Genomic DNA, 115,343 nt, shown 5'->3' with positions numbered 1-115,343 from the left:
TCAAGCAAGGCCAGAAGCACGATGACGATGCCGAAACCAATGCTCAGATGCATCGCGCGGGTATGCGGAAATCCGAGCAGCCAGGGCGAGGCAATCAGCCAGACGCCCATCAGGACATTGATCCACTCCTCCCAATCGCGGTAGGCGATGATGGCGGCGAGCGAGAGCACGACGATGATTGCGCTCGTGATCCAGAGGTCGATCTTGCCCTGGCTGTTCGTCAGCTTGAACAGCCACGGCGATAGAAAGAGAACCGCCGCGAGAAACAGATTGTAGACGTCAGGGGCGGTTTCGCGCTCTTTCAGACTGCTCATGGGGCACCTCTCCGCGAGGATATGCTGATGGAATCGTTCCGGAGAGGCTTTGGTTCCCAACGAACGAAGTTCGCCTCGCTAGACTTTGGTCGCAGGTCACGCGGCGAACTAGGCAGGGACCCAGGCTGGCAGATCGCCCACCTACCTTCGTATGGAGCGATCCACCCTTTGGATAGACGCTCTTTACCTCCGTACAATTGAGCATGAAACGCACAGGCCTTAGCGTGGCTGCATTCGGCGCCCCGGCGCTGGTGGCATGGACCTCCCATAGCCTTTGGCGCAAGACGGCCACACCCTGTCGGGTCGTCTGCGCCGCTTTTTCAACGGGCGATTGTCGATTTTCGATGTTTCATCTGGGCCCGCAGGACCCCGACGGTACCTAGCGGCTTCCATGGGGAATTGGGGATTTGAGCATTATGTCCTGGCCGAAGATCGCGCTCTTCATCGATGGCTCGAATCTGTATGCGACCTCCAAGGCACTCGGCTTCGACATCGATTACCGGCGTCTGCTCGGCGAATTTCAGGAGGGCGGTACCCTGCTGCGGGCCTTCTATTACACGACCGTCATAGAAGATCAGGAATATTCGTCGATCCGCCCGTTGATCGATTGGCTCGACTATAACGGGTACACCGTCGTCACCAAGCTGACGAAAGAATTCATCGATGCGACCACCGGCCGCCGCAAAGTCAAGGGCAGCATGGATGTTGACCTCGCAGTGAGCGCGATGGAGCTCGCCGGCCATGTCGACCAGATCGTACTGTTCTCCGGCGATGGGGACTTTCGGTCGTTGGTGGAGGCCGTGCAGCGGCGCGGCGTCCGTGTGGCGGTGGTCTCGACGCTCGTCACCCACCCGCCGATGGTGGCCGACGAGCTGCGCCGGCAGGCGGACGTCTTCATTGATCTGGCAGAGCTGAAACCAAAGATTGGGCGCGATCCGGCCGAACGACCAGGACCGCGCGAGATACGTCAGCAGCCACCGCAATTCCTCACCCGCGGAACGATCAACCGAAGCGACCGGGTCGTATGATCCTGGCGGACGGCTGCCAGTTCGTCAGACGTCGAAGAACACCGTCTCCTCAGGCCCCTGCAAATTGATCGTGAAGGAATACACGACCTTGCCGGCACGTTCGCCACGCTTTGCGATCAAGGTCGCCCGTCGCACCGGCTGCTCGATCAGGTTGAGCACCGGGTCGGCGGCGTTGGAGGCCTCTTCATCCGAGAAATAGAGGCGCGTGTTCAATCCGATGTTGATGCCGCGCGCGACGATCCAGACGTTGACGTGCGGCGCGCATTTGCGACCCGCCTTGTCAATGATCGCGCCGGGCTTGATGGTCTCGAAAGTCACCAGCCCGCTCTCGAAATCGGAGCCCGCGCGGCCCCAGCCGCGGAAGTCCTGATCCAGCGCGCCGGCCGAACGATCGGCCGGATGGTTGTAGCGGCCGGCCGCATTGGCCTGCCAGATCTCCAGCAGGACGTCGCGCAGCGGCGTGCCGGTGCCGTCGAGCACCTTGCCTTCGAGCGTGATGCGTTCGCCTTGCGTGTTCGGCGTCACCAGCACGTTGGAGAAGTTCTTCTCGAAAATGTCGAAGCCCGCCATGGCCGGGATCAGGCCGATATGGACGTAGGGCCCGGCGGTCTGCGAGGCGGTTTCCTTGAGATAGTTGAGCGGCTGCGGCATGGATCTCAATTCCCGGCGGTGCGATTTTCGAAATAGGTGGAGCGCTGACCGCGAAGGACGATGTCGAAGCGATAAGCGAGCGAGTCGAACGGCGTCGAGGCGTTGAGGTCGAGTGGCGCGACGAGGCGATCGAGCGCGTCCTTGTCCGGGATCGTCGTCAGGATCGGGCAAATCGGGATCAAGGGATCGCCCTCGAAGTACATTTGCGTGATCAGCCGCTGCGCAAAGCCCGAGCCGAACACCGAGAAATGGATATGGGCCGGGCGCCAGCTGTTGACGTAGTTGCGCCAGGGATAGGGCCCCGGCTTGACGGTGCGGAAATAATAGTAGCCGGTGTCGTCCGTCAGCGCGCGGCCGCAACCGCCGAAATTGGGATCGATCGGCGCCAGATACGTATCCTTCTTGTGCCGGTAGCGGCCGCCGGCATTGGCCTGCCAGAACTCGACCAGCGTGTTCGGCACGCCGCGGCCGGTCTCGTCCAGGACACGGCCATGGACGACGATGCGCTCGCCGACGGGATCGCCGTCCTTGGCGTAGTTGCGGATCAGATCATTGTCGAGCGGGCCGAGATCGTTGTGGCCGAACACCGGCCCCGTGATTTCCGAGACCGAATTCTCCAGCGACAACAGCGACTGACGCGGAGAACGCAGCACCGAGGTTTTATAGCCAGGCGCGTAGGCCGGCGGATGGATCGAGCGGTCGCGCTGGAAGAAGCCCCCATCGCCGAGCGGCGACGTCAAGGGCTCGGGGCGGTTGAGGCGGGGATCGCGCAAGGCTGGTGCCTGGGCATTCATCGGCGGTGTCTCTCCCTGTGACCGCGACCGGTCCTGGCGCGGCGTGTTGGCGAGATCATGGGCCGGGCTATTCCACAAATAAATAGATCAATTATAATGCATAGCATGAAAGAAATCGATCATTTGGCCCTCGACGGCCACGCCCTCGAACTGTTCCTCGCCGTGCTGGAGGAGGGCTCGGTGACATCAGCCGCCACGCGTCTCGGCTTGACGCAGTCGGCCGTGAGTCATGGGCTGAACAAGCTGCGGCGGATCGCCGGAGATCCCCTGTTCGCGAAGTCCGGCCGCGGCATCGTCGCGACCGCCCATGCCCAGGCGCTGGCCGCGAAGGCGCGCGCGCTGATCGACGAGATGCGCAGCTTCGCCGGCGGCGTCACGTTCGAGCCGCCGAGCGCGCAGCTTTCGCTGACGATCGCCGCCAACGACTTCCAGCGCGACCTGCTGCTGCCGCGCTTCTTCGGTCATGTCGCCGCGCAGGTGAAGAGCCTGAACCTGCGCGTGATCCCGTCGCAATCGCCCTCGCCGGCCATGCTGCGCGAAAATCGCTGCGACCTCCTGATCACGCCGCTGCCGCCTGTTGGCGTCGACATCGTGCAGAAGCGGCTGCTGAGCGATCATTACGTCTGCTATTTCGATCCCAAGGCGCGCGCCGCACCGGCGGGCCGCAGCGCCTATCTCGCCGCGCGACACATCACCGTGGTCTACACCGACAACGAGCGGCTCGATTTCGATCGTCGGCTCGCGGCGAACGGCTTCCACCGCGACATCGCCATTTCCGTGCCGAGCTTCTCCGGTGTGCCGTCCTTCTTACGCGGCTCGCAGATGTTGGCGAGCATGCCGAGCCTGCTTGCCTCCGGCGCGATGAGTGGCTTCGCGCATGCCCTGATACCACTGCCCTCACGCACGCGCACGCTGGCCGAGCTGCCGATGTTCATGGTCTGGCACCAGCGCTATCACAAGGACCCCGCGCATCGCTGGGTCCGGAGCCAGCTCGAAACGGTCGCAGCGACGGCTGCCGGCGGCTGAGCCGGTATTCGGCACGCTACGGCCGCCCGCGCGATGCCCAGCCCCTCGCCAAACCCACTGGTTGCGCGCGGGCGGCCACGCTAGAATTCGGTCATGACAGTGACCGACATTGCGAGCCGAACCTACAATCACAGCTGGCGGCTGGATCCCATCATCCGCAGCCTGCTCGATACTGACTTCTATAAGCTACTGATGTTACAGATGATTCGGGAATCATATCCGGATCAGAAAGTGACATTTTCGGTCATCAACCGCTCGCGCCATGTGCGCCTCGCCGAGATTATCGACGAGGGCGAGCTGCGGGCCCAGCTCGACCACGCCCGGACCATCCGCTTCTCCAAGAAGGAGCTGATCTGGCTCGCCGGCAACACGTTCTACGGCAAGACCCACATGTTTTCGGCGGACTTCATCCGCTGGCTCGCCGAATTTCGCCTTCCCGAATACGAGCTGCGCAAGGTCGAGGGCCAGTACGAGCTGCATTTCCACGGGCCGTGGACCCACACCACGATGTGGGAGATTCCAGCGCTCGCCATTCTCAACGAATTGCGTTCACGTTCGGCCATGAAGGACCGCGGCCGCTTCGAGCTCGACGTGCTCTATGCCCGCGCCAAGGCCAAGCTGTGGACCAAGGTGGAGCGGCTGCGCAAGCTGGAGAATTTGCGGTTGTCCGACTTCGGCACCCGCCGCCGCCACGGCTTTCTCTGGCAGCGCTGGTGTGTGGAAGCTGTGAAGGAAGGCCTCGGCCCGTCCTTCATCGGCACCTCCAACGTGCTGCTTGCGATGGACAACGATCTCGAAGCGATCGGCACCAACGCGCACGAGTTGCCGATGGTCGCGGCCGCGCTCGCCAGGGACGACGAGGAATTGCGCTGGGCGCCCTATCGGATTCTCGACCAGTGGCGCCAAACCTATGGCGGCAATCTGCTGATCGCGCTGCCGGACGCCTTCGGCACCAAGGCGTTCCTGCGCGATGCGCCGGAATGGGTGGCCGACTGGACCGGCTTCCGCCCCGACAGCGCGCCGCCGATCCAGGCGGGCGAGGAGATCGTTGCCTGGTGGCAGAAGAAAGGTCGCAATCCCAAGGACAAGCTGCTCGTGTTCTCCGACGCGATGGACGTCGGGTCGATCGAGGAGACCTATCACCACTTCGCGGGCCGGGTGCGGCTCTCGTTCGGCTGGGGCACCAACCTCACCAACGATTTCGTCGGCTGCGCGCCCGACGGCTCGTTCAACCTCGATCCCATTTCGTTGGTCTGCAAGGTGTCGTCGGTCGACGGACATCCGGCCGTCAAGCTCTCCGACAACCCGGAGAAGGCGACCGGCATACCCTCGGAGATCGAGCGGTACTTGCGTGTGTTCGGCGATGCCGGCCGCGTACGCAAGCCGGTGCTGGTCTAGGATCCGACCAAATTCTCTCAATCGCGTGGATCGCAAAAGGCCGGATTCTCGGCATCGGCACGCCAATGCGGCGCGGTTCGGGCTGAGTAGCATTTTCGACGATCTATACGCATCTGTTTCGCGGTGCTTTCACCCTCCGAGACGATCTCGCGGCTTTCTCATGTGGAGTTAAGCAGCATTCCCGCATGGTTCGCGTTATCAGCCGAACGATCGGCTGGGTCGTTGAGTGATTTGGGGAACGCAGTGTTTCGCAGAACAGCAACCTCGGCGAAGGAACGCAGCTTCCTTCACGCGATCAAACTCGTCTCGCCGTTCGTGATGGTCGTCGTGCTGCAGGCGGCGATCGCCGGATTCAGCCTCGAGGTGATGTCATCGGTTCGCGCCTATGTCGCGGGCGAGGCGATGTGGTCGCGTTCGCAGAAGAACGCCGTCTATTTCCTCAATCTCTATCTGCATTCGGGCGAAGCCGGCCAGTTCGCACAATACCGGACCTCGCTCGCCGTCCCCATCGGCGACGAATATGCAAGATGGGCGCTCGAGAGCGATCCGGTCGACATCGAGACCGCGCGCATCGGCTTCCTGCAAGGCGGCAACCATCCCGATGACGTTCCCGACCTGATCTGGCTGTTCCGCTATTTCAACCGGGTCAGCTTCCTCCGCGAAGCGATTCGGGAATGGGCAGCCACCGATCCCATGCTGCTGGAGCTCGGCGTGTTCGGTGAAGTCATCCGGAGTGAACTGAAGGACGGCCCCATCACAGACAGCGGCCGCCGCCAGTTCCTCTCGTCACGGCTCTCGGAGTTGAACAGGCAGTTCACCGGGCATGCCGAGCGGTTCTCAACCGTCCTCGGCGAAGGCTCTCGCACCATCAAACTGACTCTGACTTGGCTGAACATCGCGACCGCCGCGACCTTGATCCTGCTCCTGATCTGGCATACGCGGCGACTGGTGCTGCAAAGGCAGGCTTTCGAGGAAGCATTGCATGCGGAAAAGGATCGCCTCGCCTTTCAAGCCTCGCATGATTGGCTGACAGGTATCGCGAACCGGCGAGCCTTCGAGGCGCGCCTGCAGGGCGAGCTCGATGCTCGCAGCGAAGGCTCCCTCAGCCTGATCCTGCTCGACCTCGACCAGTTCAAGGGCGTCAACGACAGCTGCGGCCATCTCGCCGGCGATCGGCTGCTGTGTCAGGTCGCGCGCCTGCTGCTGCAGGACCGGCGGCCACGCGATCTGGTCGCCCGGCTCGGCGGTGACGAATTCGGCCTGATCCTGCCGCAATGTCCGCCATGCGACGCCGTCGATATCGCCGAGCGGCTGCGGCGGTCGCTCGAACTGTTCAACTTCGCCTGGGATGATCGCTGCTTTGCTGTGACCGCCAGCATTGGCGTTGCCTGCATTGCCGATGGCAACACCACGCTCGAGCAAGCGATGCGTCAGGCGGACGCCGCCTGCTATCGCGCCAAGGAAAAGGGCCGCAACCGGGTTCAGGTCGACAACGGGAAACCGGACGTCGTTCTCGTCGCCCCAAGGCCGCGCGAGGCCGCCCGCGCCTAAGAGTAACCGACGCCATCACCGTGTCGGCAGGATCCCGAGACCGACGAGATGCGCGTCGAGGAATTGCTTAACCTGCTGGCGCAGCATCTGCGGCGGTACGGCGACCATGCGCTCTTCGAGGCCGAGTGAGATGATCCCGTGCACCGCGGAAAATAGCGTGCGCGACAGCAGGGCGAGCTTCACGTCATCCGCATCTGGGAGCACCCGCACCAGCGGCGGGTGCATCAACGCGAAGGCGTCCATCACCATCTGGAGGATATCGTCAGGATAAGGACGGTCATCCTCCATCCGATGCTCGAACAGCGAGCGCAGCAGATTGGCGTGCTCGGCGAAGAAGTCGAGATAGGTCTCGGCAAGGCCGTACAGCTGGCGCACCGGATCTTCGGCCGAAACGCCGCCGAGGCGCGTCGTCAGCGCCTGCACCGTCTCGCGGTTGACGGTCAGGATCACCCCGTCGAAGTCGCCGAACTCATTATAGACACTGCCGACGGAGCAGCCGGCGGCTTCGGCTACATCTCGAACCTTCAACGATCTCAATCCCTTAGCCGCGATAATGCCTCGGGCGATCTCCAGGATCTGGAGCCGGCGCCGATTTTTTTTCCGATCCCTTATCGATTCATCTTGAACATTGTTCATTCTTGAGCTACCAACGTGAACATTGTTCAAACTAACCCGGAGACCTGCAAAATGCAAACCCTTGCTGTTGATGTCGCCTCCGCCTTCATTGATGACGCCGCGGCTCTCGTGACCGGATTTGGCCGCGCCCTGCTGCGGTTCGCCACGGCACCGATCGATCGCATCGCCAATGCCTGCGACATTGCCGGTGTGCTCGCCGAGCGCCGCGCGACCTTCCGGATGTGGCGGGCGAGCCGCGCCCGTCGCGGAGGCCGCCGCTTCAGCCTGCTTGGTTGCCTCAATCCCTTCCGCCATCTCGCTCATCTCACCTGAGGAGAGGCTTTCGCACGTGCGCATCCATTCCATTGCGAGGGCCGGATGCAACAGTAGCCTTATTGTGTCCGGACATTCGTGGCCGACTTCGCTGATGTCAAAAGATGCTGTTCGGCTTTTCCTCCTCGCCCCGGGCAATATCCGGCCAGCCCGGCATTGCTGTCGGACACCAGGGCCGCGCGGCCGGATATTTGCGAACCTAACGACATCAGTTCGAGACCAACAGGGTCGGAGAGGGATCGAGGGGACACGGCAGGGCCGCGACAATTGTCACCCTGCCATCGCTCCCCACACTCTTCCGGTCGGGACGTTCGATCCGCAACGTAACAACCTCACTCTGCCTTCCCAAAACAGGACTGATCATGATCAGGAATTTGATGTCGTCACGCCGCTTTGCGCCGCTGTTCTGGGCGCAATTCTTCTCGGCGCTCAACGACAACGTGCTCAAGAACGCACTCGTCATCATCCTGCTCTACAGCGTCGCGACCGGCCATGGTGATGCGCTTGTGACGGTGGCAGGCGCCGTCTTCATCTTTCCCTATTTCATCCTGTCCGGCCTCGGCGGCCAGCTCGCCGACAAATACGTCAAATCGGTCGTCGCCAGGCGGTTGAAATTCGCCGAGATCTTCGCAGCAAGCTTTGCCGCCGCCGGCTTCCTCATGCATTCGGTGCCGCTGCTGTTCACCGCGCTCGCATTGTTCGGCATCATCGCCGCCCTGTTCGGCCCCGTGAAATACGCCATGCTGCCGGACCAGCTCGAACTCGGCGAGCTCGCGAGCGGCAACGCGCTGGTCGAAGGCGCGACCTTCATGGCCATCCTGCTCGGCACGGTCGCGGGCGGCCAGTTCGTGGCAGGCTCTGCTCATATGGGCTGGGTCGCATCGGCCGTGGTCCTGCTGGCCCTGCTGTCCTGGGCCTTCGCGTCCCGCATTCCGCAAACAACGCCCTCCGCGCCCGATCTGCCCGTCGATGCCAATCCCTGGACCTCGACGCTCAGCCTGCTCAGGACGCTGCACGCCGACCACCGGCTGTGGGACGGCACAGTGATCGTCTCCTGGTTCTGGCTGGTCGGCGCCATCGTGCTGTCGCTGCTGCCGGCGCTGGTCAAGGACGTGGTCGGCGGCAGCGAAGGCGTGGTGACCCTGTGCCTTGCGATCTTCGCGATCGGCATTGCGATCGGCTCGCTGTTCGCGGCCAGCCTGAGCCACGTTCGGCCGAACCTCGCACTGGTGCCGATCGGCGCCATCATCATGAGTTGCGCCGGCCTTGATCTCGCCTGGGCCGTCGCAGTGGTCACCAAGGGCCAGGACATCGCCGCGGTAGACTTCGCAACCTCGTTCACCGGCTTGCGCATGCTGGCCGACTTCGTCGCCTTTGCCTTCGGCGGCGGACTGTTCGTCGTTCCCTCCTTCGCCGCCGTGCAGGCCTGGTCGGAGCCGGACGAGCGCGCCCGCATCATCGCCGCCGGCAACGTGCTGCAGGCCGCCTTCATGGTGGTGGGCTCCCTCTTCGTCGCGCTGCTGCAGGCGGGCGGATTGCATGTCGGCTGGATCTTCTTCGGACTCGGCATCGCCAGCTTCGGCGCTGTCTGGTTCGTACTGACGAAATGGGGCAAGGAGGGCGTGCGCGATTTCGGCGGACTCCTGTTCCGCGCGCTGTTCCGCACCGAGGTGCGCGGGCTGGAGAACCTGCCGCCTCCGGGTACGCGCATGCTGATCGCGCCGAACCATGTGAGCCTGATCGACGGCCCGCTGCTGCACGCCGTGCTGCCGATCGATGCAAGTTTCGCGGTCGATACCGGTATCGCCAAGGCCTGGTGGGCCAGGCCGTTCCTGCGCGTGGTCAAGCACTACACCGTGGACCCGAGCAAGCCGCTGGCCGCACGCGACCTGATCAAGCTCGTCGCCGCTGGCGAGCCGGTCGTGATCTTCCCGGAGGGACGCATCACCGTCTCCGGCTCGCTGATGAAGGTCTATGACGGCACCGCCATGATCGCGGACAAGGCCGATGCCGTCGTCGTGCCTGTACGCATCGAGGGCGCGCAACGCTCGCATCTCAGCTACCTCAACTCCAGCCAGATCAAGCGCTCCTGGTTTCCGCGCGTGACGGTCACGATCCTGCCGCCGGTCAAGCTGCCGGTCGACGAGCAGCTGAAGGGCAAGGCGCGCCGCAACGCCGCCGGCGCCGCGCTCCAGGACGTGATGATCGATGCTCTGGTGAAGAATGCGATGCTCGATCACTCGTTGTTCGAAGCGCTCGGGCACGCCTATCGCGACCGCGACACCGGCAAGGTCGTCGTCGAGGATGCACTCGGCACCAAGCTGACCTATCGCAAGCTGATCCTCGGCGCGCAGGTCCTGAGCCGCAAGCTCGAGACCGGCACCTCGGCCGGAGAGAATGTCGGCGTGCTGCTGCCGAACTCCGCAGGCGTCGCCGTCGTGTTCATGGCGCTGCAGAGCATCGGCCGGGTCCCGGCGATGCTCAATTTCTCGGCCGGCCCGGTCAGCGTGCTCGCCGCCATGAAGGCCGCGCAGGTCAAGACCGTGCTGACCTCGAAGGCCTTCATCGAAAAGGGTAAGCTGGGCAAGCTGATGGCCGCGATCTCGGCCGAAGCCCGAATCGTCTATCTCGAAGACGTCCGCGCCTCGATCGGCACGGCCGACAAGATCAACGGCCTGCTCGCAGGCACCGCGCCGCGCGTCGTTCGCCAGGCCAACGACCCAGCCGTGGTGCTGTTCACCTCAGGCTCCGAAGGCACGCCCAAGGGCGTGGTGCTGTCCCACCGCAACATCCTCGCCAACGCGGCGCAGGCGCTGGCGCGGGTCGACGCCAACGCCAACGACAAGGTGTTCAACGTACTGCCGGTGTTCCACTCCTTCGGCCTCACCGGCGGCATGATGATGCCAATGCTCGCGGGCATTCCGATCTACATGTACCCCTCGCCGCTGCATTACCGGATCGTGCCGGAGCTGATCTACCAGACCGGAGCAACGATCCTGTTCGGCACCGACACGTTCCTCACCGGCTACGCCCGCTCGGCGCACGCTTACGACTTCCGCACCCTGCGCCTGGTGATCGCCGGCGCCGAGGCGGTCAAGGATCGCACTCGCCAGGTGTTCATGGAGCGCTACGGCATCCGCATCCTCGAAGGCTATGGCGTCACCGAAACGGCGCCGGTGCTGGCGATGAACACGCCGATGGCCAATCGCCCCGGCACCGTCGGCCGCCTGTCGCCGCTGATGGAAAGCAAGCTCGATCCTGTTCCCGGCATCGAGGAAGGCGGACGTCTCTCGGTCCGTGGGCCGAACGTGATGCTCGGCTATTTGCGGGCCGAAAATCCCGGCGTGCTCGAAGTGCTTCCCGACGGTTGGCACGACACCGGCGATATCGTCGCGATCGATGCCGCCGGCTTCATCACCATCAAGGGGCGCGCCAAGCGCTTCGCCAAGATTGCCGGCGAAATGGTCTCGCTGTCGGCAGTCGAGAGCATCGCGACGACGCTATGGCCGCAGGCCGCCTCGGTCGCCGTATCGATCCCCGATCAGCGCAAGGGCGAGCGCATCGTGCTGCTGACGACGGAAAAGACCGCCGAGCGCAGTGCAATGCAAGTTCAAGCCAAGGCGATCGGCGCCTCCGAACTGACCGTGCCGGCAACGATCATGGTCGTCGACAAGGTGCCGCTGCTCGGCACCGGCAAGACCGATTACGTCACCGCAACGACGATGGCGCGTGAGCAGGCGTGTTCGCCGGAGCGCGAGGTTGCGTAACAGAGATGCGCGAGGCGCCTGAAATGAACAGCGCGCAATGCCCGGGAGTGGTTCTGCTTCATGGCATCGCGCGCACCTCCTCATCGCTAAAGAGGCTTGAGCGAGCGCTCCAGACATCCGGGTTCGCAACGCTCAACATCGCGTACGCGAGCCGTACGAAGCCAATCGCAGCGCTCGCTGACGATATTCATCCGGCGATCGCCCGCTTCGCCGGGCGAGAGGCCCCGCTCCATTTCGTCGCCCACTCGATGGGTGGTCTCGTGGTGCGCGCCTGTATCGCGAAGTACCGGCCCTCGCGCCTTGGCGGTGTCGTGATGCTGGGAACGCCGAATGGCGGCAGCGAGGTCGCCGATCTCCTGAGCGGGTCTCGATTCTACCGCGCGTTCTACGGGCCGGCCGGGCTCGAGCTCACGACAGCGCGCCGGCCGGACGCTCTCCCTGACGTGGACTATCCCGTCGGCGTGATCGCGGGCAGCCGCTTCATCGATCCCGTCGCCGGTCTGTTCGTTCTGCCGAAACCGAATGACGGACGGGTCTCGGTTCAGAGCGCGATGCTCACCGGTATGACCGACCATATCGTCGTGAAGGCGTCTCATACCGGGCTGCCGCGCAACGCCATCGCGATTGCCCACACGATCGCCTTCCTGCGCGAAGGCCACTTCCGCACCGCGCCGCTCACTTGAGCAGGAGATAACGGACCGGGTTGTCGTCGCACTGGCCTGCCCCGCACTCCAGCACGGTAGAGAGGAGATTTGCGGCAACCAGCAAAGCGAAGATCGCAAAGACCGCGTTGGATGCCAGCCGATGGAGGGGCACATCTCCGTCTCGCTTCCCGCTCATGTCCTTCAGGACAAAGACAAGGGCGACATAGCAGATAACACCGACGGCCGCGATCAGCGCCCAGGTGTAGAAATGCAGGCCCAGCAGCGTCGAGCCATATCCGGGATCACCGGGGGCGAGATGCAGCGACACCTGCCTCATCGAGATGACGCCGGTGACGAGGCTGGCGATGAGGACCATCGCGTAATGTGACAGGCGTTCACCGAACTGCATGTTAAACAGAAAGCCCATGCCGATTGCGATGAACCCGGCGCGTTGCAGCAGGCATAGCGGACATGGCAACTCGCCACGCGCAAGCTGATAGAAGAACGCGACGGTCAGGATCAGCGAGATCCCGAGCAATCCGAGCATGTTCAGGATCGTGGCGACCGGTTGTCGGCTCGGCATCGCGACACCGTCAGAAGGAGAATTTGAGCGGATCGGTCGCGTGGTGAAAGAACCATGCGACGGTAACGACGATCGTTGCGCTCCAGAGCGCGTAGCTCAGCCCCGCGCGCGAGCGCCAGACGCAGGCGCAGCTTGCGAGCGCCAGTAGAAATGGCAGAAACATGTACATGAGCGCTGGCTCCCAAGCGATACGGGCATTGCACGAACTGCTCAAGGGATACGTTAGCCCTGCGTGCCCCTCAAGAGCCGGTTTCGCTGCGTCGCTCCCGCGCGTAACGCACCAGCGCTGCGAAGCGATAGATGCCGTGCACGAACTTGCCATAGGGCATGGTGATGAACAGCGCGAAGACTGCGCCGAGATGCAGCGCCAGCAGCGGCCCCATCGCCGAGGTCTCGCGCAAGAAGAGAAGCAGCATCCCGGTAAGGCCGGTGAGGAACAGCATGGCGATGAAGCCGACATCCATGCCGTAGCTGATCTCGTCGAGCAACGCCGGATCGCGCTGCATCTTGGCTGCGAACAGGCCGACCGGACCGACGATGAGGCCGATGCCACCGAGTGTACCCAGCACCACGGGCAGATCCCACCAGGGATACGGCGCCTCACGGCCGAACAGATAGTGGTACAGCGTCGCCACCGACGTCGCGGCAAAGCACAGCAGGAAGCCGTAGAACGTCAAATGATGGAAAAGCTTGCGCCGGTCGGTCGGCTTGTCGTCCTCGTTGTAGCAGCCGACGCCGCCGCCATGGAGATAGCGCAACTCGCCGGCATCACGGATCGCCCGGAAGATGGAGCCACCGTCGGCACGGCCGCCGATCGGCGTGCCGATCTCGCGCCAGAATGCGCGCACGCTCATGACCAGCGCCAGGATCGCAAAGAGGAAGGCAGCGCTGAACAGCGCGGCCATCGCGTTGTGCGGCATCAGTCTGTAGAAAGCGCCGGGGCCGGTGTGCACGCCGAAAAGCACGCTGCTATCATTCAGCGCCGCGAAGCCGAAAATGAAGGCCGCCATGCTGAGCGCGGCCACGATGCTGATGACCAGCCCGTTGCGCGCGAAGGCGCCGGACAGCGCCTTTGGCCAGGCATAGGCCGCGTATGACTCGGCGCGCGCGACCGCGAGTGTCTTCGGAACATTCACGTTGAATTCGTGCGGCGGCGAGAACTGACAGTCGACGTAGCAGGCGCCGCAGGCATGGCAGAGATTGGCGAGATAGTTGAGGTCGCCGTCGGAGAAGGCGCGGCGCATCTCCATGGCCGGAAACACCGCGCAAAGACCCTCGCAATAGCGGCAGGAATTGCAGACCGTCATCAGGCGGTCGGCTTCGTCAAGAATCCTAGTTCCGTGCATGTTTCGCCGCTTCCCGTCCTGCGATCCGCCCGAATACGCTGCCGATGGTCATGCCCATGCCGGCGGCGTAACCCTTGCCGAGCACGTTGCCGGCCATGATCTCGCCGGCGGCGAACATGTTCGCGGACGGCTTGCCGTCGGCCATCAGCATCCGCGCCTCCTTGGTCACGCGCGTGCCGAGATAAGTGAAGGTGATACCCGGCCGCACAGGATAGGCGAGATAAGGCGGCGTTTCGATCTTGCGCGCCCAATGCGTCTTGGCTGGCGTGATGCCTTCGGTGCGACAATCGTCGAGGATGGTGTGGTCGAAAGTGCCCGGCCGCACCGCCGCGTTGAATTCGGCGACGGTCTTCTCCAATGCGGCCGGTTCAAGATCCAGCTTGCTCGCGAGCTCGGCCACCGTCTGTCCCGCGATCGGCGGAAACAATGTCGGCATGAAGCTGGTGACGACGGTGGAATCGAAGATGATGTAGGCGATCTGGTCGGGCTGCGCCGCGACCAGCCGGCCCCAGATCGCGTAGCGCTTCGGCCAGATGTCCTCACCCTCATCGTAGAAGCGCTGGGCATGCTTGTTGACGACGATGCCGAACACCACGGAGTCGTGACGCGTGATGATACCGCCGTCGAACTTCGGCGCGCGGGCATCGATCGCGACCGCGTGGCACTGGGTGGGATCGCCAACCTCCTGTACGCCCTTGTCGAGCAGCATCTTCAGGATCGAGCCGCGATTATAAGGCGTACCGCGGATCAGGAAATTGTCGGCGGCCTCGCCCCAATATTGCTTCAGCCATGCGATGTTGGCCTCGAACCCGCCGGCGGCCGCCACCAGCGAGGTCGCGCGGATCTCGGTCTCGCCTTTGACCGGCCGCTTCAGGCGCGCGGCGAGGAACATGCCGTCCTCGATCACGAGGTCGGTCACCTCGGCATCGTATTCGACGTCCACACCGAGACGTTCAGCCGTCAGATACAACGCGTTGAGCATCGCCCGGCCGCCGCCGAGGAAGAAGGAGTTGGTGCGGCCGAGACTTAGCGTGCCGCCGAGCGAAGGCTGCCAGCGAACGCCCTGCTCCACGATCCAGTTCAGGATATCCTTGGACTCGCGGATCATGTGCCGGGCAAGCACCTCGTCGGTCTGCCCGCCGGTGACGCGCAGCAGGTCCTCCCAGAACTCCTCCTCGGTGTATGGACCAGTGAGAATTTCGGTTGCGGCATCGTGGGCACAGCGCATGTTGCGGGTGTGGCGGGTGTTGCCGCCGCGGTAGAATTTGGGCGCGCCTTCGAGCACCAGCACGGAGGCGCCGCTGCGGCGCGCTGCGATCGCCGCGCACAGCGCCGCGTTGCCGCCGCCGATCACCAGCACGTCGTATTTGCTGCTCATGTCGTCTGCCCGATGCGACGAGGTTGGAAACATTCTGCCCGCGGCCAAGGTCGATCGTTCCGCTATTGCGTACTTTTGTATACAAAGATATACATGCACGACGCAAGCGGCATCTCTGCATGAGCCGAATGCACGGTGAGGGACCATGGCCAGACGACCGGCAAAGGCAGGCGGATCGATCGTGCGCGGCGAAGGAGTTGCGCTGGGTGAAGCCGTATTCCGCTCGCTCTGCGAGGCGCTGCAGGCCGGCAGCTACCGCGCCGGCGACCGCCTCCGGGAGGAGGAAGTGGCGCAGCGGCTCAAGGTCAGCCGCACGCCGGTGCGCGAAGCCCTGGGCCGCCTTGCCGCGCGCGGCTTTGTCGAGCCCGCCGGCGGCCGGGGGCTGATCGTCCGCGACCTCGACATCTCAGAGGTGCTCGAGCTTTACGCCATGCGCGAGATCATGGAAGGCGCCGCCGCGCGCCTTGCCGCCGAGCATGCCTCGGCGCCCGAGATCGACGCACTCAGGGATATCGAGCAGGCTTTTGCTGAAGCTTCCGAGACCGACGCCACCGAGATGGCAAGGTTGAACCGCGCCTTTCACGAAGCGGTCTGCCGCGCCGCGCGCAACCGCTATCTCGACAATGCCTCCCGCGAGTTGCAGGACTGGATCGCCCTGCTCGGCCCAACCACCTTCACCGTGACGGGCCGTCCCTCGACCAGCCACGGCGAACACCTGGCCATCATCGACGCCATCGCGGCGCGCGACGGCGACAAGGCCGAGCAGCTCGCCCGCGCCCACATCCGCGAGGCGCTGCGCTGCCGCCTCAGGCTGCTGCAGAAGCAGTAGCGCGTGTACTCGTGAATGTCGGCTTCCGCGGGTTAAGTGGAAGTCGCTCTGGTTGGTTGGGATCGCGTGCGTATGGCCCGCTGCTGACTTCATACCCTTCGCGTGCTATGCACAGCCCATGCCCCGAGAAGGCACTCTGCGACGACGCCTTGCACTTGGTCTTCCTGACCTCACCGCGGAGGTCTACCTCTACCCAACTGAGGACGGAGGGAGGAAGTTGCCCGTCCGTCTCGGTTGGGGCTGTCCTTGCAGCAGCATGAATAAGGCTCCAGTTGAAGGTTGGACTGGCTATCCGCTGCTTCAAGGCGAAATGATGCCGGGCGAACGCCGAACGCTTGGCTTCGTTTTTCTGATGGGCGCGGACGCTACTTCGGCGCTCACGGCGCATGATAAGTTTTACCTTTGGGAAGCTGGCGTTATCGGAGAGGCCAACATCATTCGATAGTGCTCTGGTCGTCTTATGTGAAGGGTTTCGGATGCCGGCCGCATGAAGGACGGCGCGGCACATTCGGGCGGCCGGCGTCCGAAACCCTTCACATTAGCGGACTCCAGCCCCCGTCGATCTCCGAGGAGCGACTTCCCCTAGAGGAAGGGGGTCCCTTCAGACATGCTCTTTCTGCGCAATCAATCGGCCGTCCTCGCGGGAAATGAGCACAGCAAAATCGTAGCGATCGATGTCAAGAGCGATATCAAGGTCGGAGGGATGCAGATGGGGCTTGGCTGGATCGTGGAAGGCGGGGATCTGTGGCCCTGCCAAGATGACGTCGCGCGTTCCAGATGGGCTGCCAAGTCGGCCTTGTAACAGGTTGCGCAGATGAATGGCGCAGAGTTCATCCTCGTCCGAGCGTCGAGCGCCATCTAGACCCATCGCCACCAGCGTTACATTTGCAGGCGCTTGTCTAAGGATGGCGCGCGCGGTCGCTTTTGCTGTAAGTAACGATCCGGCATAGAGGCGGTCGCTTGCATGGCGGCAACAATGCCTTGCGTGCCAGCGCTCGTACGCTGAACGATGGTTCGGCCTTTTAGATCTGCCTTTGACACCTCAAAGGGGGAGTTGCCTAAATCAAAGCCTGCTGGTGCCTTACCCCCGACCTCGCCCATGCAGAGTTCGCCGACGCCAGCGGCGGGCAACCGCAGAGCCTCCTCGACATCACGAACCATGACGATCCTCGTGGCCCCATTTGCAAGCGCAACTGCGGCGGTCGTAAAGGCGCGGAAGACATCAATGATTGCAGCTACCCCAACGGCGCGCTCGGCACCCGAAATCAGGCTATCAACGTGAATGTTCAACTCATCACCTCAGTTTCGATATCGACTCTTACACGTAACACGAGCCGGCTGATACAGTACCCCGTTAAAGTCCCTAGCCTTATCGATCTAGGATTTGGTGAATGAACGAATCAATTATTCGATCCGCGACCCGACACGATCTGCCCAAGGTGTTGGACCTTTACCGACACCTCCATCCGGATGAGCCTCCCCTGGCGGCGGCCAGAGCTGAACGCGTCTGGACGACTTTGCTTGGATCTGACTTCGTAACGGTAATCGTGGCCGAAACAGCAGAATTGCTCATATCTTCATGCACTCTGGCCATTGTGCCCAACCTGACACGCGGCGGTAGATCGCATGGTGTGATTGAGAACGTGGTCACCCATGCTGAGTATCGCAGGTTAGGTCTCTGCCGACGAGTCCTTGCTTACGCTCTCGATATCGCGGCTCAAGCTGACTGCTACAAGGTCCATCTGGCGACAGGCTCAAAACAGGAGGCGACGTTACGCTTCTATGAGAGCGCAGGCTTTCAGCGCGATGCAAAAACGTACTTCGAGGTGAGGCGTCTCTAGGACTCGAAAACGGGCTCGTCGCCTGACTTTTCCGCTTCTGGCCCCATCTGCGAAGTTGCGCCGCGTCTAGCTGAGCTCCGCTCATCGCGGCAGAGCGGACCGGATCCACTCACGTTCGGACGGAACCAGGCGCGAGCGCAGTCGAAGGATCAGTTGGCGAAATGAACTGGGGAGGCGCTGGCGGCACTTATTTCTGGATTGATCCGAAGGAGAACAGCATTCCCTGACCTCCGGGCTCCCACTTCATGGGGCTGCGCGGATCAAACATGTCGGACGTGCCAATCTTCTTGTCGGCGGGAAGAGGTTCGGCAACCAGCGACTTTTTGGCCGGGTCTGTTACGTAAAAGCTCGTGTCTTTCATACGTTCCTCGCGTTTCGACGCGGAAGCTGACGCGGCAAGCCGGGCCCTAAAAATAGGCGAACCGCCGCGTGGAGCGGCGGTTCGACGCAGGGCTCATTTGTCAAATGCGCCATACACGAGATTTTTCAGTGCGTTCCGAATTCGCGTGCGCTGCGACGGCGCCTGCGCCATCAACACAACGAACATCTCTCGACCGTCGGAGACTATGCCCGTTTCACCCAGATGCTGCTGAACGGCGGTGATCTGGATGGTAAGCGATATCTGAGTCCGAAGACGATCGCCTACATGGCCTCCAACCATATCGGGCCGGGCACTGGTGTTACTCCGGGTCCCTATTACCTGCCGGGTCCGGGTTATGGTTTTGGCTTGGGATTCGCCCCAATGGATCGAGCAGGCGCTCCTTTTCGAACTGATAGAGCGATTTGCCTGAGACCACTTCCACGACGCGGCCGAGGATATCGGTCGAATGGCTGTAGTCCCATGTGGTTCCGGGTTGATAGGCGAGTGGCAGCTTCGCGATTCGCTCTGCAAACTCTGCGTTGTCGAAGTCGCCGTCGAACAGCTTGGCTTCCACATAGGTCTTCTTGACCATGCCTTCACCGAAGAAGCCGTAGGTCAGGCCGGAGGTGTGGCGCATCAGGTCCTGAATGGTGATCTGCCGCTTCGCGGCGACAAATTCAAGGGTCGTCCCAGCCTCGCTCTTTGTCTCTACGCCGACTTTCAGGTTGGCAAAGGAGGGAATATACTTCGATACCGGGTCGTCGAGTTGCAGCTTGCCCTCCTCGACGAGCATCATTGCTGCCACGGTCGTGATGGGTTTCGACATCGAATAGATGCGGAAAATCGTGTTGGGAGTCATCGGCTCCTTCGTCGCGGGATCACGAACGCCAAAACTGTTAAAGTAAGCAGTCTCTCCCTTGCGCTGGATCATCAAGATCGCGCCAGCAATTTTGCCCGTCTCGACTTCGTTCTTAAAATAGGCGTCGATGCGAGCTAGGCCTTCGCTGGTAAAGCCCGCTTCCTTGGGATTGGCCGCGGGAGTTTGCGCAAGCGCTACGGAAAGAGGGAATAGCAGCCCGATGAAGGCAATGTATCTCAATCGAGCGAAGGATCTCATCCAAACCTCCTGTGTGAGAAATGCAAACGCCATGTCGCGCACGATACGCGAGCCATCCCTTTTACATGACGGCCGTGGGCGAAAGGAGACGTTCGCTTCAGAGGGAGAATGACAGGACGCCTGACCTGTCGAGCGCCGACGGGAGCATGAAGCGGCGTAAGATTGCCCGAACTATCACCGGGCGCCGCACAGCGATCTTTCGCTGTGCCTCAACGGCCTTCAGGTAATCACGTCCGCCACGACGGCCTTCACGACGTCCCGCACATCGGTCGGCTTCATCCGCACCTGCAAGCCCCGTTGGCCGCCATTGAGATAGACCAGCTCATGTGCGAGCGCGCTTCTCTCGAGCACGGTGGCGACCTGCTTGCGCTGCCCGAACGGGCTGATGCCGCCGACCTTGTAGCCAGTGACGCGCTCGGCCTCGGGCGGCTTCATCATCTGCGCCGACTTGCCGCGCGCGGCAGCAGCGAGCTTCTTCATCGAGACCTCCTGGTCGGAGGGGACGATGACGCAGACCGGCTTGCCGTCGACCAGCGCCATCAACGTTTTCAGCACGCGCGCCGGGTCCTCACCGAGCGCGGCGGCCGCCTGCAACCCGATGCTTTCGGCATCGGGATCGTAGTCGTAAGAATGGACGGTGAAGGCGACGCCAGCGGCGGAGAGTGCGCGGGTGGCCGGAGTGACTTTGGACATGCGTCACGTTTACCACCGTCAGTACGGGAGGCGAAGCCGGGCGCGGTTGGCGATTATGCCCTTATACAGGTGTTTTGCCCGACGTCGCAAGTAATTTTCGGTAATACCGAAAATTACTCAAGCCTTTCAACCCCCCGCTCTACTGTGCATGGGGTTGTTTTGCGCGGATTGCTACTCCGCCGCGTCCCGCATCTCCGCTCGCTCGGCCCTGGCCGCACAGAACTTGAACTCCGGGATCTTGCCGAACGGATCGAGCGCCGGGTTGGTCAGCAGGTTGGCCGCCGCCTCCGCGTAGCAGAACGGCATGAACACCATGTTTTCCGGCACGTCGCGGTCGGAGCGGACCTTGACCTCGACGGCGCCGCGACGGGTCTCCAGGCGAATGAAATCGCCAGGCACCAGCTTTTTCCTGCGCATGTCCTTTGGCGACATGAACGCAACGGCCTCCGGCTCGATCTGGTCCAGCACCTGGGCACGTCGCGTCATCGAGCCGGTGTGCCAGTGCTCCAGCACGCGGCCGGTCGACAGCACCATCGGATATTCGTCGTCGGGCAGTTCGTCCGGCGGAATGACATGGGCCGGCACGATCCTGCCGCGACCGCTCGCGGTCGGGAAACCCGTGGTGAAGATGATCTCGTTGCCGGGCTTGTTCGGATCGTCGGCCGGATAGGTGACGGCGCCTTCGCGCACCAGCCGCTCCCAGCTGATGTTCTTCAGCGACGGCATCAGCTCCGCCATCTCGGTGTAGACGTCGCCCGGGCCGGAATAATTCCAGGGCAGACCCATGCGCTTGCCGATCTCCTGGATGATCCAGAGATCCTGCCGCGCATCGCCGGGCGGCTTGATGACCTGGCGCGCGAGCTGCACGCGGCGATCGGTGTTGGTGAAGGAGCCGTCCTTCTCGGCGAAGGCCGAGGCCGGCAGGATGACGTCGGCGTGGAACGCGGTCTCGGTGACGAAGAGATCCTGCACCACGAGGTGATCGAGCATCGCGAGCGCCTGGCGCGCGTGCTGGAGATCGGGGTCCGACATCGCGGGGTTCTCGCCCTCGATATACATGCCCTTGATCTCGCCGGCATGGATCGCGTTCATGATCTCGACCACGGTCAGGCCGCGGACGGGATCGAGATCCTGCTGCCACAACTTTTCGAAACTGCCGCGCAGATCGTCGCGGCCGACCGGCTGATAGTCCGGCAGGAACATCGGGATCAGGCCGGCGTCGGAGGCGCCTTGCACGTTGTTCTGTCCACGCAGCGGATGCAGGCCGGTGCCGGGCCGGCCGACCTGGCCGGTGATCAGCGCCAGCGCGATCAGGCAGCGTGCGTTATCGGTGCCGTGAACGTGCTGGCTGATGCCCATGCCCCAGAAGATGATCGACGATTTTGCCCTTGCATAGGTTCGCGCGACCTCGCGCAGCGTCTGCGCCGGGATGCCGCAGATCGGCTCCATCTTCTCCGGCGTGAACTCCTTGATCTTCTCCTTGAGGTCCTCGAATCCTTCGGTGTAGCCGGCGATGTACTGGTCGTCGGTCAGGCCTTCGGTGATGATCGTGTTGATCATCGCGTTCAGCATGGCGACGTCGGAGCCCGGCTTGAACTGGAGATGCTTGGTTGCGTGACGCGACAAAGTCTGCCGACGCGGATCCATCACGAACAGCTTGGCACCGTTCTGCTTGACCGCGTTCTTGATGAAGGTCGCGGCCACCGGATGGTTCACGGTCGGGTTGGCGCCGATCACCCAGATAACTTCCGCGTCCATCGCCGCCGAGAACGGCGCCGACACCGCGCCCGAGCTCAGGCCCTCGAACAGCGCCGCCACGGACGAGGCGTGGCACAGCCGGGTGCAATGGTCGACATTGTTCGAGCCGAAACCGGTGCGCACCAGCTTCTGGAACAGATAGGCCTCTTCGTTCGAGCCCTTGGCCGAGCCGAAGCCGGCCAGCGCCTTCACGCCCTTCTCGTCGCGGATCTTGACGAGGCCCTTGGCGGCAAGGTCAAGCGCTTCATCCCAGCTTGCTTCACGGAAATGCGTGAAGGGATTGGCGGGATCGACCTGGTCGTTGGCATCCTTCTTCGCATTCGGCAGACGCACCAGCGGCTTGGTCAGCCGATGCGGATGGTGGATGTAGTCGAAGCCGAAGCGGCCCTTGACGCAAAGACGATTGTGATTGGCGGGGCCGTCGCGGCCTTCCGCGTAGATCACCTTCTGGTCCTTGACCTCGTAGGTGACCTGGCAGCCGACGCCGCAGAACGGGCAGAGCGAGTCCACTTTCCGATCGGCATAGGTCACGCGGGTCTGCTTCTCGTCCAGCATCACGGCCGGCATCAGCGCGCCGGTCGGACAGGCCTGCACGCATTCGCCGCAGGCGACGCAAGTGGACTCGCCCATGGGATCGTCGAAGTCGAACACGATCTTGGCGCCGGCGTTGCGATAGGCCATGCCGATGACGTCGTTGACCTGAACCTCGCGGCAGGCGCGCACGCAGAGGCCGCACTGGATGCAGGCATCGAGATTGACGCGCATCGCCGGATGGCTGGCGTCAGTCGCCCAGCGCTCGGCAGCGGGGAAGCGGCTCTCGGTGACGCCCGTCGCCTCGGCCCAGTGCCAGAACTTCGAATCCGGGTCGTGGCTGGTCTCGCGCGCGGGCTGGTCGGCGACCAGCAGCTCCATCACCATCTTCTGCGCTGCAGTCGCGCGGGCGGACTCGGTCTTGACCTTCATGCCGACCGACGGCGTGCGTTTGCACGAGGCGGCGAGCACGCGCTCGCCCTCGATCTCGACCATGCAGGCGCGGCAATTGCCGTCGGGGCGATAATCGGGCGCCGGCGAATAGCACAGATGCGGGATGTCGCGGCCCTGGCGCTTTGCGACCTGCCAGATCGTCTCGCCAGGTTTGGCCTCGACCTGCTTGCCGTCGAGCTCGAACGTAATCTTCGTCATTCGGCCGCTTCCTTGAACTCGTCAGGGAAATATTTGATCACGGAGGACAGCGGATTCGATGCCGCCTGTCCGAGCCCGCAGATCGAGGCGTCGCGCATCGCCTGGCTCAATTCTTCCAGCAGGGCACGGTTCCAGACCGGCTTCTGCATCAGTAGCGCCGCCTTCTGGGTTCCGACGCGGCATGGCGTGCACTGGCCGCAGCTCTCGTCCTCGAAGAACTTCATCAGGTTGAGCGCGGCGGCGCGTACGCTGTCCTTTTGCGACAGGATCACGATCGCCGCAGAACCGATGAAGCAGCCGTATTTCTCCAGCGTGCCGAAATCGAGCGGGATGTCGTCCATCGACGCGGGCAGAATGCCGCCGGAGGCGCCGCCCGGCAGGTACGCGTAGAACTGATGGCCGTCGGCCATGCCGCCGCAATATTCGTCGATCAGTTCGCGCACGGTGATGCCCGCGGGCGCCAGCTTCATGCCGGGATTTTTGACGCGACCCGAGACCGAGAAGCTGCGCAGGCCGTGACGCTCGTGGCGGCCATGGCCCTTCCACCAATCGGCCCCCTTCTCGACAATGTCGCGCACCCACCACAGCGTCTCGATATTGTTGATCAGCGTCGGAAGGCCGAACAACCCGACCTGGAACGGGTAAGGCGGCTTGTGCCGCGGCAGGCCGCGCTTGCCTTCGATGCTTTCCAGCAGCGAAGACTCCTCGCCGCAGATATAGGCGCCAGCGCCACGGCGCATGTGCAGCGTCGGGCCGCCTGCGGGCAGCTTTGCGATCTCGCGCGTCAGGATCTCGCGCGAGGCCGGATATTCGTCGCGCAGATAGATGTAGACGTCGGAGGCCTGCACCACATGCGCGCCGATCAGCATGCCCTCGATGAAGCGATGCGGATCGCTTTCGAGATAGACGCGATCCTTGAACGTGCCGGGCTCGCCTTCGTCGCCGTTGATCGCCATCAGCCGCGGACCGGGCTCCCCTAACACGGCGCGCCATTTACGACCAGTCGGGAAGCCGGCGCCGCCGAGGCCGCGCAGCGAGGCGTCGTCGAGCGCCTTCAGCAGATCGTCTTTCGAGAGCTCACCCGAGCGCAGGCGGTCCAGCAGCTTGTACCCACCGCCGGCGATGTAGCTGTCGTAATCGATGTATTTGGGCAGATGCGCGTGGGTGTCGCCGGCTTTTGCGGCGGCCATGACATTGTCAACGGTCGCATGATCGACGAAGTTGTGGCCGACTTCAGCAGCCGGCGCGGTATCGCAGCGCCCGACGCACGGCGCTCGGACGACGCGAATGCCGGGGCCTGATGCACTCTGCAAATCCTCCAGCAGCTTTTCGCCCCCGAGCATCGCGCAAGTCAGCGAATCGCAGACGCGGATCGTCAGCGGCTGGACGTCGGGCTCGCCTTCCTTCACCACGTCGAAATGCGCATAGAAGGTCGCGGTCTCGAACACCTCGGCGAAGGCGAGCTTCATCTCGTCGGCGAGCGCGGCAAGATGGGCGGCCGAGATCTGGTGATACTTGTCCTGGATCAGGTGCAGATATTCGATCAGGAGATCGCGCCGCCGTGGGCGGTCGCCCAGCAACTGCTCGATCTCATGCGAGGCGGTCGGATCGACCTGTCGTCCTTTGGGCGTCGCCTTGGCGCGCCGGCGCCCCTCGCCCGGATGCTCGAATTCTCTGACCTTGTGAACGTCGTCGTTGCTGCTCATGGAAACGTCGCGTTCTCCTCAAAAGCGCGATGATCTCAGGCTGGGATCGCCATCGCGACCCGCCCTCATTTCCGGGCTCAAATCGATGGAACCGCGTGCTCCCGCGTCCTTGAATCGAGCCTCATTCCGCTCAACTCTAGTCTCTGGTATACCAGAGGGGCAAGTAGATTTAGAACGTCTCTATAATGATTTAGGGGGCGGGCAGCCGCCCTGCCACGCCCCCTTTCGCGATCCATCCCTGGAACCCGGCGTCAGGTCTTATCCATGCAATCCTGGATGTAGAACCAGCGATCATCGCCGGTCAGTCCCTTGGCCTTCACCTCGGCACGGCAGGCCTTCAGCTTCGGCTTATTGGCGGCCCAGGTGGCTTTCATCTGTTTCAGCTTCTGCATCGTGAGCTTGATCTTGCCCGGCGGCTTGGCGGAAGTGGTCGCGGCAAGTGCCGGCGCAGGCGCCGTCGCGGTCTGGGCGGATGCGGTGTGGAGGCTTGCTGCCAACAGCATGGCGGTAAGGCAGATACGGGTGCGAAGCATAGGAATCCCCTAGTCCCATTCTCAATTTGTCAGTCAAACGAATACCGCGGGACGCTGGCGTCAGCTTCCCGCGGTGACAGGTTCGATCAAAGGATCTTCACGGCGCTCTCGAGCGTCTTGTACACGCCCCACGCCAGCGGAATGCCGACAAAGAGCCAGAACAGGGCAGCCTTGACGTCAAGGCCGCCAGTGCCGATCCCGAACGAGCCGGTCTGGACCTGACCCGCACCGGCGGTTGCCGCCTGCAACTTCGCGATCTCAGCCTCGCTCATATACCATTTTGAGTCGACCGGCTTGACGAGGTAGTTGCAGATGATACCCGCGATCAGCATCGCACAGAGAATGTACATGGTCGTGTTGTAGAGCTGGTCACGCGGCACGCCCGCCGCGAGCTGGAACTCGCGGATGTAGTTCACCACGACGGGGCCGATGATGCCCGCGGTCGACCAAGCCGTCAGCAGCCGGCCGTGAATGGCCCCGACGAACTGGGTTCCGAACATGTCGGCGAGATAAGCCGGCACCGTCGCAAAGCCGCCGCCATACATCGACAGGATGATGCCGAACCCGAGCACGAAGAGAAGCTTCGATCCCATTGCCGCAAAGGTCGGCGCCAGCGCGTAGAGCACGATGCCGAGGATGAAGAACGTGTAGTAGGTGTTCTTGCGGCCCATATAGTCGGACAGCGAGGCCCAGAAGAACCGGCCGCCGATGTTGAACAGCGACAGCAGGCCGGCAAAGCCCGCCGCGATGCCGGCGATCACGGTCTTCTGCTCAACCGAGAGCTGGCCGAAGGTGAGCTCGGGATGCCCGATCAACTTGCCGGCGAAGATTTCCTGGAGCATCGGCGAGGCCATGCCGATCACGCCGATCCCGGCGGACACGTTCAAGCACAGCACCCACCAGATCAACCAGAATTGCGGCGTCTTGTGCGCGTTGTCGAGGTGGACGTGATGCTCGGTGATCATCGACTTCTTTTCGCTCGGCGGAGTCCAGCCCTCAGGCTGCCAGCCAGCGGGCGTCACGCGATAGGCAAACGCACCGATCGTCATGAAGACGAAATAGACGAGGCCCATGACGACGAAGGTCTGCCACACACCGACGTCGGTCGACGATTTGAAGTAGTTGATCAGCAGATTGGCGAATGGCGCGCCGATCATCGCACCACCGCCAAAGCCCATGATGGCCATGCCCGTCGCCATGCCGCGGCGATCGGGAAACCATTTGATCAGCGTCGACACCGGCGAGATGTAGCCGAGGCCGAGCCCGACGCCGCCGATGACACCGGCTCCGAGCCACATGATCCAGAGTTGATGGACGTAGACGCCGAGCGCGCCGATCAGGAGCCCGCCGCCCCAGCAAAGTGCGGCAACGAAGCCTGCCTTGCGCGGACCGGCTCGTTCAAGCCAGCCGCCCCAGATCGCGGCGGAGACGCCAAGCAGGACGAAGAACAGGGTGAACATCCACCCGAGGCTCGCGACCTTCCAGTCGCACGTGGTGGTGAAGAGCTCTTGCCACAGCGACATATCCGGGCAGGCCTTCGGAGCCGTGAGGCCGACCGCACGCGAGAGCGGCAGCCAGAACACCGAGAAGCCGTAGGCCATGCCGATGCAGAGATGGATGCACAGCGCCGCAGGCGGCACCAGCCAGCGATTGAAGCCGGCCTTCGCCACTGTATGTTCGCGATCGAGAATTCCCGCGCCAGCACCCGAAATGCTTCCAGTGCCCTCAATTGTCGTCATGCACTCCTCCCCTGCAGCTGCCCTTCTGAGCAAACCTGCCGCTACGATCCTGTTCCTCAGCCCATTGCGACGCAGCCGTTGCCCCTGCTGCTCCGCACAATCACCCGACACGCGCCAGGACCGTCACGCGCACCTGAAAAAGATAACCCCTCGAATGGGGCTCTATGCCCGATATGATATGCAGGCTTCGTGCGTGGCCCGCTTATCTGCGTAACGCGGACAAGACTCAACCTCCGCGCCCGCGCGGACAAAGTCAATTGGGGCAGAAGCCGTGATCGATGTCGATAGATAAAAGGTCGGTATCGGCGTGGTCACGCGCGCTCAAGAACGCAGCGCAGCATTGGCGTCGCCTATCGAACCATTCGCTTTTTCTATCAAGAACACGATGCGCGCGTCGTTGCGCTCGGTGATCTCCACCGTGTCGCCCGTCTCGCGGATCAGGTTCGGAATGTCAATTACCGACAGCGGATCCGTGCAGTGCACCTCAAGTTGATCGCCCGGTTGCAATGGCTTTAGCGCCTTGCGTGTTTTCAAGGCTGGTAGCGGGCATTTCAGCCCGGTGAGATCGAGGGTCGTTCGGGTCATGGGCGCAACATGGCGGGAGAGAACGAGAGCGTCAACGCAGGGCTCAGATCAGGTCTGCATAGGACAGGAAACCTACGCTCTCACCCGGTTCGACGCGCGTGATGTCTTCGCCCAGCTCAATCAGTCCGTCGGTCTCCACCAATGACGAGAGCAGCCCGGCGCCTTCGCGCGGAAACTTGACCGCTTCCAGCGCACCATCCTCCGCGCGCCTCAACGAGGCCCGCACATATTCGCGACGGCCCGGTTTCTTTTTGTAGGCGAACGCCGCACGCAACGGGATCGGCAACAGCGGCTCCGGCAGACTGCCGGCAAGCGCCAATACAGTCGGACGCACCACATGGACGAAGGTGACGTAGCTCGCGACGGGGTTGCCGGGCAATCCGATCAGTGGCGTGCCGTCGATGATGCCCATCGCCACGGGCCGGCCGGGCTTGATCGCCATCCGCCACAGCACGAGTGAGCCGACGCTTTCGACCGCTGCCTTGACGTGGTCTTCCTCGCCGGTCGAGACGCCCCCGGTGGTGAGGATCAGATCGTGCGCGCCCGCCACGTGCTTCAATCCATTCGCGAGCGAGCTGCGCTCGTCGCGCAAAATGCCGAGATCGCTAACCTCGCAGCCAAGCCGGCGCAGCATCGCCATCAGCATGAAACGGTTGGAGTCGAACAGCTGCGAAGCCGCGCGGGGCTCGCCGGGCGAAGCCAACTCGTCGCCAGTGGAGAACACCGCGACACGGATGCGCCTGACGACGTCAAGCCGGGTCAGCCCGAACGCCGCGGCGAGCGCAACGTGCTGCGGCCGCAGCCGCTGGCCGGCGCATAGAGCAACCTGTCCCAGCGGGATGTCCTCTCCTGCCGGCCGAACATTGGCACCTCGCTTCAGCCCGGATGGCAGCACGACCTTGCCTGATTGATCGATGCGGACATCTTCCTGCATGAAGACGGTCTCGGCCCCCGGCGGCATCGGCGCACCCGTGAAGATGCGCGCGGCGTGACCGGGCTTGATCGACGCTTGGGCAACGCCACCGGCCTGGATGCGGCCATCGAGCGGGAACGCCCGCTCTGCTGTCTCGGGGAGATCGGCATCGCCGACGGCGTAGCCGTCGACAGCCGAGTTGGTGAAAGGCGGCAGCGGCAGCGGCGCCGCGATGTTGTGCGCCAGCACGCGCCCGTCGGCCTCAACCAGCGTCACCGTCTCGAGATCGGCGATCGCGCTGACGCGGGCCGTGATCAGGCCAACGGCCTCGTCGACCGACATCATCGGTCCACTGAAAGCAAAACAATCATCCGACAGTTGCGCCATGGTGCCTCGTCAGCGCATCGCCACGCTTCTTGCAACCGCTTCCTCGATCGGCATCGCTGCACGCAACAGCAATGCTGCTGCAGCGTGGATATCGTCGAGATGGACGGTCGGCAACCGGGTTTCGACCGCAGCATCGGTCGCAATCCCGACAATTCCGGGATCGTCGGGAAACAGCAGCGGCTTGTTGTTAGCGACGCGATGCACCTCGATCTTGCGATGCGGCTCGCGCTTGAAGCCTTCGACCACCACGAGATCGACCGTGGACAATTTTCCCAAGAGTTCCGAAAGTCGCGGCTCGGCCGCACCGCGCAATTCGTGCATCAGGGCCCAGCGGTTCGACGAAGCCACCAGCACCTCGGCCGCGCCGGCCTCGCGATGACGCCAGGAATCCTTACCGGGCACGTCGACGTCGAACCGGTGATGCGCATGCTTGATCACGGAGACGCGCACCCCCTGCGCGTTGAAATGCGGAATCAGCCGCGTCAACAGCGTGGTCTTGCCTGCACCGCTCCAGCCCGCAAGGCCGATGACTTTCATCGCAACTCGATCTCCGCCGGCGGCGTGACGCGCCGGAACCGCCTTCTCCATCACCATGCGCATGCTTATATCGGCTTGACCCGAATGTCATGCTAACGTCGCCTCCATGATGAAGATCGACAAAGCCCCGGTACCCCTGATCGTCCCTGATCCCGGCAACCCGCGCCTGACCCAGAGCGTGACCGGGACCGACCAGACCGGCGCCAGGGTCGAGATCAAGGTGCCGATGGAACGGCCGCTGACGCTCTATCTGAATTCGCAGGAGATCGTCACCATGATGACGATTGGCGACTATCCGGAATATCTGGCGCTCGGCTACCTGCTGAACCAGAACATGCTGAAATATAATGACGTGGTCACCGAGGTCGAATACGACGACGATCTTCAGGTCGTGGTGGTGCGCACCACACACCACACCAATTTCGAGGCAAAGCTAAAGAAGCGGACGCAGACTTCGGGCTGCGCGCAGGGCACCGCTTTCGGCGACCTGCTGGAGGCAGTCGAGAGTGTCGCGTTGCCCAAGGCCGAGCTGCGCACCTCCTGGCTTTACCAGATGACGCAAACCATCAACACCATGCCCTCGCTCTATCTCGAAGCCGGCGCGATCCACGGCTGCGTATTGTGCAAGGCGGGCGAGCCGCTCTGCTACACTGAAGATGTCGGGCGCCACAACGCGGTCGACAAGATCGCGGGCTGGATGTACCGCCACGGCGTCGAGCCTGGCGACAAGATCCTCTACACCACGGGACGCCTCACCTCGGAGATGGTGATCAAAACGGTGCGTATGGGCATTCCGATCCTGGTGTCCCGCTCCGGCTTCACGGCCTGGGGCGTCGATCTCGCAAGGCAAGTGGGCCTGACGCTGGTCGGGCGTACGCGTGGAAAACGCTTCATCGCACTCGCGGGCGAGGAACGGATCGTCTACGACCAGAACCTCGCTTACGTCGAAGAGGAATCGGCCAAACACAAGCGTAAAGGCGAAGGCGGTGACGACTGATATTCCAGCAACGAGTGTTCCGCCGACTCTTGGCGTGCTGCTCGCCGGCGGCCTCGCGCGCCGCATGGGTGGCGGCGACAAGCCGATGCGAACCATCGGCGGACGCACCATCCTGGAGCGCGTGATCGCGCGCCTCTCGCCGCAATGCGACGGGTTGATCCTCAATGCGAATGGTGATCCCGCCCGGTTCGGCGCGTTCGGCTCGCCGGTGATCTCCGATGATGTGCCGGGCTTCCCCGGTCCGCTTGCGGGCGTTCTTGCGGCTCTCGACTGGACTGCAACGAACCGCCCGGACGTCGATTGGGTGCTCAGCGCCGCCGGCGATTGCCCGTTCCTGCCGCGCGATCTGGTCGCGCGGCTTCATGAGGCGCGAGCACGGGAGAACGCGCAGCTCGCAGTTGCCGCATCCGGCGGCCAGTCGCATCCGGTGATCGGTCTGTGGCGCGTCGCCTTGCGCGACGAGTTACGTCACGCTTTGGTGGTCGAGGACCTCCGCAAGATCGATCGTTGGACCGCGCGCTATCCGCTCGCAACGGTGACCTGGCCGGCCGAGCCGCTCGATCCTTTCTTCAATGCCAACACCGTCGAGGACATCGCTGAGGCCGAACGGCTGGCGGCGCTGGATGACGCGGCCTAGTGGTCCTTCGGCGAACGATCGAACCGGACCGAGGTTGGCGGCGACTACTGATCGGGACATACTCCGGATCAGTCATGACCGACTCCCTCCTGAATGCCATCTTTATGGTCGTCGATTTCGTGTTCGACCTCTCGATCGCATTCGACCGCACCCGACGGCTGAGCCAACAGGTCACCGGCAGCGACAAGATCGTCGAGGTCCCTCCGGATCCGAAGCCGCTGCCGCCCGCCGCACAACGTGCGCTCGCCGAAGCCGAGGAGCGAGAGCGCACGCGAGAGTACGCCGCTCAAGCCGCCAGCGGCATCGACCCGGTCGTCTAGGCAGGTCGAAAGCCCGCTCGCGTCAGCGCCACTCTGGCCTCGTCCGAGCCAAGCGCCTCGAGAAAAGCCTGCACGGCCGGACGCTGCTTGCGCGCTGTCACCAGCGCGAAGTCATAATGCTCTTCCGCAAACGGAATGAATGCGAGTCCGGCCGCGTCGGCGACCGGCGCAATGGTCATGCCCCAATCGGCGCGGTTCTGCGCGACGGCCGCTGCAACCGCATTGTGCGAGCGCGGCTGGTTCCAGTACCCCTCCGGGCGTGCACCGCCGAGCAGACGGTCGATCAGGATGCGCGTGCCGGCGCCCTGATTGCGGTTCACCATGATGCAGCCGGGATCAGCGAGCGCGGCAGCAACGGCCTCCTCCGCGCCGAGGCCCTCAAAGCGCTTGTCGCCCTTACGGAAGACAATGCCCTGCATCCGTCGCCAGCCTGGGACAAGCTCGAGCCCCTCGACCAGGTAAGGCGTGTTGTAGGTCTCGGTCTTGTCGTCGAACAGGTGGATCGGCGCGAAATCGCATTCGCCGCGCTTCGCGGCTGCAAGCCCGCCGAGACTGCCGACCGCGATCGAGCGTACGGTCAGCCCGCCATGCGAGAGTTGCGCCGAGACGAGATCGAGGCCGGTGCAATGGCTGCCGACGATGATGAGATCGGGCACGCGCACATGCGGCGTGAACAGCGTCACTTCGGCTTCCGTTCCCGCCGGCATCCGGTCTGCGAGCGCGTCGATGCGCAAAAAGCCGTCGGCCTGCGCAAAGGACGTGATCGCGCCAGAGCCTTTGCCAGAAGGATAGGCGATCAGGCCGTTCCTGCCCTCGACCAGCGAGACCATGACGAATTCGGTGCGGCCGAGCTCGGACGAAATACGCACCGGCACGGTCGCGCTCACCTTGGCATCGGAGCGCGGCGGCAGACCAGCCAACCTGCGCAACACCGGCACGATCATATCGTGAAAAGTGAACATCGCCGAGGTCGGAAAGCCCGGCAGGATCACCACCGGTTTGCCGTCGCACACCGCAAGGCACAGCGGCTTGCCGGGCTTGAGCGCGACGCCGTGTGCAATGACGCCGGGTTGGCCGAGCCGGCCAAGAATGCGATGCGACACATCGCCTGCGCCTTTCGACGTACCGCCTGAGAGCACCAGCATATCGGCGTCCGCCAACGCACCGCGCATGGCGGCTTCGAGCTTGGCTTCCTCATCGGGAATGGCACCGAGGAAAATCGCCTCACCGCCATTCTCATCGATCGCGGCCGCGACGATGGCGCCATTGGTGTCGTAGATCGCGGCCGGCGCAAGTGCCTCGCCGGGCTGCACCAGCTCGTCGCCGGTGGAGATCACCGCGACACGCGGCTTCCGCACAACATTCACCTCGGCGATACCGCACGCCGCCAGCATGCCGATCTCGCGCGAGCCGATGATCGTGCCGGCGCGGAGCAGCGCCTCGCCGCGCGCGATGTCGGAGCCCGCGTAGGAAACGAACTGTCCCGGCAAGACCGCCCGACGAACATCGATCGCTTGCGAGCCGGCCGGCTGGGTGTGCTCGACCATGACCACCGCGTCGGCACCACGCGGCAGCGGACCGCCGGTGGCGATCGGCGTTATGGTGCCTGCCGCCACCTGCAGCGTCGGCGCGGTGCCGCAGTGAATCGTCTCGCCGTTCAGCGCGAGCCGTACAGGCGCGCCTTCACCAGCCGCTGAAAGATCTGCCGAGCGCACGGCAAAGCCATCGACATTGGAGCGATCGAACGGTGGCACGTCGATCGGTGCGGTGATGTCTTCGGCGAGGGCGGCGCCGAGCACATCGGCAAGTCTGCGCCGCTCGATCGGGATCGCACGCGGAAACAGCGCCGCCTCGAAACGCACCAGCGCCTCCTCGCGCGAGAGGATTTTTAGAAATTGCTCCTGCTCGAGTGCCCTGCGGTCTAGTGGTTTTGGGATCATCGTCATGCCGGAACCCATATCATTCCCGCATCAGATAAGCATCGGCCGGCTCGCCCGCTGCAAATCCTTCGTGGCTGGCGGGAATGAGCAGCCATGCGTCCGCACGGGCGATGGCCTGGAGCGGCCATTCGTCCACGGCAAGCGGCATCCACGTTTTATGTTCCTCGACCAGCAGCGCGATCTCGGCAATTCCGACGTTGGATGCGATCTTGCGCGCAAGCGGCAAGGCCACCGTCCGGCGCGGCTGCCGCGCCGACAATCGATCGGCGAGTGGAAGCGCCAGCGCAAGCCAGACCGCCAGCGCCTGTCCGGGGGATCCTGGCAAAGCGACGACGGGAACTTTTCCGAGCCGACCCGCGGCTGATGTGCGCCCGGGCTGGAGCGCAAGACCATGGGCGAGCTGCGCTCCGCACTGAACCAACGCCGCGATGGCGGCATCCGCACGTCCGACGCCACTGCCGCCGGTCGTCACCAGGAGATCGCAAGAGGAGACATCGAGCGCCTCCGCGATCGATGTCTCCTCGCGCGATCCGGCTTCGTGTGTGCTCACATCGAGTCCCGCCGCGCGCGCGAAGCCGGCGATCATGTGCATTGTCGCGGTTGCGCCCGGTACGTTGACGATGCGCAGCTGCGGCCGCCTGACACTCAGCTTGTCCACACCTGCAACACGCGCGAGCAGCAGAGCAGCCGCATCGACGGGACGTCCCGCCACGGCCGCGGGCGCGTTTTCCGCAATATCGCTGCCGCCGCGCGCGACACCTTGTCCCGGAACGCCCTCCGCCAGCACCAGGGCGAGCCGGCCCGAGATCTCCACCGCGCCGGCATCGAGCACGCAATCACATCCCTCCGGCATGACATCACCGACCTCAACCCATGTGGGAAGTTCGATCAGAGCCAGCGGCGAATAAGAGGACGCGCCGACGAGATCGTTGGCACGCAAAGCCCAGCCGTCCACTGCGGCGATGTCGCGCAGCGGGGAGGCCGACAGCAACGGCACGCCCGTGGCGATGCAGCCGGCCGCGTCGGCTAGCGGCAATTCGACCGGCGTGACCGGGTCAAGGCCGCGCAGCAGCGCAGCGAGCGCGGTGTCGAGCGGCGTCAGCGAGGACGGCAGGCGCTGGGTCATGCCTGATGATGGATCACGCATTGTGCGGTTTGGCAACCACTGGTGCGTCGGCCATCATCCGCCCGGTTTGTCGGCATTCGGAAAGAACACCTGTTGCCCGTCGACCTTGTAGCCGGCGATCGCCGCCTGTCCCTCCGGCGAGATCAACCAGTCGATGAAGGTCTGGCCCAGCTCCTTCTTGACGTTCGGATGCCTCTCCGGATTCACCAGCATCACGCCGTACTGGTTGAGCAGCCGCTTGTCGCCTTCGACAATGACGTCGAGATCGCCGCGGTCCTTGAAGGTAATCCAGCTGGCGCGGTCCGAGAGCACATAGGCATGCGCCGTTCGAGCGGCGTCCAGGGCGGCGATCATGCCCCGCCCGCTCTCGCGATACCAGGCGCCCTTGGCGCCGGCGATGTCGATGCCGGCAACGATCCAGAGCGCGAGCTCCGCCGCGTGGGTACCGGAGCGATCGCCGCGCGTCACGAACGGCGCGCCCTTGGCCTCGATCGCCTTCAGCGCGGTGGCGATGTCCTTGCCCTTCACGGCCGCCGGATCGCTCTTCGGTCCGATCAGCACGTAGTCATTGTACATCACGTCGAACCTCTTCACGCCAAACCCCTCGGCAACGAACTTTTCCTCCTGCGGTCGCGCGTGCATCAGCACGACATCAGCCTCGCCCCTTCGCGGTCCGTTGAGCACCTCGTCGGCGCGCCGCGCGATCACAGTCACTTCGATACCGGTCTTGTCGCGGAAAATCGGCAGCAGATAGTCCAGCAGGCCGATCTCTTGCGTCGCCGTCGTTGTAGCGAGGACGATACTGCGGTCCTCCGCAGATGAGGCCGCAACGGCCGCCGTGAGGCCGCAGGAAAGCGCGAATGCAACGGACAGGCGGCCCATAATCAGGTTCCCATTGGCTATAACGTGGTCATGATGATGATCGATTGCGCCGCACTCGTGACGCGATGGCCCATTGGGCGCGTCTTTCGGGAAATCTCGGCAATGCCGCGAAGCAGTACGCTGAGTGCAAGTGGCAAGTCGGCGCATGCGCGCACTTCGAGATCGTTCACCAAAGCAAGAAACCCGCGCGCGGATGTGTTGCAAAGCAGCGAGATGATCGGGCATGGTTCCCGCGGACAAAACTGAAATGCAGAATTCCACCTGCGTGAACGTCAAAAAGAAGCAAGAATTTGCATAGGAATGCAGGATGGAATTCCTGACGACCAGCGAAGCCGCTGACTATCTCCGCTTAGGCGAACGCAAGCTCTACGAACTCGTCACCAATGGCGCGATCCCCTGCACCAAGGTGACCGGCAAATGGCTCTTCCCGCGGCACGAGCTCGATCTCTGGGTGCTGTCGGGCATGGCGCGACCGGCCGGCATGCTGACCGCAGAGCCGCCGCCCGTCGTGGGGGGCAGTCAGGACGAGCTTCTGGATTGGAGCTTGCGGGAATCCGGCTCCGGCCTGGGATCGATGACGGAAGGCAGTGCGCGCGGGCTCGAGCGTCTGCAACGCGACGAGGTGATGGCGGTCGCGGTGCACTTCCACAGCCTCGACGCCGAGGGCAATCTCGCCGCCGACGCCAACATGACGGCGCTGCGGGACGCACCGGATTTGCATGATGCGCTGCTGGTTGCCTTCGTGCGCCGCGAGCAGGGTCTCGTGCTACCGCCGGGCAATCCGAAGCAGCTGCGCGGACTTGCCGACGTGCTCGCACTCGGCGCCCGGATGGCGACGCGGCAACCGGGCACCGGCGCGCAGATGCTGCTCGACGTGCTGCTGACGCGCGCGGGCGCCTCGATGCGCGACTTGCGACGGGTGGAGACGCCGGCCCTCACCGGGCCGGACCTTGCGGAATTGGTCCGCGCCGGCCAAGCCGATTGCGGCGTGGCGACGCGCGCGGCGGCACGCTCGGCCGGGCTCGATTTCGTGCCGCTGGTCTGGGAAAATTTCGACCTCGCGATGCGGCAGCGCAGCTATTTCCGCCCGCCGATGCAGGCCCTGGTCCGGTTTCTCGGCGAACGGCGGCTGCGCCAGCGCGCCGAGGAGCTGACCGGCTACGATCCCTCCCCCGCCGGGCAGATCCGCTTCGCCGCCTGAGATTGACGCCTACCCCAGAATAGTTGCAAAAGAAACCAATTCAGCCGGGCCGTACCCGGCACAGGCAACTTTCGGCCAACGCGCCGGATCAGGGGAGGACAAGCGTGAATCCAAAAAGATTTGGACTACCGGTCGCCGCCGCCTTGACGGCGGCGCTGCTGCCGGGCGCCGCCATGGCGCAGGTGTCCGACGACGTCGTCAAGATCGGCGTGCTCACCGACATGAACGGCCCGGCCTCCGCGCCGACCGGCCAGGGCTCGGTGACCGCAGCGCAGATGGCGATCGACGATTTCGGCGGCACCGTGCTCGGCAAGCCGATCAGCATCGTGATCGGCGACCACCAGCTCAAGGCCGACATCGGCGCGGCGATCGCGCGGCGCTGGTACGATGTCGAGCAGGTCGATCTGATCGTCGACGTGCCGGTCTCCGCGGTCGGCCTTGCGGTGCAGAACATCGCCAACGAGAAGAAGCGGCTGTTCATCACCCACTCCACCGGCACCGCCGATTTCCACGGCAAGTTCTGCTCGCCTTATGCGATCCAGTGGGTGTTCGACACGCGCGCGCTCGCGGTCGGCACCGCGGATGCGGTGGTCAAGCGCGGCGGCGACAGCTGGTTCTTCATCACCGACGACTACGCCTTTGGCCATTCGCTGGAGCGTGACGCTTCGAGCGTCATCACCGCCAATGGCGGCAAGGTGCTCGGTTCGGTCAAGCCTCCGCTGGCAACACCCGACCTCTCCTCCTTCGTGCTGCAGGCGCAGGCCTCCAAGGCCAAGATCATCGGCATTGCCGCAGGCCCCCCCAACAACATGAACGAGATCAAGACCGGCTCGGAGTTCGGCGTATTCAAGGGCGGCCAGCAGATGGCGGCGCTGCTGGCGCTGATCACCGACATTCACGGGCTCGGCCTGCAGGCCGCACAAGGCCTGTTGCTGACGACCTCGTTCTATTGGGACATGGACGACAAGACCCGCGAATGGTCGAAGCGCTATTTCGCCAAGATGAACAAGATGCCGACGATGTGGCAGGCCGGCGTCTATTCCAGCGTGATGCACTATCTCAACGCCATCAAGGCATCAGGCACCGACGACCCGCTCAAGGTCGCGGCGAAAATGCGCGAGACGCCGGTCGAGGATTTCTTCGCCCGCAACGGCAGGCTTCGCGTCGACAATCTGATGGTGCACGATCTCTGGCTGGTGCAGGTGAAGACGCCGGAGGAGAGCAAATATCCGTGGGACTATTACAAGATCCTCAGCACCATTTCCGGCGACAAGGCATTCGGTCCGCCGGACCCGGCATGTGCGATGGTGAAGAAGTGAGAACATGACGGTCGCGTCCAGCGATCGTCATTTCACATCCCGATCTCGCGATAATGTTTCATCACGCCCGGATGGATCAGCTCTGGCTTTGGCGCCGCGGCGACCATGGTCGCCAATTGCGAATTTCATGGCTGGTCCGGCTGCGCCTGCGTCAACATCGACTTGCGGCGATGTAGGCAGGGGGCGGATTTTGTGAAAGCATGCGCTCCAACAATAAAGCAATGGGAGGCGTCATGTTGCGAATTTTGCGGAACGGTGTGTTCGGGCTGGTCTTGCTGTCGGGTCTTTTCGCCGCCCCCCCTCCCGCCTCCGCCGCCTATCCCGATCGCCCCGTGCACTGGCTGATCGGCTTTGCCGCCGGCGGGCCGGTCGACATCGTCGCCCGCATCATGGCGCAATGGCTGTCGGACCATCTCGGCCAGCAGTTCATCGTCGAGAACCGCACCGGCTCCGGCGGCAACATCGCGGCCGCCGCGGCGATCAACGCGCCGCCCGACGGCTACACGCTGCTGTTCGTCGCGCCCAACAACGCGATCTCGACCTCGCTCTACAAGAAGCTGCCGTTCGACTTCCTGCGCGACACCACCCCGGTCGCGAGCATCATGCAGCTCACCAACATGCTGGTCGTCTCCAACGCGTTTCCCGCCAACACGGTCCAGGAGTTCATCGACTATTGCAAGGCCAATCCCGGCAAGATCTCGTTTGCCTCGTCCGGCAACGGCACCTCGGTGCACATGTCTGCCGAACTGTTCAAGGCCACGACCAAGTGCGACATGGTGCATGTGCCCTATCGCGGATCGGCGATCGCCTTCCCCGACATCATCTCCAACAAGGTGCAGCTGATCTTCGACAACCTGCCCTCCGCGCTGGAGCAGGCCAAGGGCGGCAATGTCCGCGCGCTCGGGGTGACCTCGCCGCAGCGCTGGCCGAGCGTGCCCGACGTGCCCGCGATCGCGGAGACGGTGCCCGGCTTCGAATCGGTCGGCTTCTACGGCATCTCCGCGCCGAAGGGCACGCCGAGCGAGGTGGTCGAGATCCTCAACAAGGCCGTCGGCGAAGCGCTGAAGGACCCGAAGCTGGTGGCGCGCCTCACCGAGACCGGCGGCATCCCCAAGCCGATGACATCAGCCGAGTTCGGCAAGCTCGTCACTGACGAGACCGAGAAGTGGCGCAAGGTCGTGGAGTTCGCCGGCGTCTCGGTCGACTGAAGCGGCCGTCCCAGCAGTTGGTCACCAGCGAGACGGAGGGGACCTCTCGGGTCCCTCTCCATCAAAAATTCGAAAACAACCCCATGCACAGTAGAAAGAACAAGAAATTACAATGAGTTACGAAAACGCGAGGGCAAGTTGACGGAAAATCGTTTGACTCGTCGGGCAAAACAGGAGCAAAAGGGCATCATCGCCAATTTCGGTAATTCAAAAATTTTGGATTTGGGTGCGCACCGGGTTTTCATCCACGTGCGCCAGCATTGCACCCCCGCCTCCATCCCTGTAAACGAACCGCGCACCGTTGCCGGCCGCGCGTTCCCGCGAGCCGACTCGCGGCGGGGCCTGTAGCTCAATGGTTAGAGCCGGCCGCTCATAACGGTCTGGTTGCAGGTTCGAGTCCTGCCGGGCCCACCAATGAAATCAACAACTTATCAGTCTCCATTTCGCCGGATCGGAATCACCGCACCAGAAACCGCACCAGATACGTGCGCTTTTCGTTCACCGGCCATCGCGATGGGTTTGATCCAGACCAATCGTTCCACGCCACTGTTGGTGTGTCACGGCTAAAGGGAACGCATTCGAGTACCTTCCTTGTTCGAAGCGGAAACGCGTGCTCCTGCAATTCGTATTGTGCCGTCTCGTGGCGTCGAACCATCGCCGGAAGAGGCCTCATAACCGTAGATCGGGTTGGTCCCGAGAATCCGGATCCGAGAACCCAAGATTGCGAAGCCGTCGAGAGCCCGCATGATCCGGGCTCCAATCAACGGAACGCGTTTGATCGCCTCTCTGTCCGCACGACGGGAGAGCCATAGCTTGTGTCCAAACCCGCTGTTTCGGAGCTATGATGCGCGCCAACGAGATGCAGCATAGGTTAAAGCCGTAGGCGCTCTGGTGGCGAACTATCTGACCCACCTGCCGTTCGACGCAGAGCAATTAAGGAAACTTCCGAAAGAGGTGGTGGACAGCGCGGCGCCTCTTTTCGCCAAGAAAGATGGCGCTGCGCGAGCCTAGCGGGTAGGGTCGGCAAAACGGCTCCTGCATATCCGGCACCATCGATCATCAGGGGCACCATGATGATATCAGCATTCTGCTGCTCATAGACATGCCGAAGATCATAATGCCGGCAATTGAGCATTGGCGCCGCAGGCAGCGCAATGGCATTCGACACGTTGTCCAGTCTAGGACGAGCAAATCCACCCCTGCAAATAGACGCAGACGCCCTTTTGATTAAGCTATGCGGATCCGCGGTGCGGGGTCTCCCCGCAAGATGCCGGTGCCGAAATGCGCGAAGTCCTCAAATCGAGGGCATACATGCCCTGAATGCCCGCCCGGGTCAGCAAGGTAGCGTCACACCTCTTGCGAGAGCATACATCCTCCGGCAGCACCAGCTTCAATGCACATTTTGCGAGCCGCCTGCGCCGACCGGCGCGAGGTCCGTGCCGAGAGCCGGACTGGCGAAACGACGTCATCTATTACAACTTCAACAAGCCGGACCGACCGATCAGCTCCGGACGCATCACGCAGATCAAGAACGGAAAGCACGGGACGTTCGTCGAGTAGCCATGCGCATCACACGGTCGTTCACATAGTGTACCCACAGAAGCGCGCGAGTGAAACATCGGCGAGCGAGACGCCCCGAATGAACGCAGCAGCGAAGACAAGTTAGATGTCGGCGCGCGCTCTTCGCGATTGGGCGTTGTAGATGCCCCTCGAACAAGCTCCTTGGGAACGCGGCTTGCGAAGCGAGGGGTTCGCCGAACCTACATCACAGCAGCAGAGGGGCTATTCTTCCAATCGAAGTAATTCTTGCTGCAATGTCGTATAATGATTCGATCCGGTGTAACGTTCGGGAGCGAGAATGATGGCCAACGCGCTCGAGATATATAAGGCTCACCCGGTAAAATCGCAGCTCGGCATGAGAGCCGCACAGTATGTGCGCATGTCGACACAACGGCAGCAATACTCGATTGAAAATCAGGCTGCCGTGATTGCAGCATACGCGCACGCCCATAATCTGACGATTGTACGAACCTATCGCGACGAGGGAGAGAGCGGCCTGGCCATCAAGAATAGGGCCGGCCTTATACAGCTCATCAAGGATGTCCAAGCAGGAGAAGCCGATTTTGGTCATATTCTGGTCTATGACGTAAGCCGTTGGGGCCGCTTTCAGAATGCCGACGAGAGCGCGTATTACGAATTCCTCTGCAAACAGGCGGGCATCAACATCGCGTATTGTGCGGAGCAGTTTGACAATGACGGCAGCGTGCTCTCCAGCATCATCAAGAACATTAAGCGCGTAATGGCAGCGGAATACAGTCGCGAGCTTTCGGTAAAGGTTCACGCTGCGCAGTGTCGGTTCGCCCGACTTGGCTTTAAAGTCGGAGGTCGCCCCGGTTATGCCCTCTTGCGAGAAATTGTCGATCAGAGTCGGCGCTCGCGAGGCGTGCTGAAGAACGGTGATCAGAAATACCTCTCAACTGATCACGTCCGAGTGCGCCCCGGCAGTAGCCGTGGTGAAGTGGATCTTCGAGCGATTTCTGCAGGTAAAGTCTGAAGTGATTATCGCCCGGGAGCTAAACCGGAGGGCCGACTCACGAGCACGGGAATTCGGTGGACGCGGGCAGCGGTTAATGCAGTGCCGAGAAACGAGAACTACATTGGAAATATGACCTTCAACCGCCGATCACGCAAGCTGCGGCGGAACAGCACCTGCAATCCTCCCGAACTTTGGATCACAAGCGAGGGATGTATCGAGCCAATCGTCGAACGCGAAACCTTCTTGAAGGTAAGCAAGATCATTGAAGAACGGCGTGTCGACCTCACTGAAGAGGAGATGCTTGCCCGTCTACGCAAGACGCTGCTCACGGAGGGACGCCTGAGCTCTGCTATCTTAGCCAGCACGGTAGGCCTTCCTTGCGCCTCTACCTATCAAAACCACTTCGGTGGCATGATGAACGTGTATCGGCTGATCGGCTACGCTCCCAACCGAAACTATGAGTTTCTCAACTCACGTCCGCAGTGGGCCGAGGAAAAGGCTAAGCTCGCCTCGGCAATCGCCATGGCCATTAGAAAGGCCGGAGGCCAAGCTGCCTCTCGCGTCGGGACCGGTTCCTTGCGCGTGAACGGATCGATCAACATCTCAATTCGAGTAGCCCTCTGGTGCGGAAGGCAAGACCGCGCACCGTACTGGTCTATAAAACGTGGGACACGCCTGCCTCTCGGCTGGATTGCCGCACCCAGGATGGCTGAGCATAACAAGTCGGTGCTCGATTACGTACTGCTGCCCACCGACGGGAAGGTAAAACGAACCATGACGTTTTCTGAAAGGGCCCGCATTCGCCGTGGGATACCTAGCTTCGAAACCGCTGACGGCCTGGCACGAGCGATCGTCGGGCGAGTAGTTGGGGCAGGTCGTTCCTCCCCAGCGCCGCACGACAAGCGATCGAGACGAAAGCAGCCCAAGACCAAAAGAGCGCCCGCGCGGCACTGATCGAACGCAGATACAAGACCTTCCACGAAGCAGTGCTCCATAATGCCTTCTCCAGATACCGACATTGCTCTTGCCGCCCTTCGCTGCCTAGGAGCGGCACGCATCAATCTCGAGGGCTCTATTCGCGCTTTCAATAATCAGCTTCCGTGGCCGCGCCAAGATCACGGTCGTCTCGACCCCGACATGCTCTATGTGGCCGGCCTTTGCTGGTGAGCGCCGTCACAAACCGCATCAGTTTCGAGCAGAAATAACCTGATCAAAGCGCAACGAACGCGAACGAAATAAATGGGAAACAGAGTAAATCATTGACCCGCACGTTATCTCGTCGCTCCGGTCTGGTTTCAGGTTTGAGTCCTGCCCGGCCCACCAAATAAGTCGGTAACTTATCAGTCGCGATTTCGCCGCATCGGAATCACCGCACCAGATACGTGCGCTTTTCTTTCCCCAGCGGAATCGCGACTGGCGATTTTTTCCACGGCATCGGACAAATAGTCGGGATGATGATGGCCGTAAGTATTGAGCAGCACTTCAAGCGACATTCCGAGATAGCCCGCTGCCTGCCACGGATCCGCCCCTCGCTGCATAAGCCAAGTCGCGGCGGTATGTCGCAAAGTGTGAGGGGAGATTCCCGGGCCGAGCCCTGCGAGCCTGACAGCACTCTTGAATGCCGTCTTGACTGAGGTCACAGCCTTCCCGTTGTACTCCACGAAATGCTTCGCCTCTGGATTAGCTCGGTGCCAGCGCCGCAGGTGGGCGAGCAACCGCAAGGGGATCGGCACGGTCGGTTGGCGTTTGTTGGTTTTCGCGCTGCCCTGCTTCAGGCGGTAGTAGCGGCCGCGCTCTAGGTCGACATAGGAGCGACCTATCGCCGGAATGGGAGATGCTGCTGCAATAGCTCCCGCACGGGTTCCGCTATAGATGCCCAACAGAATGAACCGAGCAAGATGGCGAAGGGGACGCTTGCTGGTGGGGACCTTCACGTCGTCCATCGGACGGCGCGATTTTTTTTGCATCTCGCGATAGCGCCAACAGACCCAAACCAGTTTGGCGGCATCGCTGCGGGTCAGCCACCTGTCTCGCGGTTCGCCCTTATCCGGCAGGGACACCTTCACAATTTCCCGATGAAATCCTTCGGCCGCATGGTGACCAATGGCCGCGCGGAGGTCCTCAAGGTCTCGGCGTGCGCCCCCCCTCTTGGCGCGATTCTTGGCGTACGACCGACAGGCCTCCCCATTTACCTCGCCCAGCATTTTTGCTCCCCACCAGTCGTTCAACCGCTCGATCCGCTTTTTGCACTTGCGGATATCGGGAATGGCATCTTCCCTCTCACTACCGACATTGAAACGGGCGCGAAGCTTGTCCAATTGTGCATCCAAATAGGTGGAGAGGACGTCCGCGACGGCGATATCGTCGATATGGCGAATTCGTCGCGTGGGGGTGTGTTTGGACGTTATGTAATCCCTTAACTTTTCCTCCGCGGCCGCAATCTCATCTGCAGCGCAGCCTGTGCCGACATCCCGGCCGTTGTCTCTGATGATCCAGGTCGCTTGGTGGGTGATCTTTCCGCTCTTGTTTCGGCGAGCGGCCTTAAGCTGAAGTCTGACGCCCTTGCTTCTTCGCGGCATAGCTCTCGCATCCGTTCGATATGAGCCAGCGTTGTAAATTCCTTGCCGGCAATCTTCTCAACAACCAATCGGTTACGATCACGCTCACGACGCAAGCCCGCGACCGTCATTCCTCCCAAAGGAAACGCGATCTTCGCGGCATCAGCAAGGCGAAGAGGAGTGTTGGGTGTAATTTCAGGTTGCGTACGATTTGACATCGACACTTGTCGGATGTTGTGGGGGCTTGCACGAGCAGTCCCACTACCATCGCAAACGCCAACCTTAGCATAAAGGCGCTAGGCTCCTTAGTCGCACAATTGAGTGCGCCCTCGCGCCAATCGCGTAGGTTAGCGTAGCGAGCAAGGGGGCCGAGACGTGGATCGGCTCTAAGTGATGTGCGAACTTTCTGCGAGAGAGTGCGCGCAGGGATCCAGGGACGGCGACATAGTGGCCGGCCAGATGCAGCAGGGTTGACCAGCAAATTTGCTCGCCACCTGATATCGCTGGATCCGCCGTTACCTGCCGTGTTCCACTATATCCTCCACCCCTCACGGGCTCAGCATCAACAGGCGTGACTGCGGCGATCCATAAGCTCAATCCGGAGCGCTGACAGCCGGGTCGTCTGCGCGAACAGAGTTTGTCAGGTTGGCAGGGTCCACGCGTTTCCGATCGGCCCATTCAACGAGATTCCTGGGACGATACGACGTATCCGCCCGCCAGCGGTCGAATACAGACTTGTCAATCGTCTCGTTTACATTCACATGGGTCCCGTCATCGCGGACATCTGGCTCTTGGCCGATCGTCCGATAGAACGGCTTGGTGCCCCTAGAGTATAGGCCGTAGGCAAACTCTTTGTAGGAATCTGCAAGCGGCGCCGCCAGTCCGTCACCATCCAGATCCACATCGCTGCGGAATGCGAGTCCTTGCGACTGGGCCTTCTTCATGATCCAGCGCAACGGCACCTGAGGCAATAGGTCGGTCGCGTATCCACCTCCTACGTTGGCGTGCGCGCCGACGAACCAGCGTTGCTCGACGCTGGAGATGGCCCTGGGAGCTGCTATGACTGCTTTGGGATCCTTCGGATGGTGGACGTCCCAGAGCGTCGGCGCGAAATCGCCCCGATGTTCATCGATGGCCAGGGCATGATATCCGTTGAGGATATGAATTCGAAGGCCTGTTTCGAGGAAATCGAAGGTCGACCTGCTAATCCCCTCGATGCTAAATGCTTTGAGACCAAGCGAGCCGACGGTGTCCCAGACACCCACCATCTTCACGTCAGCCCGTTGCGAGTACTTCAGCAACCACCGCTCTTCGGTCGTAATATTCTGAAGGTTTCCGGAGCTCTGTAGCTCAGCCAGACGCCAGATCGTCTCCTCGTTCCCTCGCTTATAACGGTCATACAACTGAGTGATGCCAATTGGCGAGCCCGGCTTTAAAACTCCGAGCTTTGCGATCAGCCCCGCCAGACTTCGGGCGGTGTAAGCTCCGCGACTGAAGCCAAAGATGAATATCTCATCTCCGTCACTGTAGTTCTCAACGAGCCACTCGTACGCAAGCCGGATGTTCTCATCAAGGCCTTTACCAAAGACGCCGCCAAGGAAGCCATTCACGCCGACTTCATAATAGATCAGTTGCGGCATTCCGGTAGCGTCTTTGGGAGCGCACAAGGCTCTCATGCGCCAGACGTTGGTATTGCTATTCACCGCGTTCCAGGTGCCGTCGAGAAAAATCGCGAGCCTCTTTTTCTGATTAGAGGGTCCGGAGAACGCCTCTTGGTTTCCGCCGGTGGTCTGTGGCTGACCGACGATCACGACGACAGCGACGATCATGCCAATGAGGACCCCGTAGCCGAGCACCCTCTCTAAAATTTTCAACACCCGCTTCATGCGTCCCCCGCCGCGCAATCTCGCGCGATATCAGTATACTCTCAGTGGCTGATTGATTATGACTCACAATCCAAGACTGCGCCCCGCGGACTGGTTCTTCGGCGCCAAGGTCCCAAAAGTCCGCTCACGGCTCGCCCAGCAATCCCCACGATGAGACGATGCTCAGAAGCGCTGGACGAAGGTCAACTCTCCCAGATCTTGCTCAAGCATAGCTTTTTGCGAAAGCGAGATCAGCTATACTGCAACTCTGGCCGACGATAATCTCACTTAAGTCGACGCATAGAATTAGAGCGGCGACTCTCAAACGTAGTCTCATAGTAGAAACGGACGCACAATTCCTGCCGTTTGGGGCAATTTACGCATTCTTCCAGCACATCGAGAGCGGCGAACGATGACGAACTTAATCGAACCGAAAGAGGAGTAGACAGGCCACCATGTTGACGTTCTCTCGCCACCCGGTCTCACCAGCAAAAGCACCGTCGGGTTACCGTCCGTGTTTGATCCGGTGGTGTCCCTTTGTTCTAGAGGCCCAAGGTTCATTTCTGAACCAAAGCGCACCGTGTTAGTTATTGGAACATCACCGGCCGAGGCTCTGCTCGTAGGCGTCGCTGGCTGAGAGACGGATAGCGCCTACGTTTGCAAAGCAAAGGAGTGCAGTCATGGCCATTGCGCGTGTGCAGGATTTGGCTTCGGAGATCACTGAGCACAACACCCGGATGTGCGAAGTGCTGGCGCGAGCCGCCGATGTCCTCAAGCTGCCCCGGCCTGACACCTTCCTTGGCCGCAGGACGAAAGAGCCATTCCCCGCAGAGGAACAGCCGATTTGGGTACCGCCGCTGACATCATTTTAGTGAGGCATACCAACGCCCCGCGCGCGACCGTCATCGTGATCGACTTGGTCAACGATGAAAAAGCCCGCGCCGTGGCCCTCGAGATCGCGGCGCGCACTGGTCGTTCCGTGACGGTGTACGACGACCAAGGCGACACCTTGTTCGAGATCGCGGCCCCATTGAGGAATTAAGACCGGTAGTTTTCCAGCCACTGGTGAGATCTGTCCCCGCGTTGCAATGATCATCATCGGAATCGTGCCGTGCTGCTATCGTAGGTGTGCGAACATTGCGTCGCGATCTGCATCTCGATAGTTATTAAAGGCCCGCAGTAATGATCGCGCCTCCTGGCGAGGGAAAGGTCGCATCCGAAACATGGCTTCTCCGCACAAGATCCTGCTGGAATCTTAATATGGGTACATCCAATAAGTGGTGTTGGCCTCGTCCGGCATCGAGCGCAAAGTTGGCGTCCGCTGCGGCGGCTTAAGATGCGCTGAAGACGAGATAATCCGGCCAATGTCATCGAGAACCGCGCGGCTGGTAGAGTACGTACTATGGTTGAGAGCAAACATCTCGCTTCCCACGGCGGAAACATCGATTGTTTCGATACCAGGCACGAGAGTTGGACCGCTCTTGGTCACAAATCCCATCCGCGATTTGGATTGCGCTTTCTTCATGGAAGCGAGCAATGCGAGATCCGTCGAGGACGCATACAGCGTCACCGCGCCCGCGGCTGCCTTGATCTGGCTCGCTCGCTGCAGATAAACGTCGCGATCCACGTCGGGCGCCGCAAAAATCAACTCGGTAATCCCGAGCGAAGTGTGGCCTAGCGCAGCTTGCTGCAACGCGCCTAAGACGACTTCGCTGCCCAGGCTATGCGCGATCACGATGATCCTAGAGACCTTCTCCTCCTTCTTGATGAGTTGGAGAAGGTCGAACAGTCCATCCGGGGCGTACAGCGCGCTCTCACGGTCATAGTCATAGTCCGGTAATCCGCCCTTAGAGGGCCAGGAATACATCATGACGCGACCTTTGTAGTTCGCGTCAAAAGCGATTTGAGCAGCCTTGAAGGCAGCATCTCGAAACGCAACATGGTAGCCATGCACAAAGAGCATCAGGCTATCGGCCGGATTAGCTATAGCGGCGGCAAACTCTTCCCGTGAAAGCCGACTGAGCTTCTGAATTCGGAAGTGTTTCCCATCCTGCTCCGCCTCGGTTCCCCACCAGCTCGTTCCCGGAACTTCCACTTCGCCCATCTTGTGGACGACCGGAATGCTGACCGTCACACAGCCAAAGGTATTGGTAGCGGCCCGACCGTAGGAGATCTGGCCTAATTCCAGACCGGGTCCGCCGGTCACCTCTCGGTCCGTGGCAAAGTAGACTGGTACCACGCCTTTGATCGCGGGCTTGTTGACCACCACCTCCGCTCCCGTGGTGCTTTTGCCGGGAGGTGCCTCCTCGCTTGCCTCACCGGTTGTCCGCCGCCATGATCGGTCGGCATGGTAGTGGCGGATATTGTGGTAGTATCCAGGGCCGTAGCGGTAGCCGTATCTCTTCAACGTGCTCCCATGTTTCTGGGGAGTCTTGTGGACGTGCGAATTGAGCGGCTGTGAGACCGGAGCCTGGTGGGCGCAACCGGTCGCGAGCGCGCAGAATAAAACAATGAGCACTGTCCGCAGGTGCCAGTAACTCTGTCCGATCCCTTGCAGACGGCTCGAGGCCGGAATCTGCGATGCAAGCATGACCATCTATCGACACCTACTTCGCGAGCACCTGAGACACATTGACCGTAGCCCCCAACCATCCGCGGTACCTGTCCACAGCAGGTCCGCTGGTGAGCTTGTAGGTGAATCGCGCCTGCGCTCCGCCGTCGTTAATCGCGCAAGCGATATTGCTGGCTCCATTTGCGGTCTCGACATGCCAGCTGCATCCTGTGACGCGATAGCCGGGCTCAGCAGGGAACGTCTCGGTATAGTCCGCCGAGTGCTCGGCAAACACGACCGGGTGATCGTCCTTGGTCTTGTCGACCGTATACGAGCGATCGATCTGCTTCGGCTCGACAAGCTGCGATACTGGCACGTTTACGATGAGGCGGCGGTCTTCGGGCGTGAGAGTGTGGATTGCTCCGGCTAGAATCTCGGGGATCTTCACACCAGCATTGGCCTGGGTCTGCACATGTGTTGAGTTTAGCTTGCTCCAGTTCTCAAACGAGATCGTTGTGTCGACCCATTTCGTCCAGCAAACGGACGGCTGGGGAATGGCCGCGATCATGTCGTAGAGTGGGCTTGCGGTGATCACGGTCGCGGGGATGATGAAGTTGACCCCCGAAACCTGTGCCTCATTCCACTTGACGATACCGCCGACCGCGATCCCAAGCAGTGCTCCGAACTCATTGAAAGCCGGCCCGCCGCTGTTGCCGACATTCATGACCGTATCGGTCTGCCAGCGGCCATTGGGGCTCGTTTGGTTGCTGATCAAGCCGCTCGAGATGCTGAGATCCAGATCAAGGGGATAGCCGAGCAGATACAGCTGGGTGCCCATCGGGGCTTGCTGATTGTTGTCGATCACGGGCATCGGACATCGCGAGGCTCCGCCGCTGCTTGCCGCGGGTTGCGCCAATTCGAGGAGTGCCAGGTCTCGCGCATCGTCTCGATGCACGGCCGTGACCTTGATTGGATTGGCATTGCGAGATCCGAACCGTGCATCGATCTCGAGCGTCTTGTAGTTTTCCTCGCGGCCGATGACATGGCTGTTGGTCAGCACGAGACTATCGCCGATCAGTAGCCCGGAGCCGCCACCGACTTCCTGCTTGCCGTTGAACATCACGCCAACGAACTGGACGTGAACCGTCCTGACGTTGTAGCGCGCGGCAATCTGGACCGCAGCACGGTCAGCTCGCGCCGGCGCGGACGTCAATGTCAGGACGCCAAATGTCAGGACGGATAGAAAGTCCTGACAGCGGCGATATCGAGTGGGCTTAATTGTCCGTTTCCATTCCATGCTGAATTACAATAGTTCATTATTGAATCGGGGTCGTATTTGGTGACTTTGTAATCGCCGACCGAGCCAGACGCCTTTTCGTTGCGGCACTGCTCTGGAGCATCATCACGATTCTGCTCATGCGTGAAGCCAAGCGCATGTCCGAATTCATGGACCGCGACCGCGCGAATGCAAAATTCGCGTTTGTCTTGGCAGCCTTTGCTCCAATGATTGAAACTGAAATTGAGAGTCATGCCCGATGGTTTGCCGTCCAGGTATTTGCCGACGACATCCGTGTGAGCACCCTCGTCAGCGATCCGCACATGAACGCCAGGCGCGCCGCCGGTACAGGCGGGCCAGGTCTTTGCAAACCGGACGCCCCCTTGCGCCGCCGTCTCCCAAGTCTCAGCAACCGCTTTGCGGACGAGGTCGGCATATTTGCTGTCCTTCGCTTTGAGGTTTTCCCAACAGACTGGAATTTCCTTGATGTCCCATTTCGAGCCGCGGATGACCGTGCCAAACAGCTCCATTTCGGACACGCCCGAAGGAAGCGCAGGCTGAGCATTCGCGCTCCAAGGCAGTGAGAGCGCGAGTAGCAATACGAGTCTGGGCAACCAGAGACGAAACATGCTTTCTACTGCGTCGGAGTTGGGCTCGGCGGGAAGACCGGCACCGGCGCCACAATGAAACCATTGGTCCGAGGTCCGCCCCCACTTCGGCGCCCCCCGGATCCCGCCCCTCCCGGAAATTCCTGCGATTTCTCCCCGCTTGGCAAGGGCGCGGTATAAATGGGGTTGTCTTTTGATCCGAGCGGCGGCGTTTTTGCCGCGTAGCCTGCCGAACCGGATTTGGCTCCGTTGGCGAGGACCGCATTCGGACCATTTATGTAAATCCCGAGATTGCTGAACTGCTGCGCGGAGGCGGAAGCCTGGACTGCAGCGGGCGTCCAACGCACCGAAGTGAGGGAGTACTTTGCCTCGATGCCGCCGGTCACCTGAACCGAAAAAGTGTATGTCATTTGCGCCGGCTCCGCGCTCTCCGAGGGCATCGCCGGCGTCAGGTTGTTGGCGGAGATCAGAACAGCGTTGTCACGTAACCATGCTGCAAACGGCTTCGAAGCATCGACAATGATGCGCTTGTAAGCGACCCGCTCCGGAAATTTGTCCTCAGCGAGGGCCTCGAGCTCGGCCAGATCGGTGGGCGTTCCACGATAGCAACCACGTTCATAGGTCGCCGAACCGACCGAGGCAGGAGTGGTATCGGACGCAAGCTGGGCATTCTGCTTCATGAGGAATGACCAGATCAGGTCATAAGTGTCCTGGCCCGAAGCGGTGGGACCGACATGAGTGACGTCATTGCTTGTCGCGTTGAGAATTCGCTTGTAGTCGAATGCTGTACCGGAGCCGAGTCCGCCCGTATCGGTCACCTTCAATTCAAGGAAAAAGGTGCCATACAGAAAGGGATCGATGTCGAAATGAGCGTACCTGTCGAACGCTTCTTCAGGCCGCGTTTTGTAAATCTTAAGGTATTCCTTCCGCCTCTCGCGCTCGATCTGGTAGAAGGTTACGACCTCGCACCTGATTGACTTCAGAAAATGCGGCAGCTCACCGGCCGTGATCACGCCGGTCTGCGGATCATGAATGTAGTACAGACTGGTGCACCCACTCATGACAAGGCAAATGCCCGCGCATGCCGCGGCCCGGCTAAATTTCCACATAATCGCCCCCGTCCACGTCGCTGACCGCGCGCGGATCTCCCGCCCAGATTGAAAAACAGTCGCAGCGGTTCGTCAATAGTGTCGTGACTACATTGCAGCTTTTCATTGTCCCTAGTCCTGTTCGCGCAGATTTTCCGCGCCTCGCGGGGACGTCATCGAAAGCGGGCTGAAGCACCAGACAATTCGAGAAGAAGTGTGAGCAACGCGTCGAGCCGATTGCAAACTTGTCAGCGCGCGCCTATCGAAGAGACATATTGCTTACGTGATTTGGACGAAGATTTTGCCTGCGCCCGCCGACCACCGAACCGAGAGAGAGGCGTTTGCTGTCTGGAAAAAGGCAGCTCAAGAGCTGGCACGCGGGCACGAGGAGATTGCGAATGCAAATCGGGACGAGCTCAGAAAAGCTCTGGTTGGTCTTGACGCGCTGTTTCGCCGTGCGCCCGGAAGCGTCCACAAGGCCTACCGCAACCTGACCGAGAAGCGGATCGAGCAGGCGCGAGAAACTTTCACCGACTCGATAGGAGACGGTCATCTTTCGTGGTCGCTATCCGATGAAACGCCCGAATTGGCTGCGCTAACGATGGCTGGCCTCATACGGGAAATCGACCGCGTGCTTGCTGAACGGCGCTCTCACTGGCCGATCGGGCCAAGTGAGTGGCACCTCGAGCAGCTCGGATGCTGGTTCATTCCGCGGCAAGGCGTCAGTGCCTTGCGCCCGGCCCGACGGGGGCAAGCCTATTCGAAGCGTGGCATGCTCTTTCACCGGATATTGCCTGCACTGATACAGGGCTACCCCGTCCACGTGGTCGATAGCCGAACGCTGCATAGTGCATCCAAGGATGCAAGCAAGTGGAAGATGGGAGCTTGCCTGTTCAAGGCGCTGAAGCTTAATCCCGAGTTCATTTTGGTTGACGACGATAAGCGCTTTACGGTCGCCAGCCTAGAGGCGCATTCTGCAACAGAGGCAATTGCGGTGCAGATCGGCGAGGCGCTGCGAGAAAATTGCATCGCGGTTGTCTGGCCCGAGCTCACCGTTCCCCCGGATTTGCGGGAGAGGATTATCAAACTTGTCCGCGAGCGTGACATCACTGATGAGCTCGAAGCGCCCGAAATTCTGATTCCGGGAACCTGGCACGAGGCAGGCGATCATGGGACCGTAAACCGAGCCCGTATCTATGACGGATATGGAGAGGAGCGCCTGATCTACGACAAGATCGCTCCTTACGCGGACGATGATTGGGGCACGGAAAACATCGCTGCAGGCGATCGCATATGTGTCCTTGCCACCGAAGGTGCCTTGATTGGCGTCGCCATTTGCCTTGATTTCTGCGACGTGTGCGAGACGCCGTTCAGCGAGCTCGATGTCGACGTGATGCTTGTGCCCTCGATGGGGAACGACCGCACCATGCAAGGCCACCAGACCACAGCAGCCCAAGTCGAGGTGCGGTTCGGTACGCGAAGTTTCGTGGTGCAACATCCCACCCACACGGCTTTCAAGGATGAAAGACTAGGTACAATCCTACCTCCAATGAAGGAACCGAACTCGGTTTCAGCACGGGAACTCGGTCAAAAAACCATCTGGAGCACCTACAAATGGGCTCTTGACATCTAGATTCCGGGACCAAAATCAGAGTAAAGCGTTGTAAAACGTCCTTAACGGTTGTGATGTAGGTCTAGCCCATGTCTGACATAGGATTGGAAAAGATAGAGACGGGCGAAGCGACGGCGACGGAGGCCAGGCGCCTCATTTCGGAATTGCTCAAAGAGGGATCCGAAAGAAGTCTGGAGCGACTCTACGCCACGCTCGGCGCCTGGATTTGGAATGCGCTCGAGAGCCGCCGGCGGGATCCTGAGCTGCGAGAATGGTTTGACATCCTGCGACGGACGAGCGCAACGCTCGGGCCGAGGAATGCCGCCTACGCGGAGCGGTTCCGAGCATTCTACGATCTTCTGCAAATGTCGATCAACACCTCCAAGCTCGCCCGTCCAAGCGAGGTCATGCATCGTCAGCACGTGGTGGCAATCCTTCGGCTGCTCCGCGACGCGCCGTCGCGCCAGATGGAGAAGGCCGCGATCGCCCAGAAGCTAGAACTCAGAGATGCCAATCTGAGCCGTATTCTTCGATTGATGACGAATGCGCGATTTGTGGAACGAACAGCGCAGGGGAAATTTGCTCATTTCGCTTTGACACGCGAGGGCTTGCTTGAGCTTGAAAATCGCGAAAAGCGTGAAGGCAAGAAGCGTAGGCAGTTGCCCGCAATCCTAGAAGACAAATATCTTTTAGCTGAGGCTGCTCACCCCCATCATCTAGCCGCGGATGCGGTTCTTCGCTCCTTTGACCTGGCGATACAGAGCTCTGTGCTCGCACCGAATACGGCTGGGCTGTTCAATGCCGACGCCCTTCGCATCCGTCGCGCCATGGAAGATCTGCTTCATTTTCATGGACCAGCACCTGCAGCGCCCGGATACATGAAGGCCAGGACAAAGAACTCATACCAAGGGCTTTCGGTCACCATCATCCAGACAAAAAAGGCCGAAGCTCACGGCTCCTATGCCATTGAGGCGGCAAACAGTCCCAAACCCGCCTCATTCGCTGTAGGGGCGCTCCATCTGCACGAAGAGGGTGAACATGCCGAATGAGGATCTTAATGCTTTGAAGCCGGATGAGGCGCAAAGCGATCCCGGCTCTGTTGTTCTGTACGGAAGCGCCTTGGTCGGTCGACTGACATACATCTCTACAACCTTCAGCTCGCTGATCATGAGTGTGGGCAAAGCTGCTCGCGACGATCGCGACGTCCTGGTCCCGCTGGTGGAGGTAAAGTTCGAGGGTCCAATCGGCCAAGACGATGCCCTATCGAAGACCTTCTTTTCAGAACTGGTGCCCCTTGAAAACGTAGCCTTCGTTCTTGAGGACATGTCGAACGATCTCACGACCATTTGCGGTCACCTAAGTGCGGTGAGCGCTGGACCGGTGAAGCCCGATTTCAAGCGGCTAGAAGAAACGAAAAGGCTTCTGAACGAAGCAAAAGACAACATCGCAAAATGCCTGGCAGACTTGGAAGCGATCGGCTGAAGCCTCGTAGGGACTGCGGTTTTGCAAAGGTTACTCGCTTACGGCGAGAAAATGGACGAGGGTCCTTCTTCTCCGGCTAACCGTCCGCCGGCTTTGGGATGCTGAGATACCGTTCTCGGCTGGATGTGAAACATCGTCTGATTCATCCTTACAGCACAATCACAACCTCTCCGCCCCGCCAATCCCATACGCTATAAGGACAAGCGCCGAAAGTCGTCGCAATGTCGTGATCTGGTTCTTTGGGGCGAATCCCGCCACACTGCTCACGGTTCGGCACGAACCAGACGGCTCCTTATTTCCCTCCGACCGCCTGACGAGATGACATCGACGATCGTCCAGAAGATGTCCTTTAATTGACCAGTCGCCTTGCCACAGCGCCTGATGAACGGAAGCTTGATATCTCGGCGTCGGAGTACCCGGCAGCGCTCAATACCTCATCGGTGTGCTGGCCCATGCTGGGCGGCTGGCGCTCGAGGCCCAAACGTTCCCGCGAGTCGCCTTTCTGCGCCGAATGTCAGAAGTCTGAACTCGCCTACGAACCGCCGCGTGTTGAGCTCCGAGGCCCATCGTTCAGGCGCCCGGTCGAGCAACTTTGACTGCAGACGTTCATCGCGCATTGGTCCTGACGTACGCTTGGAGCGACGGCGCCGCACTACGCTCTTATCTTGATCAAGAAGTCGCTGACCTGCCCCTCCAATGAAGCGATATTTTGGCTCAAATGCCCCATCTTCCCAACGGCTTGATCCGCCGATGAGCCAGAGGCGCGCGAGGCGTCATTCAACTCGTCAATATCTCTGGAAGCTTCGCGCATATCAACACTGATGCTGGTGATGCTTCTTGAGATGTCGTTCGTCACGATCGATTGCTCTTCTATCGCCGCCGAGATGCTGCTCGAAATTTCTTGCACCTTGTCGATGATGTCGGCGATGTCACCCATCGCAGCAGTCGCCTGTTCCGTCCTTTGTTGGATGGCAAGAATCTGGGCATCAACCTCGCTCGTCGCTTTGGCTGCCTGTGCAGCAAGATTCTTCACTTCTCCTGCCACTACTGCAAAGCCTCGCCCCGCTTCTCCAGCCCGTGCTGCCTCGATGGTCGCGTTGAGCGCCAGCAAATTGGTTTGCGAGGCTATACCCTCGATCATCTGCACGACACTGCTGATCTTTGTCACCGAGGTAACGAGTTCACATAATGTTGCCTCAGCGTGCGCGGTTTTGCCACGTGCGGTTTGCGAAATGCTCGCTGCGCTCGAAACCTGTCGGCTGATCTCAGAAATCGAGGCCGAAAATTCTTGAGCGGCTGACGAAACTGCCGTCGAGTTTTCCTCGGTCTTTTTGACGATTGCCATCATAGCTTCAGTGCGGAGACAGACATCTCCGGTCGAAGCTGTCATCTGCGAGGCGACCGCTTGCATGTCTTGCATCGAACTCGCCACAACGTCGACGACCCGCGACACATCACTGTCAAACCTCTTCGCAAGACTCAGCTTTTCTTCCCGCATGCGGACCAGATCGGTTATGTCCTGCCAAACGCAGACGACGATCGGACGGCCTTCGAACACCGAAACGACAAGACTTATACGGACTGGAATGGAAGTCTGATCTTTGCGCCGAAGCCACCATTCGATTGCAACGTGACCTGACCTCATCACCGCCTCATTGGTCGCTTCGAACATCTGCGCAACAGTCTTGCCATTCGGTTGAGGATCCAAAGAAATAGAGGCGATACTCAATCCTTTCAGGTCCTCTCCGCTGGAAAACCCGAGCATGTGAGCTGCGGCGTCGTTACCGAGCACGCAGCGGTCGGCGTCATAAACTGTGATCCCGTCTTTGATCAATTCAAAAGCTTTGATTGCCATCGCTTCGTTCAGGGTCATCGCGGCCATATCCCGCCTCCCTGACGTCACGAAGGATAAGGCCAACATCAGTCCCCCCAGAAGGATTCCAGCCCAAAAATGAAGCGATAGTGCATCTGCATTCGCAGCAAGCGCTGCCGCAGGGACAGACAGTGCAAGAGCGAGACTTGAAATCCGATTGTGCCACATGATGCGAACCGTCGATTAAAACCAACAAGTAATCGTATCGACTCTCAATTAAGATTTTCCTTGCGAAACAATATGCCGCCGGTGCTTTACGCATCTATACCGGCGTATAGTTGGGTATATGTGGGTATATACACGTCCTTGGGAGGACAGTTCGATCACGAACGCCCGTACCACGATGTGCGTGCGATTTTGGCTAGCCGCAAGAAACGCTCTGCTCTCATCGCAACTTTGAAGCGGAGCCGAGGGATCAGATCCGGCTGCATGAAGGTTTACCCCTCCAATTTCCTGCCCCATCATCAGAGCACATTAGCCAATGCGACTTCAGCCGCTCGGATTTCGAGGCGGCCATCTTTGAGTCCTGCGCATTTTTCAATTGCGATTTCACAGTCGCGGACTTCCGCTCCGCCGATGCCGTCAATTCAACGTTCGAGGGATGCTCGTTCCAACTGGATCAGTGAGAGCCAGCAGGCATGACAGTTGTATTTTTCGCCTGTGCACCTTTGAACTGCAGACCTTCGAGGAAAACGAGCTCGTAGGGACGGGCCTGATCGACTGCAGTTTTCACCGCGCCACTCTTCTGCATTGCCGTTTCGAAAAGGCCCGCTTCGAGCGAACAGATCTTTCCGACTGCACCTCGCAGTATCACATATTTCTAGACTGCGGCTTTGAGAAATGTGGCTTCAAGGCCGAGTCTGTAGGGCTAACTTTTGGCCTGTCACTGGACAACCTCAGCGACTTGACGCTGGTTTGGCGTGGCACCGCTGTGGAGCACTCCAGTGGCCTTATCCTGGTAAGAACCTTCTTGAAAGACCGATTGTCGCGGAGCATAAGTCCTGGTTCTTAGCCGCGCGCGATCGTAGTCATCAACGCGAATGGCAGTAATTCTCAATTCACGGGAGCGGTGTGAACTTCAGGTGGCTGAGCGGCGCCACCTTGTCAGTACGTGCCATCTTGAACTCAGTGTTGGGACCGAGCCACTTGTCCCAGATCTGGTTGATCTCACCGGCCTTGTCCATTGCCAGCAGGGTCTCGTTGACCTTTGCAAGCAGTGCCGGCTCGTCCTTCTTCATGCCGATGCCGATCGGCTGCAGCACCATTGGCTCCTCGATCATCTTCAGCGGCTGCCCTGCCTGCTTGGACTGGCTAACGAGCTTGGTAATCGTCATGGTATTCGCCACCATTCCGACCGCCTTGTTCTGTTGAACTGCCATGAAGGCCGAGCCGGTATCGACGAAAGTCAGCGGGTCGGATTCGTTCAACTTGATCGCAAGTTCCGACGTGGATCCTTTGGTGGATGCGAGCCGCTTCCCCTTGAAGTCGGCTTTGGCGGTCCCAGGGTCGCTCGCCTTCACTGCCAGCATTTCCTTGGCGATGTAATAGGGATCGGAAAACTGGATCTGCTCGGCGCGCCCCAGCGTGTAAGCGAGGTTCGCCACAGTGATATCGACATGACCGAGTTTGACCTCGGGCACGCGCGCCTCGACCGAGAGCGGCGTGACCTTTGCGACAACGCCCCAGTGTTGGGCGATCGCCTTGCAGAGGTCGACGTCAAAGCCGACCATCTCACGTGTCTTGGCATCCGGCGCCGCAAACGGCGGCACGTCCGCGAAAGTTCCGCAGCGCAGCTCTTTACGCTGGATGATGTCCGAGAGCTGGTCAGCGCACGCCGCCGACGCCATTCCGACAAAGGCTGCCATCGCGGCAACCAGGCCGATTGAACGGTTCGTGAAAGACATTCGTGTTCTCCTCCAGATTGGTCACGTCAAGCCAGCGCGGTCACCTAGTGTGCAGGTCCGACAGGAAGCGTTGCGCACGCGGATGTTGCGGTGAGCGGAAGAAGTCGACCGGAGTTCCCGTCTCGAGCACCCTTCCGGCGTCCATGAACCAGACACGATCGGCGACATCACGCGCGAAGTTCATTTCATGGGTCACGCACATCATGGTCATTCCATCACGCGCAAGGCTACGCATGACTGACAGCACCTCGCCCACCATCTCCGGATCGAGCGCACTGGTCGGTTCGTCGAACAGCATCGCGGGCGGCTCCATGGCGAGCGCGCGGGCGATCGCCACACGCTGCTGCTGTCCGCCGGAGAGCTGGCCCGGGTAGTTCTGCGCCTTGGCCGCGAGTCCGACGCGATCCAGCAGACGAAGGGCCGCTTCGCGCGCTTCGCTGCGCTTGACGCCGTTCACCTTCATCGGCGAAAGCATGACGTTATCGAGCGCACTCAAATGTGGAAACAAGTTGAAGCTCTGGAAAACGAATCCGATCCGGGTCCGCAAGTGATTCAGCGCCGCGCCGCCCAACTTGCCATGAACGTCCCGGCCCTCAAACAGAACAGAGCCGGACTGGATTTCCTCGAGCCTGTTGACGGTACGGATGAGCGTCGACTTGCCCGAGCCGGATGGCCCGCAGACCACCACCACCTCGCCCTTCTTCACCTCGGCGTTGACATCGGTCAGCGCGGCGAGCGCACCAAAGAATTTGTGCACGGCGACGAATCGAATCATCGGATCGGCATCCCGGGATGGAGCTTGATGCGACATGGTCATCCCCCTGATGCGCTTGCGGGTATGGCAGTCAGTGCAGACACAGCCAGATCTCTTGTTCGGCGCATGGTAATCCGCCGCTCGACCATGTTGATGGCCTGCGTCAAGGTCCAGCACACGACGAAGTAGCTGATGGCAAGGATGAAATAGACTTCAAACGGCTTGGTCAGCAGCCGGTTGTTGATCTGGCCGGCCGCAAAGGTGAGCTCCGGGACGTTGATGATGTAGCCGAGCGTCGTCTCCTTGATGGTCGAGACGAACTGGCTGAGGATGCTCGGGATCATGTTGAACAGTGCCTGCGGCAGAATCACGTAGCGCATCGCGCCGAGACGGCTGTGCCCGAGCGCACGGGCCGCGTCCATCTGACCTGTCGGCAATGCCTGAATTCCGGCTCGCACGATCTCGCTCAAGAATGCGGCTTCGTAGCCGACTAGCGTGACCAGCATGGTCGCGAACGCCGGCACGCTCCGGCCGATCAAAAGCGGCAGCACGAAATAGACCCACAGAATGATCAGCAGCAGCGGCACACCGCGAGTGACGTAGACCATGGCCATGACCGGCCAGCGCAGCGCCCGCCACGGCGACAGGCTCGCCAGCGCCATCACGACGCTCAGCGGAAAAGCCAAAGCAATGCCGAGCACGGAGAGAATGAGGGTGGCCGCGATACCGCCAAGCGGGCCGTTCGGATACTGGCCGACGAGCAGCAACAGCCAGTTGTCCCTGACGATCTCGATCATGCTCGGGAGCACCGACATGTCAGACCACTCCGGCCATTCGGCTGCGCTGCTCGAGATTGTGACCAAGCCACATCAGCAATAGCGAGCAGACGAGATAGACGATCGTGGCAATCAGGTAGGTCTCGAACGGACGAAAGCTCTGGTTCTCGAACTCCTTGACCGCGTGGGTCAGCTCGGCGACGCCGATCGCCATCGCAAGGCTGGAGTTCTTGAACAGCGAGACGGTATGGTTCACCAGCGCCGGCATCGCGTTGCGAATGGCCTGTGGCAGCAGGATGTAAGCCATAGCCCCGACATAGCTATGCCCCAGGGCACGGGCGGCTTCCCACTGCCCCCTCGGCACGGCACGCAGACCGGAGCGTTGATCCTCGCTGAAATACGCGGCCTGGCACAACCCCAGAGCAACGACCGCGAACACAGCTTCGCCGCTGTGATCGCCGAGCCACATCTGAAGGGAGTCCGGCAGTAGGCTCGAAATGCCGAAATACCAGAGCATGAGCTGGACGAGCGTCGGTACATTGCGGTGATAGGAGACGTAGATCGCGACAAAACCGCTCGCGATCCGGCTCGGCAGCATCCGAACCGCAAGGAGGATTATTCCAAGACTCATCGCCAGCAGCCATGAGCCGATGAAGATGATGAACGTCATCTTCACCCCATGGACCAGCATCCGGCTGAACTCCGGATTGAGCAGGACGGCCATGAGGTCGAAACCCTTCATCGCGCGGCCCTCACCTAGTCGGGAGAACGGGTTTTGGAGAGCCCTCCGGGCGAGTGGTCGACAAGCCTCCCGGCACTTGCAGGGTCGGTGTGATCTCGATGTAGCCGACATTCACCGCTACGGGGGCGGCGATCGCAAACGCGATCGCGTCGGCAATGTCCTTTGCCTCGGGCAGTTCAAAGCCTTCAATGAAGTTCGCGCGCGTTTCGGCGCTGTCGCCGTGGACATGGGCGAAGATGTCGGTCGCAACCCGGCCGGGGCAGATTTCGGTGACACGCACGCGCTTGCCGAAGCAATCGACCCTGAGCTGACCGGTCAGCATGCTGACGGCCGCCTTGGTCGCGTGATAGCTCGAATTGCCCGCAAAGTTGTAAGCGCCGGCAATCGACGTGATGTTCACCACGTGGCCGCGATCGCGCTCCGCCATGCCCGGCACGAGCAGACGGCAGAGATGTAGGATCGCACGCAGATTGACGTCGACCAGAAGATCGATGTCCTCCGGATCCGCTTGGAGAAACTTCTTCGGCCGGTCGACGCCCGCGCAGTTGACGAGCACGTCGACCTCGATACCCTGAGCAAGCTTCGTGATATCAGCAATATCTCTGACGTCGATCGCGTGGGGAATGCAGCCGGTGCGATCTGCCAAAGCGCTCAGCGCGTCCGCGCTCCGTGCGAGCGCATGGACCTTCAGGCCCTCACGCGCCAGGCGCTCGACCACGGCCAAGCCAATGCCAGACGAGGCACCGGTAACGAGAGCGGTCCTGTAGTCGGAGAATGGCATCGGGCTCCTCACCTTTTCAACACGCTAAACGATCGCGCAACTTTCCCGCCAAGAGGGATTAAATGTGGCGGGATAAGGTCCCCTTATGATCCATTGGCCGCTCCCCCGGAGCCCGGCACAAGCCTGGAAACCGGCACGATCGCGCCACCTGCCGCCTCGATCGAGGCCCGGATCCGCCGGGCGAGTTCTACGGCGCCGGGGGTATCCCCATGCAGCAGGATCGATTTGACCGGCATCGCCAGCGCCTTTCCGCTGGCGGCAATGACCACGCCGTCACGCAGCAGGCGCGCGACCCGCCCGGCGACCGCCCCGGCGTCGTGAATGACCGCACCGGGCTTTGCCCGAGACACCAGCAGGCCCTCGTCGTCATAGGCTCGGTCCGCCAGGAACGTCGTGGCGACCCTGATGCCGCACTGCGCCGCCGCATCCTCGATGGCGCGGCTGCTCGATGACACGATCAGGAGATTGGGATCGAACGCGGCGACCGCGCGAACCAATGGGCGGGCAAGATCGGCATCGGCAGCTGCCATGTTGCCCAGCGCCCCATGAAAGCTCATATGCGTGACGCGATGCCCGACGGCTCGCGCGATGCCGTCGAGCGCGCCGAGCTGGTAGGTGACCATGGCAGCGAGCTCGGTGGGGTCGATCTGCATCACGCGCCGGCCAAATCCCTGACGGTCCGGAAATCCGACATGGGCCCCAAGATCGACGCCGCGCGTCCTGGCGCGCTCCGCCGTCCGCTGCATGATCAGGGGATCACCGGCATGAAAACCGCACGCGACGTTGGCCGAAGACACGAGGTCGAGCAGCGCCTCGTCATTGCCCATCGGCCACGGACCAAAACCCTCGCCCATATCGGCGTTGAGATCGATCTTCATGCTGTCTCACCTTCAAGCGGGTCCAGGACGAACAGCGACGCGCCGTAGCCGACGATGGTGCCGTGCGCGACCAAAACATCAGTCACCGTTCCTGCCCGGGGCGCGGGCACGGCCAAAACCAGAGGCCCGATTTGCAGGAAGCCGAGAGGGTCGTCGGCCCTGACATTGGCGTCGATCAAAACGATTGCCCGCTCGTGAAGCGGGTGGCGATCGAGAAAGATGCCCGGTGATGGAGCACGGACGGTCATTGACGGAGCGTCGGCAGACACGGATTCCTTGCCTTCGACGACGTGCACCGATGCGCCATCGTTCACCAGGCGTAGCGTGGCGCTCGGACCGCGCAGCTCGAGCAGCGCGAGACCGGCATCCTTGAGCCAGACGCTTAGCTGGTCGACGTGATCAAGAGGACTGCTCATCGGCCTCCCCCTTCGCCGCAGTGAAGCTCGACGAGACGACGCGCGTTTGCAAGCCAGCGGCGGATATCCGCCCAAGCGCCCAGCGCTTCATCCCAGCTACAGCGGATAAAGCGGACGTTGCTCCCGATCGGAGCCTGGCCGAGACGCCAGAGGTCTGCCTCGATCACCGTGCCGATCTTGGGATAGCCGCCGGAGGGCTGCGCATCGCGCATCTGGATAATGGGCTGGCCGCCATGGGGCACCTGAATGACGCCTGGCACAATGCCATGGGAGCGCAATTCCAGCGGGCGCAGCGGGTTAAGCTCAGGCCCGGCAAGCCTGTAGCCATAGCGGTCGCTCTGCGGGGTGATTTTCCAGGCGGTCGACCACAATGCATCGTGCGATGACTTGGTGAAGCAGTCGTACTCGGCGGCCGGTAACACGCGAACGCCGGGCGTGCCGTCGGCCTCAAGCGGGAGCGCCAGCCCAGGCGGGACCAGGCCGAAGCCGGGCACGGCCCGGCCACTGGAAGACACAGTCGGCAGTCCGTCGCCATCGCGGAGCGGCCGCCCCTCGTGGCCCCCAAACGAGCCTCGCAACTGAGTGCTGCGCGAGCCGAGCACGGCCGGCACGTCGATACCATCCGCGACGCACAGATAGGCGCGGCTCGCGCGCCAAGTGGTCTGGTTGGGAAGCGAAAGCGTCAGCACCTGGCCCGCTTCGGCGCGATGCGCCCACCACGGCAACACCGGCGCCTCATCAAGTCGTCCTGCACAATCGGCGCCGGTGACGGCAAAAACGGTCGAGCGCTCGAAACGAACCTTGAACGGAAGAATAGGGACCTCAATGGCTGCGGCGTTCTCCTCGTTGCGCAGCAGGATATTGCCTCCGGCAAGCGCGAGCGGATCCATGGCGCCTGATACGCCGACACCAAGATTGAGCCCACCGGTGCGGCCAAGATCCTGGACCGTTGCAAGCGCGCCTGCTGACAAGACCTTGATCATCGCAGCACCCGAACGACCTTGAAGCGAATGCTGTCACCTGGCTGAAGTAGTGCGGGCGGGCTGCGCTTCACATCGAAGAATGTGACCTGTGTGCTGCCGATCGTGTTCCATCCGCTGGGTCCATCGGAGGCGGACACGCCGGTCTGGCTACCGCCGATGGACACGGCTCCGCCCGGTATCCTCAGCACCGGCACCTTGCGGCGCGGTGTCGCGATACGCTCGTCCATGCCGCCGAGGTAGCAGTAACCGGGATGACTTCCGAGCGCGAACACGGTGTAGGTTGGCGCGCTGTGGCGTTCGACGATCTCATCGACGCTCATGCCGGTGTGTTCGACGACATCGGCCATGTGCGGCCCCGCTTCGCCGCCATAGGCGACCGGAACATCGATGCAGCGCCCGGCGATCGGAAGCGGATCGGTGTCGTTCCAGAGCTCGATCAGCCTTTGCTCGATCTCTTGCGGTCGTCGCGGCGGCTCGCCAAAGACCAGCATCAGGTTGTTCATGCCTGGCACAGCCTCGCGCACACCGGAAAATACGGCAACCTCGTGCGCCATGGCCCAGATCCGCCGCTGCGTTCCGAGCGTAGTCTCGCCGGGCGCCTCGAACAGCATCGCCGACGTCCCAAGCAGGCTTGTGCGGGGCCGATCCGTCGTCATGGCTGCCCACTCCGGCGAAGCTTCATCTCGAGATGGTGGATGCTGACGCCGCCGCGAATAAAATCGGGGTCGGCAACGAGGCGGCGATGCAGTGGCAGGTTTGTTGCAATCCCCTCGATGCGCGCCTCGTCGAGCGCCACCCGCAAACGGGCCAACGCCTCATCGCGTGTCGCGCCATGGACGATAAGCTTGCCGAGCAGCGAGTCGTAGTACGACGATACGCGGTAACCGGCACTCGCATGACTGTCGATGCGCACGCCAGGTCCGCCCGGCATCTGCCAGATATCAATCACGCCAGGCGACGGCACGAAGCTGTCCGGGTCTTCGGCATTGATGCGGCACTCGAAGGCATGACCGCGGCAGGCGATGTCGTCCTGTCTGAACGGCAGCCGTTCGCCCTGCGCCACACGGATCTGAGCCTCGACCAGATCGATTGCAGCGGTCACTTCAGTGACGGGGTGTTCGACCTGGAGGCGCGTGTTCATCTCGATGAAGTAGAACGCGTTATCTTCGACCAGGAATTCGAAAGTGCCGACGCCGCGATAGCCGATCTGCCGGCAAGCCTCCGCGCAGCGCTCGCCGATTTCACGGACCAGCGCACCTTCGATCTGCGGGGCCGGCGCTTCCTCGATTACCTTCTGATGTCGTCGTTGGAGTGAGCAGTCGCGGCTACCAAGCCAAACCGCGTCACCGTGGGTATCGGCGATCACCTGGATCTCAACGTGCCGCGGCCGGCCGAGAAATTTCTCGACATAGACGGCGCTGTTGCCAAACGCCCGCCGCGCTTCTTCTCGGGTAAGGAGTAGCGCGTCGCGCAAGCCGCTCTCGCTCTCGACCATCCGCATGCCGCGACCGCCGCCGCCGCCAGCCGCCTTCAGGATCACGGGATAGCCAATCTCGCCTGCCGCCGCGCGCACGACGTCAACATCGTCACTTAGGGCCTCATCGGGACCAGGGACACACGGAACGCCCGCCGCTCTCATGGCGCGCTTGGCCGCGATCTTATCGCCCATGATGCGCATGCTCGCGGCAGTCGGGCCGATGAATGTCAGGCCCGCGGCCTCGACTTGCTCGACAAACCCGGCATTTTCGGACAAAAATCCGTAGCCAGGGTGGATCGCCTCGGCTCCGCTGACCTCGGCCGCAAATAGAATTGCTTTCTGGTTCAAGTAGCTCTGCGCTGCCGCGGCGGGGCCGATGCACAGAGCGAGGTCAGCCTGACCCACATACGGCACCTCTCGGTCAACCTCGGAATGGACCACGATCGTTCGCAATCCGAGACGCCGGCAGGTCCGTTGGATGCGTAAGGCAATCTCTCCCCGGTTGGCTATGAGAACCGACCCAAACATGCGGTCACGCGAACCGTATCAGTTCTTGGCCAGCCTCGACTTCCTGACCCGAGGCAACCAGGATCGCCGACACCGTACCATCCCGTTGGGCGAGAACCCCGTGAAACATCTTCATCGCCTCGATCACACAGACTGTCGTTCCCGACGTCACAGCCTGTCCTACCGAAACGAAGGCGGGCGCATCCGGCGCCGGTTGCAGATGCACAATTCCGAACAAGGGCGCTGCGACATGCGCCTCTCGCTTGGGCGCGACACCGGGTTCGGCGCGAATTGGCCGCTGCCCGGCGTGTGTGGATGGGACCGTCTTAACCGGTACCCGAACCATATCGCCAGCCTGCGCCCGTCGGACCAGTCTGAGCGACCAACCGTCTTCGCTGAACTCCACCTCGTTCAGATCAGACGCAGCCATCGCATCGATCATGGTCTTGATCCGGTCCAAATCCATGTTCCGCCACCCATAGGGGATCGTGGCGCTGCATGCGCCACGCCGGCCTCGACGCTAGCGCTATCGATTCCTGCCGACCAAGACGGATTGGCTTTGCCCCTATAAGAGAGCGCTATGACGCCTTCTGAGGCCGCTCTTCATGCGCAAGGAGGTTTCCCGGCAGACCGGCCACAAGCTCTAGCAGGATTTCCTTGATCGCTTGGGCCGGTTCGGAGAGTGGCAAATGATCGGACTGGCACAGCGCCAGCGGCGCCTCGATCACCGGTTCGATGATGCAGGATTGCCAGGCATCGCAGGAGGATGCGACCTGCCGGGCCATCGATTCAGGCAGGATGGTGGCGCCAAGCCCGTCGGAGATCACGGCGGTTAGGGTGCTGGCGGATTCGATTTCCGCGACGACCTTTGGCACCTTGCCGATGGCCGCGAAAGCGTCGTTCACCATCTTGCGGACGACATTGTAGGGACGCGCGAGGTAAAGGTCGGTATCGACCAGCATCGCGAGCGGCACTTCGGCCGGCGGCGCAACCATGCTGCCGCGGCCAACGAGGTAAAGCGGCTCCCGCAGCAGCGGCTGGAATGAGAGGCCGTGGACGGCGGTCTTGCCGCCGTAGAGAACCGCCAGATCCATTCGACCGTTCATCACGAGCTCGGACAGCGTGGTGCCGTAGGTCTCATTCAAATAGAGCAAAATGCCGGGGTGCCGCGCCCGCACCGTGCGCAGCAGCGGCAGAGCCAATCCTGCCGCTGCAGTGCCTGGCGCGAGCCCCACCGCCACGGCGCCGGAGATGTTCTTTGCAGCCGCGTTCATGTCGGCGCGTGCCTGGTCGCATTGCCGCAAGATGAGCTGAGCGTGGCGATACAGCACCTTGCCGGCCTCGGTCGGCACGACGCCACTCTTGGTGCGCACGAGAAGCTGCTGACGCACCTCGCCTTCGAGGGTCGCGAGCTGTTGACTGAGCGCCGGCTGCGCCACATGCAGCACATCGGCGGCTTGCGTCAGGCTGCCGACGTCGACGATCTTCACGAAGTACTGCAGTCGCCTGAGATTCACGTTCTCTCCTCAGACTGCCGTCCGCCCCAGATCCGAGCAGAGCATCCATAAGATAAGCCTATCAGGCCAGATTGAACTCGTGTTGGCCAGAGCCCGGCTCAGTCTTTAGCGTCGCACCTCGCTTAGCCAGGGTCAATCACAATGAACCATCCTCGTATTTCCGCACGGGTGAGGCGCATCAAGCCCTCGCCCAGCTCGGCGGCAGCCGATCGGGCAATGGCGCTGAAGCGCGAGGGCAAGAACATCGTCAGCCTCGTTGTTGGCGAGCCGGATTTCGACACGCCCGCGAACATTTGCGCCGCGGCTGCAAAGGCGATGGACAGGGGCGCAACCCGCTACACGATGCTGGCCGGTTCGGTCGAGCTCCGCCAGGCCATTGCCGCTAAACTGAAGCGCGAGAACAATCTCGTCTACTACCCTTCCGACATCATCGTCACCAATGGTTGCAAAAGCGGCATCTATAGCTCGTTGGAGGCGACGATCGAGGTCGGCGACGAGGTGATCATCCCGGCTCCCTATTGGGTGTCGTACCCCGATATGGTGATCGCCTGCGACGGCGTTCCGAAGATTGTCGCCTGCCCGGAAAGCCAAGGCTTCAAGATCTCGCCGGAGCAACTCGAAGCTGCCATCACGAACAAGACGCGATGGCTAATCATCAACTCACCGTCGAATCCGACGGGCGCGAGCTACTCGGCAGCGGAATATCGCGAGCTGGCCGACATTCTCGAACGGCATCCTCACGTGCTGGTTATGACGGACGACATCTACGAACACATCCGCTTCGATGGCCGCGCAACGCCGCACTTGCTGAACGCTGCCCCCGAGCTGGCGGACCGCGTGCTTGCGGTGAATGGCGTGTCGAAGACCTACGCAATGACCGGCTGGCGAATCGGCTGGATCGCCGGTCCCTCCGATCTGATCGGTGCGCTGAACACGCTGCTGTCGCAGGCCGCCGGCAACGCCTGCTCGATCAGTCAGGCCGCCGCCGTCGAAGCGCTCAACGGTGACCAGAGCTTCGTTACCGAAAGCGTCGCGATCTACCGTAGCCGCCGCGATCGCACGCTGACGCGCATCAACCAGATCGAGGGCTTGAGCTGCCTGCCGCCCGACGGCGCGTTTTATCTCTACGTCAATTGCGCCGGGTTGATCGGTCGAAAGACTCCTGCCGGTGCGCACCTCAAAACCGACGGCGACGTCGCGATGTATCTGCTCGAAAGCGTTGGCGTCGCCGTGGTCCAAGGTAGCGCCTACGGCTTGTCGCCATACTTCCGCATTTCGATCGCCGCGTCGCTCGATGTGCTCGACGACGGCATCAACCGCATCGCTCGCGCCGTCTCCGAACTTCGCTAGCCTCCCGATCGGAAGCACCTCATGTCAAACACCGGCATCGAAAAGAATCCCTCGGCTCCGCAAGTCTATCCCGCGGTGATCGCAAAACTGCGGACCATCGCAGTCGCCCTGCTCAGCGACCAGCTGCACCGCAATTGCGGCAGCGTTGGGCTAATCCCCTATCACTCCCCGGCGCCGATGGTGGGAACCGCGGTGACCGTGAAGACGCGCGGCGGTGACAACCTCGCCATCCTTCGTGCCTACGACTTCTGCCGTCCCGGCGACGTGATGGTTGTGGATGCCGGTGGTGATATCTCCAACGCACTGGTCGGTGGCATCATGACGCTCGGCGCAGCCTCGCTCGGGCTTGCCGGCATGGTGCTCGACGGCGCCATTCGCGACGTTGCGGAGATTCGTCAGCGCACTTTTCCTGTGTACGCGCGCGGCGTGACCCATCGCGGTCCCTACAAGGATGGTCCCGGTGCGATCAATGTGCCGATCACGGTCGGCGGGATGCCCGTGAAGGCGGGCGATATCATCGTCGGCGATCAGGACGGCCTGCTGGCATTTCCGCCGTCCCTGGCCGCAACGGTCATCGAGAAAGCACTGGCGCAGGAGCAAAAAGAACAAAGCACCATCGATGCGATCCGCGAGGGCCGATGGGATCGCGCCTTCGTCGATGCGCTCGAGGCGCGCTGCGCGAACTGACGAATTGAGCGATACAAACTATCTGCAGCCACTCGCAGCGCCCCCCGATTGGCCGCTGTCGGCCGTCAGCGCGTCCCAGGCCCAGCAATGTTCGCGAACCTGAAGGGCAAAAAGGCTTGAGACTTAGCTCGGATCCAGAACCAGGCTCATCTCGCGGATCTTAGCATCGATCTTCTTGAGGACAGCCGTCGGAACAACATCCCGCTCAGGAAGCTGCCACCAAAGATCGTTCACCGATGAAACGACTTGCTTGACGGCCGAGATGACGGCGGGATCCGGTAGCCGCGCCCGCTTCGCAAACTTCCGCCAACGATCCGGAGTAAGACGCCTTGAAGGACTTCTCGCCCCCCAATGACAGCGCCATGTCGTCCTTTGGAAAATAGGCCGTGGTCGACAGCACGTCATACACTCGCGCGATGGCCGGAGTGCAACCATCGCCCGGATAGATCGTGGACCAATTTTTCAAGTGCATGTCTCCGTTCCCGACGAGCGCGGCAAAAGCCAGGCGGCAGACAAATTCGAGTGCGGCATCTGTCGACACCGCGACGTTCAGTGCGGAGGCTATATCGTGGTATGAAGCGTCATCGTACTTCTTGGATGGTGGTCGGCCGAAAACCTGAGCAAAGTCCTCGATATGTATCCGCCTGCCTTCGGGCCTCCGAAACGCTTCACCAACAAAAGTTTACCGGTCGAGAGGGTGTTGAACTCTTCAGGTATCTCCTCGAAATCCGATTTGTCAACAAGCTCTCGTTGAGGCGCATCCATACCGATTGCCTCCGAGAGCGCCAGGATGGCGAACTCATTTTCAGACAATCCGACAAGATTGGTTGAGGGGAATTTCGCAATGTACTGACCCTGCTCGTCGCCGAGGGACAAGATCAATCCGCCTGCCCTTCCCGTGTTTTTCATCACCGAGAGCTTCATCTGAACTCCGGCCAGGGAAAAACGAGCTTTGATCACATGTGGTTCGTTTTGAGCAGCTTTTGTGGTAGTGCCGTTGCTGGGCACGACGCGCACGGCGCCCGGCAAGTCCGTGCCAAAGCGCCGCCAGCAGGTCGAAATCGTTGCCCGGCCTCACCGCTCCTGCGTGGTGTTTCTCCATTGCCTCGCGGAGCCTATCCTCAGGCAACATGTTTGCGAAGAATGCCGGCAAGACGTGGCGCTGCGGGCTTCGGATCTTTGCGAAGGCCGCCATCGGCGGAGCGCAACGAAAGGCTCAAGATTGGAGGCCTTGCCATGGCTCGATAGGCTGGATCCAGGCTGAAAGCGTTGAAATCGCCCGGCGTGCGGACGAGTGTTCCGACCTTGAGCTTTTGAAGGAACACGTCGAGCGATTGGATGGTGTTGGGGCCGCGGACTTGGACACTCATTCATCACCGTCCTTATCGGTGGTGAAGGCCGTTCGGTCTTCGTCGTCGGAAGGGCGAAGCAGACATTGATGCCCGGGCCATTGCTTGTGGGATCAGCATCAACTCCATACCCAGCGCGCGCGACGTTGATCAGGGTCGTGGCACGGGCTGCGGCCGCGCCCTGCTCGATATCACGGTACCGCGGCCTGGAAATTCCCGCGCGTTCAGCCACCTGCTCTTGAGTCAGACCCGCTTGTTTCCTGGCATCCCGCAGGAGCTGTCCTAACTGAAAGGTGGCCTCCGAACCGCGCTCCATGAGCTGTATCCGTATCTTTGATCCAGATAAAGATACGTATACATACTCTTCCTCAGAACAGCCGCAAGCGGCATGTTCCGTTTAGCCGAATTTGCCCTCGAACCCCGTGCGGCGACGCTGCCATCCCGGTGTCACCTTTGCTCATTTGCTGGCAAATTAATCCGAAAATCATCTCACGCCCCAATGAAGGCGGCCCTCGCCGGAGCGATACCGTGAAGTTAGCGCTCGGGATTGATCGCTGTCGCAGAGGCTAGCTGACGCGGCAAGACATCCCCTCGATGATCTTGACCACGCTGCGCGCGCGGTCGATCACGCGGCGATCGGATGAGCCGCGCCACGAAACGCCCAACTGAGCGCAAGGAACCGTAGGTTGGCCTCGTGGATATCCGCGTGGCGTTTCCAGACTGGTCGACGTGGACGGCATTGGCGTTAGGATGTCGGCCTCATTCTCGTGATGTCGTCGGCGCAGCTGGATGGGCAACACGAGCCATCGCTGCGTCGGGAACAGCAGCTGCTAATCCCGAGCTGCGCCATCCTCGCAGAGTGTTTCTTATTAAGACTCAATACGTTATAGAGACGAGGCATGCGTCTTCCCTGGTTAGCACTCGCCCTCTTGACAGTACCACTCGCCGTCCCAAATCACAGCTTTGAGGGGCGACCATGACCCTTCTCGCCCCGTCAACAAGCTAAAAGGGGTTGCAAAGATGATCATGGGATTTGCTGATCCATTCGACACGCTGCTCGATCTACAACGCTCGCTTGAAGCGAGCTTAGCCAGCGACTGGCTGCAGGATCTCACCACTAGTCGCGGCCCATTCCCACCAATCAACGTTTTCCAGCAGGGCGATGACATCCTGGCCATCATCGAGTTGCCGGGTGTCAACAAGAGCGACCTGCAAATCCAGGCTAAGGACAATTCCATCCGCATCTTTGGGAAAAAAACGGTCGACTATCCCGAGGAGGCAAGCCTGCATCGACGTGAGCGCGCCTCTGGCGAGTTCGATCGAACGCTGTCGGTCCCCGTCCAGATCGACTCCAATGGTATCAGGGCCGAGTATCGGGACGGCATCTTGGCAGTATTCCTGCCGCGAGCGGAAAGCGACAAGCCACGCAGCATCAAGATCACCTGAAGCGCAATCTGTCGCCACCTGTTCATCAGTACGGGACGACGAGCAACTTTGAGGAGATATGACCATGGCCTCTAGGAAGGAACTGCAGGTCGCTCAAAAGCGGGAATTGGAGAAGAAGGAAGAGACCACCATCCCGGCACGGATCTTCGTACCCGACGCGGACATCTATGAGACCAAAGATGGGCTTAACGTAGTTCTCGAAATGCCGGGAGTTGACAAGAATAGCGTTGACGTCCGAGTGGAGGACGACGTGCTCAAAGTCGACGGGAAGCTAGACTTCTCCAAATACCGCGGCCTACAGCCAGTGTACACCGAGTACAATGTCGGCCACTTTTCACGAAGCTTCCGACTTTTCGGTACGATCGACCAGAGCAAAATCGCAGCCGAACTCAAGGACGGAGTGCTATCGCTCATGCTGCCGTTGGCAGAGAAAGCGAAGCCGCGAGCCATTCAGGTGAACTAACGGCATGATTGCGCCGAGCGGCGAGAAAAAGCCCACGGCCCGATGTCGTTACGTTCAAGGGCATGGAGCACGAGATCTTGAGATCGCGCAGGTAAGCGTTTGGGAGAGACCATCATGGCCGCAAAGGAGGTACGATTTTCGACAGAGGCCCGCGACAAAATGCTGCGTGGCGTCGACATTCTGGCCAATGCCGTCAAGGTGACGCTAGGTCCGAAGGGTCGCAATGTTGTGCTTGAAAAGAGCTTCGGTGCACCTCGCATTACCAAGGACGGCGTAACAGTTGCGAAGGAAATAGAGCTCGAGGACAAGTTCGAGAATATGGGAGCACAGATGGTCCGCGAGGTTGCCTCAAGGACCTCCGACCAGGCTGGCGATGGCACAACCACTGCTACCGTTCTGGCACATGCAATTGTCCGTGAAGGCGCCAAGGCGGTCGCAGCTGGGATGAATCCCATGGACCTTAAGCGTGGTATTGATCTCGCGGTCGACGCGGTCGTCGATGAGCTAAGAAAGAATACTAAGAAGCTTACGTCAAACGACGAAATAGCGCAGGTCGCGACGATTTCCGCCAATGGCGATAAGGAAATCGGACGCTTCCTGGCCGATGCAATGAAGAAAGTCGGCAACGAGGGGGTGATCACGGTGGAGGAAGCCAAGTCACTCGAGACCGAGCTGGAGGTCGTCGAAGGCATGCAATTCGACCGCGGTTACATCTCGCCCCATTTTGCCACCAACGTGGAAAAGATGCGCGCCGAGCTGGACGAACCATACATCTTCATCCATGAAAAGAAGCTTTCCGCGTTGCAGCCGATGCTGCCCTTGCTGGAAGCCATCGTGCAGAGCGGCAAGCCCCTGCTTATCATCGCCGAAGACGTAGAAGGCGAGGCACTTGCGACGCTTGTCGTGAACAGGCTGCGGGCTGGATTGAAGGTCGCCGCTGTCAAGGCGCCCGGGTTCGGTGACCGGCGCAAAGCCATGTTGCAGGATATTGCGATCCTTACTGGCGGCAACTTCATCTCCGAGGAACTCGGCACGAAGCTCGAGAACGTCACGCTCAATATGCTGGGACGCGCCAAGAAGGTCTCGATCGACAAGGACAATACGACCATCGTCAGCGGTGCCGGCAAGAAATCGGAGATTGAGGCGCGCATTAAGCAGATCAGAACTGAAATCGAAGACACCACCTCCGACTATGATCGTGAAAAGCTGCAGGAACGGCTGGCAAAGCTTGCCGGCGGAGTCGCCGTGACCGGGTGGGGGGCGCTACCGAAATCGAGGTCAAGGAGCGGAAAGACCGCGTCGACGACGCCATGCATGCAACGCGCGCCGCCGTTGAAGAAGGTATTCTTCCGGGCGGCGGAGTGGCGCTGCTGCGGGCCACGATGGCCTTGGCGAAGCTCAAGCCCGCAAACGACGATCAGCACCACGGCCTGGAAAGCGTGAAGCGAGCGCTCACCTGGCCCGCGCGGCAGATCGCGGAGAATGCGGGCGAAGATGGATCGATCGTGGTCGGAAAGGTGCTTGAGAGCAAGGACTACGCCTGGGGCTTCGATGCCCAAACAGCTGAATACGGTAATTTGTTCGCGAAAGGCATCATCGACCCGACCAAGGTCGTAAGGTCCGCGCTACAGGACGCAGCTTCAATTGCCGGTCTTTTGATCACGACAGAGGCCATGGTCGCCGAAACTCCCAAGAAGAAGGATGGAGCCGGCCAACCCGTCCCCGCCGGTCCTGGCGCAATGGACTTCTAAGGGCACGGGCGACGTGCGGTTAGAGGGGCCTTCCGCCGCGCGCAAGAAGCCATTGCTACAGAAGCGGCCGCCGCGGCTTGGTAGTACCTCGACCCGCTCGAGCATGGCCATCATAATGACGCAAGCTTCACCTCCCCGGCGACTTCCGGTCCCAGCGCGCTATACCGGCTTTTCTAGCAGTGAACAATGAGAGGTTGGTTAGGTTGGGCGCTCTACATGCTGATTGCATCTGCGCCGCCTGCCTTGGCTCAGCGGATGTTTTCTGTGATTGGTGTCGATCGCGATCTTTTTTGGCAGTGACCGCGTTGTCAGCGCCTGCTCAAAGTGGGTGACGAATGCCTCGCGTTGACAGTTCGCTTGCCCACTCCACAAGTTTGTTGCGTCTATCGCACGCCACGGATGCTGATCGAGCTCCAAGCCCGTTTCCAGCCACCCACCGTCGACAGCCCGGAGCCAACGCCGGAAATGAAGCTCGATCTTGAATGGGCAAACGCTTAGATCTGCTCGCGCCAGCGCGGCCCGGCTTCGACATGCTGATTGTAGTCGCAGTCTTCTAATGACCGAAAAGGAGGAAGCTGCGATCGGCGCTTCGGCGATCTTTTGCGTCGCTGGTCCATCCGACAGCCCGTCGGTAGCTACCCATTATATCCGTCTGCCTGAGCGCAATGAGCTCGACCGGCTGGCTCTCATCTGCAAATGGCGAGACATAGATCGCGTCCTCGGGACAATAGAGCTCGCATGCCGCGGCTTTCCCGACGCGCCAGCGCGCTAAGGTACATCCAGCGCGCGGTGGCCAGCATCGCCGCGCTTTCGCGCGCGCGCAACAGCTCGACGGCGTCAGCTGCATCCGCTTCGGAAGCCTCACGCCATCTGGTGTCAAGGCGGGCCAGCGCGCCATCGAGCCGGCACGCGTCGCGGAAATCGTTCAGCTCATATGGAAAGACCTCGTCCTGGACGGCCCTCGTCAGCGCGGCCGGTTCGAACGCGCGTTGCGAGCGGCTGCGAAAGCCGACCTTTCCCGCCGAGGACAACTTCCTCGCGGCGATCGTCACGACTTGCCTGGCGTACGCAGCGGCGCCCTGTCCCGCCAGCGTCCCCGAGGACATCGCCCAGGCGGCGTTCTGGCTGCCACCGCCGGGGAAGCCGCCGCAGATCAATTCGCGCGTGGCGGCATCGCCCGCCGCATAGAGACCTGCCACGCTCGTGGCGCAGGTGTCGTCGACGATGCGAAGACCGCCGGTGCCGCGGAGGGTGCCTTCCAACCGCAGGGTCACCGGAAAGCGATCGGTGAACGGGTCGATCCCAGTGCGGTCGAATGGAATGAAAAAGTTCGGCTGCGAGGCGCGCATGTGCCGCTGCGTGTCGGCATCGGCCTTGTCGAGCTTGGCATAGACGGGGCCCTGAAGCAGAGCGCGGGCGATCGCCGATCGTCCGCCCTTGGATGCCGCGCCCGGCACCACGCTGCCGACCTCATACGTGAACGTCGCCCACGCATAGAACAGCGTCTTGGTGATCGAGCCGAATGCCGGCGAGATGGCATATGGGTTGGAGAATTCCATGCTGCTGAATTCGACCCCAACTTCGGCAGCGATCAGATAGCCGTCGCCGGTCAGCATGTTCGATCCCAAGGTCTTGCTGAGGAACGCGCAGCCGCCGGTCGCTATCACCACCGCCTTGGCGCGCACCATCGCAAGCCACTCGCACCGGCGACCGCGCCGGCATCATCGACCAGCAATTCGAGCGCCGGGCTGTGATCGAGAATGGTGACGCCGGCTTGCTTGGTTCGCTTGCGCATCAAGCGCATATATTCTGGGCCTTGCAGCGAGCTGCGGTGCGACTTGCCGTGCTCGTCAACGGGATAGGGATAGCCCAGTCGGCCAAGCGATTGCTCTGCTGATAGGTGAGATCGAGCGTGCGGGCCATCCGGCGGCGATCCTGAAGATGGCCACCGAGCTTCTCGCGGCTCGCCATTGCTGCCTCGCGTTCCGCCGGTGTGGGATCGACATACCAGACACCCGTGCTTGCCGCAGCGGTGGCGCCCGATGTGCCGCAAAATCCCTTGTCGGCGAGAACGACGCGCGCGCCGCGCTCAGCCGCACTCACCGCAGCCCAGGTGCCCGCCGGCCCGCCGCCAAGCACCAGCACGTCGGCATCAAATTCTACGGATCCGCCCGATGTGGACCTGCGCTCGGCGCGGTTGATTAGGTTTGTCATTGATCACGTCGCCCCGTTCGAACGATCAGCCCCCGCGCTCATGTCGCCACCAGCGCCTTCCATCGCATGAAGCGTCGCTCCAGCGTCTGGAGCACGGCATTGAACGCCAGCCCGATCACCGTGATGCCCAGGATGCCGAAATACATCTGCGGGATCAGAAAGCTGTACTGGCTGTTGATAATGAGATAGCCGAGCCCCGCCTTGGCGCCGACCATCTCGGAGGCGACCAGCACCAGCATGGCGGAGGCGCTGGCAAGGCGAATGCCGACAAAGATGGTCGGAAGTGCCGCTGGAAGGATCACCTTGCGGAACAGCTGTGGCGCCGTCGCGCCCATCGTCCGCGCCGACTTAATCAGGAGCGGATCGACCTGCCTGACGGCAGCAATCGTGTTGAGCAGCAGCGGCCAGGCACAGCTATAGATCACCATGGTGATCTTCGACATTTCGCCGATGCCGAGCAGCAGGATGAACACCGGCAGCAGCGCCAGCGGCGCAGTATTGCGGCAGATCTCGATGAGCTGGTTGAGGAGATTGCCGAGCCGGGCGTACCAGCCGACGAGCAGTCCCAGCGGAACGATCAAGGCAACCGAGATCAGGAAGCCGCTCAGGGCGCGCAGCAGGCTCGCCGAGACGTCGTCATAAAGCTCCCCGGTCTGCGCGAGCTGCCAGCCAGCGGCAATCACTTCCGAAAACGGCGGCAGGAACACCGGATCAACGAGGCCGAGCCGCGGGGCGGCCTCCCAGATCGACAGCAGAGCAATGAGCAGCAGCGAGCGACACCCGAGCGCGCCGAACCCACGCACGGTCGCACGAATCCGGCCGGCGATCGGCCTTGGTCGGCGATCCGCACCAGACATGGATTCGGGACGCCCATGCGCGAGCTCCAGCAGCGTCAATGTTTCAAGGCTAGACATGTGCGAGCTCCTTTAAGATGCGGCCGGCGCGATGCGCACTGGCGCTCGCGCCCGATTGTCCCTGCTGGGCCTTCTGCACTTCTTCGCGGAGCAGGTTCCAGACCTCGTGCCTGACATGGCCGAATTCCGGCAGCGAACGTACGTCGTCGGACTCGCCGCGTAGCGACACTGGAATGTCAACAACTTCTTTGATCCGGCCCGGTAGCGAGGTCATCACGGCCACGCGCTGGCCGAGGACGACGGCTTCGTCGATGCCATGGGTGATGAAGACGATAGTCTTGCCGGTCGCGCGCCAAATCCCCAGCAGTTCGGTCTGGAGCGTCTCGCGCGTCTGTGCATCCAACGCGGCAAACGGCTCGTCCATCAGCAGAACCTCCGGATCATAGGCGAGGCTGCGCGCGATCGCGACGCGCTGCTTCATGCCGCCGGAGAGTTCGTGCGGATAATGACGGGCAAAGTCGGATAAGCCGACGAGGTCAAGGAAATGCCGCGCGATCTCCCGCCGCTGCGCCGCTTTGAGCCCGGCGATGTCGAGTCCAAACTCGACATTCTCCAAGGCGGTGCGCCAGGGAAACAGTGCGTATTGCTGGAACACGATGCCGCGGTCGCGCGCGGGCCCTGTGATCCGCCGCCCGTCGAGCAGGATGCGGCCGCTGGTCGGTGCCGTCAGCCCGCCGAGCAAATCGAGCAAGGTCGATTTCCCGCAGCCGCTCGGGCCAACCAGGGCCAGGAACTCGCCCGTGTGAACATCTAGCGTGATGTCTTCCAGGGCGGGGAAGCGGTCCGCAGGACCGCTCCCCTGACCTCGGGTCACGAACTCCTTACGGACGTGCTCGAAGCTGATTTTGACCGAGCTCATTGCGCCTCCGCGGTCTTGCCGGGGCGGAAATAGTTGAAGGCGTTGGTGTAGGTGTCAGAGGCCTTGATCTGGCCCGGTTTGAAGAGGCCATCCTTCTCCAGCCAGTCGATCCACACCTGTATCTCGGCATCCGAGATCAGGCCGCCCTTGCTCGCAACGCCGGTACTCTTCCAGTACTTGATCGGCGTGGCATCCTCATTCCTTTTGCGCTCGGAGATGATGCGTTCGAAGCGCGCACGGACGTCCTCGGGCGGAGTGGTCTGCGCCCATGCGATGGCGCGGGACACGCCCTCGATGAGCTTGCGGGATGCTTCGGGGTTGTCCCTGATGAACTTGTCCCGCAGCACATAGGACCCGCCCGTGAAATTGCCGAACAGATCCGTGTCGGCGAACAGGCTGCGTATGCCACCACGTTCCAGTGCCTTGTCGCGTAAGACGCCGTTCAGCGTTGTCACCTCGACCTGTCCCTGGCGCAACGCCTGCTCACCGCTCACCGGCGGGATTGCCACCAGCATCACCTGCTTGGCCTCCGCCGGGGTCAGACCGTTGCGGGCAAGATATTCGCGGAGCACGAACTCCAGATGCGCACCTAATGTGTTGACGGCGACCTTCTTGCCGATCAGGTCGCGCGCCGTCCTGATCGGGCTGTCCGCCTTCACGTAATAGCCATTATAGGTATTGTCATCGGAGCCGTAATAGCCGACGACCGCCTTGATCGGCGCCTTTACCGCGATCAGCTTGAGGATCGCACCATAGAAGGCACCCCCGATGTCGATATCGCCGGTCACGACGGTCTGGATGTCTTGCGGGCCGCTGATTGTGTTACCGACCCACTTCAGCTTCAGCGGAGCGAGATAGCCGAGATCGTCGGCGAGCTCTATGAACGTTACCTGCCCAGCCCAGCCCTGATAGCGGATCTCGGTCTTGTCGAGCGGCGGCTCGGCGAAGGCGGGAGCAGCAAGGCCCAATGCCAGAGCGCTGGCAATCAGCAAGTTTGCGGCCTTGCGCGCGGCGCGATGCCGCGCGCGAACAAATCGAAACAGAGAGTTCATATCGGTAAGTCCTGTCGGTGATCCGCTATCAAGCAGCCTTGGCGGTCTGCGGTTTCGGCGACTTGACGCGCGTCACGCTGCGACGGCCGTCGACGCTGAGCGGCACGTCGCCATCGATCGTCGCGCGGCGAACGACGCGGTGCTGATCGCCATAATCATTGACCGCGTAGTGCTGGGTCGCGCGGTTGTCCCAGATCGCAACGTCGCCGGCCTGCCAAGTCCAGCGCACCGTGTTTTCCGGCGCGGTGATGTGCGACTGAAACAGGTCGAACAGCTTCTGGCCATCATATTTCGGCAAGCCCACGAAGCGCTGGACGAAATTGCCGAGCACGAGCGTACGTTCGCCCGTTTCCGGATGAACCCGCACCACCGGATGCTCGGTCTCGTAGATGGTGCCGGTGAAGACTTCGTCGAAATGCTTGCGGTCCGCCTCGGACGCACGCGTCTTCACGGCATAGTCATAGGCGTTGCTGTGGACCGCCCAGAGCTCGTCGGCGAGCCTGCGCAGTGGCGCCGGCAGATCGAGATAGGCCGCCGCCGTGTTCGACCATACCGTGTCGCCGCCATAGGGCGGAATCACCACGCCGCGCAATACCGAGATCTTTGGATAGGCATCGACGAAGGTGACGTCGGTGTGCCACTGGTCGGCACGGCCGCCGCCGCGGCCGGAGTCCAATTCCAGGATCGAAGACGTGCCCTTGGTCGCGCCGACCGTCGGGTGCGGCACGAGCTTGCCGAGCCGGACGGCAAACCGCTCCTGCTCGGCATCGTCGAGATGAGCCTGGTCGCGGAAGAAGATCACCTTGTGCTCGAGCAGCACCCGGTTGATGGCGCGAATGACGTCATCGGACAGATCGCCGGACAGCTTGACGTTTCGGATCTCGGCGCCGAGCCGCGCCGCGCGTTTGACGATATCGACGCGCGGAATGACGTTGTCGATGATGGCTGTGTTGCTCATGATGTTGCTCTCTCTCTTTTCGATTTTCTGGACAAAGCTCCGCCTCGCGCAGGTCGTGCGCGCAGCGGATGAGTGATGGTGAAGCCTTGGATTTTGTCGTCTAGGGGATCACGTCGGCAGCTAGATCGGCTGCGGCACGCGGATCCCGGCGGTACAGCTCTCCGCAATCGTTTCGGCGCAACAGCGCGCGCACAGCGCCGACATCAGCCGGGTTGCTTTGCGAACGACGTGTGGATCGAATTGCCGCATGGTGAACGACCTCGCTTGTACCTTGCAGATCGTAAAAGCGATCGCGATCCAGTCAATGAAATGAATCCAGCTTTGTTTTCCCTAGCGCGCGATGATCGCTTCGTTCGTTGCGCGGAGACGGAAATATTTGCGATCATCACGGACTATCTGTCTACCTTGCGCGCCCGAAGGTGGGTCAAATCGAGTCAATCGGCGCTCGAAGCAGACTGAAACACCTCGGCTGGTGTTGCCAACAAACGTACTCATCTCCGTTCGGCGAAGCGCTCACGGGCTTCATGCTCGCATCCCATGCAACAATGCAAATTCATTTCATCGACAGCCTCGAGATGCCCGACATAGAGTCGACTACCCTCACGATCGCCAGCCGACATCAACGATCAACATTTGCGAGCCATGCCATGAGCAATCGACAACTTTCCTTGAACTTCTTCATCTACCCGGACGGCCATCACGAGGCGGCTTGGCGTCATAAACTCTCGACAGCTAACCGCATCCTCGACGTCACTTACTATCAGGAGCTCGCGCAACGGGCCGAAGCGCACAAATTCGACGCCGTCTTCTTCGCCGATGGACCAGCACTGGCGGACAATGTCCGTTACGCACAGCGCATCCGCCTTGAGCCGATTACGCTCCTCACCGCGATCGCGTCCGCCACCAAACGCATCGGCTTGATCGCGACGGCGTCCACGACCTACACGGAGCCGTACAATCTCGCGCGGCTGTTCGCCTCGCTCGATCACATCAGCGGGGGCCGCGCGGGATGGAACATCGTAACGACGAGCTCGCCGCAAGCCGCGCAGAATTTCGGCCTGCCCGAGCATCCGCCGCATCACGAGCGCTATGAGCGGGCGCGGGAATATCTCGATGTCATCACGAGGCTATGGGACAGCTGGGAAGACGACGCGCTGGTCAACGATCCCCTATCCGGCGTCTTCGCGGATACGAACAAGATCCACACCATCGACCACATCGGAAAGCACTTTCGCGTGCGTGGACCGCTCAACGTGCCGCGAACGCCGCAGGGACGACCGGTCTACGTTCAGGCCGGCTCTTCCGAGGACGGGCGCGCCTTTGCCGCGCGCTTTGCCGAAGCGATCTTCACCGCCCACCAGACATTGGCGAGCGCGCAGGAGTTCTATTCCGACATCAAACGTCAGGCGCGCGCGTTCGACCGGAGCCCCGATCAGATCAAGATCCTGCCCGGCATCTCTCCGTTCATCGCCAGCACACAAGTTGAGGCGGACCGGCTCCAGGAGGAGTTCAATACCCTGATCCAGCCGGAGTTCTCGCTGACCCAGCTCCGCCAGATGACCGGGCTTGACCTCACCGGCTTCGATCTTGACGCCCCCTTCCCGCGTCATCTGATCGACGCCAATGGCGCGCATGGCGTTGCCAGCCGGTTCAAGCTCGTCGTCGACATCGTCGATCGCGAAAAGCCGACGATCCGTCAACTCGTGCAGCGCCTCGCCGGCGCGCGCGGCCATTGGGTGATCGCCGGCCCGCCGGAAAAGATCGCCGATAACATCCAGACCTGGTTCGAGAATGGTGCGGCCGACGGCTTCAACGTCATGCCTCCATGGCTGCCCGGCGGCTTCGACCTGTTCGCCGAGCAGGTCGTGCCGATCCTGCGCAAGCGCGGCCTGTTCCGCCACGATTACACCGGCACCACCCTGCGCGAGCACTACGGTTTGGATCATCCGGCAAGCTTATTCTCCAGCCCGATCCGAGCAACCGCATGATCGACTCGCTTGTGACTCAGCGGATAGGTGACTGCGGTTCACCGATGCTTGCAAAGTTCTCATTTGTCGGCCAGTTCCGCCTCGACGCAGACTAGCCCCAAAATCAACGCCGTCGAGCGTTTTGGGGAGGATGCGTGCTTCTACAGCGCCAACTGGTATCCATTCTGGTTGCGGGCGACAAACCCGGACCCGCGATGCACCTGCGCTGCAATCCTCGACATAGATGAATTGGTTTCTTTCGGCCAGGTCGCCGCCGACAGGCTGCGTTCACGCCTGCGGCTGGCTAACCGGGCACGGATCACGTGAGAAGCGCTCCGAAGCCGGCTCTCCCGGACTCCGGACGCCCAAGAGGAGGAGGAAGGGATGAAGTTCAGGACGTTTCTCGGCGCGGTTGCTGTCCTAGTGCTGGCTGCCAGCTCAGCGCCAGCTGCCGACAAGGATGCGGCCGATACCGCGGTCGAAGCCGCGAAGAAGTACGCGGGCACGACGATCAGCATTGTCTGGGAGGCCGGCCTCCAGTCTCTGGACCCGCTGAACTATTCGGGCCCGCAATGGGAGAAGCTCACCGGCATCAAGGTGAAGGTGGTCGAGGTTCCGACGGACCAGATGTTCACCAAGATCATGCAGGATTTCAAATCCGGTGCTGGCGCCTATGACGCGCTGAACGTCATTCCGTCCTGGATGCCCGATCTCGCGCGCGCCGGCGCGCTCGAGCCCCTCGACAAGTATGTCGACAAGTTCAGCTATCGCGACGAGTTGCAGGACATTGCGGCCGCGTATCGCGACAATCAGATGCAGTATGACGGGAAGATCTACGGCTTCCCGGACGACGGCGACGTGATGTTGCTCTACTACCGGAAGGACATCTTCGAGGATCCGAAAATGAAGGACGAGTTCAAGGCCAAGTTCGGCTACGAGCTCGCACCGCCAAAGGACTGGAAGCAGTTCGATCAGATCGGTCAATTCATCACCGACAAGATGGCGCCCAAGGTCTACGGCGCCGGCTTCTTCCGCACCGCGCCCTACCCGCAATACATGTTCCAGGAGCGCTTCCGCATGGAGGGCGGCAAGTTCTTCAATGCGAACACCATGAAGGCGACGGTGAATGGCGACGCCGGCGTCAGGGTGTTCAAGGAGATGCTGGCCGAGAACAAATTCATGCCCCCCGGCGTCGAGCAGTGGAATTTCGTCGACAATCTTGCCGCCTTTCTCCAGGGCACGACTGCAATGACGATCTCCTGGCCGCCTTACGGACGATGGGCCGCGGGCTACGGCTCAGGCGAAGAAGCGTTGAAGTGGGTGCCGAAATCGCAAGTCGCAGGTAAAGTCGGCTACGCGCTCACGCCTCTCGGCCGCCCCGAACTCGGCGTTGGCTTTGACCTATCAGTGTCGGCGACCAGCAAGAACAAGGAAGCCGCCTATCTCTTCATCCAATGGCTGAACAGCAAGAAGACCAGCCTCGAGCGCGTCCAGCTCCCTTATACGCTGAGAGACCCCTTCCGCCTCTCGCACTACGCGAGCGAGAAATATCGTGCACTCTGGCCTGACGCCCCCGCTTATCTCGATACGATCAAGAAATCGGGCGAGAAGGGCCTGCTCGACCTCTCCCTGCTGCAACAGGACAAGTATGACGAAGCGATGACCAAGGCGATCTCGAGCCTTTGGGCCGGCGAAGATCCCAAAGCCATTCTCGACCGCATGGCGCAGCAGTTCGATGCCATCACCGAGAAGGTCGGCATCGAAAACCAGAAGGCCGTGTACAAGGTCTGGGCCGCAAAGCCCGGCGCCTATCCCCAATAGCTGCTTTGGATCCCGCACGGGAGGCATCTCTCCCGTGCGGCGCCACTTTTTCGGAATGATGATGACAGTTTCTGCCAGCCTCAATGGCGCCGAGCAGCGCCGCCCGAGCCGCTTCGGGCGCATGCTCGAGGACCGCCTGCCCTATCTTATCGTTGCCCCGGCCATTCTGATCCTTCTCCTGGTCGGCCTATTTCCGCTGATCTACTCGCTGATCGTGAGTTTCCAGCGCATCACGATGACCGAGAACGACACCTCCTTCGTTGGCATCTTGAACTACGCGGAGCTGTTCAGGGATACCCGCCTCTGGGCTACGCTCGGCCATACCGCCATCATCACCGCGATCGCCCTCCCCCTGGAGTTGCTGATCGGCTTCCTGATGGCGCAGCTCTTCATCGATCGCATGCCCGGTCGACAGATCTTCGTCGCGCTGCTGGTGCTTCCGACGGTGATCTCTCCGATTGTCGCCGGAGCGACCTGGCGTCTGATGTTCGACGTCCGCTTCGGTCCGATCGGCCAAGTCCTCAGCTTCATCGCCGGGGAGCCAGTCCGGATCTTGTGGACTGTCAATCCCGCCTACGTCTATCCGGCGATCATTATCTGCGAGGTCTGGCAGTGGTCGCCGTTCATGTTCCTCCTGCTGCTCGCGGCGCTCTCGAATGTCGACCAATCCCAACTCGAAGCTGCGGAGATCGATGGGGCATCGTACTTTCGCGTGCTTCGCGCAATCGTTCTGCCGGCGATCGCACCCGTGATCGCCGTCGCCTGCCTGATCCGCGGCCTCGATCTCGTTCGCATCTTCGACATCATCTGGGCACTCACCGAAGGCGGGCCGGGCTCGATGACCGAGACCATCTCGCTCTACACCTATGTTCAGGGCTTCTCGCAATTTGAGACCAGCTACACAGCCGCGATCTCCTTCGTGGTGATTGTGCTGCTGACGCTGATCACGACCTTGGTTCTCAAGCGCATGGAGCTTGTGCGATGAGGATCGGCAGGCTTCCGGCGAGAAAGGCCCGCATCCTCGCGGCCCGCTATCTCGGCGCGGGCGTCGTAACGCTGCTATTCCTGTTCCCGGTGTATTGGCTGTTCATGATTTCGTTCAAGACGCCGGACGAGATCTACCACGTGCCGCCTCTGTGGATTCCCGGACAGATCCAGTTCTCAAATTATTACGTTTTGTTCAAGGACGGCGATGTGTTGGCAATCCTGAACAGCCTCATCGTCGCCGGCGCCAGCTCCGGCATCGCAATCGTTCTCGGGACGCTCTGCGCCTACAGCCTTGCCCGGTTCAGGACCGGCGGCGAGAACCTCGCGATGTGGATCATCTCCCAGCGCATGATCCCGCCGATCGCGGTCGTCTTCCCGATCTTCCTGATCTACGTCTATTTCGGTCTCGTCGACGGCTATTTCGGGCTGATCCTCCTCTACACCGCATTCAATCTTCCCTACGTCATCTGGATGATGCGCGGCTACATCGTCGACGTCCCGCTGGAGCTGGAGGAAAGCGCGCTCGTCGATGGCCTCAATCGATGGGAGGTGATCTGGAAAGTCGTCTTCCCGATGGTCCGACCGGGCCTCATGGCAACGTCGGTCTTCACCTTCGTGTTCGCCTGGAATGACTTTCTTTTTGCGCTGGTGCTCACCCGCACCGAGGTCATCACGTTTCCCGTCATGCTGACGCACTACTTCGGCGGACAATCGAATTTCTGGGCAAAGATCGCGGCGATGTCGGTCCTGGGGACGTTGCCGATCTTCGTCGCGGTCTCGGTGATGCAGCGCTATCTCGTGCGCGGCATCTCGCTGGGTGCAGTCAAGGGTTAGGGAGAGCGGAGTGGCTGACGTCAAGCTGTCCGAATTACACAAATATTACGGCAACGTGCATGCGGTCCGGGGAGTGGATCTCACCATCGCCGACGGTGAATTCGCTGTGCTGGTAGGCCCCTCCGGCTGTGGCAAGAGCACGCTGTTGCGAACGATCGCTGGTCTCGAGGATCTGGATGGTGGAACGATCACCATCGGGGGCGCGGTGGTCAACGACCTGCGCCCGCGCGAGCGCAATATCGCGATGGTGTTTCAGAACTATGCGCTCTACCCTTATCTGACTGTCAACGAGAACATCGCCTTCGGTCTGCGCGCCCGCAAGACTCCCGAGATCGAGATCAGAAAGCGGGTCAGTGAAGCCGCCGAGATGCTCGGCATCGGCAATTTCCTGCAGCGCTACCCCCGGCAGCTCTCCGGTGGACAGCGCCAGCGGGTCGCCATCGGCCGCGCCATTGTGCGCAAGGCGGACCTGTTCCTGTTCGATGAGCCGCTCTCGAATCTCGACGCCCAGCTGCGCGACGAGATGCGGACTGAGATCAAGCGTCTGCATCACGAGATCACGACGACGATGATCTACGTCACCCACGACCAGGTCGAGGCGATGACGCTCGCCGACCGCATCGTGCTGCTGCGTGACGGAAAAATTGAGCAGCAAGGTGCGCCGCTCGAGCTGTTCGAGCAGCCACGTACGGGGTTCGTCGCAGGCTTTCTCGGCTCTCCCTCGATCAACCTGATCCCAGCAACCCTCAAGGCGAATGGCGCCGGTGCAGCCGTCGTGTTTCAGTCCGGCGATGCGCTCACCCTCCCGAAAGCGAGGGCCGAGTCACTGATCAATGCGGATGGGCAACAGGTCCTCGTTGGGATTCGACCACAACATTTTAGCCGGGCTGGCGGACCTCTCCGCGACGGAGTGGTCCCCTATTCTGCCGTTGCCGATCTCATTCAGCCGACGGGGACACGCACCTTCACCACCATTAAGATCGGCGGCTTCGATGCGGTCGCCGAGCTGCAGGCGCACGACGTCAGCAGCCATGGCGAGCGGATTGATCTCGCCATCGATCTCAATCGCGTGGTGCTGATCGATCCGGCCAGCGGCCTGGTCATTGCCTAACGAGAGCCATCATTTGAGAACGGGAGGGATGAATGGCGTCGAGATTGTTTGCATCCGGAATTGGAGCGCCCGAGGGTCCAGTGTGTCTGCCGGATGGATCGATGTACGTCACGGAGATGTCCGCATCGACCCTTTGCATCACGCGGCTCGATCCTCTCGGCAATCGCCGCCTGATCCGAACGACGGGAGGTCGTCCGAACGGGCTGACGACCGATGGTCACGGCCGGATCTGGATCGCCGAAGCTGGCCTGCGGGCGCTGATTTGCGTCGACGAAAGCGGAAGCGAGATCCGGCGCATGCAGGGCGAAGGCGCGGACCGGTTTCTGTTTCCGAACGACCTCTGCTTCGGTCCGAACGGACTGCTCTACATGACCGACTCCGGGATGGCCGCCGAGGATTTCATCAACGGCCAGGCCTTCGTCGACGGTTACATGGATCTCGACTGGGACGGCCGTGTATACGAGATCGATCCGGCTGCCATGAAGGTGCTCCGCGTGCTCGATCGCAAGGTCCGCTTCACCAACGGGATTGCCTTCGGTCCCGACAACCACCTCTACGCCAACGCATCCTTCACCGGCGAGATCTATCGGTATGACGTGCTTGGCGAGGCAGCGCCGAAACGCGTCGTCTTCGGCAACGTGCTGCAGCCGGATTCCAATCCGAATTTTAAAGGGCCGGATGGGATGGCTTTCGGAACGGACGGTCGACTCTATTGCACGGTCTACAACCAGAACAACGTTACGGTGCTAGACCGGCGGGGTGAGGTCGCCGATCGCCTAGTCCTGGACGGACCCCAGCCGACGAATTGCGCCTTTACGCTCGAGGGCAGGAAGCTACGCGTCACTGAGGTCGGCAAGGGCCAAGTCGAGGAGATCGATATGCCCTGCGATGGCCTGCCGTTGCATTTGCCAAGGTTCGCCTAAGGGAGAGCTCCCGCGGCGCGGGCGGCCTCCGAACACGCCCGCGGCTTTGTAACTTAAGACTACTCGTGTGATGGATCGACGACATTAGGCGCAATCCCACAGAGTACTGTTCGACGCAGCGGTCGAATTCATTCGCTTTTACCGCGACGCTTGGAGCGGTTCGACAAAAACACCATTTTGAGCCCAGGTCAGACATTTGACAGGTTGGCATCTTCGCGGGAGAATTTTCGAGTGCGTTCGGCTCTGCGCGACAGAAACACCGGTAGAAAGTGAAATCATGATATGCAAAAACAACGGCCGCCCTGCTCGCGCAAGGCGGCTCCGATCGGCCGCTGCTTTCAGTCTGGCGCTTGGCCCGCTCATTGTGCTGCTGACCGGCGGACCCTCGGTCGCGGGCGAGGCATTTCAGGAAGGCTGCATAGGATTCGCCGATCGGACCATTCCAGCCACATTGATCGGTCTTCCCAGCGGGAACGCCGTCGTCGCCTCTGTAAGCTTCGTGCCGGCAGCAGCGCAGGCGAAGACGCCCGACTTTTGCAAGGTACTGGGTACCATCGCCCCGGTTGATCCAAAGGCGCAGCTGATCAACTTCGAGCTCAATCTGCCGGCCGCCTGGAACGGCAAGCTGTTGCAGTATGGGGGCGGCGGTTACAATGGCAGCCTGATCACCGGTCTAGCGCCCCTCCGCGATGCAGCGCCCGACGATATGCTGCCGCTTGCGCGTGGTTATGCGACGGTGGGCACCGATTCTGGCCATCAAACTTCGAGCTTTCCTCGCGATTCGATCGGCAAGTTCGCTCTCAACGACGAAATGCTGACCAACTATGCTTATGCGTCCTACAAGAAGGTGCGCGACGTCGCCGTTGTGCTGAGCGAAGTACTTTATCGCAGGCGGCCGGTGAGGATCTACTATTTCGGCGGCTCCGAGGGCGGCCGCGAAGGACTCACCATGGCTCAGCACTTTCCGCTCGACTATGACGGCGTCGTCAGCGTCGCGCCAGTGGTGCAGCTGTCTATGCTGTTTCAGTCCTACATCCCGAACGTGCTGCCGCAGTTCGACGGCGGCTGGCTCAATCCAGTAAAGACGGAGATGCTGGCAAAGTTCGTGATGGAGGCTTGCGACGAGCTTGACGGCCTGCGCGATGGTATCGTCAGCAATACATTCGCCTGCCAGCCCAAGGTGAATCTCGCCGCATTGCGCTGCCCTGACGGAACGGATACGGGCGACAACTGCCTGTCGGATCCGCAGATCGCCTCCATTCAGGCGGTTCATAGCCCGCATTCCTTCCCGTTCGCGATGACGAACGGCATCACCACCTATCCGCAATGGCTCTATGGTAACGAGACGACACCCGACCCGGACCGCTCGACCATGGCGCGCTGGGTTGTCGGCACGGCTCCGCCAAAAGAGCCACTTGATGTGGCCACGGCTTCGCAACAATGGATCTATGGCGTGAACGCCATGCGCTTCGTGATCGCGCGGCACGACAAGTTCGATGTACGAAGCTATCGTCCTGAAGATTTTCGTGCCCGCGTCGAAGAGGTCTCAAAGTTGCTCGATTCTACCAATCCTGATCTGTCGGGGTTCTTCGCCCATGGCGGCAAGCTGATCATGCGAGAGAACCTGGCCGACCTCGCGCAGAGCCCACTCGCAGGCATCAACTATTTCAGGTCAGTCGTGGCTAAACTCGGTCAGACTACAGTCGATGCCTCGGCGCGCCTTTATCTTTCGCCTGGCTCGACCCACACTGGCAACGGCGCAAGCGTACCGGACGGCGCCGCGATCCCCACCATGGTCGATTTGCTCGACCCGCTCGACCGCTGGGCCAGCGACGGCATCGCACCAGCGGACGCATTGATCCAAGCTGTCAAGGAAGCCACACCGCCCTTTGCTCTGAAAGCGTCCCGTCCGATGTGCCGCTATCCCAACTACCCACATTACGTCGGAGGTGATAAGTACCTTGCTCATAGTTACGACTGCAGAAAATCCGCGCCGTAACGAGAGCGATAGCTGGTGCGAGAGATGCCTTCCGAGGCACCCCTTCAGTACTTCATAGAAAGCCGATCGATAGCCAGGGCACGGCGGCAACAATAAGTGTTCCAATCAAGAGCGCGACCATGTAGCCCACGATCGGCTTCATGCCCTCGTCCGGATTGATGCGACTAATGGCGCAGGCGGCGTAGTAACCCACGCCGAATGGCGGAGCGAACAGTCCGATGCCCATGGCGAGAACGACGACCATCGCGTAGTGGACGTCGTGCACCCCGACCTGCCGCGCGATCGGAAACAGTAGCGGGCCGAACAGAACGATCGCCGGAATCCCTTCCAGGACGCTGCCCAAGATCACAAAGGTCACGATCGTCACGGCCAGGAAGACCGGAACTCCGCCCGGAAGGCTGGTCATGAACGTGGCGAGAGAGGCAGAAAACCCTGATTGGGTTAGCGCCCAGGCCATGCCTGTCGCAGCGCCAATGATGAGCAGAATTGCCCCCGACAGCGACGCCGTCTCGACCAGCATCGGATAGATACGGCGCCAATCGAACTGGCGGTAGATGAAAAGTCCCGCGCAGGCCGAGTATAGGATGCCAATGGTCGACACCTCGGTTGCGGTCGCGACTCCCTCGAGGACGGCGGTCCGGATCACGAACGGCAGCGCGATGGCTGGAATCGCAATGATAAAAGCGCGCCAGACTTCCCGTCCCGTCGCCCTTTTGACGTGCGAGAGGTCTTCCCGGCGATACCGCCACCACACGACCGCGGCGAGCATGACTGCGAGCACCACGCCTGGCAACAACCCGCCAGTAAACAGCGCGGATATCGACACACCGGTAACCGAGCCGATCGTGATCAGAACCAGTGAGGGCGGGATCGTCTCTGTCTGCGCCCCCGTAGCGGCCAGGAGCGCCACGAGATCGCCGGGCTTGGCTCCGCGCTGCCGCATCTCGGGAAACAATACCGGAGCCACCGCAGCCATATCCGCCGCCTTGGAGCCGGAAATGCCCGAGACCAAGTACATCGCTCCGACCAGCACGTAGTGCAATCCACCACGGACGTGGCCGAGCAGGCTCGCCAGGAAGCTGACCATGGCGCGCGCCATACCCGTCATTTCGATCAGCAGACCGAGAAAGACGAAGAGAGGTACGGCGAGTAGGATCAGGTGGCTCATGCCCTCATCCATTCGTCCGATCATCACCACGTCCGGCGTACTGGTCGTCAGGGCGAGATAGCCGACGGTGGCGAGACCGAATGCGAACGCGATCGGCACGGCTGTAAAGACCATTGCGCCGACCACGAAGACGAAGAAGATGAGAAGGTTCAGATTGCCAAGCGGCTTCAAGACTGGCGCCAGGACAACGAACGTCCCGATGAGGCTCGCGACGATTGCCAGCGAAGCCAGCAAGCTGCGCAGGCTTGCGATTCGGATGAGCCGGAGGACCGCAGCGACCAACATCAGTCCAATGCCGATCGGCAACGCTGCAGCACGCCAACTGTTGACGATCTCGAGGGCCGGCGTCGTGACGAATACCTCATCTGCGGCGAATTCGTAGGCCGGCCGGACGACGAGCACGAGAAAGGCCAGTGATGCTGCGGCTGCCACGACATCCAGGAATGCGCGAACTTCCGCACTGAGGACGCCGACGATGGCGGTCATCCGCATATGCTCGCCGCGCTGAAACGCAATCACCGATCCCAGCATTGCAAGCCAGAGGAAGAGAATACCGGCCAGCTCATCGGACCAGACGATCGGCGAGCGGAACACATATCTGCCTACGATTCCCGCGGATAGGACCGCGATTTCTGCGAGTACGAGCAGTGCTGCAGGTACAGCGACGATATGGCCGAGCATACTGTTGGCTACAACCACCCAACTGCGCCCACCCGCCTGCGACGCGCCAGCCGCTACACCGACATCGGCATGCGGCGTATGACTCATGCTGGTCATGATAGCTGGCCCGCAGCTTTTTCGAGCTGCGACCATGCCTCATCGCCAAACTTGGCTTTCCAGTCGGCGTAGAAGCTGGTTTTCGACAAGGCCTGGCGGAAGGCGGCGCGATCGACGTCGATGAATTTGAGGCCCTTGCCCGAAAGGTCCGCGCGAAGTGACTGGCTGAGCTTGGCGATGTCGGCGCGCTGATCGACGGCGGAGCGGTCAAGCTCGCGCGTCACGATCTCCTGCACATCCTTCGGCAGGCGCTCGAAGGCGCGCTTGTTCCCGAGAATCCAGTAGCCGTCCCAGACGTGCCCGGTCAGGCTGCACGTGCTCTGCACTTCATAGAGGCGGGCCGTCGCAATGATGGGCAACGGATTCTCCTGCCCGTCAACGACCTTGGTCTGCAGCGCGGAATAGACCTCGTTGAAGTTGATCGGCGTCGGTCCGGCGCCGAGTGCCTTGAAAACCGAGGTCAACAGCGGCGCCGGCGGAACGCGGATCTGGAAGTTCTTGAGATCATCCGGCGTGCGGACCTCACGACCGGACGAGGTCACCTGGCGGAAGCCATTATCCCAAGCCTTCGACACCGCCATGATTGGCGTCTTAGCAATTTGGGCCCGGATGTAGGTGCCGAGTTCGCCGTCCATCGCCTTCCACACGCTGTCGTAATCGGCAAATGCGAATCCCGTGTTCACGATGCCGGCACTTGGCACCAGGGTGGCAAGGATCGAGGACGATTGATTGAAGAACTCGACTCCGCCGCTGCGGAGCTGGGTCATGAGCTCGGTATCGGAACCGAGCTGGTTGGCTGGAAACAACCTGATTTCCAGTCGTCCACCGGTCGCTTCCTTGATGCGGTCGATCGCTTCCTGCGCCCGGATATTCACCGGGTGTGTTGGGTCCTGTCCGGTCGCAAACTTAAAAACGAATTCGGCGGCAGATGCCGGCCGGGTCAGAATCCCGCAGAGAGGGACCACAGCAGCCGCGGTCAAAAGCGAGCGACGGCTGATGCTTCCGGTCTTCGAACGTGTCATGTGCTCCTCCAGATTCTTCATTGAAGTTGATGCCGGCTGCACCAGCCTGGGCTGGCGTACAGCTCTCGGTGTCTTCGTTCACCGGCCCTCGATCGCCGGTATTTGGGCAAGAGCCATCGCTCGCCGCCGCTACGTGCGGCCTGCGTGGCTGCTCGCCAGAGCTTAATCGACGGGCGGTTAGCGCTGCTCCGCTAAAGCCACTGCTTGACCTGTCTTACGACTTCCGCGGTCGAAATCCCGTAGCGGTCGTGCAGCGTCGGAAGAGCGCCGGCGTCAAGAAATTCATCGGGCAATGCGATTTGGCGGAAAGGCGGATGGACGCCCGAACGCATCAGAAGTCCGGCAACTGCCTCCCCCAGACCTCCAATCGTCGTGTGGTTTTCGGCAACCACGACAAGGCGGCCGGACTTCCCCGCTTCCCCCAAGATCCTTTCGGCATCGAGCGGTTTGATGGTGGGGACATGCAGTACCGCAATATCCACGTCGTCGTTCTTCAAGGCTTGTGCGGCCTCGAGCGCGCGCATGGTCATGATGCCGGATGAGATGACCAGGGCGTCTTTCCCGTCGCGGATCAGCTTGGCCTTCCCGAGCTCGAACTTGTAGTCATATTCATCCAAGACGACCGGCACCTGACCACGCAGCAGACGCATGTAGACGGGACCCTGATGCGCTGCGATCGCAGGTACCAGCTGCTCGATTTCGTGGGCGTCGCAGGGATCGATGACCGTCATGTTGGGCATCGCGCGAAACAGCGCGAGGTCCTCTGCGGCCTGATGACTCGGGCCGTAGCCCGACGTCAACCCCGGCAATGCGCAGACAATCTTCACGTTTCGATCTTCCTCCGCGATCGTCTGGTGGATAAAATCATAAGCTCGCCGCGACGCGAATACGGCGTAGGTCGTCGCGAATGGCGTGAAACCTTCGGCGGCAAGGCCCGAAGCTGCGCCAAACAGCAGTTGTTCCGCCATGCCCATCTGATAGTAGCGGTCCGGAAATTCCTTCGCGAAGATGTGCAGGTCGGTGTATTTGCCGAGATCGGCCGTCATACCGACCACCTCCGGCCGGCTGCGTGCGAGCTCGACCAGCGCGTGCCCGAAGGGCGCCGGCTTGGTTTTCTGTCCCTCGGCTGCGATCGAGGCGATCATGGCCGACGTGGTCAGGCGCGGCTTACCCGGCTGTGGCGCTGATCTGACGGTCTTCATGCCTGCCTCCCGGCTTCCAGCGCGGCCAGCGCGAGCCGCCATTCGTGCTGCTCGACCCGGATGAAATGGTTCTTCTCGCGCTGCTCCAGGAAGGGGACGCCCTTCCCCATCAGTGTGTCAGCGACAATCATGCGCGGCTTAGGCTCCGAATGCGACTTAGCGACATCGAACGCAGCAGCCACGGCATCGAGATCGTTGCCGTCGATGCGTTGCACGAACCAGCCGAAGGCTTCGAGCTTGTCGACCAGCGGCTCGAAGGCCATCACCTGCGTCGAAGGACCGTCCGCTTGCTGGTTGTTGACATCGACGATACCGATCAGATTGTCGAGCTTGTAGTGGCCGGCCGACTGGATAGCTTCCCAGACCGAGCCTTCGTCAAGCTCGCCATCGGAGAACAAAGTGTACACCCGCGCCTCGGATTTCTTGCGCTTGAGCCCCAGGCCCATGCCGACCGCTATGCTGAGGCCAAGTCCTAGCGAGCCGCCCGACATCTCCATTCCGGGCGTGTAGGAAGCCATGCCAGACATCGGAAGGCGGCTCTCGTCGCTTCCATAAGTTTCGAGTTCTTCCTCAGGGACGATCCCCGCCTCGATCAAGGCCGCGTAGAGCGCGATCGCGTAGTGCCCGTTAGAGAGCAGGAAGCGATCCCGCCCCTCCCATGACGGATCTTCAGGCCGGTAGCGCATCGCGTGGAAGTAAGCCACGGCGAGAACGTCGGAGATATCAAGCGCCTGTGCGATATAGCCCTGACCCTGGACTTCGCCCATGCGTAGCGCATTGCGGCGAACGTTGTAGGCCCGATCCGCGAGGCTCGGCGTGTTTGTCAGCGTCTTGGTAGAGGTTTCCATCGATCTGGACCTTGTCTCGGCTCAGTGGATCAGCATGCCGCCATTGACGTCGATCACGGCGCCAGTGACGTAGGCGGAGAGATCCGAGGCCAGGAATGTGTAGATGCCGGCGACGTCTTCTGCCGTGCCGAGACGATTGAGCGGAATGCCTTCCAGGATTTTTGTTCTCATCTCGTCGGTCAGCTTGCCGGCGGTGATATCGGTGCCGATCAGGCCCGGCGTCACACAATTGACCCGGATGCCGTCCGGACCGAACTCGCGGGCCATCGCCTTTGCGAGACCCAGCACGCCGGCTTTCGCGGCCGAATAGTGCGGGCCGCCGAAGATTCCACCGCCCCGCTGGGCCGAGACCGACGACATACACGCGATCGATCCGGATTTTCGGGCGCGCATATGCGGAATCACGGCCTGGGAGAGGAACAGAACCCCTTTCAGATTGACGTCCTGGATGCGATCCCAGTCGGCCGCCAAAATCTCCAGGAGCTTCACCGGCTGGGTGATGCCGGCATTATTGATGAGAATGTCGATGGCGCCGAACGACTCGAGGACCCGAGCGGCCGCTTGGTCGCACGACGCTCTGTCGGCGACGTCGCACCGAACTCCGACGTGGGACTTTCCAAGCGAGGCCGCAGCTTCCGCTGCGGCGCCAGCGTCGATGTCCAATATCGCGACTCGGGCGCCCTCGGCGGCGAACCGCCGAGCCGTGGCAAGCCCGATCCCGCGCGGCGAGGCCGCCCCAGAAATGATGGCCGTCTTACCGCTGAGCAGCATCAACTCCTCCCGTAAATCATTCTTGCTTGGCAGGATCAGGAATGACTCCCGGTAGCCCAATGGACAAGCGCACAGTTGTCACGGATCGATGAATCTGGTTCACTTATAGGATGCTCTCGAACATCCCTATTTCGGCAATTCGCGCCTTTGAAGCTGCAGCCCGTACGGGATCGTTTCGCGATGCGGCGAATGAACTTCACCTGACGCCGAGTGCAGTTAGCCATGCCATCCGCAAACTCGAGGGCACGCTTCGCACAATCCTGTTCGAGCGCAGCGCGCGATCTGTACGGCTCACGCCGGCCGGAGAGAACCTGATGCGACACACCGGTGCAGCATTCGATCAACTCCGCCGGGGGCTGGAGGAAGTCGCCGCACGGGGGCCACAGCTGGTGCGCGTCCATTCTGCCCCAAGCTTTGCGGCGCAATGGTTGGCGCCACGGCTCGCACAGTTTCTCGCCTCTTATCCGAAGCTTGAGGTTCGGCTAGCGGCAAACACGGATTATGCACGGTTCAGCAATGACGATTTTGACATCGATATCGTCTACGGTCCCGCGCGCGCCGAGGGGGTCGAGATTGTCCCTCTTCCGGAGGAGACCGTCACCCCTCTCTGCTCTCCCGCTCTCGCTAAATCGATAAGAAAGCCTGCAGACCTACTCGATCAGACGCTGATCCGCTCCGACGTGAAGCAGGTGCAGTGGCACCAATGGTTCACCGCGAACGCATTGGAGGCTCCTGCGCTCCACGGCATGAGGTTCGACCGCAGCTTTCTTGCGATTGCGACAGCGACGGAAGGACTGGGCGTAGCGCTGGAATCAACGCTTCTGGCCGAACGCGAATTGGCGAGCGGGCGGTTGGTGGCTCCATTGGCCGGAAACGCCAATGATATAAGATACGTTGGGCATCGCCTGATCTACCCGCGCGCAAGCCGGCAAAGGTCGGCGGTACGAGCGTTTGCAGATTGGATTATCGCGCAGCTTGGCAGCGGAGACGCCCGCTCCCCGCGATGAACTGTAAGCAGCGTCAGCCGAGGACCTACGGCGAGCCACATGCGGGAAGCTCCGCTATCGTCGATACGAAGCCTCAAGCATGCTCCCGCTGCTGCAGCGGTTTGAAGACCTGGCGGAAGTCAACCTTCAGAACCGTTTGCGGTTATGCTGAGGGCCTCCGGATGACGAGCAGATCATCGTGCCGACGGGCACTCAAATACGTCGTCGGCTTGAGAGCTTACCCGATAAGGAGTTGTCGTCGATCGATCTGTGTGGATGCAATGGGTAAGGATAAGGAGAGAATTCAAGAACCTCTCTCGATGGCGAGCCCGTCGTGTTCGCGCGGCGCAATGCTTCAAAGCTCGTTAGCGGCACCCCGACTTAGCCCAAGAAAGACGCAAGCACAGCGCTGTCGGGGAACGCCTCTTGCAGGAGATGGCGGGTCCCATGCGGTGTTGGAGCGCCTTCGCCGAGCCCACATAACATCTCGGCTCAAGGGTCATGATCGTATCCCGGTGAGAAAGTCTTCGGCTTCGATTTTGAGATGATGGCTGGTCCGGGCAAGTACGTTGGCAGATGTCAACACTTGCGACGATGATGCACCTGTGATGAACGCCTTGTGCGCAACCTGTCGGATGTTGCTGGCAACGGTCGTCGACATCGTGGCCGCACGTTGAATATTCTGGGAAATGTCTCTCGTGACAGCACCTTGCTGATCGATCGCCACGGCAACAGCGGATGTAATTTGTGAGATTCTGCCGATGCTGCTTCCGATGTTTGTGATGGCGCTGACGGACTCTAGTGTCGCTGCCTGAATGTCAGAAATCTGCTGTCCAATTTCGACTGTCGCGTTCGCCGTCTGAGTTGCTAACGACTTCACCTCGAGCGCCACAACCGCAAAGCCGCGCCCGGCACTGCCCGCACGCGCGGCCTCTATCGTTGCATTAAGCGCCAGGAGGTTGGTTTGCCTGGCGATCGCTGCAATGAGGTCAACCACCCCACCGACTTTTGTTACAGCAGCCGATAGCAGCTTCATCCGTTGATCCGTCTCTTCAGCCTGGCGCACGGCTCCGTGGGCGATCGCTGTCGATCGCTCAACCTGACGGCCGATCTCGGAAGCGGACGCCATCATCTCTTCCGCCGCCGCAGCAACCAGCTGAACATTGGCTGATGCCTCCTCCGATGCTGACGCAACGTTATCAGAGATCTCCCGAGTAAGCTGTGCCGCCTCTGTCAGCTCCCGAGCGGAACCCTCCAGTTCGGTCGATGCGGAAGACATCGTATCAATGACGCTGCTGACGGCGCTTTCAAATGTGCCCGCCAGTTTCCCAAACTCCGCTTTACGACGCGTCGCCGCTACGCGATCCTGTTCTTGGTTCGCCGCAAGTTCCTCCTGAAGTTTTTCCCTCGATCTGACCTTGAACGCTTCCATGGCCCGAGCCATGTCACCGATCTCGTCTGAACGGCCAAGACCCGGCAGCGTGAGATCGAACTGCCCGGCTGCAATTTGACGCATTGCCACGCTCATCCGGCTTATAAGTCCCGCCAACCTCTGGCCAACAAGCACCGCAACGAAACCGATCCCGAGCGTGGCAATCCCGATTGCCCAACCCAAAGTCTCTCTGAGACGCATGGCACGTCCTTCAGCAGAGACAGCGCGACCGTCCGCAGCTGCTATTGCCTTCAAAAGAAGGGGACGATTCCGGCTGTAGATTTGGACAAGATCATCGACTTGGTCGTCCAGCGCTTGTTGCGATACAATAAATGAAAGAAAGCTCGATCGATAAGAAGCAATAAGCGTCTTCAATTCAGTCTTGGATTCCGGTGCAAGTCCTGAGGTCGCAAGTGCGGCGTCGAACTCGACGATGCGCCTTTCCAGTTCATCACCATACTTCTCTTCATGGCGCAGCATGAAATCTTTTTCGTGCCGCCGCATCATCAACATTAGCACCGTTAGGTGCGGCTCATTGATTTGTGCTAATCGCACTTCTGCTTGATGCACCGCTTGGCGGAGTTTACCTTGGAGCCCGTCATTTTCCGTAAACCCGAGCACCCGCTGCGCGGAGACGATGTTATGAAAACGAGTCGCATAAAGGTTGATTCCAGCGCGAAGGAACTTCACGTCTCTCAGGGAATCGCCCTCCGGGAAGGAATCGGCCCGCTCCTCGATCTGGCCAAGGTCCGCCAGTGCGTTATTGACGCCGTTGGCTTGTCGCACGATCACGGCTTCGTCGTGCTTGCGCAAAAACTCCAACGCAAACTGCTGCGATTCGAGAAAGGCCTCGGAAAGAGACGTCAGGTGGGCGCGAAGATTGGCGCTCTCGCTCACTTCACTCTGTGCTTTCGCGAGATAATTAAGTCCGGCAGCGCAAGTCGCGCCAGTGACAAGCACGCTCACGATTCCCAACAAACCAATCTGGGTGCGCAGGCTTGGTCGAAGCTGACGAAGAACAATTGAGGGGAGGCGCTTGGCGATCCTACGAGCGGGCATCAGATTTCCAATAAATGCGATATCGTTTCGCGAATCCCTAGTTTTGATTGGTTACATAAGGTTGAACTCAATTGTCATCTGAATCATACATGCACGAATAGTCAGAGACGGCCGGCTCTCTGAAGCGTAGCAGTAATAAGCCGACGCATAAATTCTGCCGCTAGCCATCCTTGCTTGCAGGATTCGCGCGCAGAATGGCCTATAACTGCTCCGCAGTGAGAATCACGCCGCGAGAACGCCGCGAAAAAATATTTCGAAGACTTCGCCGTTTCGCCTTCGACGTGGCCTCACCCCGACGGATTGATCGAAGAAGAGCTTGACGCCGTAGTCCACTGTCGGAGCCTCAATCGGCACTTGACTGGGGCCGCTGTCCATACCTGACCGGAGCGCGCACTCGACCCTTGGAAACCAATTAGAGCAGCAACAACGAGGAGCGGGGCACTCCGGGGGGCGCCCTGGTGACCTGCCAAGTCGAGTACGCGTTGGCTGGATTACTCTGTGCGGACCTTCATTGCGAAGCATGGGCCCTAAGCCGGTGAACGCGCCCTCGGATGCCGGCGCAAGCGATTCAGCGTGGCTTGTTCGCTCGCGGTTCAATATCTGGGCAATCCGCGTCCCTGGCCGCCTTCTTGTCCGTCGAGCTCACGCCAAGCATCGATAAAAACGCCCAACGCAAATACATTGCAACGCCCCAAGTTGCGATGCTCTTAAATATTTCCCCTGAGTAGCATCGGCGTTAGGACGAGCCGAGATCCCGGGACGCCGCTCAGTCGAAAAATTTTTTGACGGTTTGAAAATCATTCCCGCCTTTAAGTAGGCGCCCGCGCCTGTCGATGGATAGCATCATCTCCTAAGGGTCGCGATTTAACAGTCTCTGCTGGTCATGAGCCGCGTGCGTTTGAAAGTCCGCCAGATCAAATGACGTGCGCTCTATGATCTCGCAAAATGATATGAACGCGGCATCCCAGGTCAGAGGCACCGAAGAACAGAAGGATGCGTCTGCCTCGCTGTTGAACTCCAGACGCCAAGGCGCGGCGTTGCCTCGGAAAGGCCGATACGACGCGTTTCACCGCAACCATCTGGGCACCGCATCAGCAGCCAATTAGGCTTACGGCCACTTGCGACAATCGCAATGTCGACGGATCCTTTAGCTCGGGTGTGGCCTCCGCTTGCGTCGCAACATGGACGACGCGTTTATAGCCTATGCCGCTCGCGAAGGGAGAGCACATGAGCACGGTCGTACGGTGGGCAAATTGCCGGGCTGCGTTGCCGTCGACGATGAGGCGCGTCGGGGCCGACGACGCTCGCGCATGCCATAGGCAATCCGCTTCTCCCGCCCGGGCCACAGTCGAAAACCCCGGTTGGAAGCCGGGATTTTCTTTTGTGCTATTATAGGCACCAACTCTCCTAAACCGCCGCGGTGCGGTTAGTACAGTGCACCTCACGGATTGAGCCGAATTCGATCTCGGCTTCTTTCCGTCCAACGCTCGATCGTAAGCCGCAGGTGTCGGTTGGTCTGCGCTCCTGCTCCACCTCAATCAATTGGTGGAGATCTCACGTCACATAAAGTCTCCATCCGAATCGGACTCTGGTGACGGTTCATCATCACTCGGCGTTTTGAATTTGGAGAGATACATCGGAGAATTGGTTGCACGCTGCCATTCACCATCCCTATATCTCCACTGTCTGGACTGGGTGGGATCGAGTACCATATCATTGTGATCTACATCAACGAAGCCCATTTGTTCTGCACGGGCTCTCGCTTCGTTGTTAGCAGGACGCCAGTTCACCAGCGGCCGCTCGCCGTCTTGCTGTAGTTGGTGCTCAAGCAGAATATCGCCGGCGTTGCTGACGAGCGGATGAGCAACCTGGAAATCCACGATTGATGTGACGTCAGTTCGTCCGGGGAACTGTTCTCGCCACCGTTGGCTGGTGAACTCAGTCGCCATAGGAAATCCGGCTTCCGTTCTTTGGAGGCCGACGCTCCTATTTCCCAGTTGGTAGCTGTAATATCGGGCGGCATCAGAATCCCTTCGGATCGCGTAATTGCTAGCGACATCCGCGGTGCGCCTAGCTCTTTCGGATACAAATTCTGAGTATTCCTGCGGATTGTTGGCGATATGATTGATCTCGTCACCATGAAAGCTCCTCACCCGTTCCCGGAATTCGGCTTGGTTGATCTCAACAACGGGAGATCTTGAAGTGAGGTAATAACTAGGCTGCGAGGATGAGCTGGCACCCGAATCCTGCAATCCCATTCTACCGAACGCGTCCGCGAAATAGTCAGCATTCCTGTGCTCCGGGGAGCTCGCGTAATGATACTCATCAGCGGATGGAACATTCGACCAATTGTTAATTCGATCGCCCATGGCGACCACACTCCTATGGCTGTTGCATTGTGTTCAGGTCATCAGACCTGACCCCGCCGATAAGCAGCTTAGCTGTCTGTAAGCTGACGCCGACAATAAACGGAAAGCAAAATTCTCTGAAACGGTAGAGCGAGCCGGCGAGCGCGCGCAGTTCGGCGCCGCGCTCGCCGGAGCGTCTTCATAACTCGGTCGAATCAGCTGAGCGAAGCTCCGTTCCCACGATGGACGCGCCATCAGGAATAGCCCGCGTCAGCAAACCTTTGTTCTGGGCGATGTCATGGAGGAAGCGAGCGCAGCCTTCCCAGCGCCTGAGGATATAATTGATAGCCTTGAGCACCTCGGACGAGCGCGAGAGGGTTTCGGGCTCGCGCAGCGGCCAGGCGTGCATGCCATCGAGAAACGGCTTGCTCTGTTCCTCGCGGAGGGCGCGCCGGTCCTTAGCGTCGCAGCCGTTAATGTTGCGCTCGATCTCGAACAACGCCTCCAGCGCCCTGATGGCCTCCAGTGCGATGGGCGGACCGGCCTTCCCTTCTTGCCTTCCCGAGCATTTTTCTCGATGTCAGCCAGCTCGAAAAAGCCGCGCCGGGCATGGGCAAAGCATTTCATTCGCTTACCTGATGTGGAGCCCCGTAGACCAGAGCGGGTCAGGCCTTCTCGCTGACACGACTATTTTTCCAGCTCCCCCGCGAAATGATCGTGCTTGTGCACCGTTCAGGGACGTATTGCGTGCTCTCGATTTGGTTTACGAAAGAACTGTTGAGCGTTCCCGCGCATGATCCGCTCTATGAGACGACGAGTATCTTCAAGCGCAATCCAACCTTCGGCAACCAATTGAGAGAGTGCCATAGCGATTCCACGACGCGCCACAAAAGCATGGCCGTAAATTGGCTCGACAGCGACATAATCGCCGCCAAAGGTGAAGATCTTGTTCGACGGAACCGCCATCAGAAAGTCCTTCAGAAATCGAGCGCTCGCCACCGGATTGATAATCCACGCCCAGCACATGTCGATCGCGGCATTTGGGTAATGTTTGGCCAGCGCGATAAACTCGTGCTCGTATGGATAGCCGATATGCATGAGGACGAACCGAGTTTCCGGAAAGTCCTGCAAAAGGCGGCAGACGTCAGCAGCATTGCTTTGAGTACGAGCGAGTTGCATCACGCCGTAGCCAGCCAAAACGCCGGTGTGAAGTTTGACTGGCAGGCCGCACTCGCCGGCCTTGCCGATACAATAGCGAAACAGATAATCTTGTAACGCCTTGAGGTCCTCGGGACCGAGGGCATGTAATGCGCCGGCTCTGTCGGCGTGATGAGGAAATAATCTTGACGCACACGCCTTGGTGACCGGCTCGAAATTGAGAGCGCGCGAATATGCAATCTGTGATTTTACGGCGACGGCTTTGTCACCGTATGTTGCGAAGTAGAAGTCGATGATCTCGATCCACTCATCGAGCGTTGCGGGTCGCCTGCCTGTCTCAGCCTCCACCCACGCAAAATCAGCAGCGCTACACCGGCACAGTTGAAGAATACTTATATCGTAATCGAGTAGCCTTGGCTGTTCGGTCTCCACAAAAATGCGCTGTAGCGAATTGACATGGCAGCCCTCGATGTTCCCCAAGCCGAAAATGCGGGCATAAAAGCCGGGCTGAACCGTTTCTCGGTATTTCTCGGCGATGCGCGGCAGGCTCTCGGACGTTAAATCATCTTCACCGTAGACGCCGCGAAACGTATGGCGCAGAGCCTGGGCGTAGCCGGTGTGGCGGATGCGCTCCCAATAAGGGGAGATCAATCGATATTTCTCCTGGCTTGGAAGATCCGGCGCCAGGAACTTGTGCAAATCGGCTGCCGGAAGGCCGGCAACGACCAGATCCTCAGCCGCATACGACCTGAATAAGTAAGCCCAGTCGTTGCATGGCAACGTTCGTGGATGGATCGCTCCAGCAAGGCGTTGACTTTCCTCAATCAGATGTTCGTGGGTGTCCACGAACGGCGTTTCCTCGACCCACTGCGCAATCTTTCGATCGGAGTCCGTCATTGCCTCCCAGCCAATCGCAGCGCTACTCATTTTGGACTCCTTTCAGGTGAAGATAGTTGCATACGTCCGCATTCGCGATCTTTGCTCACCTTGGACCATGCTGCACGTCTGGCTTGCCGGCGGCACGACCGGAGGGAGCCAAGATCAATTGTTGACGACATCACTCGGATGGCCAACGCGTTCTTTAAGAGCCTCCGTCATTGGAAAGTTTAGGTTGATGTTCTTGGGTGGGATCGCAGCCATGAACCATTTGTCGTAGATCTTCGTGAACTCGCCGGAAGCCATGAGTTTGGAGAGAACGTCGTCGACCATTTTTTTGAAGTCGGAGTCATCTTTCGAGAACATCAGAGCATAATAGTAGATGGTGCCGTAATTGGCCTTGAGGAAGGTGAGCTCGTCCGGCTTCGAATAATCCGCCTTCATACCGGCCAAGAGAATGTCCGCCTCCACCCAAGCCGCCGCCCGCCCGGTGGTCAGCAGCAGCAGGGATTCGGCATGGTCTTTGGCCTGCACGATTGTAAGATTGAGAGCTTCATCCTGCGAGATACCTTTGGCGATGCCCAGCGCATCGGAACCTTGTGTGACAACGATCGTCTTGCCCTTTAGATCTTTCGGCGCCTTGAGCCCGCTCGAGGACTTCGTGAGCCAAGCCGTTTGGCTGGCGAAGGTCGAAACGCTGAATGAGACCTGTTCCTGACGCTGCTTGTTGCTGGCAGTGCCGCCGCACTCGATATCGATCGTGCCATTCTGAATAAGAGGGATACGGTTGGATGAATTGACCGGCGTGAGCTTGATCTGAAGATCTGGAGTGCCGAGATCGACTTTCAACCGATCGACGATATGCCCACACAAGTCCAGGGAAAAACCAACAGGCTTCTGATCGCCGCCGAGATAGGAAAAAGGGATCGAAGCTTCACGATAACCAATGGTGATCGCCTTTTTCGACTTGATGCTGTCGAGCGTCGGACCGGCCTGAGCTGTGGAGACCGAAAGCATGGTGATAGCAGTTGCGGACAGCAGTGCAAACATTTTGGGCATGGAGATCTCTCTGTTGGGGTAAGACGCGGCTAGTGAATGATCTGGTTGAGGAAGGCCTTGGCCCTTTCCGTGTTCGGTGCGCTGAAGAAGGTGCTGGGATCACCCTCTTCCACGATTGAGCCCCGATCCATGAAGACCACACGATCTGCTACTTCGCGCGCAAAACTCATTTCGTGTGTGACGCAGACCATCGTCATCCCTTCCTGTGCGAGCTCGACCATCGTGTCGAGCACCTCTTTGACCATTTCGGGATCGAGAGCAGAAGTCGGCTCGTCGAACAGCATGATCTTGGGCTGCATGCACAGGGCGCGAGCTATCGCAACACGCTGCTGCTGGCCGCCCGACAATTGGGCGGGATACTTCTTAGCCTGATCGTGGATACGAACTTTCCTCAGCAACGTCATCGCCCGACCATGTGCCTCAGCTCGGGGCAACCCCCTGACTTTCATCGGCGCCAACATGCAGTTTTCGATGACCGAGAGATGTGGAAACAGGTTGAAGCTTTGAAAGGCCATGCCCACTTCGCAGCGGACGCTGTTGATATCGCCAATCCGATCTGTCAGCTCGGTCCCGTCGACGACTATGCGGCCGGAATCATGCCTTTCGATATGATTGATGCAACGGATCAAAGTCGACTTGCCCGAACCAGACGGCCCACAGAGTACGATCTTTTCTCCTTTTGCAACGTTGAGGTTGATATCGTTGAGGGCATTGAAGCTGCCGAACCGCTTGACGAGGTGCTCGACGACAACCATCGGGAATTGGTCCGCTGGGCTAACCGTGCACTTTTTCTGCATGCTTGTCTCCGGGTTGAAGCCGCCAGGCAATTCAGAGCATCGATGACTATTGGTGGGCGTCCACGATCGTGTACTTCTTGCGGAGTGAGGCGACGAATTGGGACGCGGCGGAACTTATGATCAGATAAGCGACGGCTACTGCGAGATACATCTCGACGAGGCGACCATTGAGCTGTGCAAGTTTCGAAGCCGCACCAAGGAGATCGGTAAGCGACAGGACGTAAACGAGGGACGTATCCTGAAACAGAATGATGGTCTGGCTCAGGATGATGGGGCTGGCGACCCGAAACACCTGCGGCAGGACGACGTGGCGATACGTATCGAATGTCGACAAAGCGAGAGCCTGGCAGGCCTCGAATTGTCCCTTGTTCACCGCGCGCAAGCCGACGCGGATGATTTCCGAATAGTAGGCGGCCTCAAACAGACCAAACGTGATGAACGCCGTATAGGTCGCACCGATTGGAATCGGACGACCATTGCCTACCAGGTGGCCTAGAACGACCGGCACCAGGAAGAAGAACCAAAACAAGACGAGAATAAGCGGAATCGATCGCATGAGCGCGACGTAGCTACGGACCAGCGGGCTCAGGATGCGGAGCTCGAAGTGCTGCACAAGTGCGAAAAGCGTTCCAAGAAGCATCCCAACCAGGAAGGCGGCTGCGGTCAAGGAAAGCGAGAACAGCAAGCCTGACCACAGATAGGGCCATGCCTGCGCGATAATCGAGAAGTCGAGGCTGTTCATTTCACGACCTCCATAGTGCTGGGCAAGGGGCCTTCCGGATGCTCATCGTCAAAAGCTGACCCGATGGCCTCCTTGACCGGTGCAGTACCGGGAATGCGCACAGCTCTGTCGATGAGCATCATCGCCTGGTAGGCGATCAGAGCCAAAGCAAGATAGATCAGTGTGGCGGCACCGAATGCAGCGAAGGTCTGGAAGGTGGCGTCGCTGATCTGGCGCGCCTGAGCGGTCAGCTCCATCAAGCCGATGGTCAGAGCCACGGACGTGTTCTTGTAGATGCCCATCACCTCACTTGTCAGGCTTGGTACGATCAGGCGTAGAGCCTGCGGCACGATGATATAGCGATAGGTCAGGTACCCGCTTAGGCCAAGTGCGGCAGCCGCTTCGGCTTGCCCTTTCGGCAAGGCTTCGATGCCTGTCCGAACCTGTTCCGCGATACGCGCCGCGGTGTACAGGCTCAGACACCACAAAGCGGGAAAGAAAGATCCCCAGGGCGGAGGAATTTGCTTGATCCAGTCACCCATTGCGCTCGGAAGAAGCTCGGGCAGGACGAAGTACCAGAGGAACATCTGCACGAGAACTGGGATGTTCCTGAAGATCTCCACGTACAATCGCGCTAACGCCCTGAACAAAGAACTCCGCACGGTTCGACCTATGCCGACGACGACTCCGACCGCGAAGGCTATCCACCAGCCGAAGAAGGCAAGCGCCAACGTCCAACCGAGGCCCGAAAGAAGCCAGTCGATGTACCGCTGGCCGTCCATCGTATTTTCAAGAAGAACTCCGAACATCGCGAGCCTCACGATTGCAGGCGTTTTTCTCAAACCGCTCCCATCCAAATCCTAAGCGGCTCTGAATGACCTTTTAGTCTGCCGCTCACGGATCAGATGCACCAAACGATCCACATCGTCCACCGTGTTGAACATGCCGAACGAAACGCGAATGCCGTCGCGTTCGGGAGAAACACGCACGCCGTTCTCTTCTAAGTAGCCGAGCCATTCTGTCGCGGGCAAGCCTACGACGTAGATGTGAGGCGAGCGATGCTGACGCTGACGTGGACCGACGAGAGTGAGGTCGAGTTCGTCCAGCTGGGCGATGAGATGATCTCCCAAGTCGAAGCAATGGTTCTGAATGTTTGTCACGCCAATCTGCTCAATCATGTCTAGGGAGGCGCCGAGCGCGCCAATTGCAGGAAGATTGAAGTTTCCTAGTTCGAAACGTCGCGCGCTCGGAGATGGCGACAAGCGATCGGCACGCGCAATAAGGTCGTTAGGAACCTCGGCCAAGCTGGCAGCGGCAAGATAGGCAGGCTCCAGCTCCTGTAGCTTCTTATCCCAATAGAGCAATCCAAGACCTTGAGGGACCAGCAATCCCTTGTGACTGCCGGAGCCGACGAAGCTGGCCTGAATGGCTTTCGCGTCGATCGGAACGACGCCGATCGCCTGCATGACGTCGACGACAAAATACAGCTTCTTATCCGCGCAGAGCGCGCCGATGCTCTCTATGTCAAAGCGATGTCCGGCGTGGAAGGTGACGTGCGACAGCGAGATCGCGCGAGTCTTTTCATCGATGTGGGGAAGGAATGTTTCCGCGTTTACGACATCCGTCATCGGAAGGAAGTCGACTTGGACGCCTTTCTTTTTCAAATTGAGGAAGGCATAGGCGTTATTTGGGTGATCTCCGTGGATCATCAAAACGTTGTCGCCGGCTCGCAGAGGCAACGCATTCGCCGCGATGTTCATACTTTCCGATGTGTTCTTCGTGAAGGCAATTTCGTCGGCCGACACCCCGAGGAAATGGGCGACCTTTACACGCGTTTGCTCAACCCGATCGAGCCATACGCTTTTCGGTCCGGCCATCTCCAGGCCTTCACGGAGGAAGGTCTCGATCGCTGCCATGACAGGACGCGCCAGCGGCGCCTGGAAACCGGAGTCGAGATAGACCATCCGCTCGGCTGCCGGAAACTCCTTGCGCACGGCTTCCACGTCGTAATGACGAGACATTCCCATCTCCATCCTTGGACACGTCGCCCGCACTGGTCGAATTCGGGCCTAGCGGCCATCCCAACACGCTGTGCGCTGCACAAACTCTGATCATGAGAAGACGGCGCCAACGATATGAGCAACGGGCCAGGGCGTCCAAATTATTTTTCGAATTACAGTAGTATTTATTCCGAAAATTGATAATTATCTCCATAGAGGCACGCATGGAAGAGCAAGAAAGAACGGCTGGCCCACTAGACCGGGCATTCGCCATTGTCGGTTACGTTGCAAGTCAGACGAAGGCTGCCTCAGTCGCGGAGATCGCGAAGGCGCTCTCGTTACCCGTTCCGACAGCCCACCGGCTAGTCGGAAACTTGGAAGAACGCGGTCTCCTCCAGAAGGCGCTTGGATCGAAGCGCTACGTGGTGGGCAATCAGCTGGTCACGCTCTCCGCCAAAGTCATCGGCGCGGCATTTCGCACGGCCCGGCGACATGCGGTGCTGCGCGCCGTTGCGAGCGAGATCGGAGAACAGTGCGAAATCGGCGTCGTGCGCGACAACCTTGTTGCTTACGTCGACAGCGTACGGGTATCCCAGCCGCAGGGGCTTCAATTCAATCCCGGCGAGGCTGCTCCGCTTCACTGCACCTCGACTGGAAAAATCTACATGAGCCGGTTACCCGAGAGAGCGCGTGAGAAGTTATGCCGCTCGCTCGCTCTGACGCGGTACACCGACAATACCATCGTGGATTACGACACCCTCCTAAAGCTTCTCGAAGAGACCCGCCGTCGCGGATGGGCCAAGACTAATGAGGAATATGTGAAGGGCGTCGTCGGCTGCGCGGTTCCCATCGTTTCCCCGGACCGAGAGCTGATAGCCTGCCTTGGCGTATCGGTTCCTGTAGCGCGAGTCAGCTTCGCAGAGCTGGATCGCTTCATTGCTCCGCTTGAAAGAGCTGCCGTCCTCCTGTCGCAAACCATCCTTCAGACGGACAGTGAAGACGAAACACTCGAGGATATTTGAGGATGCTCGGCGCCTGTCTTCTAGCCTTGAGAAAGATCTGATTGGCTCGTACCATCATCGACCTGATCGAAGATCTCGTCGGTTTTGCCAGTCGCCTTCGCACAGACGACCCTCGGTTGACGTAAAATATCCGATCATCGGCGTAATTATTTGCGCAGGAGCTAGGGGCTCAGGAAGCGGTCGCGCGCGCCAGTCGTCGGGGGCGCGCCGGCGCCGCCGATACCCGGCAAGGCCGGCGAACTCGAAATCGTCGAAGATGAAGCTACGATCGTCCGACGGATTTTTACAGCATACGTAGCGGGACGGGCACTCAGAGATCGCGCAGGATCTCAATTTGAAAAATATCCGTCCACCGCGATGTCGGCGATGGAATGCGTCCACGATCAACGGTAACGCCAAGTGCGGGACGGGGCTCATCTTCAATGGCCATATTGTCTGGAACAAGGTCCGGATGGTGAAGGACCCCGATACAGGTAAGCGATTGTCTCGCCCAAACCCTCGTAAAGAGTGGCAGAGCATTGATGTGCCCCAACTGCGGATCATCGAACACTCGCTGGGAAGCATCCGTGCGCGGCCAGAAGCCGCCGCTTGTTCGAACCGTTCGCTAGACTAGGCTCGAGCTCGGCCAGATGGTTGCCGATGTGAACGCGTACCGATCGCAGCCATTGGTATTTGCTCTAGCTCTTCAAGCGAATTCGCTCTTTCTCAGCCACATTGGATATGGCAACTCACGCCTTGGTTTCGGCACACTGGTATCCGTCCTCGCTTGCCAAGTCCGCACTACCCGATAGGAGTTGCAGATGTCGGACATCCTTGGACGAGGTGTACCAAGTTCGATAAAAGGCTACGGCCGCGCCAAGCCCTTCGCCGGAGCATTCCAGGTGCTTGGCCCTATATCGCGAGCCGCTACCGTCGTTCGTTGCGCCTTGCCTGGAGTGCCAAAGATCCTGCCAAGTGTTAGGGCAGCTCTCGACGCATGTGAGCTTCGCGATGGCGCGACCATCTCCTTCCATCATCATCTTCGCAACGGCGATCGTGTCCTTAACTTGGTACTTTCGGAAATTACAGCGAAGGGGCTGAGAGACATCAGGGTGGCGGCAAGCGCGCTGTTTCCCGTTCATGCGCCTCTCGTGGACCACATCCATCGCGAGGTCGTCAGCGGATTAGCCGCAAGTACCATCTATGGTCCGCTCGCCGATGCAATCTCGAGGGGTGAGCTTGCCAGGCCCGTGCTGATGTACACGCATGGGGGACGCGCGCGCTGCATCGAATCCGGCGCGCTTCACATTGACGTTGCGTTCGTTGCTGCACCAACGGCGGACGGATACGGGAACCTCAATGGTGTCAACGGCAGGGCCGCTTGCGGCCCGCTTGGCTATGCTGCTTCTGACGTTCAATACGCGGATCGAGTCGTCGCGATTACGGATAATTTGGTTCCGTACCCAGCGACACCCATAGAGATTTCGCAAGACTACGTCGACTTTATCGTCGAGGTTGATTCGATCGGAGATCCTGAGCAGATCGTCTCGGGTACTACCCGTCTGACGACAAATCCCCTTGGTTTGCAGATTGCGCAAACGGCAGCCAGCATAATCGAGGCATCGGGATTGCTGAGAGAGGGGTTCTCGTTTCAGACCGGTGCTGGTGGAGTGTCGCTGGCGGCAGCGGCTTATCTTCGAGACATTATGGTCCGTCGCAAGGTGCAAGGTAGCTTCGCCTCCGGAGGCATTACCGGCGGGATTGTGCAAATGTTCGATGCGGGCCTGTTTCGCGCGTTGCTCGATGTTCAGGCCTTCGATCTCGAAGCTGTGGCGTCCTACCGCCGCAGCCCGGCTCATCACAGTATGTCGGCTTCAATGTATGCCAACCCACACAACCGCGGATGTGTTGTGAATCAGCTGGACGCCGTCATCCTTGGCGCCGCTGAAATCGATGTCGCCTTCAACGTCAACGTGACAACGGGAAATGGAGGCATGATCCTCGGAGGATCCGGCGGACATGCGGATACCGCTGCCGGATCCAAGCTCACATTGATAACCACCCAACTAACCGCGGGGCGCGTCCCGAAGATAGTGGATCGCGTTAAAACGTTGACGACTCCGGGAGAGTCGGTCGACGCCGTCGTCACGGAAGCCGGTGTCGCGGTCAATCCGCGGCGCACCGACCTGCTCGAGCGACTGAAGTGCGCGAATGTGCCTCTGGTCTCGATCGAATACCTGAGGGAGGCGGCATCGCGCAAGGCGGGACCACCGAAGGCGGTTTCCGTCGAAGACAGCAGGATTGTCGCTGTTGTCGAATACCGGGATGGCACCGTCATCGACGTCGTAAGAGCCGTGCCAAAAATGTCAACTGCGAAAACCTGGAGAGAGGATGAAAGTCCGGACCGCGGTTAGGCCGGATGCCCGAGTGAGCAATTCCGTCAAAGATGCATTGAGCCTCCTCGAGAAGACTAATTATGACCGCCCCATTGCCGAAGACGACATCATTCGCAGCGTCGCGGACGCTCTTCAATATAATTCTTACTACCATCCGCCAGACTACATTCGACACCTGAACTACGCCTATGAAGCCGAGAGAAGCCTGTCGGCCAAGGACGCAATCGCTCAGATTCTCGTGAATTCGAGGATGTCCGCGCTCGGCAAGCGGCCCCTCTGCCAAGATACGGGGCTCGTCAGTTCGTGAAAGTCGGTATGAACGCGCGATTTGCGACGGCTCGAAGCCTTTCCGACTTGATCGACGAAGGCGTGAGACTTGCCTACACGGCGCGCAAGAACACGCGCGACAATTCGCCGGCGGTAGTTCATGCTGAACTCGTTCCCGGCGAACACCTCGACATCACACTCTGCGCCAAGGGCGGCGGGTCGGAGAATAAGGCACGGTTCGTCACGCTCAATCCAAGTGATTCCGTCGTGGACTGGATATTTGGATACTGTTCCCCGCTTAGGAGCCGGTTGGTGTCCACCTCGCATCATCGGAGTTGGAATCGGAGGAAGTTGCGAGAAGTCGCTCTTACTTGCCAAGGAATTCCTGCTTGAGCTCATCGACATGTCCGACCTTCTCCTACGTGGTCCCAGGACACCGGAGGAGGAGATGCGCGTGAAACTCTATGAGGGAATCAATGCCCTCGGAATCGGCGCACAGGGCTTGGGAGGCCTAACGACGGTTGTCGATGTGAAAATTAAGACATTCCCCTCTCATGCGGCTTCTTTGCCGGTGGGCCTTGTGCCGCAATGCGCCGCCAACCGTCACATTCACTTTTCGCTTTCATGGAGGAGGACCGGCAAGGTTTGATCCTCCCGATCTGGGGGACTGGCCACAGATCACCCTCGACAGTACCGCGCACGCAGCCCGACGGGTCAACCTCGATACCCTTGCTCCCGAAGACGTTGCGCAATGGCAGCCAGGCGAAACTCTGCTCCTGTCCGGTCATTTGCTAACCGGTCGCGACGCCGCGCACGCACGTCTGGTCGACCTCCTGCGCCGCGGTGAGCGATTGCCGACAGACTTCCGCAATCGTGTCATTTATTATGTCGGTCCGATAGATCCGGTCGGAGACGAAATCGTGGGCCCGGCTGGCCCAACGACTGCGACGCGGATGGACAAGTTCACGGAGGACATGCTTGCGCATACAGGTCTTATTGCAATGATTGGAAAGGGTGAGCGAGGCCCGCGGGCGATCGAGGCCATCAAACGCCATCGCGCGGCCTCGTTGGCCGCCGTCGGAGGGGCGGCTTATCTGGTGGCCAAGGCAGTACGATCGTCGCGTCTCGTCGCCTTTGAAGATCTTGGCATGGAGGCCATCTATGAATTCAAAGTCGAACATATGCCGGTAACGGTTGCTGTCGACGTAGATGGCAATTCGATCCACGAGATTGGCCCCGCGAGGTGGCGTAGATTTCGATCCAAACTGTAGGACGTATTGCAAACCGCTATGGCAACGAGAACGATTTACTAATTGGTCGAGGGCCGTGCGGCTGGTATCCTCTCGCCGTTTCTCCCGTGCATCCTCCTGGGTGCCACTGACTTGAGCCCGGCACACCTACGCCGGGCTTCTTTATTGCCTCTGCGCGCGCGGCCCCTTCCAACACCTCGACGTCACATTGACAGGCGCGGTAGAGCTTTTAGCGCGACAAGCAGGCTAAAGCGGCGATCATACCGCTTTCGACAAATACGCCTCCAAAGCTTGTCTGCCTTGGCCTTGTGCCTGCAGCGCTGGGACCAGCCGAAGGTAATGATGCCGTGGAGGGAAAGAGGACGATTCGCTTGTCGAACCATCTGACATTATTGGGACCATGGAGCATCCCTGGTGCCCACGGTCCAACTTGCTGGCGATCCGAAGTGCTGGCTTCATCCATTGCTTGCGACCCGGACGCGCTCCAGCGAAAACTCGACTCTTATCCTGTTTCCATCACGATCGAGGCTGGGGACCCCGCCATAGCACTTCGACTCGCCGCGGACGGAATTACCAGGCGCGAGAAGCTTGATATCGCCACCGTCGGTCGCCACGGTAACGTACTTGTTTTGCGGGTGGTCGATTAGATCCTTGAGTTCCGAGAAATGTCCGAAGGCGATGCGCGCGCGTGATAGGCGTGAGACGAACTCCTCAGAATCGAGCTTTAGGATTTGTTCGGCACACCACGTCTCGACCTGATCGCGGTTCTCGATGCGAACTTTATTGGTCTCGAACCCCGGCGCGAGCGCCTGCGCCGGCGCTCTCAAGACATCGGAACACAAGGACTTCCACTCACGCTCATTTTGCACAGATATCAGGACGTCCTTGCCATCCCGGCAACCAAACTTCCCGTACGGAACAATAGACGGATGCCTTAGCCCAAGTCGCATTGGCGTGAACTGTCCGTACTTGTGCTGCAGAAAGGGGACGTTCATCCAATCAGCCATGGAGTGATACAGAGAGACGTCGATCACACGGCCCTTTCCAGACCTCGAGCGCCCCAGCAAGCCTTCAAGGATTGCCTGGTAGGCGGTCATGCCGGCCGCGATGTCACAGACGGAAACGCCAACACGCGCGGGTTCATCACCGATCCCATTGACCGCGCAAAGGCCTGTCTCTGCCTGTATCAGGAGGTCATAGGCTTTCTGCTCGCTTCTTGGCCCCTCGCGGCCATAGCCGCTGATATTGCAAATGACCAGCCGCGGATTGAGCATCAGAAGTTCATCGGCACTGAAACCGAGCGACTCGATCACCCCAGGACCGAGATTTTGAATAAAGACGTCCGCCTGCCGCAGCATGTTCTTGAGCAGCGTCTTTTCTTCGGTCGCTTTCAAGTCCAATGCGATCGATTCCTTCCCGCGATTGAGCCAGACGAAATAGGCGCTCTGGCCATTCACGAGCCCATCATATGTCCGGGCAAAGTCTCCCTCCGGCCGCTCGACCTTGATCACCCTCGCGCCGGCGTCAGCGAGCTTGCCGGAAGCATAGGGTGCGGCGACGGCGTGCTCGACGGCAACAACAATGATGTCAGAGAGATCCGTCATTGTACGTTGCCTCCATTGCTGTACCCGAAGACTGTGGCTCAATTTGCCCTTCCGCAACTGCATTGTGCCGATAGGTGCTATTGACTTACCCTATCGAGAGTGTAGGGGCGCCTTCCAGTCATTGGTTTTCGCAATATCAGTGGTCAACGATTTGGTGTTGCGATCGCAAAACCGGATGCTTAACGCTATCCTGAGGCTGCGCGGCGGCGCCTTTGGTTGGAACATGACGATGAGCGACCCATTTCTTGCCTTGTTCGTTCCCGCTACAAGGCCTGACCGCTTCCATAAGGCGGCGTCTTCCGGCGCCGACGCGATCGTTATTGATCTTGAAGATGCAGTTGCGGCACATGATCGCGCCGCCGCCCGGAGAACGTTGCGCGCCGTCCTTCCAACCCAGGAATTTCCCGGCGAGGTCATCATCCGTATGAACGGACCTCGAACGGCGGATCACGAGGATGATGTCCGCCTACTTGAGGATATGCCGAACTCGGTT

At 60.6% G+C, this 115,343-nt stretch carries 102 protein-coding genes, 1 tRNA gene and 6 pseudogenes (2 of these 109 cut by a window edge); 42 read left to right on the top strand and 67 right to left on the bottom strand.

Translation table 11 applies throughout. From position 1 onward, the window contains the following. A protein-coding gene (locus BM374_RS30010) for an SPW repeat protein (RefSeq protein ID WP_092300964.1) crosses the window boundary here: on the bottom strand, positions 1–314 show its 5' portion. It extends 76 nt beyond the left edge of the window; the window shows 314 of its 390 coding nt (coding positions 1–314); the start codon lies at positions 312–314; the stop codon falls past the left edge of the window. A gap of 416 nt (positions 315–730) precedes the next feature. Between BM374_RS30010 and BM374_RS30005 the strand changes: the two genes are divergently transcribed. Beyond that, a complete protein-coding gene (locus BM374_RS30005) occupies positions 731–1,342 on the top strand; it encodes a LabA-like NYN domain-containing protein (protein WP_177248633.1) in 612 nt (203 codons plus the stop codon). A 24-nt stretch (positions 1,343–1,366) separates the two neighbouring features. Here BM374_RS30005 and pcaG read toward each other — a convergent pair whose 3' ends face one another. After that, on the bottom strand, positions 1,367–1,993 hold the full coding sequence (gene pcaG / locus BM374_RS30000; RefSeq protein ID WP_092300961.1) for a protocatechuate 3,4-dioxygenase subunit alpha: 627 nt from the start codon (positions 1,991–1,993) through the stop codon (positions 1,367–1,369). A 5-nt stretch (positions 1,994–1,998) separates the two neighbouring features. Continuing rightward, on the bottom strand, positions 1,999–2,787 hold the full coding sequence (gene pcaH, locus BM374_RS29995) for a protocatechuate 3,4-dioxygenase subunit beta (protein WP_092300958.1): 789 nt from the start codon (positions 2,785–2,787) through the stop codon (positions 1,999–2,001). Positions 2,788–2,883: 96 nt separating this feature from the next. On the opposite strand from pcaH, the gene BM374_RS29990 reads away from it, so the two are divergent. The 3 genes from BM374_RS29990 (at position 2,884) to BM374_RS29980 (ending at position 6,762) form a co-directional block, all read left to right on the top strand. Beyond that, positions 2,884–3,813, top strand: coding sequence for a LysR family transcriptional regulator (locus BM374_RS29990; protein ID WP_177248627.1), 930 nt, complete (start codon positions 2,884–2,886; stop codon positions 3,811–3,813). Positions 3,814–3,906: 93 nt separating this feature from the next. Continuing rightward, positions 3,907–5,211, top strand: a complete 1,305-nt coding sequence (gene pncB, locus BM374_RS29985) for a nicotinate phosphoribosyltransferase (protein ID WP_092300953.1) — start codon at positions 3,907–3,909, stop codon at positions 5,209–5,211. A gap of 243 nt (positions 5,212–5,454) precedes the next feature. After that, the gene (locus tag BM374_RS29980; RefSeq protein WP_092300950.1) at positions 5,455–6,762 is read left to right on the top strand and encodes a GGDEF domain-containing protein; all 1,308 of its coding nucleotides are present in this window, start codon (positions 5,455–5,457) and stop codon (positions 6,760–6,762) included. Between the two features lie 15 nt (positions 6,763–6,777). Here the strand turns inward: BM374_RS29980 and BM374_RS29975 are convergent, their stop codons facing one another. Continuing rightward, entirely contained in the window at positions 6,778–7,398 is a 621-nt protein-coding gene (locus BM374_RS29975; RefSeq protein WP_177248632.1) for a TetR/AcrR family transcriptional regulator, read from the bottom strand. Between the two features lie 674 nt (positions 7,399–8,072). Here BM374_RS29975 and BM374_RS29970 point away from each other — a divergent pair. Next, a complete protein-coding gene (locus BM374_RS29970) occupies positions 8,073–11,477 on the top strand; it encodes an acyl-[ACP]--phospholipid O-acyltransferase (RefSeq protein ID WP_092300943.1) in 3,405 nt (1,134 codons plus the stop codon). A 5-nt stretch (positions 11,478–11,482) separates the two neighbouring features. Further along, entirely contained in the window at positions 11,483–12,160 is a 678-nt protein-coding gene (locus BM374_RS29965) for an esterase/lipase family protein (RefSeq protein WP_092300940.1), read from the top strand. Here the strand turns inward: BM374_RS29965 and BM374_RS29960 are convergent. The 4 genes from BM374_RS29960 to tcuA all read right to left on the bottom strand — a co-directional run bounded on the left by BM374_RS29960 (position 12,153) and on the right by tcuA (position 15,428). Next, on the bottom strand, positions 12,153–12,668 hold the full coding sequence (locus BM374_RS29960) for a disulfide bond formation protein B (protein ID WP_244552743.1): 516 nt from the start codon (positions 12,666–12,668) through the stop codon (positions 12,153–12,155). The two genes, BM374_RS29965 and BM374_RS29960, sit on opposite strands and share 8 nt — an antisense overlap. 46 nt (positions 12,669–12,714) lie before the next feature. Further along, positions 12,715–12,873, bottom strand: coding sequence for a DUF5993 family protein (locus tag BM374_RS38830; RefSeq protein WP_177248626.1), 159 nt, complete (start codon positions 12,871–12,873; stop codon positions 12,715–12,717). A gap of 70 nt (positions 12,874–12,943) precedes the next feature. Continuing rightward, positions 12,944–14,050, bottom strand: coding sequence for a tricarballylate utilization 4Fe-4S protein TcuB (tcuB, locus tag BM374_RS29955; RefSeq protein WP_092300934.1), 1,107 nt, complete (start codon positions 14,048–14,050; stop codon positions 12,944–12,946). Further along, a complete protein-coding gene (gene tcuA / locus BM374_RS29950) occupies positions 14,037–15,428 on the bottom strand; it encodes an FAD-dependent tricarballylate dehydrogenase TcuA (protein WP_092300931.1) in 1,392 nt (463 codons plus the stop codon). The genes tcuB and tcuA overlap by 14 nt, the downstream gene beginning before the upstream one ends. A gap of 145 nt (positions 15,429–15,573) precedes the next feature. Here tcuA and BM374_RS29945 point away from each other — a divergent pair, with 145 nt between their 5' ends. Next, a complete protein-coding gene (locus BM374_RS29945) occupies positions 15,574–16,257 on the top strand; it encodes a GntR family transcriptional regulator (protein WP_092300928.1) in 684 nt (227 codons plus the stop codon). A 601-nt stretch (positions 16,258–16,858) separates the two neighbouring features. On the opposite strand, the gene BM374_RS39215 is transcribed toward BM374_RS29945, so the two are convergent. Both BM374_RS39215 and BM374_RS39210 read right to left on the bottom strand, forming a co-directional pair. Continuing rightward, positions 16,859–17,131 carry a hypothetical protein gene (locus tag BM374_RS39215; protein WP_210188605.1) on the bottom strand — a complete coding sequence of 91 codons (273 nt, stop codon included), beginning with the start codon at positions 17,129–17,131 and terminating at the stop codon, positions 16,859–16,861. 5 nt (positions 17,132–17,136) lie between these two features. Continuing rightward, a complete protein-coding gene (locus BM374_RS39210) occupies positions 17,137–17,547 on the bottom strand; it encodes a 2-phosphosulfolactate phosphatase (RefSeq protein ID WP_210188604.1) in 411 nt (136 codons plus the stop codon). A 101-nt stretch (positions 17,548–17,648) separates the two neighbouring features. Here BM374_RS39210 and BM374_RS29935 point away from each other — a divergent pair, with 101 nt between their 5' ends. Next, positions 17,649–18,098 (top strand): GNAT family N-acetyltransferase, encoded by a 450-nt coding sequence (locus tag BM374_RS29935; protein ID WP_092300925.1) that lies wholly within the window; start codon positions 17,649–17,651, stop codon positions 18,096–18,098. A gap of 187 nt (positions 18,099–18,285) precedes the next feature. Here BM374_RS29935 and BM374_RS38825 read toward each other — a convergent pair whose 3' ends face one another. From BM374_RS38825 to mobB, 10 genes are all read right to left on the bottom strand, one after another. Further along, the gene (locus tag BM374_RS38825) at positions 18,286–18,459 is read right to left on the bottom strand and encodes a hypothetical protein (RefSeq protein ID WP_177248625.1); all 174 of its coding nucleotides are present in this window, start codon (positions 18,457–18,459) and stop codon (positions 18,286–18,288) included. 319 nt (positions 18,460–18,778) lie between these two features. Next, positions 18,779–19,576 carry a serine hydrolase domain-containing protein gene (locus BM374_RS29925; protein ID WP_092300922.1) on the bottom strand — a complete coding sequence of 266 codons (798 nt, stop codon included), beginning with the start codon at positions 19,574–19,576 and terminating at the stop codon, positions 18,779–18,781. Positions 19,577–19,795: 219 nt separating this feature from the next. Further along, on the bottom strand, positions 19,796–20,269 hold the full coding sequence (ybaK, locus tag BM374_RS29920; protein ID WP_092300919.1) for a Cys-tRNA(Pro) deacylase: 474 nt from the start codon (positions 20,267–20,269) through the stop codon (positions 19,796–19,798). Between the two features lie 171 nt (positions 20,270–20,440). Then, entirely contained in the window at positions 20,441–23,209 is a 2,769-nt protein-coding gene (fdhF, locus tag BM374_RS29915) for a formate dehydrogenase subunit alpha (RefSeq protein WP_092300916.1), read from the bottom strand. Next, positions 23,206–24,915, bottom strand: coding sequence for an NADH-ubiquinone oxidoreductase-F iron-sulfur binding region domain-containing protein (locus BM374_RS29910; protein WP_092300913.1), 1,710 nt, complete (start codon positions 24,913–24,915; stop codon positions 23,206–23,208). Before BM374_RS29910 ends, fdhF begins: the two co-directional genes overlap by 4 nt. Positions 24,916–25,166: 251 nt before the next feature. Continuing rightward, positions 25,167–25,448: a hypothetical protein gene (locus BM374_RS29905; RefSeq protein WP_092300910.1), complete on the bottom strand. Its 282-nt coding sequence runs from the start codon at positions 25,446–25,448 to the stop codon at positions 25,167–25,169. An 86-nt stretch (positions 25,449–25,534) separates the two neighbouring features. Next, positions 25,535–27,187 carry an OFA family MFS transporter gene (locus BM374_RS29900; RefSeq protein WP_092300907.1) on the bottom strand — a complete coding sequence of 551 codons (1,653 nt, stop codon included), beginning with the start codon at positions 27,185–27,187 and terminating at the stop codon, positions 25,535–25,537. 321 nt (positions 27,188–27,508) lie between these two features. Beyond that, positions 27,509–27,772 (bottom strand): sulfurtransferase TusA family protein, encoded by a 264-nt coding sequence (locus BM374_RS29895; RefSeq protein WP_092300904.1) that lies wholly within the window; start codon positions 27,770–27,772, stop codon positions 27,509–27,511. 43 nt (positions 27,773–27,815) lie between these two features. Further along, positions 27,816–29,072 (bottom strand): molybdopterin molybdotransferase MoeA, encoded by a 1,257-nt coding sequence (locus BM374_RS29890; RefSeq protein ID WP_092300901.1) that lies wholly within the window; start codon positions 29,070–29,072, stop codon positions 27,816–27,818. Positions 29,073–29,081: 9 nt separating this feature from the next. Then, positions 29,082–29,609: a molybdopterin-guanine dinucleotide biosynthesis protein B gene (gene mobB, locus BM374_RS29885; RefSeq protein WP_092301166.1), complete on the bottom strand. Its 528-nt coding sequence runs from the start codon at positions 29,607–29,609 to the stop codon at positions 29,082–29,084. A gap of 106 nt (positions 29,610–29,715) precedes the next feature. On the opposite strand from mobB, the gene BM374_RS29880 reads away from it, so the two are divergent. The 3 genes from BM374_RS29880 to BM374_RS29870 all read left to right on the top strand — a co-directional run bounded on the left by BM374_RS29880 (position 29,716) and on the right by BM374_RS29870 (position 31,563). Then, entirely contained in the window at positions 29,716–30,606 is an 891-nt protein-coding gene (locus BM374_RS29880) for a formate dehydrogenase accessory sulfurtransferase FdhD (RefSeq protein WP_092300898.1), read from the top strand. Then, a complete protein-coding gene (mobA, locus tag BM374_RS29875; RefSeq protein WP_244552742.1) occupies positions 30,596–31,243 on the top strand; it encodes a molybdenum cofactor guanylyltransferase MobA in 648 nt (215 codons plus the stop codon). The genes BM374_RS29880 and mobA overlap by 11 nt, the downstream gene beginning before the upstream one ends. A gap of 74 nt (positions 31,244–31,317) precedes the next feature. After that, positions 31,318–31,563, top strand: coding sequence for a hypothetical protein (locus BM374_RS29870; RefSeq protein WP_092300895.1), 246 nt, complete (start codon positions 31,318–31,320; stop codon positions 31,561–31,563). On the opposite strand, the gene BM374_RS29865 is transcribed toward BM374_RS29870, so the two are convergent. The 3 genes from BM374_RS29865 to BM374_RS29855 are packed head-to-tail and all read right to left on the bottom strand — an operon-like array spanning position 31,560 to position 35,511. Further along, positions 31,560–33,509: a molybdopterin biosynthesis protein gene (locus BM374_RS29865; protein WP_244552741.1), complete on the bottom strand. Its 1,950-nt coding sequence runs from the start codon at positions 33,507–33,509 to the stop codon at positions 31,560–31,562. The genes BM374_RS29870 and BM374_RS29865 overlap by 4 nt on opposite strands. Before the next feature lie 13 nt (positions 33,510–33,522). After that, positions 33,523–34,629, bottom strand: coding sequence for a molybdopterin-binding protein (locus BM374_RS29860; RefSeq protein WP_092300889.1), 1,107 nt, complete (start codon positions 34,627–34,629; stop codon positions 33,523–33,525). A gap of 54 nt (positions 34,630–34,683) precedes the next feature. After that, complete coding sequence (locus BM374_RS29855; protein ID WP_502689466.1) at positions 34,684–35,511, bottom strand: ABC transporter substrate-binding protein; 828 nt, start codon at positions 35,509–35,511, stop codon at positions 34,684–34,686. A 307-nt stretch (positions 35,512–35,818) separates the two neighbouring features. On the opposite strand from BM374_RS29855, the gene BM374_RS29850 reads away from it, so the two are divergent. The 7 genes and pseudogenes from BM374_RS29850 to BM374_RS29815 all read left to right on the top strand — a co-directional run. Further along, a complete protein-coding gene (locus BM374_RS29850; RefSeq protein WP_092300886.1) occupies positions 35,819–36,712 on the top strand; it encodes a substrate-binding domain-containing protein in 894 nt (297 codons plus the stop codon). A gap of 104 nt (positions 36,713–36,816) precedes the next feature. Continuing rightward, the gene (locus BM374_RS29845; RefSeq protein ID WP_092300883.1) at positions 36,817–38,031 is read left to right on the top strand and encodes an ABC transporter substrate-binding protein; all 1,215 of its coding nucleotides are present in this window, start codon (positions 36,817–36,819) and stop codon (positions 38,029–38,031) included. A gap of 233 nt (positions 38,032–38,264) precedes the next feature. Beyond that, positions 38,265–39,239: a Bug family tripartite tricarboxylate transporter substrate binding protein gene (locus BM374_RS29840; RefSeq protein ID WP_177248624.1), complete on the top strand. Its 975-nt coding sequence runs from the start codon at positions 38,265–38,267 to the stop codon at positions 39,237–39,239. Positions 39,240–39,377: 138 nt separating this feature from the next. After that, positions 39,378–39,587: a hypothetical protein gene (locus BM374_RS38095; RefSeq protein WP_143270275.1), complete on the top strand. Its 210-nt coding sequence runs from the start codon at positions 39,378–39,380 to the stop codon at positions 39,585–39,587. After that, a tRNA-Ile gene (locus tag BM374_RS29835) sits at positions 39,578–39,653 on the top strand. Before BM374_RS38095 ends, BM374_RS29835 begins: the two co-directional genes overlap by 10 nt. Positions 39,654–41,100: 1,447 nt before the next feature. Beyond that, positions 41,101–41,793 carry a recombinase family protein gene (locus BM374_RS29820; RefSeq protein WP_177248623.1) on the top strand — a complete coding sequence of 231 codons (693 nt, stop codon included), beginning with the start codon at positions 41,101–41,103 and terminating at the stop codon, positions 41,791–41,793. A 42-nt stretch (positions 41,794–41,835) separates the two neighbouring features. Further along, positions 41,836–42,729, top strand: a pseudogene (locus tag BM374_RS29815) (recombinase family protein); the annotation flags it as partial. A gap of 386 nt (positions 42,730–43,115) precedes the next feature. On the opposite strand, the gene BM374_RS29810 reads toward BM374_RS29815, so the two are convergent. Together BM374_RS29810 and BM374_RS29800 are read right to left on the bottom strand one after the other, a co-directional pair. After that, entirely contained in the window at positions 43,116–44,354 is a 1,239-nt protein-coding gene (locus BM374_RS29810; RefSeq protein WP_177248622.1) for a tyrosine-type recombinase/integrase, read from the bottom strand. 572 nt (positions 44,355–44,926) lie between these two features. Next, a complete protein-coding gene (locus tag BM374_RS29800; RefSeq protein WP_244552739.1) occupies positions 44,927–46,219 on the bottom strand; it encodes a T6SS phospholipase effector Tle1-like catalytic domain-containing protein in 1,293 nt (430 codons plus the stop codon). Between the two features lie 659 nt (positions 46,220–46,878). Here BM374_RS29800 and BM374_RS29795 point away from each other — a divergent pair. Both BM374_RS29795 and BM374_RS38090 read left to right on the top strand, forming a co-directional pair. Next, complete coding sequence (locus tag BM374_RS29795; RefSeq protein WP_092300863.1) at positions 46,879–47,070, top strand: hypothetical protein; 192 nt, start codon at positions 46,879–46,881, stop codon at positions 47,068–47,070. Next, entirely contained in the window at positions 47,043–47,240 is a 198-nt protein-coding gene (locus BM374_RS38090; protein WP_143270274.1) for a hypothetical protein, read from the top strand. The genes BM374_RS29795 and BM374_RS38090 overlap by 28 nt, the downstream gene beginning before the upstream one ends. Positions 47,241–47,453: 213 nt before the next feature. Here the strand turns inward: BM374_RS38090 and BM374_RS29790 are convergent, their stop codons facing one another. From BM374_RS29790 to BM374_RS29770, 4 genes are all read right to left on the bottom strand, one after another. Continuing rightward, positions 47,454–48,794, bottom strand: a complete 1,341-nt coding sequence (locus BM374_RS29790; protein WP_244552738.1) for an alpha/beta hydrolase — start codon at positions 48,792–48,794, stop codon at positions 47,454–47,456. Positions 48,795–48,804: 10 nt separating this feature from the next. Continuing rightward, complete coding sequence (locus tag BM374_RS39565) at positions 48,805–49,869, bottom strand: S1 family peptidase (protein WP_244552737.1); 1,065 nt, start codon at positions 49,867–49,869, stop codon at positions 48,805–48,807. 110 nt (positions 49,870–49,979) lie between these two features. After that, the gene (locus BM374_RS38085) at positions 49,980–50,555 is read right to left on the bottom strand and encodes a M57 family metalloprotease (protein WP_244552736.1); all 576 of its coding nucleotides are present in this window, start codon (positions 50,553–50,555) and stop codon (positions 49,980–49,982) included. Positions 50,556–50,659: 104 nt separating this feature from the next. Then, positions 50,660–51,742 carry a hypothetical protein gene (locus BM374_RS29770; RefSeq protein ID WP_143270272.1) on the bottom strand — a complete coding sequence of 361 codons (1,083 nt, stop codon included), beginning with the start codon at positions 51,740–51,742 and terminating at the stop codon, positions 50,660–50,662. Between the two features lie 262 nt (positions 51,743–52,004). Here BM374_RS29770 and BM374_RS29765 point away from each other — a divergent pair, with 262 nt between their 5' ends. The 3 genes from BM374_RS29765 (at position 52,005) to BM374_RS29755 (ending at position 54,815) form a co-directional block, all read left to right on the top strand. Continuing rightward, positions 52,005–53,354 (top strand): carbon-nitrogen hydrolase family protein, encoded by a 1,350-nt coding sequence (locus BM374_RS29765; protein WP_092300851.1) that lies wholly within the window; start codon positions 52,005–52,007, stop codon positions 53,352–53,354. 68 nt (positions 53,355–53,422) lie between these two features. Then, on the top strand, positions 53,423–54,382 hold the full coding sequence (locus BM374_RS29760; RefSeq protein ID WP_092300848.1) for a winged helix DNA-binding protein: 960 nt from the start codon (positions 53,423–53,425) through the stop codon (positions 54,380–54,382). Continuing rightward, positions 54,372–54,815, top strand: coding sequence for a hypothetical protein (locus BM374_RS29755; protein ID WP_092300845.1), 444 nt, complete (start codon positions 54,372–54,374; stop codon positions 54,813–54,815). The genes BM374_RS29760 and BM374_RS29755 overlap by 11 nt, the downstream gene beginning before the upstream one ends. Before the next feature lie 652 nt (positions 54,816–55,467). Here BM374_RS29755 and BM374_RS29750 read toward each other — a convergent pair. Further along, positions 55,468–56,697: a methyl-accepting chemotaxis protein gene (locus BM374_RS29750; RefSeq protein ID WP_177248620.1), complete on the bottom strand. Its 1,230-nt coding sequence runs from the start codon at positions 56,695–56,697 to the stop codon at positions 55,468–55,470. A gap of 410 nt (positions 56,698–57,107) precedes the next feature. Between BM374_RS29750 and BM374_RS40315 the strand changes: the two genes are divergently transcribed. Next, on the top strand, positions 57,108–57,314 hold the full coding sequence (locus BM374_RS40315) for a pentapeptide repeat-containing protein (RefSeq protein WP_143270282.1): 207 nt from the start codon (positions 57,108–57,110) through the stop codon (positions 57,312–57,314). Positions 57,315–57,746: 432 nt separating this feature from the next. Here the strand turns inward: BM374_RS40315 and BM374_RS29740 are convergent, their stop codons facing one another. From BM374_RS29740 to nac, 12 genes are all read right to left on the bottom strand, one after another. Then, complete coding sequence (locus BM374_RS29740; RefSeq protein ID WP_177248619.1) at positions 57,747–58,592, bottom strand: ABC transporter substrate-binding protein; 846 nt, start codon at positions 58,590–58,592, stop codon at positions 57,747–57,749. A 40-nt stretch (positions 58,593–58,632) separates the two neighbouring features. Continuing rightward, the gene (locus tag BM374_RS29735; protein WP_502689468.1) at positions 58,633–59,409 is read right to left on the bottom strand and encodes an amino acid ABC transporter ATP-binding protein; all 777 of its coding nucleotides are present in this window, start codon (positions 59,407–59,409) and stop codon (positions 58,633–58,635) included. After that, a complete protein-coding gene (locus BM374_RS29730) occupies positions 59,406–60,155 on the bottom strand; it encodes an amino acid ABC transporter permease (protein WP_092301145.1) in 750 nt (249 codons plus the stop codon). Before BM374_RS29730 ends, BM374_RS29735 begins: the two co-directional genes overlap by 4 nt. 7 nt (positions 60,156–60,162) lie before the next feature. Beyond that, complete coding sequence (locus BM374_RS29725) at positions 60,163–60,864, bottom strand: amino acid ABC transporter permease (protein ID WP_092300836.1); 702 nt, start codon at positions 60,862–60,864, stop codon at positions 60,163–60,165. A gap of 10 nt (positions 60,865–60,874) precedes the next feature. Then, a complete protein-coding gene (locus BM374_RS29720; RefSeq protein ID WP_092300832.1) occupies positions 60,875–61,645 on the bottom strand; it encodes an SDR family oxidoreductase in 771 nt (256 codons plus the stop codon). A gap of 83 nt (positions 61,646–61,728) precedes the next feature. Beyond that, positions 61,729–62,523 carry a LamB/YcsF family protein gene (locus tag BM374_RS29715; RefSeq protein WP_092300829.1) on the bottom strand — a complete coding sequence of 265 codons (795 nt, stop codon included), beginning with the start codon at positions 62,521–62,523 and terminating at the stop codon, positions 61,729–61,731. After that, positions 62,520–62,939 carry a biotin/lipoyl-containing protein gene (locus tag BM374_RS29710; RefSeq protein WP_092300827.1) on the bottom strand — a complete coding sequence of 140 codons (420 nt, stop codon included), beginning with the start codon at positions 62,937–62,939 and terminating at the stop codon, positions 62,520–62,522. The genes BM374_RS29715 and BM374_RS29710 overlap by 4 nt, the downstream gene beginning before the upstream one ends. Continuing rightward, positions 62,936–63,922 (bottom strand): 5-oxoprolinase subunit C family protein, encoded by a 987-nt coding sequence (locus tag BM374_RS29705; RefSeq protein WP_092300824.1) that lies wholly within the window; start codon positions 63,920–63,922, stop codon positions 62,936–62,938. The genes BM374_RS29710 and BM374_RS29705 overlap by 4 nt, the downstream gene beginning before the upstream one ends. After that, positions 63,919–64,578, bottom strand: coding sequence for a 5-oxoprolinase subunit PxpB (gene pxpB / locus BM374_RS29700; RefSeq protein ID WP_092300821.1), 660 nt, complete (start codon positions 64,576–64,578; stop codon positions 63,919–63,921). The genes BM374_RS29705 and pxpB overlap by 4 nt, the downstream gene beginning before the upstream one ends. Continuing rightward, entirely contained in the window at positions 64,575–65,927 is a 1,353-nt protein-coding gene (gene accC, locus BM374_RS29695; RefSeq protein WP_092300818.1) for an acetyl-CoA carboxylase biotin carboxylase subunit, read from the bottom strand. Before accC ends, pxpB begins: the two co-directional genes overlap by 4 nt. Before the next feature lie 4 nt (positions 65,928–65,931). Then, positions 65,932–66,372: an acetyl-CoA carboxylase biotin carboxyl carrier protein gene (locus BM374_RS29690; protein ID WP_092300815.1), complete on the bottom strand. Its 441-nt coding sequence runs from the start codon at positions 66,370–66,372 to the stop codon at positions 65,932–65,934. 112 nt (positions 66,373–66,484) lie between these two features. Next, the gene (gene nac / locus BM374_RS29685) at positions 66,485–67,423 is read right to left on the bottom strand and encodes a nitrogen assimilation transcriptional regulator NAC (protein WP_092300812.1); all 939 of its coding nucleotides are present in this window, start codon (positions 67,421–67,423) and stop codon (positions 66,485–66,487) included. Positions 67,424–67,564: 141 nt separating this feature from the next. On the opposite strand from nac, the gene BM374_RS29680 reads away from it, so the two are divergent. Together BM374_RS29680 and BM374_RS29675 are read left to right on the top strand one after the other, a co-directional pair. Then, positions 67,565–68,773, top strand: a complete 1,209-nt coding sequence (locus tag BM374_RS29680) for an aspartate transaminase (protein WP_092300809.1) — start codon at positions 67,565–67,567, stop codon at positions 68,771–68,773. Between the two features lie 21 nt (positions 68,774–68,794). Beyond that, the gene (locus BM374_RS29675; protein ID WP_092300806.1) at positions 68,795–69,460 is read left to right on the top strand and encodes an RraA family protein; all 666 of its coding nucleotides are present in this window, start codon (positions 68,795–68,797) and stop codon (positions 69,458–69,460) included. Between the two features lie 123 nt (positions 69,461–69,583). Here the strand turns inward: BM374_RS29675 and BM374_RS40015 are convergent. Both BM374_RS40015 and BM374_RS29665 read right to left on the bottom strand, forming a co-directional pair. Further along, positions 69,584–70,830: pseudogene (locus tag BM374_RS40015) on the bottom strand (type II toxin-antitoxin system HipA family toxin). Further along, positions 70,827–71,125 (bottom strand): annotated as a pseudogene (locus BM374_RS29665) (helix-turn-helix domain-containing protein). Before BM374_RS29665 ends, BM374_RS40015 begins: the two co-directional pseudogenes overlap by 4 nt. A gap of 704 nt (positions 71,126–71,829) precedes the next feature. On the opposite strand from BM374_RS29665, the gene BM374_RS29660 reads away from it, so the two are divergent. The 3 genes and pseudogenes from BM374_RS29660 to groL all read left to right on the top strand — a co-directional run bounded on the left by BM374_RS29660 (position 71,830) and on the right by groL (position 74,469). Beyond that, complete coding sequence (locus BM374_RS29660; RefSeq protein ID WP_092300802.1) at positions 71,830–72,255, top strand: Hsp20/alpha crystallin family protein; 426 nt, start codon at positions 71,830–71,832, stop codon at positions 72,253–72,255. A 64-nt stretch (positions 72,256–72,319) separates the two neighbouring features. Beyond that, on the top strand, positions 72,320–72,718 hold the full coding sequence (locus tag BM374_RS29655) for an Hsp20/alpha crystallin family protein (RefSeq protein ID WP_177248618.1): 399 nt from the start codon (positions 72,320–72,322) through the stop codon (positions 72,716–72,718). Between the two features lie 114 nt (positions 72,719–72,832). Beyond that, positions 72,833–74,469 (top strand): annotated as a pseudogene (gene groL, locus BM374_RS29650) (chaperonin GroEL). A 686-nt stretch (positions 74,470–75,155) separates the two neighbouring features. Here the strand turns inward: groL and BM374_RS29645 are convergent. From BM374_RS29645 to BM374_RS29625, 7 genes are read right to left on the bottom strand one after another with little or no spacing between them, the layout of a single operon-like run. Beyond that, on the bottom strand, positions 75,156–76,157 hold the full coding sequence (locus BM374_RS29645) for an FAD-dependent oxidoreductase (protein ID WP_244552734.1): 1,002 nt from the start codon (positions 76,155–76,157) through the stop codon (positions 75,156–75,158). Then, a complete protein-coding gene (locus tag BM374_RS40010; protein WP_283807097.1) occupies positions 76,133–76,264 on the bottom strand; it encodes a hypothetical protein in 132 nt (43 codons plus the stop codon). The genes BM374_RS29645 and BM374_RS40010 overlap by 25 nt, the downstream gene beginning before the upstream one ends. Then, the gene (locus BM374_RS39550; protein ID WP_244552733.1) at positions 76,264–76,683 is read right to left on the bottom strand and encodes an FAD-dependent oxidoreductase; all 420 of its coding nucleotides are present in this window, start codon (positions 76,681–76,683) and stop codon (positions 76,264–76,266) included. The genes BM374_RS40010 and BM374_RS39550 overlap by 1 nt, the downstream gene beginning before the upstream one ends. A gap of 38 nt (positions 76,684–76,721) precedes the next feature. Then, complete coding sequence (locus tag BM374_RS29640; protein ID WP_092300796.1) at positions 76,722–77,597, bottom strand: ABC transporter permease; 876 nt, start codon at positions 77,595–77,597, stop codon at positions 76,722–76,724. Continuing rightward, a complete protein-coding gene (locus BM374_RS29635) occupies positions 77,590–78,456 on the bottom strand; it encodes an ABC transporter ATP-binding protein (protein WP_092300793.1) in 867 nt (288 codons plus the stop codon). The genes BM374_RS29640 and BM374_RS29635 overlap by 8 nt, the downstream gene beginning before the upstream one ends. Further along, positions 78,453–79,508, bottom strand: a complete 1,056-nt coding sequence (locus tag BM374_RS29630) for an ABC transporter substrate-binding protein (protein ID WP_092300790.1) — start codon at positions 79,506–79,508, stop codon at positions 78,453–78,455. The genes BM374_RS29635 and BM374_RS29630 overlap by 4 nt, the downstream gene beginning before the upstream one ends. A gap of 28 nt (positions 79,509–79,536) precedes the next feature. Continuing rightward, positions 79,537–80,466 (bottom strand): TauD/TfdA dioxygenase family protein, encoded by a 930-nt coding sequence (locus tag BM374_RS29625; protein ID WP_092300787.1) that lies wholly within the window; start codon positions 80,464–80,466, stop codon positions 79,537–79,539. 647 nt (positions 80,467–81,113) lie between these two features. Between BM374_RS29625 and BM374_RS29620 the strand changes: the two genes are divergently transcribed. The 7 genes from BM374_RS29620 (at position 81,114) to BM374_RS29590 (ending at position 90,108) form a co-directional block, all read left to right on the top strand. Next, on the top strand, positions 81,114–82,454 hold the full coding sequence (locus tag BM374_RS29620) for an LLM class flavin-dependent oxidoreductase (protein ID WP_092300784.1): 1,341 nt from the start codon (positions 81,114–81,116) through the stop codon (positions 82,452–82,454). A gap of 363 nt (positions 82,455–82,817) precedes the next feature. After that, complete coding sequence (locus tag BM374_RS29615) at positions 82,818–84,254, top strand: ABC transporter substrate-binding protein (RefSeq protein ID WP_092300781.1); 1,437 nt, start codon at positions 82,818–82,820, stop codon at positions 84,252–84,254. A 61-nt stretch (positions 84,255–84,315) separates the two neighbouring features. Continuing rightward, positions 84,316–85,239, top strand: a complete 924-nt coding sequence (locus BM374_RS29610) for a carbohydrate ABC transporter permease (protein WP_177248617.1) — start codon at positions 84,316–84,318, stop codon at positions 85,237–85,239. Further along, the gene (locus tag BM374_RS29605) at positions 85,236–86,075 is read left to right on the top strand and encodes a carbohydrate ABC transporter permease (protein WP_092300775.1); all 840 of its coding nucleotides are present in this window, start codon (positions 85,236–85,238) and stop codon (positions 86,073–86,075) included. Before BM374_RS29610 ends, BM374_RS29605 begins: the two co-directional genes overlap by 4 nt. A gap of 10 nt (positions 86,076–86,085) precedes the next feature. Then, positions 86,086–87,186 (top strand): ABC transporter ATP-binding protein, encoded by a 1,101-nt coding sequence (locus BM374_RS29600; protein WP_092300772.1) that lies wholly within the window; start codon positions 86,086–86,088, stop codon positions 87,184–87,186. Between the two features lie 101 nt (positions 87,187–87,287). Further along, a complete protein-coding gene (locus BM374_RS29595; protein ID WP_244552732.1) occupies positions 87,288–88,109 on the top strand; it encodes an SMP-30/gluconolactonase/LRE family protein in 822 nt (273 codons plus the stop codon). Positions 88,110–88,473: 364 nt separating this feature from the next. Next, the gene (locus tag BM374_RS29590; protein ID WP_177248616.1) at positions 88,474–90,108 is read left to right on the top strand and encodes a tannase/feruloyl esterase family alpha/beta hydrolase; all 1,635 of its coding nucleotides are present in this window, start codon (positions 88,474–88,476) and stop codon (positions 90,106–90,108) included. A 52-nt stretch (positions 90,109–90,160) separates the two neighbouring features. Here BM374_RS29590 and BM374_RS29585 read toward each other — a convergent pair whose 3' ends face one another. From BM374_RS29585 to BM374_RS29565, 5 genes are all read right to left on the bottom strand, one after another. After that, positions 90,161–92,053: a TRAP transporter large permease gene (locus BM374_RS29585; RefSeq protein ID WP_092300763.1), complete on the bottom strand. Its 1,893-nt coding sequence runs from the start codon at positions 92,051–92,053 to the stop codon at positions 90,161–90,163. Beyond that, positions 92,050–93,075: a TRAP transporter substrate-binding protein gene (locus tag BM374_RS29580; protein WP_177248615.1), complete on the bottom strand. Its 1,026-nt coding sequence runs from the start codon at positions 93,073–93,075 to the stop codon at positions 92,050–92,052. Before BM374_RS29580 ends, BM374_RS29585 begins: the two co-directional genes overlap by 4 nt. 191 nt (positions 93,076–93,266) lie before the next feature. Beyond that, positions 93,267–94,277 carry a transketolase family protein gene (locus tag BM374_RS29575; protein WP_177248614.1) on the bottom strand — a complete coding sequence of 337 codons (1,011 nt, stop codon included), beginning with the start codon at positions 94,275–94,277 and terminating at the stop codon, positions 93,267–93,269. Beyond that, complete coding sequence (locus tag BM374_RS29570) at positions 94,274–95,125, bottom strand: transketolase (protein ID WP_092300754.1); 852 nt, start codon at positions 95,123–95,125, stop codon at positions 94,274–94,276. Before BM374_RS29570 ends, BM374_RS29575 begins: the two co-directional genes overlap by 4 nt. 21 nt (positions 95,126–95,146) lie before the next feature. Beyond that, complete coding sequence (locus tag BM374_RS29565; protein ID WP_092300751.1) at positions 95,147–95,896, bottom strand: SDR family NAD(P)-dependent oxidoreductase; 750 nt, start codon at positions 95,894–95,896, stop codon at positions 95,147–95,149. A 110-nt stretch (positions 95,897–96,006) separates the two neighbouring features. On the opposite strand from BM374_RS29565, the gene BM374_RS29560 reads away from it, so the two are divergent. Beyond that, on the top strand, positions 96,007–96,903 hold the full coding sequence (locus tag BM374_RS29560; protein WP_092300748.1) for a LysR substrate-binding domain-containing protein: 897 nt from the start codon (positions 96,007–96,009) through the stop codon (positions 96,901–96,903). 478 nt (positions 96,904–97,381) lie between these two features. Here BM374_RS29560 and BM374_RS29555 read toward each other — a convergent pair whose 3' ends face one another. The 10 genes and pseudogenes from BM374_RS29555 to BM374_RS29515 form a co-directional block, all read right to left on the bottom strand. Continuing rightward, on the bottom strand, positions 97,382–99,373 hold the full coding sequence (locus BM374_RS29555) for a methyl-accepting chemotaxis protein (RefSeq protein WP_092300745.1): 1,992 nt from the start codon (positions 99,371–99,373) through the stop codon (positions 97,382–97,384). A gap of 969 nt (positions 99,374–100,342) precedes the next feature. After that, positions 100,343–100,501 (bottom strand): ubiquitination-like system serine protease family protein, encoded by a 159-nt coding sequence (locus BM374_RS40310; protein ID WP_502689467.1) that lies wholly within the window; start codon positions 100,499–100,501, stop codon positions 100,343–100,345. A gap of 431 nt (positions 100,502–100,932) precedes the next feature. Next, positions 100,933–101,742: an effector protein NopP gene (locus BM374_RS39545; protein WP_283807096.1), complete on the bottom strand. Its 810-nt coding sequence runs from the start codon at positions 101,740–101,742 to the stop codon at positions 100,933–100,935. A gap of 274 nt (positions 101,743–102,016) precedes the next feature. Then, positions 102,017–102,342: pseudogene (locus BM374_RS29545) on the bottom strand (IS66 family transposase); the annotation flags it as partial. Positions 102,343–102,453: 111 nt separating this feature from the next. After that, complete coding sequence (locus BM374_RS29540; RefSeq protein WP_092300739.1) at positions 102,454–103,806, bottom strand: amidohydrolase family protein; 1,353 nt, start codon at positions 103,804–103,806, stop codon at positions 102,454–102,456. A 114-nt stretch (positions 103,807–103,920) separates the two neighbouring features. Further along, complete coding sequence (locus BM374_RS29535; protein ID WP_092300736.1) at positions 103,921–104,814, bottom strand: amino acid ABC transporter substrate-binding protein; 894 nt, start codon at positions 104,812–104,814, stop codon at positions 103,921–103,923. Positions 104,815–104,843: 29 nt separating this feature from the next. Beyond that, the gene (locus BM374_RS29530) at positions 104,844–105,611 is read right to left on the bottom strand and encodes an amino acid ABC transporter ATP-binding protein (RefSeq protein WP_092300733.1); all 768 of its coding nucleotides are present in this window, start codon (positions 105,609–105,611) and stop codon (positions 104,844–104,846) included. 46 nt (positions 105,612–105,657) lie between these two features. Then, positions 105,658–106,353, bottom strand: coding sequence for an amino acid ABC transporter permease (locus BM374_RS29525; RefSeq protein ID WP_092300730.1), 696 nt, complete (start codon positions 106,351–106,353; stop codon positions 105,658–105,660). Next, positions 106,350–107,141 carry an amino acid ABC transporter permease gene (locus tag BM374_RS29520; protein ID WP_092301142.1) on the bottom strand — a complete coding sequence of 264 codons (792 nt, stop codon included), beginning with the start codon at positions 107,139–107,141 and terminating at the stop codon, positions 106,350–106,352. Before BM374_RS29520 ends, BM374_RS29525 begins: the two co-directional genes overlap by 4 nt. Positions 107,142–107,192: 51 nt before the next feature. Beyond that, on the bottom strand, positions 107,193–108,353 hold the full coding sequence (locus BM374_RS29515; RefSeq protein ID WP_177248613.1) for an aminotransferase class V-fold PLP-dependent enzyme: 1,161 nt from the start codon (positions 108,351–108,353) through the stop codon (positions 107,193–107,195). Positions 108,354–108,556: 203 nt separating this feature from the next. Here BM374_RS29515 and BM374_RS29510 point away from each other — a divergent pair, with 203 nt between their 5' ends. The 4 genes and pseudogenes from BM374_RS29510 (at position 108,557) to BM374_RS29495 (ending at position 113,267) form a co-directional block, all read left to right on the top strand. After that, positions 108,557–109,354: an IclR family transcriptional regulator gene (locus BM374_RS29510; RefSeq protein WP_092301139.1), complete on the top strand. Its 798-nt coding sequence runs from the start codon at positions 108,557–108,559 to the stop codon at positions 109,352–109,354. Between the two features lie 334 nt (positions 109,355–109,688). Then, a complete protein-coding gene (locus BM374_RS40150) occupies positions 109,689–109,967 on the top strand; it encodes a hypothetical protein (RefSeq protein WP_349510006.1) in 279 nt (92 codons plus the stop codon). Between the two features lie 187 nt (positions 109,968–110,154). Further along, the gene (gene citF / locus BM374_RS29500; RefSeq protein WP_092300724.1) at positions 110,155–111,747 is read left to right on the top strand and encodes a citrate lyase subunit alpha; all 1,593 of its coding nucleotides are present in this window, start codon (positions 110,155–110,157) and stop codon (positions 111,745–111,747) included. Positions 111,748–111,784: 37 nt separating this feature from the next. Next, positions 111,785–113,267, top strand: a pseudogene (locus BM374_RS29495) (fumarate hydratase). A gap of 434 nt (positions 113,268–113,701) precedes the next feature. Here BM374_RS29495 and BM374_RS29490 read toward each other — a convergent pair. Further along, positions 113,702–114,850, bottom strand: coding sequence for a CaiB/BaiF CoA transferase family protein (locus tag BM374_RS29490; RefSeq protein WP_092300720.1), 1,149 nt, complete (start codon positions 114,848–114,850; stop codon positions 113,702–113,704). Positions 114,851–114,989: 139 nt separating this feature from the next. Between BM374_RS29490 and BM374_RS29485 the strand changes: the two genes are divergently transcribed. Continuing rightward, a protein-coding gene (locus BM374_RS29485) for an HpcH/HpaI aldolase/citrate lyase family protein (protein ID WP_210188603.1) crosses the window boundary here: on the top strand, positions 114,990–115,343 show its start. 582 nt of this gene lie beyond the right edge of the window; 354 of the gene's 936 nt are visible here — the first part of the coding sequence; the start codon lies at positions 114,990–114,992; the stop codon falls past the right edge of the window.

Source organism: Bradyrhizobium sp. Ghvi, from assembly GCF_900115265.1.
Classification (GTDB): Bacteria; Pseudomonadota; Alphaproteobacteria; order Rhizobiales; family Xanthobacteraceae; genus Bradyrhizobium.
This window is presented reverse-complemented; position numbering and strand designations above follow the sequence as displayed.

Excerpts from the sequence above, each read along its gene's own strand:
- BM374_RS29525 (WP_092300730.1), bottom strand. The coding sequence starts at position 106,353 with ATGAACAGCCTCGACTTCTCGATTATCGCGCAGGCATGGCCCTATCTG.
- tcuA (WP_092300931.1), bottom strand. The coding sequence starts at position 15,428 with ATGAGCAGCAAATACGACGTGCTGGTGATCGGCGGCGGCAACGCGGCG.
- mobB (WP_092301166.1), bottom strand. The coding sequence starts at position 29,609 with ATGAAAGTCATCGGCCTTGCGGGCTGGAGCGGTGCAGGCAAGACCACG.
- BM374_RS29610 (WP_177248617.1), top strand. The coding sequence starts at position 84,316 with ATGACAGTTTCTGCCAGCCTCAATGGCGCCGAGCAGCGCCGCCCGAGC.
- BM374_RS29800 (WP_244552739.1), bottom strand. The coding sequence starts at position 46,219 with ATGAAGCGGGTGTTGAAAATTTTAGAGAGGGTGCTCGGCTACGGGGTC.
- BM374_RS29975 (WP_177248632.1), bottom strand. The coding sequence starts at position 7,398 with ATGAACAATGTTCAAGATGAATCGATAAGGGATCGGAAAAAAAATCGG.
- BM374_RS29750 (WP_177248620.1), bottom strand. The coding sequence starts at position 56,697 with ATGGCCGCGATGACCCTGAACGAAGCGATGGCAATCAAAGCTTTTGAA.
- BM374_RS39565 (WP_244552737.1), bottom strand. The coding sequence starts at position 49,869 with ATGTTCAACGGCAAGCAGGAAGTCGGTGGCGGCTCCGGGCTACTGATC.
- BM374_RS29755 (WP_092300845.1), top strand. The coding sequence starts at position 54,372 with ATGCCGAATGAGGATCTTAATGCTTTGAAGCCGGATGAGGCGCAAAGC.
- BM374_RS29960 (WP_244552743.1), bottom strand. The coding sequence starts at position 12,668 with ATGCTCGGATTGCTCGGGATCTCGCTGATCCTGACCGTCGCGTTCTTC.
- BM374_RS38085 (WP_244552736.1), bottom strand. The coding sequence starts at position 50,555 with ATGGAGCTGTTTGGCACGGTCATCCGCGGCTCGAAATGGGACATCAAG.
- BM374_RS39545 (WP_283807096.1), bottom strand. The coding sequence starts at position 101,742 with ATGGGCGATCGAATTAACAATTGGTCGAATGTTCCATCCGCTGATGAG.
- BM374_RS29740 (WP_177248619.1), bottom strand. The coding sequence starts at position 58,592 with ATGTCTTTCACGAACCGTTCAATCGGCCTGGTTGCCGCGATGGCAGCC.
- tcuB (WP_092300934.1), bottom strand. The coding sequence starts at position 14,050 with ATGCACGGAACTAGGATTCTTGACGAAGCCGACCGCCTGATGACGGTC.
- BM374_RS39550 (WP_244552733.1), bottom strand. The coding sequence starts at position 76,683 with ATGACAAACCTAATCAACCGCGCCGAGCGCAGGTCCACATCGGGCGGA.
- BM374_RS29935 (WP_092300925.1), top strand. The coding sequence starts at position 17,649 with ATGAACGAATCAATTATTCGATCCGCGACCCGACACGATCTGCCCAAG.
- BM374_RS29535 (WP_092300736.1), bottom strand. The coding sequence starts at position 104,814 with ATGCCCAAAATGTTTGCACTGCTGTCCGCAACTGCTATCACCATGCTT.
- BM374_RS29645 (WP_244552734.1), bottom strand. The coding sequence starts at position 76,157 with ATGGTGCGCGCCAAGGCGGTGGTGATAGCGACCGGCGGCTGCGCGTTC.
- BM374_RS29490 (WP_092300720.1), bottom strand. The coding sequence starts at position 114,850 with ATGACGGATCTCTCTGACATCATTGTTGTTGCCGTCGAGCACGCCGTC.
- pcaG (WP_092300961.1), bottom strand. The coding sequence starts at position 1,993 with ATGCCGCAGCCGCTCAACTATCTCAAGGAAACCGCCTCGCAGACCGCC.
- BM374_RS29945 (WP_092300928.1), top strand. The coding sequence starts at position 15,574 with ATGGCCAGACGACCGGCAAAGGCAGGCGGATCGATCGTGCGCGGCGAA.
- BM374_RS38830 (WP_177248626.1), bottom strand. The coding sequence starts at position 12,873 with ATGTACATGTTTCTGCCATTTCTACTGGCGCTCGCAAGCTGCGCCTGC.
- BM374_RS29810 (WP_177248622.1), bottom strand. The coding sequence starts at position 44,354 with ATGCCGCGAAGAAGCAAGGGCGTCAGACTTCAGCTTAAGGCCGCTCGC.
- BM374_RS29970 (WP_092300943.1), top strand. The coding sequence starts at position 8,073 with ATGATCAGGAATTTGATGTCGTCACGCCGCTTTGCGCCGCTGTTCTGG.
- BM374_RS29585 (WP_092300763.1), bottom strand. The coding sequence starts at position 92,053 with ATGACCAGCATGAGTCATACGCCGCATGCCGATGTCGGTGTAGCGGCT.
- pxpB (WP_092300821.1), bottom strand. The coding sequence starts at position 64,578 with ATGACGACGGATCGGCCCCGCACAAGCCTGCTTGGGACGTCGGCGATG.
- BM374_RS29620 (WP_092300784.1), top strand. The coding sequence starts at position 81,114 with ATGAGCAATCGACAACTTTCCTTGAACTTCTTCATCTACCCGGACGGC.
- BM374_RS29900 (WP_092300907.1), bottom strand. The coding sequence starts at position 27,187 with ATGACGACAATTGAGGGCACTGGAAGCATTTCGGGTGCTGGCGCGGGA.
- accC (WP_092300818.1), bottom strand. The coding sequence starts at position 65,927 with ATGTTTGGGTCGGTTCTCATAGCCAACCGGGGAGAGATTGCCTTACGC.
- BM374_RS29510 (WP_092301139.1), top strand. The coding sequence starts at position 108,557 with ATGGAAGAGCAAGAAAGAACGGCTGGCCCACTAGACCGGGCATTCGCC.
- BM374_RS29990 (WP_177248627.1), top strand. The coding sequence starts at position 2,884 with ATGCATAGCATGAAAGAAATCGATCATTTGGCCCTCGACGGCCACGCC.
- BM374_RS29925 (WP_092300922.1), bottom strand. The coding sequence starts at position 19,576 with ATGAGATCCTTCGCTCGATTGAGATACATTGCCTTCATCGGGCTGCTA.
- BM374_RS29615 (WP_092300781.1), top strand. The coding sequence starts at position 82,818 with ATGAAGTTCAGGACGTTTCTCGGCGCGGTTGCTGTCCTAGTGCTGGCT.
- BM374_RS29580 (WP_177248615.1), bottom strand. The coding sequence starts at position 93,075 with ATGACACGTTCGAAGACCGGAAGCATCAGCCGTCGCTCGCTTTTGACC.
- BM374_RS29630 (WP_092300790.1), bottom strand. The coding sequence starts at position 79,508 with ATGAACTCTCTGTTTCGATTTGTTCGCGCGCGGCATCGCGCCGCGCGC.
- BM374_RS29680 (WP_092300809.1), top strand. The coding sequence starts at position 67,565 with ATGAACCATCCTCGTATTTCCGCACGGGTGAGGCGCATCAAGCCCTCG.
- BM374_RS29560 (WP_092300748.1), top strand. The coding sequence starts at position 96,007 with ATGCTCTCGAACATCCCTATTTCGGCAATTCGCGCCTTTGAAGCTGCA.
- BM374_RS29865 (WP_244552741.1), bottom strand. The coding sequence starts at position 33,509 with ATGACGATGATCCCAAAACCACTAGACCGCAGGGCACTCGAGCAGGAG.
- BM374_RS29895 (WP_092300904.1), bottom strand. The coding sequence starts at position 27,772 with ATGACCCGAACGACCCTCGATCTCACCGGGCTGAAATGCCCGCTACCA.
- BM374_RS29790 (WP_244552738.1), bottom strand. The coding sequence starts at position 48,794 with ATGGTCATGCTTGCATCGCAGATTCCGGCCTCGAGCCGTCTGCAAGGG.
- pncB (WP_092300953.1), top strand. The coding sequence starts at position 3,907 with ATGACAGTGACCGACATTGCGAGCCGAACCTACAATCACAGCTGGCGG.
- citF (WP_092300724.1), top strand. The coding sequence starts at position 110,155 with ATGTCGGACATCCTTGGACGAGGTGTACCAAGTTCGATAAAAGGCTAC.
- BM374_RS29725 (WP_092300836.1), bottom strand. The coding sequence starts at position 60,864 with ATGAAGGGTTTCGACCTCATGGCCGTCCTGCTCAATCCGGAGTTCAGC.
- fdhF (WP_092300916.1), bottom strand. The coding sequence starts at position 23,209 with ATGACGAAGATTACGTTCGAGCTCGACGGCAAGCAGGTCGAGGCCAAA.
- BM374_RS29910 (WP_092300913.1), bottom strand. The coding sequence starts at position 24,915 with ATGAGCAGCAACGACGACGTTCACAAGGTCAGAGAATTCGAGCATCCG.
- BM374_RS29860 (WP_092300889.1), bottom strand. The coding sequence starts at position 34,629 with ATGACCCAGCGCCTGCCGTCCTCGCTGACGCCGCTCGACACCGCGCTC.
- BM374_RS29555 (WP_092300745.1), bottom strand. The coding sequence starts at position 99,373 with ATGCCCGCTCGTAGGATCGCCAAGCGCCTCCCCTCAATTGTTCTTCGT.
- BM374_RS29540 (WP_092300739.1), bottom strand. The coding sequence starts at position 103,806 with ATGAGTAGCGCTGCGATTGGCTGGGAGGCAATGACGGACTCCGATCGA.
- BM374_RS29675 (WP_092300806.1), top strand. The coding sequence starts at position 68,795 with ATGTCAAACACCGGCATCGAAAAGAATCCCTCGGCTCCGCAAGTCTAT.
- BM374_RS29605 (WP_092300775.1), top strand. The coding sequence starts at position 85,236 with ATGAGGATCGGCAGGCTTCCGGCGAGAAAGGCCCGCATCCTCGCGGCC.
- BM374_RS29575 (WP_177248614.1), bottom strand. The coding sequence starts at position 94,277 with ATGAAGACCGTCAGATCAGCGCCACAGCCGGGTAAGCCGCGCCTGACC.
- BM374_RS29625 (WP_092300787.1), bottom strand. The coding sequence starts at position 80,466 with ATGAGCAACACAGCCATCATCGACAACGTCATTCCGCGCGTCGATATC.
- BM374_RS29770 (WP_143270272.1), bottom strand. The coding sequence starts at position 51,742 with ATGTGGAAATTTAGCCGGGCCGCGGCATGCGCGGGCATTTGCCTTGTC.
- BM374_RS29840 (WP_177248624.1), top strand. The coding sequence starts at position 38,265 with ATGTTGCGAATTTTGCGGAACGGTGTGTTCGGGCTGGTCTTGCTGTCG.
- BM374_RS29520 (WP_092301142.1), bottom strand. The coding sequence starts at position 107,141 with ATGTTCGGAGTTCTTCTTGAAAATACGATGGACGGCCAGCGGTACATC.
- BM374_RS29965 (WP_092300940.1), top strand. The coding sequence starts at position 11,483 with ATGCGCGAGGCGCCTGAAATGAACAGCGCGCAATGCCCGGGAGTGGTT.
- BM374_RS29660 (WP_092300802.1), top strand. The coding sequence starts at position 71,830 with ATGATCATGGGATTTGCTGATCCATTCGACACGCTGCTCGATCTACAA.
- BM374_RS29880 (WP_092300898.1), top strand. The coding sequence starts at position 29,716 with ATGATGAAGATCGACAAAGCCCCGGTACCCCTGATCGTCCCTGATCCC.
- BM374_RS29735 (WP_502689468.1), bottom strand. The coding sequence starts at position 59,409 with ATGACCATGTCGCATCAAGCTCCATCCCGGGATGCCGATCCGATGATT.
- pcaH (WP_092300958.1), bottom strand. The coding sequence starts at position 2,787 with ATGAATGCCCAGGCACCAGCCTTGCGCGATCCCCGCCTCAACCGCCCC.
- BM374_RS29905 (WP_092300910.1), bottom strand. The coding sequence starts at position 25,448 with ATGCTTCGCACCCGTATCTGCCTTACCGCCATGCTGTTGGCAGCAAGC.
- BM374_RS29795 (WP_092300863.1), top strand. The coding sequence starts at position 46,879 with ATGGCCATTGCGCGTGTGCAGGATTTGGCTTCGGAGATCACTGAGCAC.
- BM374_RS29705 (WP_092300824.1), bottom strand. The coding sequence starts at position 63,922 with ATGATCAAGGTCTTGTCAGCAGGCGCGCTTGCAACGGTCCAGGATCTT.
- BM374_RS29870 (WP_092300895.1), top strand. The coding sequence starts at position 31,318 with ATGACCGACTCCCTCCTGAATGCCATCTTTATGGTCGTCGATTTCGTG.
- BM374_RS29595 (WP_244552732.1), top strand. The coding sequence starts at position 87,288 with ATGTACGTCACGGAGATGTCCGCATCGACCCTTTGCATCACGCGGCTC.
- ybaK (WP_092300919.1), bottom strand. The coding sequence starts at position 20,269 with ATGTCCAAAGTCACTCCGGCCACCCGCGCACTCTCCGCCGCTGGCGTC.
- BM374_RS29760 (WP_092300848.1), top strand. The coding sequence starts at position 53,423 with ATGTCTGACATAGGATTGGAAAAGATAGAGACGGGCGAAGCGACGGCG.
- BM374_RS29530 (WP_092300733.1), bottom strand. The coding sequence starts at position 105,611 with ATGCAGAAAAAGTGCACGGTTAGCCCAGCGGACCAATTCCCGATGGTT.
- BM374_RS29710 (WP_092300827.1), bottom strand. The coding sequence starts at position 62,939 with ATGAGCAGTCCTCTTGATCACGTCGACCAGCTAAGCGTCTGGCTCAAG.
- BM374_RS38825 (WP_177248625.1), bottom strand. The coding sequence starts at position 18,459 with ATGAAAGACACGAGCTTTTACGTAACAGACCCGGCCAAAAAGTCGCTG.
- BM374_RS29820 (WP_177248623.1), top strand. The coding sequence starts at position 41,101 with ATGGCCAACGCGCTCGAGATATATAAGGCTCACCCGGTAAAATCGCAG.
- BM374_RS29635 (WP_092300793.1), bottom strand. The coding sequence starts at position 78,456 with ATGAGCTCGGTCAAAATCAGCTTCGAGCACGTCCGTAAGGAGTTCGTG.
- BM374_RS29655 (WP_177248618.1), top strand. The coding sequence starts at position 72,320 with ATGGCCTCTAGGAAGGAACTGCAGGTCGCTCAAAAGCGGGAATTGGAG.
- BM374_RS29855 (WP_502689466.1), bottom strand. The coding sequence starts at position 35,511 with ATGGGCCGCCTGTCCGTTGCATTCGCGCTTTCCTGCGGCCTCACGGCG.
- BM374_RS29515 (WP_177248613.1), bottom strand. The coding sequence starts at position 108,353 with ATGTCTCGTCATTACGACGTGGAAGCCGTGCGCAAGGAGTTTCCGGCA.
- BM374_RS29720 (WP_092300832.1), bottom strand. The coding sequence starts at position 61,645 with ATGCCATTCTCCGACTACAGGACCGCTCTCGTTACCGGTGCCTCGTCT.
- BM374_RS29890 (WP_092300901.1), bottom strand. The coding sequence starts at position 29,072 with ATGGCGCAACTGTCGGATGATTGTTTTGCTTTCAGTGGACCGATGATG.
- BM374_RS29640 (WP_092300796.1), bottom strand. The coding sequence starts at position 77,597 with ATGTCTAGCCTTGAAACATTGACGCTGCTGGAGCTCGCGCATGGGCGT.
- BM374_RS29565 (WP_092300751.1), bottom strand. The coding sequence starts at position 95,896 with ATGCTGCTCAGCGGTAAGACGGCCATCATTTCTGGGGCGGCCTCGCCG.
- BM374_RS29570 (WP_092300754.1), bottom strand. The coding sequence starts at position 95,125 with ATGGAAACCTCTACCAAGACGCTGACAAACACGCCGAGCCTCGCGGAT.
- BM374_RS30005 (WP_177248633.1), top strand. The coding sequence starts at position 731 with ATGTCCTGGCCGAAGATCGCGCTCTTCATCGATGGCTCGAATCTGTAT.
- BM374_RS29690 (WP_092300815.1), bottom strand. The coding sequence starts at position 66,372 with ATGGATTTGGACCGGATCAAGACCATGATCGATGCGATGGCTGCGTCT.
- BM374_RS29715 (WP_092300829.1), bottom strand. The coding sequence starts at position 62,523 with ATGAAGATCGATCTCAACGCCGATATGGGCGAGGGTTTTGGTCCGTGG.
- BM374_RS29850 (WP_092300886.1), top strand. The coding sequence starts at position 35,819 with ATGGAATTCCTGACGACCAGCGAAGCCGCTGACTATCTCCGCTTAGGC.
- BM374_RS40010 (WP_283807097.1), bottom strand. The coding sequence starts at position 76,264 with ATGCGCAAGCGAACCAAGCAAGCCGGCGTCACCATTCTCGATCACAGC.